We start from the raw sequence: 112785 nt of genomic DNA, 5'->3' as shown, positions 1-112785 counted from the left end.
CCAGCGCCCGGTAGCCGATGCGTTCCTCGGCGAGGTTGGACTGGTGGATGAAGTGCGGGCGCGGGTCGTTGGCGAGCACATGGCCCATGGCGATGCGGCTCTCCAGCGGCACGATGTGGTCGGTGTAGCCGGTCTCGGCCGGCAGCGGCGCCTCGAGGCAGGTGGTGGTGGCCGAGCCCTCGCACAGGCCGCTGCCGCCGTCGGAGGCGCGGGTGTAGAGCCAGTTGTACTCGTCGACCTGCTCGGTGACCTTGCCGGCGTTGTAGAAGATGTTCATCGGGTAGCGGGGCACGGTCAGGGCCGGCCCGAGCCGGCGCTGTTCGCGTTCGCGGGAGCTGTCGGCGGCGAGCCAGGCGACGCCGGCCTGGGTGAGGGCGGGCGCCAGCTCGGGGTTGTCGTCCCGCTGCTGCGGCAGGGTCGCGAGTCCGGAGTGCTCGCCGGTGACCAGTTCGTCCTTGTCGACGGCCAGGCCCTGCCGGGCCGCCCAGGCCCGGTTGTCGCCGATCTGGGCCGTGATGGCCGCCCGTGAGGTCCAGCGGACGTTGCCCAGCGCGTCGGTGGCGCACCTCCACGGCACCACGGAGGTGTCCTGGACGCAGCCGATGAAGGGGTGGTTGTAGGTGTGGTCGATCCAGCGGAACGCGCTCTGGTCGGAGACCAGTTGCTGGGCGAGGGGGTCGGAGCCGGCGTGTGCTTCCTTGTAGCCCTCGCTGCCACCGCCGTTGAAGGCCAGGTCCAGGGTGAGGCCGTGGTCGCGTGACCACTGCGCGGCGTGCTGGGCGTCGGCGGCGGTCATCCGGATCGGGTCGGTCTCGGGGTGGGTCCCCGGCGGGCAGTCGACGTCGCCCGGGGTGCAGTTGAGCCGGGAGTCCCACCGGTCGTCGGAGCCGAAGACGTCGTCGACGTGGATCGCGAAGTAGTTGCGGGCCGCGCCCAGGTGGACGCCCTGGGTCAGCCACTCCACGATGCCGCGCGAGAGCAGCCTGAACTGGCTCTGGTGCCGGTTGTAGACGAAGGTGACGACCAGTTCGCTGCGTCCGTCGTGGGTGTACTGCCCGATCAGCGAGCCGCGCCGGGACTGCCCGGGCACGGGGGCGTCGAGGTAGCTGGTGTACGTCGCGCCGTCCGCCTGTCGCTCGAGCGGCACGCCGAGGTAGCCGTAACTTTCGCCCACGCCACTGTCGTTGTCCTCGAACGGAACGTTTTTCCTGAGGTAGCCGAACGGCCCCGCGGCCCCCTCCGCGGTGACCTGCGCGGTCCGTCCGTCCAGGGTGCCGGCGTAGGCGGCGTTCAGGCCGACGGCCGGACGGGCGTAGGTGTAGGCGTCCACCTGCCGGATGCCGAAACGCCTCTCGTATCCGGCGACGGCAGCCATCTCCGCCGAGCCGTCCCCGAAGGGATTGTCGTGGGGCAGGACCACGCCCTGGTACTTGGCCCGGGGTCTGCCGTCCACGGTGTCACTGAGGAACGCCTCGTCCACGCGCGGGCGCCCCGGATCGGCGAGGTCGACCCTGGTGTACGGCGTGCCGGCGGTCTCCAGTTCGGTGCGGATCGCCTCGACGGCGGGCCCGCCGTCGTCGACGACGAGGACGCGCAGGTCGACGCGCGGTACGGCCCCCGCCGCGCTCGCGCCGGCGGTGGGCAGCCCCACCGCCAGCAGGGCGGCCGCGACCCAGGCCGCGACCAGACGTGGTGTACGCCCCATGTGCTTCTCCCCCCACGGACGAAACCGCGCGTGGGGCGCGTGGCGTCCGTACACGACGTGTGCGTACGGCGCCGGTCCGGGCGCCCCCGCACATCGGTTGATCACCGGTTCGGCTCCCCGCGCGACCGGACTCCCCACTCCGGCCGCGACCCCTCCCCTGCCACGGGCCGGACGCGGACGTCCGGTCTCCGAGCCGTGCGACCGGAGCCGGGACCGCACGACGACGACGCGGCTCCGGGCACACGGGTGCCTCGGCCTCGGGTGACACCTCTGCCTCCCGACCGCTCAGCCATATAGTGCGCCATGCCCGAACCCCACGCGGGGCGCACCGGGCAGGAGCCGTGGGGCCCTTGGTGATCGTTGGCCGGATCTCACCATCCGCCCCGGGGGCAACGGCACCTGGACGATCCCCCAAGGGGCGCGGCCATCTCCGTGTGACCTGTGTCAACTTCCGTATACGACGTCACCAGGCGCGCACCGGGGGTCGGACGGCACATGAGGCTCCGCCGTTCCAGATCGTCGGCAGATCGGCCGGATGACGGCTGTCCAATATGCCGGTTGCGCAGGGCATTCGACGGATGCGGCTGTCATCTGCCGGCCGTCGCCGGGACGGCGGCGGCACCCGGGGCCCGGTGCTCGCTGGTGACTTCCAGCGCGCCACGGGCAGGCCGTGGTCGCAGCCGCTCGGCCCGGCCCACGCGCTCGTAGATCGCCGCCCACGCCCTGGCCACCGCCGCGGACCCCACCGACCGGCCGGCGATCGCGGCGGCCCTCGGCCGGACCCGGCTGCCGACGATCGCGGGTCTGGTCGACTTCACCAGCGGGCCCACGCCCAACGTCGCGCTGCTGCCGCTGGCCGGCGGCCAGTGGCGGCCGGGCCCGGACCGCCGGCAGGAGCTCGCGCTCGTCACCACCGCCCGGCTGCCGCGACTGGCTGCGGAGGCGGAGCTCACGATCGGGCTCTGACCCCGCTCGCGCGCGGCCTCACACCACGGCCAGGACGATCTTCCCGGTGAGGTGGCCGTGCTCGCTGGCGCGGTGGGCCTCGGCCGCCTGGCTGAGCGGGTAGACGCGGTGGATGGGCAGTTGCAGGATGCCGGCCTCGTGGAGGCCGAGGGCGGCGCCCAGCGCGGTCACGGTCTGGGCGCTGGGGCCGGAGCTGAAGCGCACGCCGTGCCGCCGGGCGCCCTCGTCGTCGGCGATGGTCACCACCCGGTCGGGGCCGCCGGTCAGCTCGACGGACACCCCGACGGCGTCGCCCTTGCCGACGGCGTCCAGTGCCGCGTCCACCCCTTCCGGCACGGCCTCCCGCACCCGGTCGGCGACGCCCTCCCCGTAGGCGACCGGGGTCGCGCCGAGGCCGCGCAGGTACTCGTGGTTGAACTCGCTCGCCGTGCCGACCACCCGGATGCCGCGGGAGCGGGCGAACTGCACCGCCAGGGTGCCCACTCCCCCCGCGGCGCCGTGGATCAGCAGCGTCTCCTCCTCGCTCAGCCGCAGCGCGTCCAGCGCGCGCCAGGCGGTCTCGGCCGCCACGGGCAGGGCCGCCGCCTCCTCCCAGGACAGCGAGAGCGGCTTGACCACCAGCTCCGTGGCCGGCGCCAGGGCCTGTTCGGCGTAGGCGCCGGTGGCCGTGCGGCCCAGGACCGCGTCCCCCGCCCGCACCTCGGTGACCCCCTCGCCGACCGCCTCGACGATGCCGGAGGCCTCCACGCCCGGGATGTGCGGGAGCTCGAGGGGGAACACCTCGGACAGGGCGCCGCTGCGGAGCTTGTGGTCGAGCGGATTGACGCCGGCGCAGCGGACGGCGAGCCGGACCTGACCGGGCCCCGGGGAGGGCAGGTCGGTGTCGACGAGCTGGAGCACCTCGGCGGGGCCGTAGGTGCCGAAGGTGATGGCCTTGATCATGGTCATGGAATCACCATCATCGAAAATCAGGATTTTCCGTACCAGGCTGGCCGCTGTCCCTCCGGAATTACGCCTGCTCCTCCGCGAGCCGCTTGACGCCCTCGAGCGTGGCCCGGATGCCGGTGCGCAGCTCGCCCAGACGCCTGGTGAGCAGCTCTTCCTCCCGCTCCGGCATCCGGTCGATCGCCGCGCTGAGCCCGGAGGGCGCCGGCCCCAGGCGCGCCGAGTGGCGCAGCAGGGTGCCGCCCTCCTCGGGCCGGAGATCGAACGCCCACGTGGCGAGGGGGTGTGCGGGGTCGGCGGGGCCGCCGCCGAACCGGTTGTCCGGGTCCGTGACCGCCCAGGCGAAGCGCCGCTCAAGGTCCATGTCGACCACATGGGAGACGGTCCGCCACTCGCCCACCAGCGGGTGGCGGTTGTGGCCGGCGAAGCGCGCGCCCAGCCGCGGTCCGGTGGCGTCGTCCAGCCACTCGGTGCGCTGGAGTTCGGGGCTGAGCCGGGCCGGCAGACCGATGTCGGTCACCAGCCGCCAGACCTCGGGGGGTGCGGCGGCGATCCGCACCTCGTCGTGAACGCTCGGGCCGTCCGCGTAACGCATGGCGCCTCCTGGCTGGTGGTCATGACAAGCCGTCGGGGCCAAGTCTGCACACGGACGCGGACGTTCCGGCGGCCGTCGCCCTGTGGTGCTCCTCTCAGCGGTCCCCGCCGGCGCCGCCCTCGTCACCGGGGAAGAAGTCGACGAGCAGCATGTCGCGGACGCCCGCGCCGGCGCCCGGCGCGGGCAGGAGCGGGGAGACCCCGTGGAGCACGCGCCGGTCGTCCAGGACGATCGTCTCCAGCGGCTCGGTCAGCGACGCCCGGTGCAGGGGCCGCTCGCGCAGGTCGTACAGGCAGGACTCGGCGCCCCGCACGTTCTCGCGCCGGATCAGCACCTGGGCGACGTAGCTGTGCCCGTCCCGGTGGATGCCCTCGGGTGTGGGGTGCCCCTCGGCGTCGGCGGTGGCGGTGACGCGGATCTGGTGGACGCCGCACGTGTCGATGCCGGTGCGCGGGCCGGGGAGGCGGCCGAGGAGGGTCCGTACGACCGTGTGCAGGGCGGCCCCGGCCGCCACCGCCTCGTGCAGCGGGGCGAACATGCGGTCCACTCCGCCGTTGACCCTGTTCACGGCGCGGTCCTGGAAGAAGGCGACGTGCGGCAGCGGTCGCAGGCGGCCGCCGACGAGGCGGAACCTGCCGTAGCGGCGGAAGCGGTAGGGGGTGGCCGCCCCCAGGTGGGCGTCGGCGGGCAGGTCGTTCCAGGACTCGGTGAACCGGGTGACCGACTCCCGCGGTATCCGCCCGAGTGCCGCGGTGAGCAGGTCGGGCGGGTAGTGGGCGAAGGGGGCGGGGTTTTGCCGACCGCCGCCTCCCGCCCCGCCGCCGGCGAGCACGACGAGCCGCTCCGGCATGACACATCCCCCGTATTCGCCCCGTATCAAGTGTGCTTCGTCGCACCACGGTACCGGGCGGCCGCCGTTCGTCCACCCGCGGCGCAAGCCCGCGGGCCGGGGCCGGAGTTCACCCGGCGTACACCGATCGTGCCCGCGGCGCTCGCCCCGCCCCGGAGGCGCGCACCCGGCGGCTGCGGGATTCTGGGGGTGTGAGAGCGGTCTTCGTGGTCTCGGTGCACGACGTCGCCCCCTGGAGCTTCGCGCGGAGCCGCCGGTGGCTGGCGGACCTGGACGACCGCGGCGTGCCCGCCACCTTGCTGCTGGTGCCGGGCGCCTGGCGGGGAGTGCCGCTGCCGGACGACCCGGCCCTGGTGCGGTGGCTGCACGACGCGCGGGGGCGTGGCCACGAGCTCGCGCTGCACGGCTACGCCCATCAGGCCGTACCCGGCGCTCCGCCGGTCCGCCGGTGGCTGAACACCGTGCTGGCCCGCGGCTGTGCGGAGTTCGGCGCGCTCGACGAGCGGGCGGCGCGCGACAGGCTGGAGCGCGGGCTGGCCGCCCTGGCCTCGGTGGGCATCGTGCCGGAGGGCTTCACCCCGCCGGGCTGGCTCGCCTCCGCGGGCAGCCGGGCGGCGCTGCGCGGCCTGGGCCTGCAGTACACGACGAGCCATCTGGCGGTGGACGACCTGCGCACCGGCCGCCGGCACCGGATGCCGGCCCTGTCCCACCGGCCCGGCGGCCTCGGCGAACGGGCGGGCGCGGCGCTCATGCCGGCCGCGGCGCGCCGGTGGTCGGCCCGCGGCCGGCCGTTCCGCATCGCGCTGCACCCCGCCGACCTGGACCGGCCGGGGCTGCGCGAGCGCGCCCTTGAGGCGGTCGACGCCGCCCTGGCGGCGGGGGCGCGCCCGTGCACGTACGCCGCGCTGGTGCGCACCGCACGAGGGGCCGTGCCGTGAGGATCGTGCAGCTGGCCAACTTCTACGGCCCGGCCTCCGGTGGTCTGCGCACCACGCTGGACGCCCTGGGCCGGGGCTACGTCGCCGCGGGCCACGAGCGGGTGCTGGTCGTGCCGGGCCGCCGGTACGCGTGGGCGCGCGACGACCGCGACGGGCTGCGGGTGACCCTGCCCGGTGTGCCGGTGGGCGGCGGCTACCGGCTGCTGCTCGCGCCGCGGGCGCTGCGCGCCCTGCTGCGGCGCCTGGCGCCGGATTCGGTCGAGGTGTCGGACAAGCTGACGCTGGTGCGTGCGGCGGGCTGGGCCCGGGCGCACGGCGTGCGCTCGGTGCTGCTCTCCCATGAGCGGCTCGACGCGATCCTGGCGCCCCGCCTGCCCTCGTGGCTGCCGCCGGGCCGGCCGGCGGACGCGTGGAACCGCCGGCTGGCCGGGGCGTTCGACGCGGTGGTCGCGGCGTCGGCCTTCTCCTGCGCGGAGTTCTCCCGTGTGGCGGCCCCGGCGCTGCACCGGGTGCCGCTGGGCGTCGACCTGGACGTCTTCCGTCCCGCGGCCGCCGGGACCACGCTGCCGGAGCCGGGCATCGCGCTGGTGCACACGGGCCGCCTCTCGCGGGAGAAGTCGCCCCACCTGCCCGTGGAGGCCCTGCGTCTGCTGCGGCGGGGTGGCATCGCCGCCCGGCTGGACGTGCTGGGCGACGGCCCCGAGCGCGTACGTCTGGAGCGGCGGGCGGCCGGTCTGCCCGTGCGCTTCTACGGCCACGTCGGCGACCGCCACGCCGTGGCCGCGCTGACGGCCCGGGCCGATGTGGCCCTGGCCCCCTGCCCGGTGGAGGCGTTCGGCCTGTCGGTCCTGGAGGCCCTGGCCTGCGGCACGCCGGTGGTCACGGCGGACCGTGGCGCGGCGCCCGAGCTGCTGGCTCCGGGGGCGGGCCTGGCGGTGCCGGCGACCGCGCCGGCGATGGCGGAGGCGGTGGCCCGCCTGGTGACCGGCTCGCGTGCACGGCAGCGGGGCGCCGCGCGGGGGCGGGCGGAGGAGTTCCCGTGGTCGAGGACGGTGGAGCGGATGCTGGCGGTGCATACCGGGGGGTGAGCGGGGGTGTTCCCCTACCCGCCCTTTCACCGTTTCTTGTCCTCAAGCGCCGGACGGGCTGGATTTCCAGCCCGTCCGGCGCTTGAGGACACCGCGCGAAGCGCGGTCCGGGCGAAAAGCAAGGTCAGGCCGTCGGCGTGACCGCCGCGCCCGGCTGTCGCTCGCGTGCCTTCTTCGGCGCGACGAGCCGCTCCGCCAGCTCGCCGAAGACCAGGCCGAACCCGGTCCACAGCACCAGCTGGACGGCGAGAGCCGACAGGCGGAACTGCCACAGCAGCGTCGCCGGGAAGCCCTCCGGCACATTGTCGCCGGACGGCAGGAACGCGTACGCGAGCCCGACCGCCACGGCCAGCGCGGCCCCGGCCGCCACCGTGGCGTGCCAGTTGCCGAGCCGGGGGGCGAGCCGCTTGCCCAGGATGACCGCGCCGATCGCCAGCAGCATGCTGAGCGCGATCATCAGGAAGAACAGCGCCGTGCGCTGATCGAGGGTGTCCGGGTCGCCCACCGCGGGCGGGTTGGCCGGGTACTTCAGGAACGGCACGAGGAAGACGGCCACGAACGCGCCGAGCGCGAGCAGGGCCGCCGTGGCCCGCGGGCCGAACCGGCCGACGCGGCCGAGGGCCACGCAGAACGCCAGCGCGGCGATGCCGCCCAGCGCGACGCCGTAGACCAGGATGCCGGTGGCGAGGCCGCCGGTGGCCTGCATCGTGCGGCTGACCAGCTCCTCACCGCCGCCGTGGTCGTGGCTGTGGGCCTCCTCGAAGGCGATGGCGGCGTCCACATGGGGCTCGCCGAGCAGATAGGCGGTGATCAGGGCCAGTACGCCGGCGGCGAGGCCGGCGAGCATGCCCCGCACGAGCAGGGCTCTTACGGATACGGAGTTCACGAGCTCGTTCCCCCGGTGGTCAGTGGCAGGGGAAGCCGAGCAGGTGACGGCCGTCGTGCACCCACTCGTGCACGCCCTCGCCGGAGATGAGCGCCGTGGCACCCTGCTCCGCCCCGACGAAGTAGAGCAGGGTGAGCATCAGGAGCCCCACGAAGACCACCCAGGGAGCGATGGCCTTCAGCTCGATGGGGGCGACCTCCGGTATGGCGGGGGTGCTCGACGCGGGGACAGCGGACTGGGCCATGGCGGAACCTCCTGGGGAACAACGCGTCCCGATCGTTGGTGCGGGCGACGGTGCCGGGTCTGACTTCCTGCCGCCGCCCCGGAGATCAGCGGGGGGCGCGCGTCAGGTACACAGTGGCGCGACCGTGCCGGATTCACACCGGCTTCCGAGGCGCACCGTCGTCATGTACACGCGACCGTACCGCCTACCGGATCACCGCGCTACGGGCGTATGGATGCGCACCCCCCGCGCACGCCCCGCCCGATGCCCGTGGTCTGCTGGGCTCTTGGGCCCGAGCGCCCGTCCGCCGCCGGGGAGGAGACGAGGACCGTGACCGTTCGTGTGATGCTGATCTCACCCGCGCCCGGGCTCGCATCGCGGGCCGCGCGCTTCGACGACGACGCGCCGCTGGACGAGGCGGGGACGCGCCGGGCGCGCGCGGCCGCCGCTTCGCTGCCGGGCGGTGCGCGCGCCGTCGCGGCGCCGTCGAGGCGCTGCCGGGAGACGGCCGCCGCGCTGGGCCTGGACCCGGCCCCCGCCCCGGGGTTGCGTGACCTCGAGGTGGGCCGGTGGCGGGGCCGGTCGCTGGAGGAGCTGGCGGCCGGCGAACCGGAGGCGGTGGCGGCCTGGCTGGCGGACCCCGGGGCCGCGCCGCACGGCGGCGAGAGCGTGCTCGACCTGGTCGCCCGGGTGGGCGGCTGGCTGGACGGCCTGGCCGGGGGCGACGGCGGCCGGATCCTGGCCGTGGCGGATCCCGCGGTGATCCGCGCGGCGGCCGTCCACGCGCTCGGGCTGCCGCCGGCGGTGTTCTGGCGCCTGGACGTGGCCCCTCTGACCCTGACCGAGCTGACCGGCCGCGCCGGACGGTGGAACCTGCGCTGCGGCCGCCCGCTCACGGCGCCCGCCCCGGCGGCCGGCTGATCCGCGGGAGCCGCCGCGCCGGCCCTGCCCCGCCGCCCCTCAGCAGCGGTACGGGCCGGCGCGGCGGCGGCTTCGGGGGCCGGTGACCATAACGGTCGGCCTTGTGCGGACCGTTATGGTCACCGGCCGGCCGGGGCCGGCGGCTCACCGCCACGACGGCCCGGCCGGCTCGCCACGGGCCGACCGCGGGGCCGCGTGGCTCCGCCGCGGAGGGCCGGGGCCATCGCTCAGCCGCTACCGCGGCACACCCGGCCGGTCGCCCGGGGCGTTGCCCCGCCCGGCTACTGCCCGCCGCCGCGCTCCGCGCGGACCCGGCGGGCGGCCTCGACCAGGTGCTCGAGCGAGGTCCGTACCTCCGCCCAGCCACGGGTCTTCAGACCGCAGTCCGGGTTGACCCACAGCCGCTCCGCCGGGATGGCCTCAAGGCCCGTGCGCAGCAGCGCGGCGATCTCCTCGGTGTCCGGGACGCGTGGTGAGTGGATGTCGTAGACGCCCGGACCGACGGCGTGCGCGTAGCCGGCCGCGGCCAGTTCACCGGCGACCTGCATGCGGGAGCGGGCGGCCTCCAGGCTGATGACGTCGGCGTCCAGGTCCTCGATGGCGGCCATGATGTCGCCGAACTCCGCGTAGCACATGTGGGTGTGGATCTGGGTGTCCGCCCGGACCCCGGCCGTGGTGAGCCGGAACGCCTCGGTGGCCCACGCCAGGTACTCCGCCCGGTCGGCCGTGCGCAGCGGCAGCGTCTCGCGCAGCGCGGGCTCGTCAACCTGGATGACGGCCGTGCCCGCGGCCTCGAGGTCGCCGACCTCGTCCCGCAGGGCGAGGGCGACCTGGCGGGCGGTGACGGCGAGCGGCTGGTCGTCGCGGACGAAGGACCAGGCGAGCATGGTGACGGGACCGGTGAGCATCCCCTTGACGGGACGCCGGGTGTGGGACTGGGCGTAGGTCGTCCAGGCCACGGTCATCGGCTCGGGGCGGGAGATGTCGCCGGCGAGGATCGGCGGGCGGACGTAGCGGGTGCCGTAGGACTGCACCCAGCCGTGCTGGGTGGCCAGGTAGCCGGTCAGCCGCTCGGCGAAGTACTGCACCATGTCGTTGCGTTCGGGCTCGCCGTGGACGAGGACGTCGAGCCCGGCCTTGTCCTGGAAGGCCAGGACCTCGCGGATCTCGGTCGCGACGCGCTCGTCGTAGGCGGCGGCGTCGATACGCCCGGCGCGCAGGTCGGCGCGGGCGGTGCGCAGTTCGCGGGTCTGGGGGAAGGATCCGATGGTCGTGGTGGGCAGCAGCGGCAGGCCGAGCCGGGCCTGCTGGGCGACGGCGCGCTCGGGGTACGGCTGAGGGCGGCGGGCGTCCGCGGCGGTGACGGCCTCCGCGCGGGCCCGTACGGCCGGGTCGCGGGTGAGGGCGGAGGCGGCGCGGGAGGCCCGGGCGGAGCGGTTGGCGGCGAGCTGCGGGGCGATGGTGTCGATGCCCTCGTTCAGGCCGCGGGCGAGGGTGACGGTCTCCTCGGCCTTCTGCCGGGCGAAGGCGAGCCAGCGGGCGACCTGCGGGTCGACGTCGCGCTCGGCGGTGGCGTCGAGGGGGACGTGCAGCAGGGAGCAGGAGGGGGCGACGTCCACCCGGTCGGCGAGGCCGAGGAGGGTGGCGAGGGTGGACAGGGACCGCTCGAGGTCGTTGATCCATACGTTGCGGCCGTCGATGACGCCCGCGATCAGGCGCTTGCCGGGCAGGCCGCCGGCGGCGGCGAGGGCGTCGAGGTTGGCGGCGGCGCGCCCGGTGAAGTCCAGGGCCAGGCCCTCGACGGGGGACTTCGCGAGGACGGGCAGGGCGTCGCCCAGGCGGTCGAAGTAGGTGGCGGCCAGCAGCTTGGGCCGGTCGGTGAGCGCGCCCAGCTCCCGGTAGGCGCGGGCGGCGGCGTTCAGTACGGCCGGGGGCTGGTCCTGCACCAGGGCGGGCTCGTCGAGCTGGACCCAGGTGGCGCCGGCGGCTCGCAGGTCGGAGAGGACCTCGGCGTACACGGGCAGCAGCCGGTCGAGGAGGGTGAGGGGCTGGAAGCCGGGCGGTGCGCCGGGCGCGGGTTTGGCCAGCAGCAGATAGGTGAGGGGGCCGACGAGCACGGGCCGGGCCGTGTGCCCCAGGGCGAGGGCCTGCCTCAACTCGCCTGTCTGCTTGCTGGAGTCGGCGGTGAAGGCGGTGTCAGGGCCCAGTTCGGGCACGAGGTAGTGGTAGTTGGTGTCGAACCACTTCGTCATCTCCAGCGGCGGCAGCTGCTGGGTGCCGCGGGCCATGGCGAAGTAGCCGTCCAGGGCGTCGGCCTCGACGGCGGCGCGGTACCGCTCGGGGACGGCGCCGATCATGACGGTGGTGTCCAGGACGTGGTCGTAGAGCGAGAAGTCCCCGGTGGGGACCTCGTGGACGCCGGCGTCGGCCAGGCGCCGCCAGGCGTCGCGGCGCAGGGCGGCCGCGGTGTCGTGCAGGGCGGCGGCGTCGACGCGGCCGGCCCAGTAGCCCTCCACGGCCTTCTTCAGTTCACGGCCGGGCCCCTGCCGGGGGTAGCCGTGGACGGTGGCCCGGGCGCGGACGGCGGCGGGGGCGGTGGGGTCTGTTGCCACGGAACTCTCCTTCGCGAGTCGCGGGGGGATCCCGGTGGGGGCCCGAGCGGACGAAGGATCGGCAGATGGTGGCGGAGCGCGCCCAGGCGTGCCCGTCCGTACCGCCGGCCCGCCCTCGAGGCCACCGAGATCGCCGCGTGCGGTCGCACGCGGGCAGCGGCAGGTATTCGGACTCGCGGGCACGCCGTGTCCGGAATCAGGACACGGCACCTATTGGCCGTCGCTTCCCGGGCCGCTGGGGCGGTCCAGTGCGTATGACGGCGGTCGTTCCCGCTCACCGCTGCGGGGCAGTCCCGGATTTCCACCGGGTTCCCTCTTGCGACGCGCCCGCCTGGACGGCGGGGCGAACCGGCTGCGCCTTCACCCTAGACGCACCGGCCCGCCGGCCGACAGGGGTTGCCCGGACAGGTTCGATCTTGGATGCCGCCACAAATATGACCAAAGCAGGAAACCCCGGCCGGTCGTACTCCCTCTTCACTCCCGGAGAACCCACTCCGAGGAGGAGCGACAACCGTGGGCCTTACGTCACAGACTTTCCTGCTGTTCCTGGTGGTCATCGCCGTCGCGCTGGCCGCCCTCGTGATGTGGCTGTGGCCGCGGGCCGCGAAGAAGGGCCTCCCGGCGCTGCTCTCCCGGCTCGGTCTGCTCGTGGTGGCGCAGCTCGGCATCCTGTCGGTGCTGCTCGTCGCGGCGAACAACGAGTTCGGCTTCTACTCCACCTGGAACGAGCTCCTCGGCCGCAACTCCAGCAAGCAGGAGGTGCGGGAGGGCAAGGACGGCAAGCGGCCGCCCGCGCTCGTCGTCAAGGGGCAGGAGTCCGTCGGTCTGGGTCAGAAGGAGAAGGCCGGCCAGGTCGACCGGATCGAGATACGCGGCCCCGTCAGCGGGCTGAGCATGGACGGCTTCGCCTACCTGCCGCCGCAGTACTTCCAGAAGGGGCACGAGAACGACAGGTTCCCCGTGATCGTGGCGATCACGGGGCAGCCCGGCGTCTCCAAAAACCTCATCACCCAGATCAAGGTCCCGCAGGCGGCCTCCCGCGCCGTCGTGGCCAAGGAGATCCGACCGACGATCGTGCTGATGGTCCGGCCGTCGGTGGTGGCGGACCGCGACACCAACTGCACGGACGTGCCGGGCGGTCCCCAGGCCATGACGTTCTTCAACCAGGACCTGCCCATCGCCGTCAACGACGTCTACCGCGCGGACAACTCCCGGGGCGGCTGGGGCGCGGTGGGCAACTCCACCGGCGGGTACTGCGCGCTGAAGGCGGCCATGACCAATCCGGCCCGCTACGGCGCCGCGGCCGGGCTGTCCACCGACCTCTTCGCGCGCCAGGACCGCGACACCGGTGACCTCTACGCGGGCAACAAGCAGATCAAGAACGAGTCCGACCTGATCTGGCGCCTGGAGCACATGGCCCCGCCGCCGGTGTCGCTGCTCCTGGGCGCCAGCAAGAAGGGCGAGGAGAAGTACTACGAGCCCATGCTGAAGTTCGCCGGGAAGGCCAAGGCGCCGACCAAGGTCGACCAGCTGGTCCGCGAGGAGGGCGGCCACAACTTCCAGACCTGGCGCGAGGAATACCCCGAGGTCCTGCGCTGGCTCGACAAACAGCTGACCGCCCGCCGGTAAGGATCAGCGGACCTTCCCGCGCGGCCGGGAACGGTTTCGGCCACAGCCACGTCCCAGCCAGTGTGGCCCGAATGCGCACGGCTCGGTACGCCGTACGCAGGGGGAGGGGGCGTACGGCATGGACGGGATGGACACCACGCGGCGCAAGCCGCTGCTGGCCGGGCGGTACCGGCTCATGGAACGGCTGGGCCAGGGCGGGATGGGCGTCGTCTGGCTCGCCCTGGACGAGGTGCTCGACCGGGAGGTCGCGGCCAAGGAGGTCCGGGCGCCGGAGCACATGCGCGACGAGGACGTCCGGGTGCTGTACGCGCGCCTGAAGCAGGAGGCGCGGGCCGCCGCGCGGGTCGCCCACCCTCATGTGATCACCGTCCACGACGTGGTCGAGCAGGAGGGCCGCCCCTGGATCGTCATGGAGCTGGTGCGCGGTCAGTCGCTGGACGGGGTGCTCCGGCAGGAGGGCGTCCTCCAGCCCAAGGAGGCCGCCAGAATCGGCGCCCAGGTGCTGCAGGCGCTGCGCGCCGCCCATGCCGTGGGGGTGCTGCACCGTGACGTCAAGCCGGCGAACGTGCTGCTGGAGGCCGGGGGCCGGGTGGTGCTCACCGACTTCGGCATCGCCGTCATCGAGGGGGCCGGCACCCTGACGCGCACCGGCGATCTGGTCGGCTCCGCCGAGTACCTCGCCCCGGAGCGCGCCACGGGCCGCCGCCCGGGAATCCCCTCCGACCTGTGGTCGCTGGGCACCCTGTTGTACGTGGCCGTGGAGGGGGTCTCCCCGTTCCGCCGGGGTGACGCGCTCAGCACGCTGCGGGCCGTCGTCGACGACGAGCCCGCGCCGCCCCGGCGGGCCGGGCCGCTGACGCCGGTGCTGGAGGGGCTGCTGCGCAAGGACCCGGAGGCCCGCATGGGTTCGGCGGAGGCGGAGCAGCTCCTGGAGCGCGTCGCGAGCGGCCTGCTCACGGAGGAGCCGCCCGGGTACGTCCGTACCGCCCTGGACGAGCGGGTGCGCCACCCGAACGCGGGACCGCCGCTGACGGTGCCCGACACGCCGACGCCGCGCGTCGATGTGCCGGTCGGGCTGCAGCAGGGCGGCCTGTCGACGCCCCTGGTCGCCCCCGCCCCGGCCCCGGAGGGGTCCACCCCGTCCGTCGGGTACCCGTCGCGTCCGCGGCCGCACCCCGGGCCGGTGCCGGTGCCGGGACCGGGCCCGGAGCCGGTGCCGCGCAGGGCCGGGTGGATCGTGGCGGTCGTGGTCGCGCTGGTGCTGCTCGCCGGAGGGGTCGCCGCCCTGATGGCCCTGCGGAACGACGGCGGTTCGCAGCCGGGCGGCGGCAACCCGGGCGGCGGACCCACCGGGGTGGCCACGCCCCAGCAGACGGACGGCACATCGGAGCCGGAGACTCCCGGACCCACCACGGATCCGGGCACCGGCCCGACGGGGTACGCCAGTTGCGGCAGCGGCTGGGTGACCTCGTGCTGAAACGCGTACGGACTGGAACGTCGGAATTCGTTGACCGGCTATCGGGGGGTGTGCGCTGTGAGGCGCGAACGCATGAGGATCGTCTCCCTGCTGGCCGTCTGCGCGCTGCTGGGCGGCGCGGGGGCGGTGGGCTGTTCGAAGGCTTCGAAGAAGATGGTCGCGGAGATAGCCCTGGAGGCCGCGGGGGTGATCGCACCGGGTGCGTTCATACCGGCACCGGGCACCGATCTGCAGGGCGTCAAGGCCCTGCCCCGCGGCGGTGACCAGGCGGCCGGCGCCCGGGGCGTCATCGGCGGCGTCCCCGGCAAGACCCGCTGCGACAAGAACAAGCTGATCAGCGAGCTCCTGCGCGACCGCGTCAAGGGAGCGGCCTGGGCCAAGGTCCGGAAGATCCCCTTCGAGAAGATCGAGGAGCACGTCAGGGGCCTGAGCGAGGGCCATGTGCTCGTGGACACCCTGGTCAGGAACCACAACTACCAGGGGGACGGCAAGACGGTCTCGTATCTGTCCGTCGTCCAGGTGGGCACCGCGATGCTCTTCGACGCGTACCGCAATCCGGCGGTCAAGTGCAATTGCGGCAACCCGCTGCTGCAGCCCGAGAGCAACATCGACCGCATGGCGTCCACATACACCGGGCAGCACTGGGAGAGCTTCCAGAACTCGCAGGTCACCGTCATCGCCCCCAGGCCCCTGGAGGAGGGGCCGATGAAGACCCTGCCGCTCGTCGACGCCTACCAGCCCGACAAGGGCTTCGACCGTCCGGTGGGCAGCGACGGCGCGGACGACTCCACGACCTTCCCCGTGCCGCCGCCGCCCGCCGCCACGCCATCCCGCTCCGGCACGGGCTCCGGGAGCGGTTCGGGAAGCCCCTCCGGGGCTCCGTCCGACGGCCCCTCCGGGGGCTCCCCCTCCGGCTCCCGTCCGCCGTCCGGCGGCGGAACCACCACGTCCAGGCCGCCGACCGGTACGCTTCCCACCCCGTCGCGGACGGCGCCGCCCAGGACGGGCTCGCCCATGGTGCCGCCGCCCGTCACGAGCAAGCCGCCCCGGCCCACCCGCTCGGCCCCGCCGGTCACCCAGCCCCCGCGCACGGCCTCCGCGGCCCCTCCGCGCACGGCCTCGGCGGCTCCTCCGCGGACGGCCTCCGCGCCCCCGCCCGTCCGCACGACGGCGGCGTCCCGGCCCACGAAGCCGGCGACTCCTCCGGCGCAACGCACCCTCGCCCCACCGCCGAAGACGGCGGCACCGCCGGTCGAACGCACCCTCGCCCCGCCCCCGAGGACCGCGGCTCCCCCGGCGCAACGCACCCTCGCCCCGCCCCCGAGGACCGCGGCACCGCCGAGGACCGTGGCTCCGCCGCCCGCTACCGCGCCGAGGCTGTCCGCGCCCGCTCGAAGTGCCGGTCTGTGACCTCGTAGGTCGGGCTCGCGTACAGGCCCCGCGCGCATTTCGCGGGGTCCGGGTGGGGATTGCGGTAGAGCCGTTCGGCGAGTTCCCGCAGCCGGAGCATCACCGGCGCCGCGGCCCCGATCAGGGGCGGGGCGCCGGTGAAGGCGTCTTCGAGGACGCACAGGAGCTGTGCGTACACCTCGTTGAACTCCTCGGCGGCACGGCGCACGGCGCTGCCGCGCGGGTAGTGCGCCACCTTGGCCCCGGGGTCGATGGGGTGGACGTCGCGCCATGTGATGTCCACGGCGGGGCCGGTCGGTCCCGTGGCCGGGGTGTCGTGCGGTCCGTAGGCGCGCTGCTGGAGGAGCTCGTTGAAGCGGAAGTAGTGCGCGGGCTCCCTGGCCTCGCCGAAGATCCGGTCGTCGGAGTCGAAGACGGTCATGCTCACGCCCTCGCCCTGGTCGGTGATCACTTTCAGGGCCTTGAGCGCGGTGGCCAGGCCGGTGACCGGGAAGATCTCGCCGCCGGAGTTGTAGAAGTGTTCGGGGCCCACCTGGCGGGCGCGGTCGCCGCTGAAGAGCCGCTGTTCGCCCAGCTCCGCCGACAGTCGCAGCAGGCCCTCGCGGATGGTGGCGTAGAACTGTCCGACGGAGGTCCAGCCCTTGTCCCCGGCCGCCGAGGGGTGACCCGGCGGCCCGGTCAGGTACTCGGGCTGCTCGATGCGCAGGAAGGTCTCCAGCGCCTTCGGCCCGAAGTGGCGCAGGGCGACGGTGATCCGGTCCCTGCTGAAGGGCAGCTGGGCGGGGTAGCCGGTGACGAACCGCGAGTTCGCCACCAGCGGCGTGCCGTCGACCGCGTTGAGGAGGTTGGCGACGAGCGTCATGTGCAGCATCTCTTCGAGCACGACGGCCCGGATGGCGTAGAAGGCGGGCCGGTTGGTGCCGGCCCGCAGGGTGTACATGGCCGTCAGGTAGGGCGGGATGGTCAGGTGTTCCAGCGTCAGCGCGGCCTGGAGGAACAGCTGGAGGTCCGCGCGGTCGCGTGGCACCCGGAAGGGTGGCTCGCGGAGCACGGCGGGCGCGGTCACGGCCGTCCCTCCGGCTGCCGGGCGGCGGGGACCGGGCGCAGGGTCCGGGGGCGGTGCAGCTCCCTGAGGTCGCGGTGGATCTGCTCGCAGCTGCGCAGGGCGAGGGCGGCCATGGTGAGCGAGGGGTTGGAGGTGCCCATCGAGGGCATGCTGCCGCAGCCGACGGCGTAGAGGGTGGGGTGGTCCCAGCAGCGCTGCCAGTGGTCGACCACGGAGGTTGCGGGGTCCTCGCCCATGATGTGCGTGCCGGCGCCGTGGCCCGCGCCCTGGTAGACGAAGTCGCGGTCGTCGAAGCGGAACCAGCCGGGGGCGAGGGGGCCGGGGGCGTAGGTGGTGCGGTCCTCGGCGCCGAGCAGCCGGAAGATCTGGTCGGACACGGCCTTCGCGGCGGCCATGCCGCGCTTGACGCGGTCGGAGAGGTCGTAGGTGATGACGGGCCTGGGGTTGCCGAGCCGGTCGCGCACGCGGGGGTCGACGGTGACGCGGTTGCGGCTCTCGGCGTCCTGTTCCATGGCGAACTGCAGGCTGAACTGGCGGCCGAGGTCCCGGCCCAGCGCCTCGCGCAGCCGGGGCCCGAAGAGGCCCTTGCCGCGCGGCTGGTCGGAGTCGCCGCCGATGCCCAGCAGCCGGGCGACGTCGCTGCCCGGCGATCCGGTGGGCCAGCTCCAGCCCCAGTTGGCGATCTCGATGCGGAAGGGGGCGCGGGTCCTGCGGGCGGGCCCGGCGCGGAAGTTCTCCAGGCCGGAGGTGGAGCCGGGCCCGCGGAAGGGGCCCACCGGATGGTCGAGCAGCCCCCAGGTGAGCAGGGTGGGGTGGTCCATGAGGTTGCGTCCCACCTGGTCGCTGCTGTTGGCGAGCCTGGAGACGAGGAGCAGCTTGGCGTTCTCGATGGAGTGGGCGGCCAGGACGACGATGTCCGCCTCGGCGGTGCGGGTGGTGTGCACGGGGGAGGCGGGGTCGTCGTAGCGCTGGTACGCGACGCCGAAGACGCGGCCGTCGCCGGTGGCGAGGACCCGGTTGACCACGGCGCGGGGGACGAGCGTGACCCGGTGGCTCCAGGTGGCCTGGGTCTTGAGGGGGTCGTACTTCGCCTGTACGGGGCAGATGGGGACGCAGGAGGCGTTGCCGACGCAGCGTTCACCGTAGTTGGGCAGGCCCGTCGCGCCCGCGGGGCGGTGGCCGGCGCCCCCGTCGTAGCGGGGGTTGGGGGTGCTGTTGCGGGCGTGCGGGGTGGTGACCACGCGCAGGGTGGTGGCTGGCGCGTCCGGGCTCTCCTGGACGGTGGTGCCGTCGAGCCGGGCGGCGAGCACCCGGTCGAGGTAGGTGCGGGGGATCTCGTGCATCGGGTAGACGTAGCCGGGCGGGAAGGGCAGCCCGATGGCGTCGCGCTGTTCGGCGGCGTCGCCGGCCGCGCCCAGGAGGCGCTCGGCGGCGCGGTAGTGGCGCTCCAGGTCGGCGTAGCCGATGGGCCAGTCCCGGCCGTAGCCGTAGGTCCGCCGGGTGGCGAAGTCGTCGGGGAGCATGCGGGGCACCAGGCCCATCCAGTGCAGGGCGGTGCCGCCGGTGGCGCGCAGGTAGTCGCTGGCGTAGGGCAGGGCGCCGTTCTGGACGAAGTAGCCGTTCGCCCGGTAGCCGCCGGCCGGCAGGCCGGCCAGGTCCAGGACGTCCGGGGAGGGGGCGGCGGCGTTGGGCCGGTAGGGCGCGTTGGGGACCTTGGCGAGGGCCGCGTAGTAGGTGTCCAGCGCGTCGAGGTGGCCGGGCCAGGTGTCCAGGGTGCGGGTGCCGGCTTCGAGGACCAGGACGCGCCAGCCCTGGTCGCCCAGTTGCTTGGCCACGAGGGAGCCGGCGAGTCCGGCGCCGGCGACGATCACGTCGTAGCGGTCCGGCGCCGGTCGTGGTGCGGCGCTCACGCGGCGCCCTCCGCGGGCCGGGCCGGGGCGCCGGGCGGCGGGGCGGCCCAGGTGCCGTGGCCGGGGGGCTTCGCGCCCGGGGGGTGGCCGTGGAAGGTCCGCCAGACCAGGCCCTCGGTGTACGCCTCGGGGGAGACCACGAACGCGGTGTTGGCGGTCTCCCGGCCGAGTGCGGCGTGCACGGGCCGGGAGAGCTGTGGCCACACGCCCAGGTACCACAGGTGGGTGATGGCCCGGGCGATGTCCCGCGAGACCGGGTCGGTGAGTCCGTCGGGGTCTCCCCCGGCGGCGGCCAGGTCGTCGATGAAGCGGCCCACGGCCGCCCGTCCCACCTGCGCGAGGGTGGTGTCGTGGTACAGCCGGACCAGGCCCGTGGCCCGCAGGTCGAACGCGTCGAATCCGGTCAGGCGTACGGAGATGCCGACGAACCCCGCGCATTCCGCGGGGGCTTCGGCGGGCTCGGGCGGCGGGGCCGTGTGCTCGGGATCCATCCTGTCTCCCCCATCTGCGTGACTGCCGCATTTCTACCGGAGAGTCCGCAATGAGAGAAGAGGGAGCGTTACGGGGCCGGACGCGTGAATCCTCTAGCGCTGCACGAGGTCGCTGGGGTCGGTGTTGGCGCCGCACAGGACCACGGCCACGGTCTCGTCCTCCGCCGGGACATAGGCGCCGTCCGCGCCCGTCCCGAGGGCCGCGAGGGCGGTGGCTCCCGCGTGTTCGACGGCAAGCCGGCGGTCGTCCCAGAGCGTCTGGCGGGCGCGGACGATCGCGCTGTCGGGTACGAGCACGGACCGCACGCTCTCGTCCTGGGCGGCCACCAGGGCGGCCGCGGAGACCCGCCGGGCCCCGAGCGCGTCGGCGGCGACGGAGTCGACGGCCACGTCCACGACCTTCCCGGCGGCCAGCGCGGCGTTCAGGGCGCGGCAGTTCTCGGGCTCGACGGCGACGGTCCGTATGCCGTGGTGGCGGGCGGCGGTGGCCACGCCCGCGAAGAGCCCGCCGCCGCCGATGGCGACGACGACGGTGTCCAGGCCGGGGACGCGGTCCCGGATCTCGTCGAGCAGGGTGCCCGCGCCGGCCGCGATCAGCGGGTGGTCGTAGGCGTGACTGGCCAGGGCGCCGGTCGTGGCGGCGAACTCCTCGCAGGCGGCCAGGGCCTGGGCGTACTCGGTGCCGACCAGGCGCACGTCCGCGCCGTACCCGCGGAGCTTGGCGACCTTGACGTGCGGAGCGTTCTCGGGGAGGAACACGGTGGCCCGCACGCCCTGGCGCCGGGCGGCCCACGCACAGGCCAGGCCGGCGTTGCCGCCCGAGGCGATGGTCACCCCGGCGGGCGGCAGCGTGCCCGCTTCGCGGTGGGCGGCGAGGAAGTTGTGCGCGCCACGGGCCTTGAACGAGCCGGTGTGCTGCAGCTGTTCCAGCGCGAGCCAGTGGCGGGGGGCGGCGGGGGCGACGACGACGGGACGGGTGTGCCCGGCCACGCGGGTCGCGGCGCGCCGGACGTCGTCGTAGGTGAGGCGGTGCACGGGTTGCTCCTTGGGCGGTCGGGTGGGCGCTTCTGCGTTGATCTTGCCCCGGAGCCGCCCTTTCACCGTTGTTTCACCGTTTCCCGTCCCCAGGCGCCGGACGGGCAACGGAGTCCAGCAGGGCCCGCGCCGCCTCCCGGGCCTCGTGAGCCGCTCCGGTGTCGCCGGCGACGGCCGCCCTCGCGATCGCCCCCTCGGCGAGCAGCACGAGAGGGGCGGTCGACTCCCCCGGCAGGCCCGCCTCCGCGACGAGCTCCGCCACATACCCCCGGAAGGCCTCCTTGTGTGCCCGGGCCGCCTCGGCCACCGCCGGCACCGTGGTGCCCAGTTCGCCGAAGGAGTTGACGAACGCGCAGCCGCGGAAGCCGGGTTCGGCGAACCACAGCCCGAGCCAGTCGTAGACGGCCAGGAGACGCTCGCGGCCGGCGGGCCGGGCGCCGGCGTGGCGGGCCAGCGCCGCGCGCCAGCGCTCGTCACGGCGGCGCAGATACGCCTCCACGAGCGCGTCCTTGGACGGATAGAGCCGGTAGAGGCGCTTGAGGGACACCCCGGAGGCGCCGCGGATGGCGTCCATGCCCACGGCCTGCAGGCCCCGGGCGTAGAAGAGCTCCTCGGCCGCGTCGAGCACCCTGGCCCCGGCCTCCTCCTGCGCGTCGGTGTCCATGGCGCCCTCTCCCCTTGCTCCTTGCGCGAGAACCATCGTTCTCCTACGCTACAGCACACCGCGGAGAACGACCGTTCTCCGCCCGTACGGACCAGGGGAGAGTCATGTCCGGGAGCAAGCCGCCGATCCCGCCGTTCACCGCCGTCACCGCCCTGGCGAAGGTCCGGGCCGCCGAGGACGCCTGGAACAGCCGCGACCCCGAGCGCGTGGCCCTCGGCTACACCGAGGACTCCCGGTGGCGCAACCGCGACGTCTTCCTGACCGGCCGCGCCGAGATCGTCCGCTTCCTGCGCGACAAGTGGGAGCGCGAGCTCGACTACCGGCTGCGCAAGGAGCTGTGGGCGTTCTCCGAGAACCGCATCGCCGTGCGTTTCGTCTACGAATGGCACGACGCCGCCGGCCAGTGGTACCGCAGCCACGGCAACGAGAACTGGGAGTTCGACGCCCACGGCCTGATGCGCCGCCGCTACGCCAGCGTCAACGACCTCCGCATCACGAGCGGTGAGCGGCTCCTGCGTCCCCGGGCGGAGCCATCCGCATCGGCGTGAGCTGCTCGATGTCATAGCGCGCGCGCAGCTTGGCCACGGCCTCCTCGTCCACGTGCGGACCGGAGTTGAGGATCTCGAAGAGCTCCTCGAAATAGCGCTCGTGGTCGGGCGGCGGTGACGCCTGGAAGAACATCCGGGCCGGCTCGCCGGTGGGGTTGGCGAAGGCGTGCGGACAGCCGGGCGGCACGACGATCACGGTGCCGGCGGTGGCCCGTACGCACCGCCGGCCCGTCGGGGACTCCCACTCCCGCCAGTTCTGACGGGTGCGGATCCGCGGCTCGAAGGCGAGGACGTCGAGCTCGCCCTCGAGGACGTAGAACAGCTCCTCGCTGCGGGTGTGCAGATGGGCGCCGACGTCGAAGCCGGGCGGTACGACCACTTCGAAGCTGGAGGCGGCTCTGGAATGCTCGCCGGTCACCTTGAAGGTCACGTGCTGGGCGGGGGTCTGGAGGGCTCTTCCCCCGCCCGGGGGCACGACCAATCCGTCGGGGGCGGTCAGAAGCGTCATGGTGCGGGGCCTTTCGGGACGGCCGAGGCGGCGTTCACCAGGTGACGGGCAGGTTCTCCGGTCCCCGGATCAGCGCGCTGCGCTGCCACCGGATCTTCGCCGGCGGCTCGGCGAGACGCAGGTCCGGGAAGCGCTCGAGGAGGCTGGAGAGGATGACCTCGGATTCCAGCCGGGCCAGCATCGAGCCCAGACAGAAGTGCGGCCCGTGTCCGAAGGACAGGTGCGGGTTGTGCTTGCGGTCGAAGTCGAGCTCGTCCGGCCGCTCGAAGACCTCGGGGTCGCGGTTGGCCGTGAGGTAGGAGGAGTGCACGACCTCACCGGCCCGGATCATGACGCCGCCGACCTCGACGTCCTCGGTGGCGACGCGGGCGAGTCCGACGGCGTTGCGGTGCGGGATGTAGCGCAGCAGTTCCTCGATGGCCTGGGGCAGCAGCTCGGGCTCGGCACGCAGCCGGGCCAGCTCCCTGGGGTGGGTGAGCAGGGCGTAGACCATGTTGCCGCTGTTGTTGCGGACGGCGTGGGCGGCGCTGGCCTGGACGAGCAGGGCGATGGCGACGGCCTCCTCGCTGCTGAGCTCGCCCTGCAGCGTGGCCTCGGCGAGATAGCCGATCAGGTCGTCGCTCACCTCGGCGCGCCGGCGCTCCAGCAGCTCGGTGAAGTAGGCCGCCATGCCCGTCTTGGCGCGTTCGCTCTCCTCCCGGCCGTAGCCGGCCGACAGCAGGATGTTCGTCCACTTGGCCATCCGCGGCCGGTCGTGCGCGGGGACGCCCATCACATCGCTGATCACGGCCAGGGGCAGGGGGCCGTGCAGATGCTCCATCAGGTCCGCGGGCGGCCCCTCCTGCTCCATCTCGTCCAGGAGTTCGTCGGCGGCCCGCTGGGCGGCCGGGCGCAGCCGCTCCAGGCTGCGCGCGGTGAAGGCCCGTGCGACGGCCTTGCGCAGCCGGGTGTGCTCGGGCGGATCGGCGAAGCCCACCGCCTCGTCGAGCGGGATGAAGTGCGGGGCGAGCCGGGTGATGGGGCGGCCGAGGACCGCCTGCCGGCTGAAGCGGGGGTCGGAGGTGACGAACTTGACGTCCTCGTACCGGGTCACGAACCAGGCGTGGCCCTCGCCGTTGGGCAGCTTGATCCGTGAGATCGGCTCTTCGCGCAGGCGTTCCGCCATGAAGGGGTCGAAGTCCAGGCCCCGCAGGTCCTTCACGTCCCAGAAACGCACGGGGAACTGCTCGGATACGGATTCCGTCGTCGTCATCGGCTGCACACCCACCCTGCCTTTGAGCGCTGCTGTCCCAAGGCCAAGCTCCCCGCAAACGCGCGTGCGCAGCGCGCCACGCCGCCGAATTCACCCGTCCGGCCCAGCGCCGGGACCGTGGCGCCGCCCGTTCGCCTGACGTGCGGGCGTGGCGTCGCGGCCGGGCCGCGGTGGGCGGCCGACGCTGTGCCGCGTGCGTGGACCAAGGGGCGTGAGAGCCCGCGTGGGCCGGCTGGTGAGGCGGTCGCCGGCCGTGGTGCTCGCGGTGCTGATGACCGCGACGACCGGCGTCGCGACGGCCGCTGACCGCGGCGCGGCCGGCGGGGCGGGTGCGGCGCCGGCCGCGCCGATCGTGGCGGCCGACCAGGCGACGCGGGCCGTGTACGTGCTCGACGCGCGGCAGGCGAGCTGGGACGCCGGCAGCGACGATCCCGGCGTGCTGTGGTCCTTCAGCGCCGACGGCCGGCGCAGCCTGGAGGATCTGCGCACCGATGTGACATGGACCAATCCGAGCGAGGCGAAGGTCCGGGAGCTGGACGGCCGGCGGTATCTGCTGGTGACGGCCTCCGGGGGGCTGGCCGCCGTGGTGGGCTACCCCGACCGCGACGTGTACTGGGCGGCCGACACCGGGGTGGGCAACGCGCACAGCATCGACCTGCTGCCTGATGGGAACGTCGCGGTGGCGGCCAGCACGGGCGGGTACGTGCGGTTGTACGCCGCCTCCCTCGGGTCGCGGGCCACGGAGCACGCGCAGGTGCCGCTCGCCGGGGCGCACGGGGTGCACTGGGATCCGCGGACCCGGCTGCTGTGGGCCCTGGGCAGCCGGCAGCTGATCGGCCTGCAGGTCGGCGGTACGCCGCGGGAGCCGGAGCTGGACGTGGTGCGGCGCGTGGAGCTGCCCAGCCGGGGCGGCCACGACCTGGCTCCCGTGCTGGGAAGCCGCGGGCGGCTGTGGGTGACCACCGCCTCGGCCGTGTACCAGTACGCGACGTCCCGGCGGGAGTTCGTGTCGTACCCGTTGCAGTCCCGGATCAGCGGCCCCGGGGTCAAGAGCGTGGGCGACGACCCGGACACCGGGCAGGTGCTGGTCGCCCGGCCGGAGCCGGGCAACCCCTGCGCCTGGTGCACCACCCGGCTGTTCCTGTACCGGCCGGACGGCACGCGCACCCTCCTGCGCGGCGGGATGTACAAGGCCCGCTGGTGGACGGCCGACCGCGGGCGGTGAGGGCGCTCAGCGGGAGACCGTGGGCGGCGCCTCCTGAAGGCGCGCGCGGACGTCGGCGGCGGCTTCGACGCTGTCGGGCACCCGCTCCCACAGGGCGAGGAGGGCGGGCGCCAGCAGGGGCGCCCGGTCGCCGCTGTGCTGCCAGCAGTAGTGGGCCCGCTTGAGCGCCGCCAGCGCCTCGGCGTCGGCGGGGCCGCCGTGGGCCAGCCGGGTGGAGGCGGCCGACATCCACAGTTCGGCGGCGCGCGGGTGGTCGCCGGCGAGGCGGGCGAGGTCGGCGCGCACTTCGATCCACAGCCCGGCCTCGGGGCTGTGCGGGCCGTGCCGGCGCAGTGCCTGCTGTTCCCAGGCGGCGGCCATGGCCGCCGCCTCGTTGTGCCGGCCGGCCTGGGCGGCGGCGAGGATGCGCGGCAGCGGGTCCTCCTCCTCGCGCGGCGGGGCCGGCACCTCCGCCACCGGGGGCGGCTCGGCCGCCACGGGCGGCGCGGGCGCGGCGGTGGGCGGCGGTGCCGCCCGGTTGGCGAGGACGGGTCCGCCCGTGCCGGAGCGCAGGGCCAGGTAGCCCTCGGGGAGCGCGGCCCGGGTCAGCGCCAGGTGGTGGATCGCGGCGGGGTCGAGCGTGGGCCCGGCCGCGGGGTGGCCGACGGACAGGGCGGTGAGGAAGGAGCGGGTGTAGGGCCCGGACTCCTGGGAGGGCTTGCCGGGGGTGGGGGTGACCACTCCGCAGACCGGCACGCCCCCGGCGAGGCGCCCGTCGTGGGCGGCGGCGGCCACGTGCGGCCAGGCGTGGGCGTCGGCCTCGGCGTCGACGAGGAGCAGGGTCGGGCCGGCGTGCTCGCGCAGCGCCCGGGTCAGCCACTCCCAGGGCAGGCCGGTGTAGCGGACGGTGGCGGCGGTGCTCTCCCGCAGCGCCAGGTGCGGCTGCGTGCTCCGCCGGGCCGGGACCATCAGGTGTCCGGTGACCCACATCAGCAGCGGCCCGGGCACCCGGACCGCGTCCTGGAGGTAGGCGAGGACGCTCTGGGGGCCGGCCATGGCGGGGAGCTGCACCACGTCGGCGGAGGCGGCGGCGAGGAACTGGCGTGGGCCGGCGCCCGCGATGGCGTGCGCGGTGGGGTTCGGCAGGGCGCCCCGCCGCCCGTCGGGGGTGCCGTCGAGCAGCAGGACACAACCATGGGTCGCGTGGTCCAACGCGTTCTTCCTTCCGGCCGAAACGAGAGCCCGTGGCGCAACTCTAGGCGTCGGTACGGGCGATGCGGCCGGCTTTCCCCACCACTTTCGGCCACCGTGACCGGTCGCTCCGGCATCGGCGCCCGAGCGGGCCGGCGGCGGCGTGCGGCACCGGAGGGTCCGGCCCCGTCCGGACCCCCCGGTGCCGCGGCCCCGTCGCGGCCTGTCATCCCATGGCCGCGCGGGTCTCCGGAGCGTCGTCGAGGGACTTGCGGTTGACGGCCTTGCAGACCGGCACTTCCCCGGTGTTCTCGATGTACTTCGCCGCCACCCATGTGGCGCGATCCCGCAGCAGGTACCAGACCGGGTTCCCGGCCACGTCCTGCGCGCGGACCTTGCAGCGCAGCGCGGCCTGGCCGTGGTACTTGATGATGCCTCTGACCGAGGAGTCGGTGCTCGGGTAGGCACGTTCGACGATCCCCGAGGCCGCGACGACGGTGCCGTAGGGCCGGGTCGGCGGGGCGGCCTGGACGGGGCCGGCGGCGAGCAGGGAGCCGCCGAGGGCGGCGGCCGCGATCACACCGGCCGAGACCTTCCTGCTGCGGATCGCGAATGTACTGAACATGGGAACTCCCTCGATGCGAAGTGGATCACGCATTGCCCAGGTTCCACATGAAATGTCGACCTAAACACAAATCAAGATGACGGCCCGGATGGCCGACCGTTCGGCCGCGCCCGCCGCCCGTCAGCCGTCCGTCAGCCGTCCGTCTTTCTGGCCCTGCTGGGCTGTACGCGCTTGGGCTCGCCCTTCATCTTCGGGTGCTCGGGCGGGTAGGGCAGGTCCCCCAGGCCGTGCTCGCGCTCGTCGCGCGCGGCCAGCTCGAGCGCGGCCTCCAGCCGGCAGGGGTGGGCGTCCATGCCGGCGTGCACGTCGCCGACTTCGGCGAACCGGGCCGGCATCGTGGCCAGGTCGAAGTCCTCGGGAACGGCGCTGGGCACCTCGTCCCACAGCAGCGGCGCGGAGACGGGTGCGTGGGGGCGCGGCCGCAGGGAGTAGGCGCTCGCGATGGTGCGGTCGCGGGCGGTCTGGTTGTAGTCGACAAAGACCTTTGTGCCGCGTTCCTCCTTCCACCACGCGGTGGTGATCCGCTCCGGCGCCCGCCGCTCCAGTTCCCGGGCGACGGCGATGGCCGCCCGGCGCACCTGGACGAACGTCCAGTCCGCGGCGATGGGCACGAAAACGTGCAGGCCGCGCCCGCCGGACGTCTTGGGCCAGCCGGTCAGGCCGAGCCCGGCCAGCACCTCCCGCAGCTCGAGCGCGGCGCGGACCGCGTCGGCGTAGTCGGTGCCGGGCTGCGGGTCGAGGTCGATGCGCAGCTCGTCGGGGTGGTCGGTGTCGGTGCGCCGCACCGGCCAGGGGTGGAAGGTGAGGCAGCCGAGGTTCGCCGCCCACAGCACGGCCGCGGTCTCGGTGGGGCAGATCTCGTCGGCGTACCGGCCGCTGGGGAAGGCGATGCGGCCGGTGGGGATCCACTCGGGGAGGTTCTTGGGCGCCCGTTTCTGGAAGAAGGACTCCCCCTCCACGCCGTCGGGGTAGCGCTCCAGGGTGGTGGGCCGGTTCCTCAGGGCGCGCAGGATGCCGTCGCCGACGCCGAGGTAGTACCGGGCGACGTCGTACTTGGTGAACCCGCGCTCGGGGAAGTAGACCTTGTCCGGGTGGGACAGCCGTACCGTCCGCTCGCCGACGGTGAGCTCCAGGGTGTCTGCCATGCGTGTCACGTTAGGCCGAACGGGAGGGCGGCGCCCGTCGGCGGGCGCGGGCCCGCCCCCGCCCGCACAATCGGAGGTCATGGACCTTCCGGTGATGCCTCCCGTGGAGCCGATGCTGGCCAAGCCGGCGGCGGCGATCCCGCCCGGCATGCAGTACGAGGCCAAGTGGGACGGCTTCCGCGCCATCGTCTTCCGTGACGGCGACGAGATCGAGCTCGGCAGCCGCACCGGCAAGCCGCTCACCCGCTACTTCCCCGAGCTCGTGGACGCCCTGCTGGGACAGTTGCCGCGGCGCTGCGTCCTGGACGGGGAGATCGTCATCGTCCGCGGGGGCCGGCTGGACTTCGACGCCCTGCTGGAGCGCATCCACCCCGCCGACTCCCGGGTCCGCCATCTGGCGCAGACGACCCCGGCGAGCCTGATCGCCTTCGACCTGCTCGCGCTGGGTGACGAGTCCTTGATGGCCACGGCCCAGCGTGAGCGCCGGGAAAGGCTGACCGGGGCGCTGCGCGGGGTGTGCGACCCGGTCTTCGTCGCGCCCGTCACGGACGATCTCGGGGTGGCCCGGGGCTGGTTCGAGCAGTTCGAGGGCGCGGGGCTGGACGGGGTGATCGCCAAGCCGCCGGGGATGCCGTACCGGCCGGGAGAGCGGGTCATGGTCAAGGTCAAGCACGAGCGCACCGCCGACTGCGTCGTGGCGGGCCTGCGCCCGCACAAGAGCGGGCCGGTCGTGGGCTCGCTGCTGCTGGGCCTGTACGACGCGGCGGGCCGGCTGCAGCACGTGGGGGTGTGCGCCTCGTTCCCCATGCGCCGTCGCCAGGAGCTGATGGCGGAGCTGGAGCCGCTGCGCATGGCCGAACTCACCGGACACCCATGGCAGGAGTGGGCCAGCGCCGAGGCCCAGGCCGCGGGCCGGCTGCCGGGCGGCCCCAGCCGCTGGACCGGCAAGAAGGACCTGTCCTGGGTCGCGCTCCGCCCGGAGCGGGTGGTCGAGGTCGCCTACGACCACATGCAGGGCGACCGCTTCCGGCACACGGCCCAGTTCCGCCGCTGGCGCCCGGACCGGGAGCCGGAGCAGTGCACGTACGCGCAGCTGGAGGAGCCGGTCGGCTACGACCTGGCGCAGGTCCTCGGCACCGCCTGACACTGCGTCAGCACAGGGCCCTCCCTCGGAGCAACTCCACCCCCCGTACGGCGCAGCGGACCGCCATCTGACGGGACGCCACATCCCGGCGCGGGGAGAGATGCGACACCCGGTGGGAGAGGTGGTGCTCATGGCAAGGGCTCGTACGAACCGCTTCGTCGACGGCGCGCGGCGCGGTGCCGCCCTGCTGGCAGGCGCGTGTGCCGTGTGCCTGCCGCTCGGCGCGGGGGCCGCGACGGCCTCGGACGTCACCGACGGTCCCGTGTCCCCCTTCTGGGCCGAGCCGGCGAACCGGCCCGCCCGGCAGGCGCGGATCTGGCAGGAGCGGGGGCGCGAGGAGGACGCGCAGGCCGTGCGGCGCATCGCGGAGCAGCCCATCGCCGTCTGGATGACGAGCGAGGACCCGGTGGCACAGGTCTCCGCGGTCGTTCAGGAGGCCGAACGCGCCGGCCGCATCCCCGTCCTGGTGGCGTACAACATCCCGCACCGCGACTGCGGCCAGTACTCCTCGGGCGGCGCGCGCGACGCCGCCGCCTACCGGGCGTGGGTGGCCCGCGCCGCGGCCGGGATCGGCGAGCACCGGGCGTGGGTGGTGCTGGAGCCGGACGCGGTGGCGCAGTGGGCCGCGGGCTGCCTGCCGGCGGAGGCCAAGCAGGAGCGCCTCGGTCTCCTGGCCGAAGCGGTAAGGGTGTTCAAGGAGCGGCGCGGCACGTCGGTGTACATCGACGCCGGCAACCCGGGCTGGATCTCCGATCAGCAGGTGCTGGCCGACGCGTTGCGCAAGGCGGGCATCGGCGAGGCGGACGGTTTCGCGCTCAACGTCTCCAACTTCCACACCACGCCCGTCACCCGGGCCTACGGCGGCCAGTTGTCGGACCGGCTGGACGGCGCCCACTTCATCATCGACACCAGCCGCAACGGCAATGGCCCGCTGCCGCCCGCGCCCCCCGGCTCGGGGGACGAATCGTGGTGCAACCCGCCGGGCCGGGCGCTGGGTACGCCCCCCACGACGGCGACGGGCGACCCGCGCGTCGACGCCTTCGTCTGGATCAAGCGCCCCGGCGAATCGGACGGCTCCTGCCGGGGGGCGCCGCAGGCGGGCCGCTGGTGGTCGGAGTACGCCCTGGGCCTTGCGACGAACAGGCCCGCCCCCACCCAGTGACGGGGGCCGCGCCCCGGACCCCGGTCCGGGGCGGCCGGACGGGCTGGACACTCGGGCCCGTCAGCGGACGTGCACCCACGCCGCCCGCGACGGCGTACCCGCCCGGTCGACCAGGAAGATCATGTACCAGCCCGCCGGGACCAGCGACGGATCCTGGGGAATGTCCACGGTCACCGCCCCGCCCCGCGTGGCGCCGAACGCCAGCGCCACCGACCGCTGTTCCACATCCGTCGCGTGCGTCACCGCGCTGGGCCGCATCAGCCGCACCGCCGCCACCTCCCGCCGGTCCGTGCCCGTGAGCGTGAGGGGCTCGCCCCGTACGGCCTCGAGCGGCCCCGTGCGCAGCGCGGGACGGCGGTCGCGGTAGAGGTAGGGCGGGGTGTAGACCTCGATGCGTTGCTCGAAGGTGCCCATGCGGGTGCCTTCCTTGTCCGCGAAGAGCGGGTTGGAGCCGAAGACGGCGATCCGCCCGTCGGGCAGCAGCAGCGCCTCGGAGTGGTAGTCGCGGCCCACGGTGGGCTCGGCGGCCGTGCGGAAGGCGCGCTTGCGGGGGTCGTAGAACTGGGCCCGCAGGATGTCCGAGCCGCGCTTGCCGCGGTAGTCGCCGGACCCGCCGGTGGTGAAGACCCGGTCGTCGGGGGTCAGTACGGCGTTGAGGTAGCGGGTGGGCCGGGGCAGGTCGGGGCCGCGCGTGTAGCGGGGCGCCGGCACGCTCAGGTCGGCGATGGCGGTGCGCTTGCTGGAGCGGTGGGACTCCCCCACGCCGCCGCCACCGAGGATCATCACCTTGCGGTCCTGGGCGGGGGGCAGCAGCACGGAGGCCGAGGTCTCCGTCATGTCCTGCTCCGCCAGGCCGGGTACGGGCTCGAAGGCGTTGGACTCCACGTCCCACAGGCCCGGTGTGCGGCCCTGGTCGGCGGGGCCGTAGCCGGCGTTGGAGCCGGAGTAGAACAGGCGGCCGCCGCCGGTGAGGAAGAGGGCGGGATAGGTGGGGAAGTACCGCTGGGGTCCGGCGGACCAGCTGCGGGTGGCGGGGTCGTAGATCTCGTTCTTGCCGGGAATGATCTCGCCCATGTCGTCCAGGCCGGAGACGGTCAGCACCCGCCCGTCCTTCAGGGTGACCAGGGTGGGGTACCAACGGGCCTCCGACATCGGGTCCACCGGTACGTAGCGCTCGGCGATGGGGTCGAACTCGTAGGCGTCCTTGAGCCCCTGGAAGTCCTTCTTGTCCAGGCCCAGCTTGGCGGCCAGCCCGTAGAGGTCGTGGGCGGCCCGGCCCGTCAGCCCCTGGATGCGGTACTGGTCGGCGGTGTGGGTGATGCCCTCCTCGCCCTCGGTGAGCGCCTCCACGTACACGCGGGCCTGGGCGGCGGTGACCGTGACCTTCTTCTTCGCCCCGCCCGCGTCGCCCTTGGCCCCCTCGTCACCGTTGTCGCCCTCGGTGACGGTCTTCTTCGCGCGCGGCACCAGCACGGGCAGCTGGGAGCGGTAGCGCTTGCCGGAGGAGCCCACGAAGACGGTGCCGGCGGGGAAGGTGCGGGGGGCGTCGGGGTTCTCGTTCTTCACCAGCATCGCGCCGCCGGCCCGCCGCACGTCGCCGGTCAGCTTCTCGTAGCGCGCGGTGCCGCCCGCCACCAGGAGCCTTCCGTCGGGCAGCTGGGCGTGGCCGGCGCAGAACATGTCCTTGGGGGTGGGAATCTGCCGGAAGGTGTTGCGCACCGGGTCCCACAGGACGCTCCGGAACGTGCCGGCCCGGAAGTTCTTCTCGTCGTTGCCCGACCCGGCGATCAGCAGCACCTTGCCGGTGCGCAGCAGCGCGGCGTGGATGGCGTTGACGCGGAACCGCTCGGGCACGTCCACCACGTCCCAGTGCCCGTACCGGGCCTTGTACGCCTCCTGGTTGATGGTGTAGTGGTGCCAGGCCCGTTCGGCGAACCCGGTGGCGGCCGGGCCGTTGGCGGCGACCAGGGCCAGTACGGCGCCGATGCCCAGCGCCACCTTGCGTACCTTCGCGTTCGGCAGCAACCTCACCGCACCACATCCCATCGCTCGGCCCGGCCGGCCGTCGGCTCACCCGGCCGGCCCGGTCATCTCTCCCGTTCCCCCTCACATCTCCCGTCGGCGCTGCCCCACCGGGCGCGAGGCGCCCACGCCGGCCTCCGTCTCCGCGCCGGGCCCCGGATCGCCGGCCGTCGCGGGGACGGGGGTGGGGGTGGGCCCGCGGCGCATCAGCCACCGCTCCCGCCAGAGGCCGCCCTGCCAGACGCCGACCGGGCCGAGCGCGGTGAGCAGGGCGAGGAGCGCCCAGATCCGCATGGCGGTGTGCGCGTGGCTCAGCGCCCAGGAGGCGGTGAGCGACAGCGCGAACACCCCCGCCCACATCAGGTGGGTGCGGAAGGTGGCCATGCAGTCGGGGCTGGCGGAGTCGCCCTTGGGGGTCACCACGAACCGTGAGCGCCGCCGCAGCAGCGCCTCGGCCAGGGAGCGGGCGTACAGCGGCGCCGAGAGGGCGGACATGACCATGCCGGCCGCCCCGGAGGAGCCGGCCGGCTCGTGCGGGCTGACGTTGTGACGCCGGTTCCATACGTACAGGCCGACCTGCAGGGCCGCCGCGTCGCAGTAGAGCATCAGCCACAGCGAGGACTCCACGGTGATCCCCGAGGCCCCGAGGCCGAGGAAGAGCGCGCAGGTCAGGGCGCCCAGGGCCCAGTTGAGGGCGGCCATCGGGTAGTAGGCGACCATGAAGCTGTAGTTGATCAGCCGGCCCGGGGGCAGCGTCCACATCGCCCGCCAGAACTGGCGCAGCAGCGTCTCGTACGTCCCGCGCGACCAGCGCAGCTGCTGGGAGAAGAAGTCCGTCCAGGAGGAGGGGCCTTCGCCGACGGCGAGGACGTCGGGGGTGTAGACGGACTTCCAGCGCCGCCCGGTGGCGGGGTTGCGGCGGCGGTGGATCTCCAGGCCGGTGGCCATGTCCTCGGTGATCGAGTCGAAGAGGCCGCCGATCTGGCGCAGGACGCTGATGCGCACGCAGTTGCTGGTGCCCACGAACATGGGCGAGCCGTAGGCGTTGCCGGCCCGCTGGATCAGGGCGTGGAAGAGGAACTGCTGGCTCTCGGCGGCCTTGGTGACCGCGCTGGTGTAGTTGCCGTAGACCTGGGGGCCGACGACGAAGGCGACGTCGGCGTCGCGGAAGTAGCCCAGCATGCGCTCGAGGAAGTTGGGCAGCGGCACGTGGTCGGTGTCCACGCAGGCCATGAAGTCGTACGCGTCGCCGTGGGCGTCCAGCCAGGCGTTGTAGTTGCCGTGCTTGGTGCGGGCCCGGAAGCATCCCGACGGCTGGTTCCACCGGTCCACGCCCTTGCGGGAGAAGTGCCGCACGCCCAGCCGCGCGCACAGCCGCCTGACGTCGGGGTCGTCGCCCTCGTCCAGCAGCCACACGTCCAGCGGTCCGTCGTGCTGGATGCGGACGGCGCCCTCGAGCGTGGCCCGCACCATGGACAGCGGTTCCTTGCCCGGCACGAAGCTGGTCAGGAACGCCACGCGGGTGCCCGGCTGGGCGCGGACGGGCACGGGGTCGCGGGCCACCCAGGTCGCGTGGGCGTTGGAGGCGACGTTGACCACGCGGAACAGCTCGATGAGGCCGATCGAGACGAGCATGACCGTGTCGGCGCATCGTTCCCAGTCGCTGACGTACGGCCGGTACAGCCAGTGGTCGGGCGAGATCAGCCAGAGCAGGAGGGCGACGGAGACCAGGGGCGCGGCGGCCACCAGCAGCATGACCCCCACCCCGCCGCCGCCACGGCTCAGCAGCCGTCGGTAGCGCACCTGGTAGACGCCGTCGGGGGGCTCGGTGAGCTCTCCCGCCAGCCGGCTGAACCCGGCGTAGTCGTAGCCGCCGGGGCCGCCCGTGCCGGTCGGTTCCACCACGTCGGGGCTCCCGGGGCCGTCGCCGCCCGGTCCGGTGCCGCCGGCTCCCGTGCCGCCCGGTCCGGGGGTTCCGGGTCCGCCGGGCCCCGGTCCGCCCGTCCCGCCGCCGGGGCCGGGCACCGCCGGGGCGGTCGCGCCCGGGGTCCCCTCGGGCGGTGTCTGCCGGGCCGCCGGCTTTCCGGCCGGCACGGCGTCGGGGACCCCATCGTCGGGACGGCCGCCGGGCACGCTCGCGCCGGGGCGCCCGCGGGCCGCCGCCGGTCGGGCGTCACTCGCCGAAATCGCCACCAAACACCCCCAGCCACACGAGGACACGGGACAACGGCTCCACCTGGGGGCCGCTGGGCACATCACCGATCACAGCGGAGAAAACGTAACAAAACGGACCTACGATCATGTGACAACCGCACCGAAGGCGGCAGCACATCACTCACCCGGCCCCTGACTCGGCGGCGGACGAAAGGTGTCCTAGAATTGCAGAATTCTTCAATTCACCAGATGTGCAGGCAGCCGGACGATCCACGATCATGTAGGGGGCCCGCCGTGAGTGCGTTCGCCGAAGCGATGCGGGAGCGGGTACGCGCGGCGCGCGCGGCCCTGGCCGCGGCACGTGCGGCCGAGGACGCCTACGGGGCGGCGATCGCCGAGGACGAGCTGGACGACGCGCTCCGGCTGGCCCTCGCGCACGGCGTCACGACGGACACCGGGGACGCCACGAACACGGCAGACGGGCAGGGCGGGAGTTGATCGGCGTGCGGGTGCCGCTGTACCAGGCGAAGGCGGAGTTCTTCCGGATGCTCGGGCACCCCGTGCGCATCCGGGTCCTGGAGCTGCTCCAGGACGGGCCGATGCCGGTGCGCGACCTCCTCACCGCGATCGGCGTCGAGCCCTCGAGCCTCTCCCAGCAGCTCGCGGTGTTGCGCCGCTCCGGCATCGTGACCTCCACCCGCGAGGGCTCCACCGTCGTCTACGCCCTGGCCGGCGCGGACGTGGCGGAGCTGCTGAAGGCCGCCCGGCGCATCCTGACCCAGCTGCTCAGCGGCCAGGAGGAGCTGCTCACCGAGCTGCGCGGGACCCCCAGGACAGGAGCGGAACAGCGATGACGCGGGACTCCGAGAAGTACGCCGAGAAGGCGGTGGGCTGGCGCGTACTCATCTACGTCGTCTTCGGCCACGTCCTGGCCGGCTTCATCTGGCTGCTCTTCTACCTCGGCGCCCACGCCGAGTAGGACGCCGCCGCACCGCGACGGCCATGCCACCACAACCCGTGAAGCGGTATTCACGAGGACAGGTGATAACGGAATGGCCAAGAGTGGCGTAAGCACTGTATGAGGGGACGCCGGGCCGGTATAGGCCCGCGTCCTATGCCAGGGACGGCAAAGGGCGCCGGAGCTGCGGATCGTATGACCGGCCCTTCCTCACCGTACCCGGAGCACCTCCCTCCTCTCCGGTCAACCCGCAGGTCAGCACCGTGGGCCATTGCCCGGAACCGGGGTCGCGGGCCGCGCCGCGCTGCTACTGTCCGGCGGCATGGAGGAGCTCTTCACCCCTGATGAACTCGCGCGCATTGAGACCACCGCGCAGGAGAACGGCATTTCCTCGCGCGATTGGGTACGGGAAGTCGTGCTCCAGCGCCTCAACGGCGAGTGGCGGCACGACCTCGAGGACGCCATCTGGCCGATCACCGTGCACCGCCGCCCCGGCGGCACCCTCCAGGAGCTGCACCACGCGGGCTGCTGGGTGCCGCGGGGCGGCGAGGACACGGTGACCACCGCCGAGGCCCGGCGCAAGGCGGCCGAGTACGACGTCCGGTTCTGCGACGCCTGCGAACCCGAGAGGTTCCTGGTCCCGTTCGACTGACGGCCCCCGTGCCGGGCAGTCGCCGAGACCTCCTCGGAGCCCGGCACGGAGGCCCAGAGCGGGCCCTGGCCGCGCCCCCCATTACGCTGTCCACCGCAAGATCGTTTAGGTGGGTGGGGGAAGTACGGCATGAGGACAGGGACGCGACTCACGGGATGGGCGACACTGCTCGTGGGCTACGCGACCGTACTGCTCGGCGTGGTCCCGTTCCGGGAACTCCCGCCCAAGCGGTACGAACTGTGGCTGCTGGCCGCGACCGCCGCCTGCGCCCTGTGCTGGCTGCTCGCCTCCTCGGTGGCCCGCGCGAGCCGGCGCGCCGCGTTGCGCCGCAAGGCATGGCGCAGGCGGTACGAACCGTGGCCCGAGCCGAGGTCGTCACGGCTGCTGTGCTGGGTACTGGGCTTCGGCATCGCCCTGACGAGCATGGCCGCGCTGTGCCAGGGCGTGGGCCCCGACGGCGCGGAGGGCGAATGGCTCGCCAAGGCCCACCGGGCCGGCGGCAGCCGGTACGAGCTGCGGATCGACAAGATTGTCGGTGCGCCGCGCCCCACGGACGCGGAGATCAACGGCGCCGACGAGTACGCGTCGACCATCGTCGTCACCGTCCCCTTCCACTCCGGCCCGCGGCAGGTCACCGTGGACGCGGTGCACACCAGCGGCAAGCCGGAAGCGGGCCGCACGGTCGAGCTGCTGTACGCGCCGGACCGCCCGGACCTGGGGGTGCGTCAGGCGCCGGACAACGACATCGGCTCGTTCGCCGGGCGCATCATCGCCCTGCCGACCATCTGGATCCTCGGCCTCGCGGCCGGTCTGGTGACGAGCGTGGCCCTGTACCGCCGTGAAGCGGGCGTGCGCTACGCGCGTCGATTCGAACCGTGGGTCCATCTGCCCGCCGCGGTGCTCCTCGCGTGCGGGGCCGCGCTGGTCACGCCGCTGCTCGTCGGCTTCCCCACCACAGGCACGGGCTGGTGCCTTGCGGCGGCGGCCGCCGCCACCCCCTGGCTCGCCCTGGCCTGGGTGGCGAAGACGAGCTGACGCCCCGGCGCCCGGCCCGCGAGGGCCGGGCGGGGGCGCCGCGTCCGCCAGGGGCGGACGTCAGGAGCGGCGGCGCTTGAAGGCCCGGCGGATCAGGAAGATCGCCAGCACGATCAGCGCCACCACGAAGAGGGTGCCGAGGATCATGGTGATGAGCAGGGCCACCCCGAGCTTCTTGAAGAAGCCCTTCTTCTTTTTCTTCTTCTTGTCCTTGGCCAGCGTCTTGTCCTTGGCCGGCGTCCGGTGCCCGGCGACGGTTCGGTGCTGCGACGCCTCCGTGACCGACGCGGAGCCGTCCGCCGTACCGGTGGCCGCCGTGCCCGCGCCGGCCGCTTCCGCGACGGCGACGGTGGCGTGCTGTGCGGTGGCGGCCACCGGCTGAGCGCTCGCGGCCGAGGCCGGCGTGGCCAGCAGGGCGGCGCCCAGAGCCAGCGCGACGACGGCGGAGACCCGGCGGGCCAGGCGTCCTCGGTGTCGCTGTCGGTCGTGCTTCTGCTCGCTGTTCATCCGCGCCCCCTGTGTCGGTGCTCTGACGGTTCGATGCTCCGCAGGTCGCGGGGCGCACCCATTATCCGCACAGCCGCACGGCGCCCAGCAGGGCGCATACCCGCGGTACACGAGACCGGGCACAACCGGGCACGATGGCCGGTTCCGCACGCCCGGTCCCGGTGCCGGTGCCGGTCAGCCGCTCTTGCGACGGAACGAGCGCTGCCCGCCGGCCTTGCCGTGGGTGCCGTGGATCTTGGACCCGTCGCGGTTCGCCCCGCTCGCGGCGCCGTCGGCCGCCTTGCCCTGCTTACGGGCCAGCGCCTCACGGAACTTGCGCTTCACCTCGTCCTCGGGGAGGCCGGTGCTCTCCCCGGCCTGGGCCGCGTTCTGTCCCGCTGTGTCCTCCGCCATTTAAAACCTCCTGGTCATCGCGGTGTTCGCCACAGCTTCGCACAGATCCGGCGCGGCCAGTCGTCCGGAACGGGCCAGCGCCAGGACCGCGCCCGCGCAGCCGGCCCCGGTGGCGGTGAGCGCGAGCCACACCAGCCAGAGCGCGTCCTGCCGCAGGGCGAAGTCCCACAGCGCCCCGACCCCGAGGTTGCCGAGGGTGATACCCAGCCCGGAGACGGTGTTGTAGAGCCCGTAATGGGTGGCGACCAGGCGCTCGCCGGACAGGGAGACCACCGTGTCCATCTCGAACGGATAGACCACCGCGCCGCCGGCGGCCAGCAGCACCACCGCCACGGCCAGCGCGGCGAGCGCGGCCACCGTCGTGACGCTGCCGCCGCCCCCGGGCACGGCGGCCAGCGGCAGGAAGGCCAGGCCCATGGCGGCCAGCCCCCGCACCAGCGCCTGGGGGGCGCTCCAGCGGCGTCTGGCCCAGCCCGTCAGCCGCAGCTGGCCCAGGACGGCCACCGCCGCCGAGACGACGAAGAGCGCGCTGGTGACCTCCGTGCCCGCGTCCCCGAGGGCGGCGCCGGCGGCGAGCGGCAGGGCCAGGTAGATCTGGAAGGTCAGCACGTACGAGCCGATCATGGCGATGGAGAACAGCAGGAACGGCCGGTTGGCGACGACCGTGCGCCACTGCGCCAGCACCCCGTCCCGCTGCCGGCCGTCCGTCTCGCCACGGCCCGTCGCGGCGGGCAGGGCCCGCCACTGCAGCACGGTCAGCCCGGCGAAGATCGCGGCGGCGACCGTGCAGACCAGCCGGAAGTCGGCCGCCAGCAGGGCCAGTCCGGCGAGCGGGCCCAGCAGCATCCCCGCCTGGTAGTACACGTTGAACGTCGCGAAGGCCGCCACGCGCCGGTCGCCGGCGGCCGTGGCGATGCAGGCGCGGACGGCCGGGTTGAACAGTGCCCCGGCGAAGCCGGTGGCCGCCGAGGCGACGATCAGGGCGGGCAGGGCGTCCACCCAGCCCAGCAGGGCGAACCCGGCCGTGCGCAGCACACAGCCGGCCAGGATCGGGGCTTTGTAGCCGTAGCGGTCGGCGAGGGTGCCGCCGATGAGGAACATGCCCTGCTGGGAGAGGTTGCGTACGCCCAGGACCAGGCCGACCGCCCAGGCGGCGAGGGCGAGGTCGCCGCTGAGGTGGGCGGCGAGGTAGGGCATGAGCATGTAGAAGGCCAGGTTGATGGCGAACTGGTTGACCATCAGCAGCCGGGCGGCGGGCGGGAAGGTGCGGGTCTGCCGCCAGAGCGAGGTGAGCCGGACGGCCGCCCGTTCCTCCGCGGCCGGTGCCGCCGTCACCGGGCCGCTCCCGCCGGGCCGTCGCCGGCGCCGGTGGGGCCGGCCGCGCTCTCGGTGAGCGGGTCGACGACGGTGTCGCACACCGTCCAGCGGGTGACGACCCGTTCGGTGGGGTGGGCGATGCGGTCGGGTTCGGGCGCGGGGGCGCCGGCCAGGAGGTGGTGGCGGCGGCAGTAGTCGTCGTCGAAGACCGTGCCGGCGTAGCGCTGCGGCCCGTCGGGGAAGACCGCGGCGATCCTGGCCTCCGCGGGCAGGGTGGCGGCCAGGTGCCGGGCGGCCAGGGCGACCGCCCCCACGCTCCAGCCGCCCGTGGCGTACCGGGATCTGGCCAGGGAGCGGGCCGCCCAGACCGCTTCGGGCGCGGCGACCCAGTGCACCTCGTCGAAGAGGGCGTAGGCGACGTTGCGGGGGTAGATGCTGCTGCCCAGGCCGCGCATCAGCCGGGGCGCGGCGGGCTGCCCGAAGATGGTGGAGCCGGTGGTGTCCACCCCCACCACGCGCAGGGCGGGGAAGTAGCCGCGCAGGACGGAGGCGATGCCGGCGGAGTGGCCGCCGGTGCCCACGCTGACCACGAGGGCGTCGATCCGTCCGAGCTGGGCGATGAGCTCGTGGGCGAGGGTGCGGTAGGCCGTCACGTTGTCGGGGTTGTGGTACTGGTCCGGGCACCAGGCTCCGGGGCGGGCGGCGAGGAGCTCCTCCACCCGTTCGCGGCGGGCCTGCTGCCAGCCCCCTACCGCGTGGGGGGTGGCCACGAGGTGGACTTCGGCGCCGTAGGCCCGCAGCAGGCCGATCATCATCGGTTCCATGCCGGGGTCGGTGACGACGGTGACGGGGTGGCCGTGGGTGACGCCGGCCAGGGCGAGGCCGAGGCCGAGGGTGCCGGAGGTGGACTCCACGATGGGTGCGCCCGGCAGCAGGTCGCCGCGCTCGCGGGCGCACGCCACCATGTGCAGGGCGGTGCGGTCCTTGATGCCGCCGGGGTTGCGGCCTTCGAGCTTGGCCCAGAAGCCGCGGCCGGGTGCCGCGAACGGCTCGCCGACCCACAGCAGGGGGGTGTCCCCCACGAGGCCGGCCGGGGTGCGGGCGGGCAGGGCGGCGGCCGCCGTGAGACTGGCCGGGGAGGTGGGGGTGGCCGGCGCGGTCGTCGTCGGGGGGATGGGGCAGACAGAGGTCATGGCATGGCTCTCCCGCGGCCGGCACACCGATGAAGGAGGAGCGGTACGGGCCGCGTTGACGGGGAACGGGCGGGGGATCCGGACGGGCGCACGCGCGGCTTCGCCGGCGCGGCGCGGCCGTCCTAGGTCCGCCAGACGCCCAGTGCCGCCCTCAGCCGGCCGGGGTCGCACGCCGGGCCCGGAGCCGGGCCGTGCGGGCCGGCGGGCAGGGCCGGGCGGCAGCCGTCCGCGCCGGTCTGCGGGAGGGGTTCGGCCGCGGTCGCGGTGGGCGCGGGGAGGTCCTGGCGCGAGGCGGCGACCCCGGCCTCGTTGGCCTCCGCGCACTGTGCGGGCGCCTCGTCGCGGGAGCCCCGCGGGGCGCCCGGGCCCGCGGCCCGGTCAGGGGGTGCGGGTGCGGCCAGGGGCAGGGAGTAGGAGCGCTGCTGGTGCGGTGGCGGCTGGCCGTGGGCGCAGCCCATCACATGCACCAGGGCGACGAGGACGACGAGGCCGACGACGAACGCCGAAACCACCCGGGACCTGGAGTGTGGTCCGCGGGGGAGCGTGTGAGCCGTCACCCATGCCGTCACAGTGGTTACAGTAAGCACGGCGCCGGATAAGGCCCGGGTAAAGGGAGTTACGGCGTCCTCTTACCGGACGCCCTTGCGCACCAGCGGGGTTGAGGCGGCGACGACCGTCGCGAGGATCCACCACATCGCGGGGTACCCCAGCAGGTCGTGGGCGAGACCGAGCAGGGGCGGGGTGGTGACGATCGCGATCTGGTTGGCCGCCATGGCGGTGCCGAGCGCGAGCCCGACCCGGTCCGGCGGACACGACTCGCTCACGTGCGCGACCCACGGCCCGTACCAGCCGAAGCCGAAGAAGCCGAGGCAGGCGGTGAGGGCGATGACCGGGCCCGGGCCCGGGGGCAGCAGGGGCAGGGCCAGCAGGGCGGCGGCGGTGGCGAGCATGCTCGCGCGGATCCACGGCAGCCGTCCCGTGCCGAGCCGGTCGCTGGCGGCGGCCAGGGCGATGCGGCCCGCCGCGCCGATGCCCTGGACGCCGAAGAGCACGAACGCGCCGCGCGTGAGCGGGATCCCGTGGTGGTCGCGGAGGTAGAGCATGAGGTAGGTGGTGATGCCGTACTGCGCGGTGACGAGCACGGTGCCGCTGACGACGATGCCGGGCATGGCGGGGCGGCGCAGCTGCTCGGTGAGGCGGGGCCACAGCGGGCGGGCCGGGGCGGGGGCGTCCTGGCCTTGGGGCCGGTGGTGGACCGCGACGAAGACCGCTCCCCCGGCCAGGGACACGGCGGCCGCGACGGCGAACGCCGCCTGCCAGCCACGGGCGTGGGCCACGGCGGGCATCGCGAGGGCGGCGGCCGCGCCGCCCAGCGGCAGGCCGGCCTGGCGGATGCCCATGGCCAGCCCGCGGTTGCGGCCGGGGAACCACGCGGCCACGGATTTGCTGCCGCCGGGCTGTGCGGTGCTGTAGCCGATGCCGAGGACGAACAGGCCGGCGAGGACGAGGGCGTAGCGGTCGGCGAGCGCGGCCAGGGTCAGGCCGCAGGCGACCACGACGGCGCCGGCTCCCACGATGGCCCGTTCGTCGTGGCGGTCCAGCAGGTGACCGACTATCAGCAGCGCGACGACGGGCGCCGCTCCGGCGACCGTGACGAGCAGGCCGACCGTGGTGCCCGTCAGGCCGAAGGCTTCCTGGAGGAAGCCGGCGAGGGCGCCGAGGCCCTGCATGGCGAACGAGGAGGTGGCCTGGGCAAGGGTGGCCGCGGCCAGCACGGCCCAGCGGTAGCCCGTCGCGGGGCCGGGCGGCCGGGGTGCGGGCCCGCGCTCCGCCGCTCTCGCGGGCCCGGTTGCCGCGGCTCTTCTTCTCATGGTGGCCGTTGACGCCCCGGCCGCCTCACCGCAGGACCGGTACGAGGTCCTCCATCACCGCCGCCTTGGCGCGCAGATAGGCCCGGAACAATTCCGTGGCGGCCTGCGCGTCCGGCGTCGTCCCCGATACCGCGCAGTACCGCTCGACGGCGTCCGTGGCGTGCCGGAAATGATTGGTCTCGGTGCCTCCGGTGTGCACGGTGATCCACGCCAGGACCTTGCGGGCCTCTCCGACTGGGAATTGCAGGTGGGATGGGAGCCATTCCTGGAACATCGGGTGAATGAGCTCGACTTCACCATGGGTGTAGACCTCATGGATGAGTGTGTGGAGGAGTCCGGTGAGCAGGTCCTTGTCGCGCAGCCGCTGTTTTGCCAGCCGGGCGCGGAACTCCTGGGCGGCGGGCGAGCGGTAGCGCAGCAGCTGCCAGGAGTCGTCACCGCAGATGGCGGTGGCCATGCGGTGGTAGAGGTCGGCGTGGAGGATCTCGCCGCGGGCGCCGAAGTCCTCGTCGGTGATGCGCTGCAGGCTGTCGACGACGCGGTAGTGGTCGAGCTGTTCCGCGTCGCCGGGCAGCTCACGGGCCTTGAGGGTGATGCGGCAGGCCAGTCCGGAGACGCTGGCGGCCGAGTTGTTGGTCTGGGCCCAGCTCTGGAAGAAGCGCTTCAGGTGCTCGGGGTCGTGCGGCTTCGACGTGAGGAGGACGAAGCTCTCCTCGATGGCCCGCAGGGCTTCCCTCTCCTCGGTGAATGCCGAGGAGAGGGACGTGCGCAGGGGCCCGGCCGGCATCCCGTCCAGTACCGGCATGACAATACGCAGAAGTGCGGGATCGGTTGATACGGCATTTCCGAGCGACACTGCAGAAGCCTGAGCCATCGGCTCTTCACCTCTTCGTACGGGGAGCTGGTCTTCGATATCGCTGGTATACGCACGTATCAGCGTCCGCTTTTCTCGGCCGGACAGTCAAGGGAATAAGACCCATTGGCCGAAAACAGTGGACGTCAGGTAATCGTCTGATCGCCGTCGGGCAGGTCCTGGACCGTCACCCGCACCTGCCGCGGCAGGCCCAGGCCCGCGGCCACCGCCCGTGCCAGGCCCTCGGGGTCGGGCCGCGTCGGGGTCGGCACGGGCTCTCCGTCGGCGTAGCTCTCGATGGCCTTGGTGAAGTAGCCGGGGTGCCAGGCGCCCACGGCGCCCCTGACCTCGACGGCGGTGACGCGGCGGCCCGCGGCCCGGCGCGCGGCGGCGGCGAGTATCGCGTCCGACCGCAGTTCGCCCGGCACCTGGAACAGGCTGGCGTGGGCGCCCACCTTGGCGCCGTCGCGCAGCCGGAGGGTGACGGTCAGACAGCTGGTCACGCTGGGGTAGAGGATGGCGCGGCCGGGGCCGGCCTCCCCCACCTGTCCTTCGGTGATACGGACCGGGGTGCCCCCGGCGGCGGAGGCCACGGCGGCGGTGGCGGGCTGGACGGCGAAGGCGGCCGCGGCGACGAACAGCGTCCTGCGGGAGGTTGGGGCGGTGGGTATGGGCATGCGGCCCACCCTTTCACCCTTCTTCCCTGTCTCCGGACGCCGGAGGGGCTCGGGTGCGAGCCCGTCCGGGTCAGATCGCCGGGGCGTCCGGTTCGAAGCGGCTGCGGACCGCGGTCTGTACCTCGGCCTCCTCGGCCGGATCGGCGGCCAGCCGGCGCAGTTGCTCGACGACGCGCGCGTCGGCGGTCGTCGCGTGGTGCGCGGCGAGCTCCCGGGTGGACTCCTCGCAGTCCCACAGGCACTCGACGGCGAATCCGGTGGCGAACGAGGGGTCCGTCGCGGCGAGGGCACGGGCGGCGCGGCCGCGCAGGTGGGAGGAGGAGGTCTCGCGGTAGACGTGGCGCAGGACGGGCGCGGCGCAGGTGATCGCCAGCCGCCCGGCGCCGTCGACCAGGTCCCACAGCACGGGCGCGTCGCAGCCCTCGGCGCGCACCGTCCGGCGCAGGGCGCCGAGGACGAGCGCCGCGTCGTACTGGGCGCCCCGGCAGGCGAGCATCCCGGCCGCGGCGGCGCCCAGGGCGTCGGTGCGGTGGATCCAGGCGCGGGCGCGCTCCAGGGCGGCCGTGCTGCGCATCCGCTCGAAGGCGGTGACGGCGGACTGCGCGACCAGGTCGCCGGGGTCGCCGGCGGCGGCCTCGATGAGGTCGAGGGCCTGCGGGTCGTGGTGCTCGGCGAGGTAGCGCAGGGCGGTGGCGCGCGCGGCCTCCGGGCCGAAGGCGGCGGCCTCGATGATCTCCACGCGGTCCTCGGGGCCCGCGACCGCGGTGAGGCAGCGGGTGGCGGGGACGTGCCGCAGCTGGGTGGGGTACTGGGCGAGCCCCTCCTGGGCCCAGTCCAGGACCTCGCGCACGCTCCAGCCCGGCCGGGGGCCGGAGGGGCGCATCTGGCGCTGCCAGCGGTCGAAGGAGCCCTGTTCCCGGGCGGCGCGGACGCGGGCGGCGGTCACGGGGGCGCGCCGGTCCTCGGCCCACAGCCGCCAGGGCCGGGGCTCGAAGGCGTCGCGCACGGCCGCGGCGAGCGCGGATTCACCCTCAGGAGTGTGCGGGAACCTCGCCAGGACGGGGGCCGCGAGGGCCGTGAGGCCGGCGTCGTCGTCGCGCAGGGCCAGCTCGTCGAGGGCCCAGGCCCAGTTGCCGCCGGTGGCGGCGTAGCGACGCAGCAGCAGGAGGGCGTCGTCGCGCCCGTAGGAGGCGAGGTGACCGAGGACGGCGAGGGCCAGGCCCGTGCGCTCCTCGGCGGTGTCGAGCAGGTCGTCCGGGTGGAAGAGGTGCTGTTCGATCTCGCCGAGTCCGCCGTCGAGGTCCAGGAACAGGCGCGCGTAGTAAAGGGAGCGGTTCTCCACCTGCCAGTCGCGCCGGGGGTCCTGCAGCACGCAGTGGTTCAGTGCCGCGAGCGCCTCGGCGCGCGGCGCCGCGAGGGCATGCAGGGTCCCGTCGCCGCGGCCTCGCTGGAGGAGGCCGAGCAGGGTGCCGCTGGGCGCTATGTCTGGATCGAACATGGGGTCAGCATCCGGTGCGGGGAGTCGGCTGGCAACGGGATTTCCGTCGTCCGGCATTCTTGCCGGTGTCCACCTGCGCTATGCCTGGTGAACTGTGGAAACTCGGGTTCTCCCTAGCGCCCGCAGCCTACCCGGAGTAGAGCATTCCGCCGAGCGGTGTCGGATTTGTCGCACTGTAGCCCGTGGCATATGCCGCGAGCACCACCGTATCGGGTATTGCAAAATCCCTTACAGGCCCTCGCTCCCTGTGCAAGAGTCGTTACCGCAGTCCTGCCCCGGCCGTTCCAGCGGACCCCGGATCCGGCCGCGCCCCGCCTGTATCGGAGTACGTGATGCCGTCCCCACTGTCCACGGACCGTCCCGCCGCACAGCCGCCCGAGGGCGACCAGGTCGACGCCCTGATCTCGCAGGCCCGGCGGCTCAGAGGCGGTATCGACGCCGTGCGCCGCGAGGCGGCCGCGGACGCGGAGCGGTCGGACGATCCACGGCTGCGCTGGCAGCGCGCCCTGTGCGAGCTCGCCGCCCACCATGTGGACAATCTCGGCGAGCACCTGGGACAGCTACGCGAAGGACTGGACGGACACCCCCTCGCGGCGCGACCGGAGGCGGACACCGCGAGCGCCACCTTGACCGGGCAGCCCCCGGCGGTGGGTCCGCAGGGGGCCGGGACGGCGGAGCCGGGCGCCCCGGCGGGCCGCGTGGGCAGCGCGGAGTGGAATTTCCTGACCGACGAGGCGACCTGGTCCGACGAGCTCTTCCTGCTCTTCGGGCGGCGGCCCGAGGACGGCCCGCTGACGCTCGACGAGCTCCCCTCCTGGCTGCTGGAGGACGACCGGCACGTGCTGACCGCCATGGTCACCGACTGCCTGGTGGACGGAAAGCAGATCGACGGCGAATTCCGCATCGTGCGCGGCGACGGCGCCGTGCGCACGGTGCACATGATGGGCGAGCCGGTGCTCGACTCCGACGGCTGCACGGCCTCGATGTGGGCCGTGCTCCGGGATGTCAGCGCACTGCGGCGATGCCGGCAGGAGGTGCACGAGACCCGTGACTCGGCGCACCGGCGGCGGGAGATCGCGCAGACGGAGCACCGGCTTGCGGTCGAGCTGCAGGAAGCCGTGCTGCCACCGTGGCGCGGCTCCCTGCGGTTCCCGCCCGCCGACCCGCCCGCACCCGCCGCGCCGGGCTTCGGCGGGGCCCTCGATCTGGCCGGGCACTACCTCCCCTCCTCGACCAGCAGCCTCGTCGGCGGCGACTGGTTCGACGCCATGGAGCTGCCCGGCGGCCGGACGCTGCTGACCGTCGGCGGCCTCACCGGACATGGAGTCACCGCCACCTCCACCATGGCCATGCTGCTCGGCGCGGTCCGCGGCATGGCCGTCTCGGGGGCCGAGCCGGGCCCGCTGATGGGCTGGCTCAACCACCTCCTCGACGCCGCCGCGCAGCCCGCCCTGGGCAGCGCCGTCTGCTGCCGCTACGACCCCGCCTCCGGCAGCCTCCTGTGGGCCCAGGCCGGCCACCCCGCCCCGGTCCTCGTCCGCGACGGGGCGGCGACCTCTCTGCGGCCCCCGGAGGGCGTGCTGCTCGGCGCGGTCACCGATGCCGCCTACGCCCAGGCCGAGGAGCGACTGCGCCCCGGTGACGTGCTCGTCCTCCACACCGAGGGGCTGGCCCCCCGGCCCGCCCTGGAGCGGCTGCCGGAGCTCGCGCCGCGCTTCAGCGCGGCGTCCGGTGCCCAGGAGTGCCTGCGGGTGGTACTGGAGGAGTTCGGCGACAAGGAGCGCGAGGACGACGCGTGCGTGCTGGTCGCCCGCATCGGTTCGTAGCACCCCGCACGGAGCCCCGGGGCTCGCCGGGCATGGCCGCCCGATGGGTCCCGTGGTGCCGGGGGCCGGTCACACGGGGGCGGTCCTGCCCTTGCCCGGCCCCTTGGGCAGCGCCCGCTGGATGTCCTCCCGCAGATGCTCGATCTTGGGGTAGCCCGCGTAGGTGGCGCTGAGCCGGTACATCTCGCGCAACCGGTCCCAGGTGCGGTGCGAGGAGGTCTCGCCGATCGTGCTCAGCGCCATCCGGGCGAAGGTGTCCGCCTGGTCCGGGTCGTTGCCGAGGAAGCAGGCCGACGCCATGGAGATGTAGTCGAGGATCATCGACCGCTGACGCTGGCCCCCCCTCAGCTCCATCGCCCGCTTGGCGTGCCGCTGCGCGATGGCCGCCGCGGCGGGGTCGTGCTCCGCGAGCGTGCGGTAGGACAGCGCCTGCATGCCGTGCAGATCCGCCTCGTCGAACATCTTCATCCAGCTCGGCGGCGGCTCGTCGCCCTTGTCCGAGACGAACAGCTCCTCGGCCTCGCCCAGGGTCCGCCGCATGGCCTGGCCCCGCCCCATGGACGCCTGCGCCCAGGCCTCGATAGTGCAGAGCATGGCCCGGGTGCGGGGCAGGGCCTGGTCCCCGGCGCCCGACTTGGCGAGCTTCATCAGATCCAGCGCCTCGTCGGGACGGCCCAGATGGACCATCTGGCGGGCGGCCCGCGAGAGGGCCTCCCCGGCGCGGGGCCGGTCGCCGCCCTCACGGGCCGCGTGCGCGGCGATCACGAAGTACTTCTGCGCGGTCGGCTCCAGCCCCACGTCGTGGGACATCCATCCCGCGAGGACCGCGAGATTGGCGGCCACCCCCCACAGCCTGCGCTGCAGGTGCTCGGGGTGGCGGTAGGAGAGCATGCCCCCCACCTCGTTGAGCTGGCCGACGACGGCCTTGCGCTGCAGGCCGCCGCCCCGGGAGGCGTCCCAGAGCCGGAAGACTTCGACCGAGCGCTCCAGCGCGTCGATCTCGAGGGAGCCCACGGGGGCCGCTTCATAGCGGTCGTATCCGGCGGGGTCGGCATGGGCGGTGCCCAGGGGGTCGTCGAAGTGGGGAGCGTCGGAGGCGAGGACCGGATCGGAGTGCAGCCAGTCGTGCATCGCCCCGGTGATTGCTGATCCTGCGGCGAGCGCGGCGCCCGCGCCCACCAAGCCGCGTCGGTTGAGCATGAGGTCCATTCCCGTGAATTCGGTGAGGACCGCGGCGGTCCGCTCGGGTGGCCACGGCAGCCCGTCCGGGGACTGCCCCTTGCCGGCCCGCCGTCGCCGGCCGAACCCGAGGTCCTCAATGGTCACGACACGACCGAGTCGCTCGGTGAAGAGGGCGGCCAGCACCTTGGGCACGGGATCCCGGGGGGATTCCCCCATGTCGATCCACCGCCGCACACGCGAGGTGTCGGTCGCCAGCTGCGGATGGCCCATGGCCGCCGCCTGCCGGTTCACAAGTCTCGCGAGCTCACCCTTGGACCAGCCGGCCAGGCCGAACAGGTCCGCCAGGCGGGCATTGGGTTCCCTCGTCACGTCAAGCCCCCAGGTTCCTCGGCTGACTTGAAGGTACTCGGGCCGTCATGGGCCAAGCGAGTATTCGCCAGGGTTCGCCAGGGTGCGCCACATGGTGTGCCACCCGCGCCCGGGTGTGATGTAGGAACGCGCAACCCCGGCCACCGGCAGCCCGACCGCATTCCCCAGGGTGCACGACGGCCCGGGGACCGGGGAGCGCGGCAATTCGCCGACACGAAGGGATCTGTTCCGCCCATGTATGCAGCATCGACCTCCGTGTCCGCTCCGCCCCGGCCGCTCCGCCCCCAGCAGAGCGGCAGCGGACCGTACCTCGACCCCTCTCACGCCGTGGGGGCCGCGTTCGGGGGCGGACGGGCGCGGAGGGCCCCGGGGCTCGGCGCCCAACCGCTCAGCGGGAGAATCGACTTGTCCGGCCCCCAGGGCGCGCAGCTGCGCACGGTGATCTCGTCGGTGCACCGCATCTGTCCCGAGTTCAACCCCGTCCAGGTCCTGCGGCGAGGAGGGCGCTCGGTCCTCCTGGTCGGGACGACAGGGCGCAGTACGGTCGTGGCGAAGTGTTTACTGGATCATTCACCTGCCTGGGCCGAACGATTCCGGCACGAAATAGCCACATATCGGGCGTTTGTGCGGCATCGCCCCCCGGTCCGGGTGCCCCGGCTGATCGCCGCCGATCCCGACAACTGCACGCTCGTCATCGAGCGGATGCCCGGGCGCCCGGCCGCGGTCCAGCGGCACCCGGTGGACACGCTGCCCCGCGCGGACGTCCGGGCGGCGCTCGGCGCGATCTGCCGGGTCAACCTCTGGCGCCCGCCGGCGGGGATGTTCGACATGCCGCTGGACTACGGCAAGCGGATCGCCCGCTATCACGAGCTCGGCCTGCTCACCGACCGTGACATGGGTGATCTGCAGAAGCTGCTGCACGGCCTGGCGCATGTGCAGGGCCAGTTCTGCCATGGCGACGCACTGCTGTCGAACGTCCTGCTCTCGCCCGCCGGGCCGGTGCTGGTCGACTGGGACCACGCCGGCTGGTACCTCCCGGGGTACGACCTGGCGACGCTGTGGGCCGTCCTCGGCGACGCCCCGGTGGCACGCCGTCAGATCAGCCAGCTCGCCCAGGCCGCGGGGCCCACGTCCCGGGACGCCTTCCTGGTCAACCTGATGCTGGTGCTCACCCGGGAGATCAGGACGTACGAAACGGCCGTGCAGCGCGCGCTGCAGGAGCCCGCACCGTCCGGCACCACCCCCGAGTCCGGGGAGGAGCAGCGACTTCTGCTGCGCCGGCTGCACGACGACTGCGCCATGGCCCGCAGGGCCGTACGGGCCGCCGTCGGTACACGCTGAGCCGCACCGACCGACACGTCGTACCGCCGACTTGCGGCGTGTCGGTACTCGCCCATACGGACGAGCACCGCTTCGGTGCGGATGTCGACGCCCGCGTCGGGAAACCCCCCGACGCGGGCGTTGACGTGTACAACGCCACCCCTCCAGTCTGATGAGCGCCACCCCAGCCCGATTGACGGATCGTCTGATGGGCCGTGGCTCTTGGTAAGTTCGGTCGACAGAGCTGATCGCGTAGCCCTTCACCGCAGTTCACCGCCAGTTCACCGCCAGCGCCCGGCACGGCCCGTCCTGAGGAGGCCGCATTGCGAGGATCCGCACCGGAGACACCACGGAACGCACCCCCCGCCGGCAGGCGAAGAAGCCGCCGCGCGCGGGCGACCGGCGCGATCGCATCGGCCGCCCTGCTGCTGCCGCTGATCTCGGCCGCGCCGGCCGCCACCGCGGAGCGCGCCGGCTCCGACACCCTGCAGCGTGAGTTCGCCGCCGCGGCGGCCAAGTACCACGTCCCGGGCTCGGTGCTGCTGGCCCTGTCCTATCTGGAGTCGCGCTGGGACACCCACGGCGGATCCCCCAGCGTCACCGGCGGCTACGGCCCCATGCACCTCACCGACGCCGCCACGGCCCTGGCCGCCACCCCGCACCACAGCGAGGCCGGCGAGGACCCCCGCGGTGACATCGCCCGGCCGCGCGCCGCCACCCGGGCGGCCGCGCCCGCGCCCGCCACCCTCCCGGCCCGGCTGCGCACCCTGGAGCGCGCCGCCGAGCTGACCGGGCTGTCCCCCAAGAAGCTGCGCGAGAGCACCGCCGCCAACGTCGAGGGCGGCGCCGCCCTCCTCGCCGCCGAGCAGAAACGACTCGGCCTGCCGCTGAGCGGCGACGCCGCCGACTGGTACGGCGCGGTGGCCGGCTACTCCGGCGCCTCCGACACGACGACGGCGACCACCTTCGCCGGCGACGTCTACGACGTCCTGCGCGGCGGTCAGCGGCGCACGACCGACAGCGGCCAGCGGATCGTCCTGGCCCCGGCCCCGGGTCTGGCTCCGCGCACCGAGCAGGTGCGGCGGCTGGGGCTCGCCCCGGCCGCGGCCGACGGCGTCGAGTGCCCGGCCTCGGTGGCCTGCGAGTCGATCCCGGCGCCGTACCAGCAGCTGGAGGGCAAGGACTACGGCAACCACGACATCGCCGACCGGCCGGCCTCGCAGAAGGTCGACTTCATCGTCATCCACGACACCGAGGGGACGTGGGAGACGACGATCAAGCTCATCAAGGATCCGGCGTACGTCTCCTGGAACTACACCATCCGCTCCGGCGACGGGCACATCGCCCAGCACGTCCGCACCAAGGACGTCGCCTGGCACGCGGGCAACTGGTACGTCAACGCCAAGTCGGTCGGCATCGAGCACGAGGGCTTCCTGGCCCAGCCCGACGCCTGGTACACGGAGGAGATGTACCGCACCTCCGCCCGGCTGGTGCGGCACCTGGCGCAGAAGCTGGACATCCCGCTGGACCGGCAGCACATCCTGGGCCATGACAACGTCCCGGGCACGACGCCCGCGACGATCCCGGGCATGCACACCGACCCGGGCCCGTTCTGGGACTGGGCCCACTACTTCGAGCTGATGGGCAAGCCCTTCCGCCCGACGGGGAGTCCCTTCAGCGGGTTGGTCACCATCGCGCCCGACTACGACGATCACGAGCCGGTCTACACCGGCTGCGTCAAGCCGGGCGAGACGTGCGCCCCGCACGGCTCGGGCGCGGTACGGCTGCACACCGCGCCGCGTGACGACGCTCCCCTGGTCAAGGACGTCGGACTGCGGCCGGACGGCAGTCCCTCGACGACCGGCGTCAACGACACCGGAGCCCGCGCCTCCACCGGACAGCAGTTCGCCGTCGCGGGCCGGGAGGGCGGCTGGACCGCGATCTGGTACCTCGGGCAGCTGGCGTGGTTCCGCAACCCGTGGTGGGACCCGACGGCCCTGGGCGCGCGCGGCCGGATGATCACGCCCAGGGAGGGCCTGAGCGAGATTCCCGTGTACGGGCGGGCGTACCCGGAGAAGGAGGCGTACCCCGAGGGCGTGCCGGTGCAGGCGGTGACGCCACTGCCGTACAAGCTGCCCGCCGGGCAGGCGTACGTCCTGGGGGCGACATCGCCCGGCGAGTATCTGTGGGCGGCCACGTTCGAGCCGGCGGGCCACAAGGTGGTCCGGGGCAAGGACGTCTACTACGAGATCCAGTTCGGGCACCGGGTGGCCTTCGTGAAGGCCTCGGACGTCACGATCCGCCCCTCGAACTGGTAGCGGCACAGCACGGCGGGAGCCCGGTACGCCGCGGGGCGGGCCGGGCTCCGGTGCTGTGGCGCGGCGGTCCTAGCCGGCCTGGAACATCTCCGCGGGCAGCGGCTTGAGCAGCTGGTAGAGGTCGTCGGTGATCGGCCGGTCCCAGCTGGCGATCGTGACGAGGACGCCGTCGCTGCGGTCGAACTGGGTGCAGGAGATGCGGCTCTCGGAGCACTTCAGCCGCCGCACGATCAGCAGATTGTCCTCGTGCATGACCGGCACGTCCTCGGTCTCCACGACCTCGACCGGCTCGTCGTTGCCGAGCGCGGCCAGCAGCTGCGCCACCTCGAAGGGCGGCTGCCCCTCGCCGAGGTCCCGTGCCGGGGAGCCCTCGGGCAGATTGCCGATGATCATCGCGGGGCCGCGTCCGCCGAACAGGTCGTAGCGGAGGAAGACCCCCTGGCAGCTTCCGTCGGGCGCGGGCAGCAGCCCGGCCCCGAGGTCACCCGGCCAGTCACCGGGGTCCATGGCGAGGACGTCGAAGTCCGGCCCGGTGGGGGTGGCGGCGCTGCGGCGGCGGAGGAACGACATGCCCACATCGTACGTGCCCGGCCCCCTGCCGTGCCCGCGGGGAACCCGTGTGGGCGGCGTGTGCCCGGGCGAACGGGGACCGGACGGGAGGCGGTCCGGCACGGTCCGCGGGCGATCGGCGCCCGGGCACGGGCGACACGCCCCCTAGGTGAGGTCGAATTCCCCGTCGCGCGCGCTGAGCACGAAGGCCCGCCACTCCCCCGGAGAGAAGATCACGGCCGGGACGTCCGGATCGCGCCGGTCCCGCATGGCGATGTAGCCCTCGACGAAGGCGATCTGGACGTTGCCGCGCCTGCCCCGGCTGCTGGCCTGCCACCTGGCGGTGGCGAGGTCGAGCTCCGGCTTCACGTCGCCTGCCAGTTGTTCGGTCGTGCTGTCCGCCACGTTCGCACTCCTCCCGGCTCGTCGTCCCCGCCCACACTAGCGAGCGAGGCCCCCGCCGCACAGGCCGCGCGGGCCTCAGGCGGTGGGCGGGGCGTCGCCCACCAGCCACATGGAGAAGAACTGCGCCCCGCCGCCGTAGGCGTGGCCCAGCGCCCGGCGCGCGCCCGGTATTTGGTGTTCCCCGGCCATGCCGCGGACCTGCAGGGCGGCCTCGGCGAAGCGGAGCATGCCGGAGGCGCCGATGGGGTTGGTGGACAGCACGCCGCCCGAGGGGTTGACGGGCAGGTCGCCGTCGATCGCGGTGGCCCCGGACTCGGTGAGCTTCCAGCCCTCGCCCTCGGCGGCGAAGCCGAGGTTCTCCAGCCACATGGGCTCGTACCAGCTGAAGGGCACGTACATCTCGACGGCGTCGATCTCGCGGCGCGGGTCGGTGATGCCGGCCTGCCGGTAGACGTCGGCGGCGCAGTCGCGGCCGGCGCGCGGGGAGACGAAGTCCTTGCCGGGGAAGAGGGTGGGTTCGCTGCGCATGGCGCCGCCGTGCAGCCAGGCGGGCGGGTGCGGGGCGCGGGCGGCGCCGGCGGCGTCGGTGAGGACCATGGCGCAGGCCCCGTCCGAGGAGGGGCAGGTCTCGGAGTAGCGGACCGGGTCCCACAGCATGGGCGAGGAGCGCACCGTCTCCAGGGTGATGTCGTGTTCGTGGAGGTGGGCGTAGGGGTTCTTCAGGGCGTTGCGGCGGTCCTTGTAGGCGACGAGGGTGCCGGTGGTGGCGGGTGCGCCGCTGCGGCGGATGTAGGCCCGTACGTGGGGGGCGAAGAAGCCGCCGGCGCCGGCGAGGAGGGGCTGCTGGAAGGGGACGGGCAGCGACAGGGCCCACATGGCGTTGGACTCGGACTGCTTCTCGAAGGCGACGGTCAGGACGGTGCGGTGGACGCGGGCGGCGACGAGGTTCGCGGCGACGAGGGCGGTGGAGCCGCCGACCGAGCCGGCGGTGTGCACGCGCAGCATGGGCTTGCCTACGGCGCCGAGCGCGTCGGCGAGGTAGAGCTCGGGCATCATGACGCCCTCGAAGAAGTCGGGGGCCTTGCCGATGACGACGGCTTCGATGTCGGTCCAGGTCGCGGCGGCGTCGGCGAGGGCGGCGAGGGCCGCCTCGCGGACGAGTCCGGCCAGCGAGACGTCGCGGCGTGCGGCGGCGTGCCGGGTCTGGCCGATGCCGACGACGGCGACGGGTTCCTGGTGGGTGGCGCTCATGCGCCCTCCCCTTCGAGTACGGCGACGAGGTTGTGCTGCAGGCACGGGCCGGAGGTGGCGTGGGCCAGGGCGCGGTCGGAGGCTCCCCGGTGGATGCGGGCGGCCGCCTCGCCGAGCCGGATGAGGCCGGTGGCCATGACGGGGTCGGCGGCCGGCGCGCCGCCGGAGGGGTTGACGGTGACGGTGTCGTCCAGGCGCAGCGCCCGGCGCAGGACGACTTCCTGTGCGGTGAAGGGGGCGTGGAGTTCGGCCGTGTCGCAGGGCGCGTCGAAGGCTCCGGCGTGCTCGGCGGCCAGGCGTGTCGAGGGCGAGTCGGTGAGGTCGCGCAGGCCCAGCGCGTGCGCTTCGATGCGGTGGTCGATGCCGCGGATCCAGGCGGGCCGTTCGCACATGCGGCGGGCGGTGCCGGCGGCGGCCAGGACCACGGCGGCGGCGCCGTCGGTGACGGTGGGACAGTCGCGGACGCGCAGTGGCCGTACGGCGTACGCGTCCGAGGCGTGCGGTTGCCCTCCGGCGGTCGTGTGCCGGCGGCGGGCGAGGTCGGCGAGCCGGTCCTCGTCGGTGTGGCCGGCGTCGATGAGGGCCTGGGCCTGGAGGGCGGCCAGGGAGACGGAGTCGGGCCACAGGGGTGCGAGGTAGTAGGGGTCGAGCTGGCGGGTGAGGACGTCGTGCGGGGCGCCGGAGGTGGGCTTGGCGTGGGCGTAGACGAGGGCGGTGTCGGCCTGGCCGGTGAGGATCTTCACCCATGCCTCGTACAGGGCCCAGGCCCCGTCCATCTCGACGTGGGATTCGCGGATGGGCGGCCAGGCTCCCACGCCGTCGAGGGTCAGGGTGAAGGAGAAGGGGCGGCCGGCGAGGTAGTCGCTGGAGCCGGAGCAGGTGAAGTCCGCTTCGCCGGGGGCCAGTCCCGCCTGGCCGAGGGCCTCGCGCAGGACCGGCAGCAGCATCTCGGTCTCGGACAGTCCGGCCGTGGAGTGGTGGTAGCCGCGCGCGAAGGCGACGATGGCGACGTCCCGGGGCGTCACGGCGCGTCCTTGTAGGTGTCGTAGGCGGCGTCGGGTTCGCCGGTGGGCCGGTAGTGGTCGGGGTAGCGGTCGCCTTCCTTCCATACGGGTCTCACGCGCAGTCCCATGCGGACCTGGTCGCAGGGGATGCCGGCGATGCGTCCGTGGAGGGCGAGGTCGGCGCCGTCGAGGGCGATGTGGGCGTAGACGTAGGGCACCTCGATCTGGGCGTCCTTGGCCTTGATGTTGACGACGCAGAAGGTGGTGACCGTGCCGTGGGGGCCGACCTCGACCTGTTCGGTGGTGGCGATGCCGCAGGTGGGGCAGGCGCCGCGCGGTGGTACGCAGACCTTGCGGCAGGAGGGGCAGCGCTCGCCGAGGGTCCGGTGGCGGGCCAGGGCGTGGAGGTGGCGGCTCTGGGCGCGGCCGGGGGTGTAGGTGTACTCGAGGCGGGCGGGGGTGGTGATGCTGGTGACGGGGTCGGGGAACGTGCCGCTGTGGGCGCGGGTGTGGCCGGTGGTGGTGCTCTCCCCTGGTTCGAAGCAGGCGATGTCGGTGATCGCGCCTTCGCGCCGGGCGGCCCAGCGGATACGGACCCGCATACCGGTGCGGACGGCCTCGGGGCCGTCGGCGTCGAGGGCGTGCAGCAGGGCGGTGTCGGCTCCGTCGAGCCGCACCAGGGCCCAGGCGAAGGGGTGCGCCAGGGGCTGGTGGGGGCGGGGTGAGCCGTTCCAGGCCCAGGTGGTGACCGTGCCGGTGGCGGCGACCTCGACGAGGTCGCGGATCTCCTCGGCGGTGTCCGGGTCGTATTCGACGGGCGGTACGAGCACCCTCCCGTCCCGGGTGCGTACGCCCAGTACGGTGCGTTCGCGCAGGCCGGTGAGGAAGGCGCTCTGCACGGGTCCGAGGGAGCGGGTGAAGGGGAAGGCGACGACGAGGGGTGCGGTGAGGTTCTCCGGCATCGGCGTGCGTCCTGTCTCTGGGTCGCTGCTCTCGCGCGGTCGCCGGCCGTCAGGCGCGGCGGTAGACGGGGGGCCGCTTCTCGGCGAAGGCGCGGGCGCCTTCCTTGGCGTCGGCGGTGTCGAAGACCGGCCGGCCGCGCTCGAGTTCGACCGCGAGGGCCTCGGTTTCGCCTAGGCCCTCGGCGGCGTGGACGCAGGCTTTGACGGCTTCGACGGCGAGGGGGCCGTTGGCGTTGACCAGTTCGGCCGTCTCCAGGGCCGCCTCCAGGGCGGTGCCGTCCGGGACGACGCGTCCGATCAGTCCGATGCGCTCGGCTTCGGCGGCGGTGTACGGGCGGCCGGTGAGGAGCATCTCCAGGGCGTGGGTGCGGGGGATCTGCCGGGGCAGGCGGACCGTGGAGCCGCCGATGGGGAAGAGGCCGCGCCGCACCTCGAAGAGGCCGAAGGTGGCGCTGGTTCCGGCGATGCGGATGTCGGTGCCCTGGAGGATCTCGGTGCCGCCGGCCACGCAGGGGCCCTCGACGGCGGCGATGACGGGCTTGCGCGGCCGGTAGTGGCGGAGCATGGCCTTCCAGTGCAGGTCGGGGTCGGCCTTGAAGCGTGCGCGTACGGGGTCGTCGTCGGCCGCGGGTGCGGCCAGGGCCTTGAGGTCCATGCCGGAGCAGAACGCGCCGCCCGCTCCGGTGAGGACCACCGAGCGGATGGTGTCGTCGGCGTCCGCCCGCAGCCAGCCGTCGTGGAGGGCGGCCAGCATCGGCAGCGACAGCGCGTTCCTCGCCTCGGGCCGGTCGAGGGTGAGTACGAGCGTGGCGCCGGCGCGCTCCACGGTGAGGTGTTCGGTACCGCCCATGGCAGTCCTCCCGTCGTGAGACCCACAACAGCGTGCAGGAGGCGGGGGTGCGGTTCAATAGCTTCCCGGCAGCTTTCTGACGGAGCATCAGATTTTGCGGACGCGACACTTCCCCCCTGCGCGTGACGGCGCTGTAATGACCGCCGTGGACTACAACCTCGCGGATCTCTTCGAGTCGGTCGTCGACGCGGTGCCCGCCCGGGAGGCACTGGTCCACCTCGACCTTCCGGGCGGCGGTGCCGAGCGCAGGCTGACGTACGCCGGACTCGACGCCGCCGCCAACCGGCTCGCCCACCACTTCCTCGACAGCGGCATCGGCCCGGGCGAGCACGTGGGCCTGCACCTCTACAACGGCGTCGCGTACCTCCAGGCGCTCTTCGCCTGCCTGAAGATCCGGGCCGTGCCGGTCAACGTCAACTACCGGTACGTGGAGGAGGAACTGGCCTACCTCTACCGCGACGCCGACCTGGCGGCCCTCGTCTACGACGCCGGTTTCACCGACCGCGTGAGCGCGGCGCTGCCGCGGGCTGAGCGACTGCGTCACCTGGTACGGGTGGGCACCCCGCCGCCGGGTGCCGCGACGCCGCGGGTGGTCCCCGTCCCCCTCGCGGACGCCGAGGCGGCGGGCTCCCCCGCGCGCGGCTTCGCCCCGCGCTCCGGCGACGACCGGTTCCTGATCTACACGGGCGGCACCACGGGCATGCCGAAGGGTGTCGTGTGGCGGCAGGAGGACCTCTTCTTCTCGGGACTGGGCGGCGGGGCGCCGACGGGCGAGCCCGTCGGGCGGCCCGAGGAGCTGGCCGAGCGGGTGGCGGCGGGCGACGAGGGGCTGGTCTTCTTCCCCACCGCGCCGCTGATGCACGGTACGTCCACGCTCACCGCCCTCATCGCCTTCGGTTTCGGCCAGAAGGTGGTCCTGCACCGCAAGTTCGCGCCCGAGGAGGTCCTGCGGACCGTGGCGCGCGAGCGGGTCAGCAGCCTGTCACTGGTCGGGGACGCGATGCTGCGCCCGCTGGTGGACGCCCTGGCCGGACCCCTGCGGGGTACCGACTGCTCCTCGCTGTTCAGCGTCAGCAGCTCGGGGGCCGTCCTCTCGGAGACCGTGCGCGCGCAGTTCGCCGCGCTGCTGCCCGGGGTGCGGCTGCTGAACAACTTCGGCTCCTCGGAGTCGGGCTTCAACGGCACCGCGACCGAGGACGCCGGGCCCGACCGTGGCTTCCGGCTGCGCGTCAACGACCGCACGGCGGTGGTCGACCCGCTCACCCACCGCCCCGTCCCGCCCGGCGGGACGGGCCGGATCGCCCAGCGCGGCCACGTACCGCTCGGCTACTACAACGACCCGGGCAAGACCGCCGAGACCTTCTTCACGCTGCGGGGCGAGCGCTGGGTACTGCTCGGCGACATGGCGACGGCCGGCGAGGACGGTGTGATCACGGTCCTCGGCAGGGGCTCGCAGTGCATCAACACCGGTGGCGAGAAAGTGTTTCCCGAGGAGGTCGAGCAGGCGCTGAAGGCACACCCGGCGGTGTACGACGCGCTCGTGGCGGGTGTCCCGGACACCCGCTGGGGCCAGCGCGTCGCGGCCGTCGTCCAGCCCCGCGACGGCGCCGTCCCGCCCACGCTGGACGTTCTGCAGGCCCACTGCCGGGCCCGCCTGGCGGGCTACAAGGTGCCGCGCTCCGTGGTGCTGACCGACCGCATCCGGCGCTCCCCCAGCGGCAAGGCGGATTATCGCTGGGCGCGCACGGTGGCGGCGGGCGGCGGCGACTGACCGGTCCGGCGCCCGCCGCGCGCGCTCCGGGAGATCACCCGTACGAGCGCTCTGGATCCTCTTGACGCCCGCCACCCCGGCCGAAAATACTTGACCCAGCGAAACTACCGAACGATCGGTCGGGAAGCGGGGGGCGGCGACTCATGACGGGCACTCAGGACCACCTGGAGCATCTGGACGCGGCGGAGCGGATGTCGCGCGAAGAGCTGACGGCGCTCCAGCTCACGCGGCTGCGCGCCACGCTGAAGCACGCCTATGACAACGTCCCCTTCTACCGCCGCTCGTTCGAGGCCGCCGGACTGCGCCCCGAGGACTGCCGCACCCTGGCCGACCTCGCCCGCTTCCCCTGCACCACCAAGGCCGATCTGCGCGAGCACTACCCCTTCGGCATGTTCGCCGTGGACCGCTCGCGGGTGCGGCGCCTGCACGCCTCCAGCGGCACCACCGGCACGCCGACCGTCGTCGGCTACACCGAGCGAGACCTGGACCTGTGGGCCGGCGTCGTGGCCCGTTCCCTGCGGGCGGCCGGCTGCCGGCCCGGCGACACGGTCCACGTGGCGTACGGCTACGGGCTGTTCACCGGCGGCCTGGGCGCGCATTACGGCGCCGAGCGGCTGGGCTGCACGGTGATCCCCGCGTCGGGAGGAATGACCGAGCGGCAGGTACGGATCATCCAGGACCTCCGCCCCCGGGTCATCATGGTCACGCCCACGTACATGCTGACGCTGCTCGACGAGTTCGAGCGGCAGGGAATCGATCCGCGCGGCACCTCCCTGCGGGTGGGCGTCTTCGGCGCCGAGCCGTGGACCGAGGCGATGCGCCGGGAGATCGAGGAGCGCTTCGCCATCGACGCCGTCGACATATACGGCCTGTCGGAGGTGATCGGCCCCGGCGTGGCGCAGGAGTGCGTGGAGACCAAGGACGGGCCGCACATCTGGGAGGACCACTTCTTCCCCGAGATCCTCGACCCGGTCACCGGCGAGGCGCTGCCCGACGGCGCGCACGGCGAGCTGGTCCTGACCTCGCTCACCAAGGAGGCCATGCCCGTGATCCGTTACCGCACCCGCGACCTGACGCGGCTGCTGCCGGGCACGGCCCGCGTCTTCCGCCGGATGGAGCGGATCACCGGCCGCGCCGACGACATGCTCATCGTGCGCGGAGTCAATCTCTTCCCGTCCCAGATCGAGGAGATCGTGCTGCACACCCCGGGCCTCGCCCCGCACTTCCAGCTGAGGCTGACGCGCGAGGGCCGGATGGACCGGCTCACCGTGCGGGTCGAGGCGCGCCGGGAGGCGACCGCCGACCGGCGTGAGGCGGCCGCCCGGGAGATGGTCCGGCGGGTCAAGGAGGGCGTCGGGGTCTCGGTGGCGGTCGAGGTCGTGGCCCCGCAGACCCTCGAGCGGTCCATGGGCAAGCTCCGGCGCGTCGTGGATCAGCGGCCCGGCGGTCCGGCGGCTCCGCGGCCCAGATAATCCACGACCCAGATAAACGGTACGCCTGATTCCGGGAGCGGCTCCGAACAAGCGGACGGATACTGGGGCCTTATGGGCGCAGCCGCGTCACACAGTCAACCGTCTGCTCCCTTTCATCAATTGATCAGGGGGATCACGTTGCATCTACGTCACCGCTTACGTGCGCTGACGGTCGGCGGCCTCGCGCTGCTGACCGCCGCCACCGCCCTGCCCGCCTCGGCCACCGCCGCGGCGCGCGGCGCGCACCGTCCGTCGGGGGGCGGGCTCTCCGCCGTCATCCGCTACACCGAGTACGGCATTCCGCACATCGTCGGCAAGGACTACGCGAACCTCGCCTTCGGCGTGGGCTGGGCCCAGGCCGCCGACCAGGTCTGCGTGCTCGCCGACGGCTTCGTCACCCTGCGCGGGGAGCGCTCGCGCACCTTCGGTGCCGACGGCAGACCCGACCGGTCCCTGTCCGAGGCCCGCGACAATCTCTCCAGCGACCTCTTCTTCCGCGGGGTCAACGACGCGAGGACGGTGGAGAAGCTCCTCGAGCGGCCCGCGCCCGTCGGGCCGAGCAAGCAGGTCAAGGAGCTGATGCGGGGCTGGGCCGCGGGCTACAACGCCTGGCTGCGGCAGAACCGCGTCACCGACCCCGCCTGCAAGGGCGCCTCCTGGGTGCGCCCCGTCACCGCCCTGGACGTGGCCCGGCGCGGCCACGCCATCAACGTGCTGGGCGGCCAGGGCATGGCGGCCGACGGCATCACCGGCGCCCGGCCGACCACCGGGGCCCGGCCGGCGGCCGGCACGAAGGAGCTCGCGGCCGCCGCCCGCAAGGTCTTCGACCGTCAGAGCGCCGACATGGGCTCCAACGCGGTCGCCTTCGCGGGCTCCACCACCGCCGACGGCCGCGGCCTGCTCCTCGGCAACCCGCACTACCCATGGGCCGGCGGCCGCCGCTTCTGGCAGTCGCAGCTGATCATCCCCGGCGAGCTGAACGTCGCGGGCGGCTCACTGCTCGGCTCCCCCATGATCGACATCGGCCACAACGCGGACATCGCCTGGAGCCACACCGTCTCCACCGGCGTGCCCCTGAGTGTCTACGAGCTCAAGGCCGTGCCCTCGGACCCGTACTCGTATCTGGTGGACGGCAAGCCGGAGAAGATGACCAAGCGCGCGGTCACCGTCCCGGTGCGGGGCAAGGACGGCCGCGTCTCCCACGTCACCCGTACCCAGTGGCACACCCGCTACGGCCCGGTCGTCACCTCGGTCACCGATCAGCTGCCGCTGCCCTGGACCGCCACGTCGGTGTTCGCCCTGGCCGACCCCAACGCCGCCCATCTGCGCTCCACCGACACCTCGTTGGGGATGGGCAAGGCCCGCAGCGTCCAGGACATCCAGGACGTGCTGCGCCGTACCCAGGGGCTGCCCTGGGTGAACACCATCGCCGCCGACTCCGGGGGGCACACCCTCTACACCCAGTCGCAGGTCCTGCCGCGCGTCACCGACGAGCTGGCCAAGCGCTGTTCCACGCCGCTGGGGCAGCAGACCCTGCCGGCCGGCGGCCTGGCCGTCCTGGACGGCTCGCGCGGCGAGTGCGCGCTGGGCAGGGACGCCGATGCCCTGCAGCCCGGCGTCTTCGGCCCGTCCGCCATGCCGACCCTGGTCGACGCCCCCTATGCCGAGAACTCCAACAACAGCCCCTGGCTCACCAACGCCGACCGGCCCCTGACCGGCTACCCGCGGATCTTCGGGGACGTCGCCACCCAGCGCGACATCCGCACCCGGGGGTCCGTCGAGGACGTGGCCGCCATGGCCCGGCGCGGCAGGCTGACGGTGGACGACCTGCGGAAGCTGCAGTTCTCCAACCGGGCGCCGGCCGGTGACCTGGCCGCCGAGGACGCCGCGAAGGCGTGCGCCGCGCTGCCCGCGGGCACCGCCCGGGGCAGCGACGGCAAGCCCGTGGACGTCTCGGCCGCGTGCGGGGTGCTGGCCGCCTGGGACCACACGGTCGGCACGGCCAGCAAGGGGGCGCTGCTCTTCGACCGGTTCTGGCGCAGGCTCGTCAACGAGGAGGCCATACCGGCGGACAAGCTGTGGCGGGTGCCCTTCTCCGCCGCGTCACCGGTGAAGACCCCGAACACCCTGAACACCGGCCACCCGGGCTTCGCCCGCGCGCTGGCGGACACGGTCGCCGAGCTGCGGTCGGCGGACATCGCCCTGGACGCGCCGCTGGGCAAGCACCAGTTCGTCACGCGCAACGGCAAGCGCATAGCGATACCGGGCGGCACGAACGCGCTCGGCATCTGGAACATCATCGAGGACAAGGGCTGGAACGCCGCCCGCGGCGGCTACACGGACGTGGACATGGGCTCCAGCTACATCCAGGCCGTCGGCTTCGACGGCGGCGGCTGCCCCGTGGCCCGGACGCTGCTGACCTACGCGCAGTCCTCCAACCCGGCGTCGCCGCACTACAGCGACCAGACCGAGCTGTTCTCGGCCGGGCGCATGGTGCGGGGCCGGTTCTGCGAGAAGGACATCATGGCGTCGCCCGAGCTGAAGGTGGTGCGGGTCGGCGAGCGCTGAGCCCTCACCCGCACGTGTGGGGGCGCACCGCGCGAGCCGCGCGCGGTGCGCCCCTCGCCGTTCCCGGCGGGAGGGTCAGACGTCTATCTGGACGGCCTCCATGCGGCGGGACTGGCCGGTGGTGCCGACGGTGACGGCCTTGCCGCGCACGGCGTTCTGCCAGCCGATGTCCTGCACATGGGCGCGGGCCCACACGGAGCCGGAGGAGACGCGGATGTTGAGGGCCTCCAGGCGGCGGGACTGGCCGGTGGTGCCCGCGACGACGTTCTCGAAGTCGTTGCCGCAGCGCGTGCCCTGCCAGGCGGTGTCGGCGAGGTGGGCGTTGAGGCACACCCAGCCCACATTGCCCACGGCGACCTCGATGGCCTCGATGCGCCGCGACTGACCGGTGGTCCCCGCGACGCCGCCGTCGCATTCGGCGGGCAGCCAGCCCTGCTCGGCCACGTGGACGCGGTAACACACGATCCGGCCGGCGGCGGCAGCGCCGGGCTGGGCCAGCCGGGCTCTGACCGCGTCGGCCGCCGTGCCGGCGGCGGCTCTGGTGGGCTGCTGCGAGGTCGTCTGCGCCTGTGCGGTCGCCGTTCCGGTGAGGCCGAGTACGGCGGCCGCGGACAGTGCCAGCAGTGCCTTGCCGCTCGTGGTGACGAAGCCGTTCACAGCGTCTCCTCCTGTTGACGGTCTGACGGTCTGACAGTCGATGGCCCGACCGGCGTCCTGTTTAGCGAGCCGGGGCGCCAAGCACACCGCTTCGGCGGGCATCGGCCGGGAACCGCCGTGGAGGGGCGGGCTCCGCAGGGGTCGGAAACGCGTCACACGGCGCGGTCCCGGCCGCGCCAGTACGGCTCGCGCAGGTGCCGCTTGTAGAGCTTGCCGTTGGGGTCGCGCGGCATGGAGGCGATGAACTCCACCGACCTGGGGCGCTTGTAGCCGGCCAGTCGCCGGGCGCAGTGGGCGAGGAGCGTGGCGGCGAGCTCCTCGTCCGGCCGGTGGCCGTCGGCGGCTTCGACGACGGCCTTGACCTCCTCGCCCCAGTCGTCGTGCGGGATGCCGAAGACGGCGGCGTCGGCGACGGCGGGGTGGGCCAGGAGGACGGACTCGATCTCGGCGGGGTAGATGTTGACGCCACCCGAGATGATCATGTCGATCTTGCGGTCACGCAGGAAGAGGTAGCCGTCCTCGTCGAGGTGGCCGAGGTCGCCGACGGTGAAGAAGTCCCCGATCCGGTTCTTCTCCGTCTTGGCGGCGTCCTTGTGGTAGGCGAAGCGGCCGGTGGTCATCCTCATGTAGACCGTGCCGAGTTCGCCGGGCGGCACGGGCCGTCCGTCGTCGTCGAGGACGGCCAGTTCGCTGATGGGCCAGGCCCGGCCGACCGTGCCGGGCCTGCGCAGCCACTCCTTCGCCGTGGCGAACGCGCCGCCGCCCTCGCTGGCCGCGTAGTACTCCTCGACGCAGGGCCCCCACCAGTCGATCATGGCCCGTTTCACATGCTCCGGGCAGGGGGCCGCGCCGTGGACGGCGTGCCGCAGGGAGGAGACGTCGTAGGAGGCGCGTACGTCCTCCGGCAGTGCCAGCAGGCGCTGGAACTGGGTGGGGACCATATGGGTGTGGGTGCACCGGTGGGTGTCGATCAGGCGCAGCATCTCCTCGGGCGTCCACTTGTCCATCAGCACCAGCCGGTGCCCGATGTGCAGGGACGCGGCGGCGAACTGCAGGACGGCGGTGTGGTAGAGCGGCGAGCAGACCAGGTGGACGTTGCCGTCGAACGGCCGGATGCCGAAGATGCCCAGGAAGCCGCCGAGATGGCTCTCCTCGGGCGGCCTGCCGGTCAGGGGGCGGCGGATGCCGCGCGGGCGTCCGGTGGTGCCGGAGGTGTAGTTCATGACCCAGCCGAGGGTGCGCCCGGCGGGCGGGGTGGCGGGCCGGCCGTCCAGGAGCGCGGCGTACGGGCGGAAGCCGGCGATGTCCCCGACGGCGTGGCGTCCGGGGGCGGGCAGGCCGGCCTCGTCGGCGGCGGCCGTCGCGGTGGCGGCCCAGCGCTCGTGGGCGATGAGGACCCTGGCGCCGGAGTCGGCGACGATCCAGGCGATCTCGGGTGCCAGGAGGTGGTGGTTGACGGGGACGAGGTAGAAGCCGGCCTGGGTGGCGGCGAGATGGGCGGTGAGGAATTCGGGCCCGTTGGGCAGGACCGTGGCGAAGGAGTCGCCCTCGCGGAGTCCGGCGGCGCGCAGCCCGTGGACGAGGCGGTTGGCGGCCTCGTGCAGGCGGCCGGCGGTCCAGGACTCGCCGGTGGGGGTGATCAGTACTCTGCGGTGCGGGTCGGCGGTCGCTTGGGCCCAGAAGCCGCTGGCTGTCGCCGTCATGACGCATCGTTCCCCTCAGGTGTGGCGTGCGGGTGCGGGTCCGTTCCGGTTGTGCCCACCCGTTCCGCCCCAGCGGAACGATTGCCCACAACCATGCGGTCCAGCCTGGCCACTGCTTTCTCGAAGTCGCGGGTGAGGTCGTCCACTACGGACTGGACGCCTCGCACGGTGTCCATGCGGCCGACGATCTGGCCGACCGGGGTGCCGAGGAGCGGGAGTACCTCGTACTTCTGGATGCGGGTCAGGGCCTCGGCGACGAGCAGCCCCTGCAGGGGCATGGGCAGGGTGCCGGGGCCGGCCGGGTCGTCCCAGGCGTCGGTCCACGCGGTGCGCAGCTGGCGGGCGGGCTTGCCGGTCAGGGCACGGGAGCGGACGGTGTCCCCGGAGCCGGCGGCCAGGAGCTTGGCGGTCAGGGCGCGGGAGGCCAGGCCGGCCTCCTCGGTGGTGAGCCAGAGCGAGCCGAGCCAGACGCCCTGCGCGCCGAGCGCGAGCCCGGCGGCGATCTGTTCGCCGCTGCCGATGCCTCCGGCGGCCAGGACGGGCAGGGGGTCGACGGCCCGGACGACCTCGGGGGTGAGCACCATGGTGGCGATCTCCCCGGTGTGGCCGCCTGCCTCGTAGCCCTGGGCGACGACGATGTCGACACCCGCGTCCGCGTGGCGGACGGCGTGCCGGGCGCTGCCGGCGAGCGCGGCGACGAGGGTCCCGTGGTCGTGGGCGCGGTCGATGACGTCGGCGGGCGGCGGCCCGAGGGCGTTGGCGAGGAGGGCGAGGGGGTAGTCGAAGGCGGCCTCGAGCTGGCCGCGGGCGACCTCCTCCATCCATCCGGTGACGCGCCACCGGGAGGCTTCGCCCTCGGCGAGGTGCGGCACGCCGTAGCGGGCGAGGGTCTCCTGGACGAAGCGGCGGTGGCCGGCCGGGATCATCGCCTCGACGTCGGACTCGCTCACCCCCTCGACCTTCTTCGCGGGCATGACGACGTCGAGCCCGTACGGCTTGCCGTCGGTGTGCGCCTGCATCCAGTCCAGGTCGCGCGCCAGGTCGCCGGGGGCGCGGTAGCGCACCGCGCCCAGGACGCCGAGGCCGCCGGCGCGGGTGATGGCGGCGGCGACCGCCGGGAAGGGGGTGAAGCCGAAGAGGGCGTGCTCGATTCCCATCCGCCTGCTCAGCTCGGTCCGCATGGGCGGCAGGATGCCGCAGCGGGCCGGGCGAGGGAACCCGGCAGGCGCACTTTTCTGACGTCGCGTCAGATCGGGGGCTGGTGGCCGCGCGTGGCGCGGGTCCTGCGCAACGCCGCCACCTGCCGGTAGAGCTCGACGGCCTCGGCGGAGCGGCCCAGCTGCTCCAGGCAGTGGGCCTCGTCCTGGCGGCTGGCCAGGGCGTCGGGGTGGGACGCGCCGAGCACCCGCTGGCGGGCCTGGGCGACGTCGCGGTAGACGGCGAGGGCGTCGGTCCAGCGGCCGAGCCAGCCGAGCCCGACCGCCACCTCCCGGCGGCTGACGAGGGTGTCGGGATGGTCGGCGCCCAGCACCCGGGCGCGGATGGCGCAGACGTCGCGCGCCTCGGCCAGGGCCTCCTCCCAGCGGCCGAGCCGGCCGAGGTTGACGCCCAGGCCGTGCCGGGCGCGCAGGGTGTCGGGGTGGGCGGGGCCCTGGGCGCGCGTGCGGTCCTCCACCAGCTCGCGGTAGAGCTCCAGGGCCTGCGCGCTGCGGCCGAGCCGGCCCAGGCAGATGCCGGCCTCGTAGCGGGCGGCGAGCGTGTCGGGGTCGTCGGGGCCGAGGACCCGCGCGCGGGCGGTGGCCACCTCCTCGTACGTGCGCAGCGCCTCCGTCCAGCGGCCGAGCTGGCCCAGGGCGTAGCCGACCTCGTAGCGGGTGACGAGGGTGTCGGGGTGCTCGGGGCCCAGGACGCGCGCGCGAGCGGCGGCGACGTCGCGCGCCATGGTGTACGAGTCCTCCAGGCGCCCCAGTCTGCTGAGGTTGAAGGCCAGGTTGTGGCGGCAGCGCAGGGTGTCGGGGTGGTCGGCGCCCATGACGCGCTCACGGGCGCCGAGCACCGTGGTGTAGACCTGATGGGCCTCGAAGTGCCGGCCGAGCTGCCCGAGCACGTACGCCGTCTCCTGGCGGGCGGCGAGGGTGTCGGGGTGCTCGGGACCCAGCACCCGCTCGCGCCCCGCCGCCGTCCGCGCGAACTCCCGCAGCGCTTCGCGTGGTTGCCCCAGCCGGCTGAGGGCGAAGCCGACCTCGTAGCGGCTCGCGAGCGTGTCGGGGTGGTCCGGGCCCAGGAGCCGCTCGCGCTCGGCGGCGACGGCCCGCTGCACCTCGCCGGCCTCCGCCCAGCGGTCGAGCCGGGCCAGGCGCAGCCCCTCGCTGTGCCGGCCGGCGAGCCGGGCGAGCAGCTCGGGGGGCGGGCGCTCGGCGCCGTCGGCGCGGGGCCCGCCGCCGTGCGCTCCCGGGCCGGCCGGGACGGTGCGGTCCTCCTCCCACGGGCCGGTCCACGCGCCGGTGAGGGCGGCGGCGGGGTCCGGCGGACGCTGGAGGGGGCCGGTGCCGGCGGCCTTGGAGCCGGTCGTCATGTTCCGGGCCCAGCCCGGCAGCCGGGGCGGTTCGGGCAGCCGCGCCGACGCCCGTACGGGCCGGGGGCGCCCTTCGGGCAGGGTGCGGCGCGGCGGCGCCCCCGCCCGGTACGGGGGCAGGGCGGCGATGCGCCGGACGAGGTCGCCGGCGTCCTCGGGCCGGTCCTCGGGATCCTTGGCCAGCAGGTCGAGGACGATGCGCCCGAAGGCCGGGGGAAGCTCGGGGCGCAGCTCGCACGGCGGCCGCGGCGGGGTGTCGCGGTGGCCGACCAGCACGGCCCACGCGTCGTCCATGTCGAAGGGCGGGGCGCCGGTCGCGAGTTCGTAGAGCACACAGCCCAGCGAGTACAGGTCGCTGCGGTGGTCGACGTTCCCGGCGCCGATCTGCTCGGGCGACATGTAGTGCGGGGTGCCCATGGCGATGCCGGTGCCGGTCAGGCGGGTGGAGAAGCCGATGTCGTGGGCCAGGCGCGCGATGCCGAAGTCGCATATTTTCACGGTGCCGTCGGCGAGGCGGACGATGTTGGCGGGCTTGAGGTCACGGTGCACGATGCCCTGCCGGTGGGTGTAGGCCAGGGCCGCGCCGACCTGTTCGGCGATCTCGATGACCTCGGGCACGGGCAGCGGGTGCTGCTTGTTGTCCTCCAGCAGCTGGCTGAGGTTACGGCCGTCGAGCAGCTCCATGACGAGATAGAGCACGCCCTCCGACTCGCCGAAGTCGTGGACGACCGTGATGCCGCGGTGCTGCAGGGAGGCCGCGACGCGTGCCTCGCGCCGGAACCGTTCGCGCAGCACCCGAAGGTAGGACTGTTCGTGCTGGCGTCCCATCGGTTTGAGGCACTTGACGGCCACCTGACGGCCCAGCGACTCGTCGCGGGCGCGCCACACCTCGCCCATCCCGCCCCGCCCGATCAGGTCGAGCAGCTGGTACCGGCCCTGGATCAGCCTGGTGTCCGCCATGCTGTGCCGCCGCCCCCGTCGATTCGCGTCGCCTCCCCCGGCCTCTCAAGTATGGCGGCCCCTGTGTGCGGCTTGTAGGCCGACGGACGGCTGACCGGGGCCGGATCGGCGTCAGCGGCGCACCCGGGGCATCCCCAGGCCGATCCAGGAGATGATCTCCCGCTGGATCTCGTTGTTGCCGCCGCCGAAGGTGAAGATGACGGCGCTGCGGTAGCCCCGCTCCAGCTCTCCGCGCAGGACCGCGCCCGCGGAGCCCTCCTTGAGGGGGCCGGCCGCGGCCAGGATCTCCATCAGCCAGGCGTAGGCGTCTCGGCGCGCCTCGGAGCCGTAGACCTTGACGGCCGAGGCGTCCTGCGGGGTGAGGGTGCCGTGCTGGAGGGCGTCGACCATGCGCCAGTTGAGCAGCTTCATGGCGTCCAGCCGTACGTGCGTACGGGCGAGCCGGCCGCGTACCCAGCCGAGGTCGATGACGCGGCGGCCGTCGGCGAGCTTGGTGGCCGCGGCCCAGTCGCGTACGTCGCGCAGGGCCCTGATGGCGGTGGTGCCGTGGGCGGCGAGGGTGACGCGTTCGTGGTTGAGCTGTGTGGTGATCAGGCGCCAGCCCTGGTTCTCCTCGCCGACCCGGCGGGTGACGGGTACGCGGATGTCGTCGTAGTGGCTGGCGGTGGTGTCGTGCGAGGCCAGGGTGTTGATGAGGGTGCAGGAGTAGCCGGGGTCGCTGGTGGGGACGAGGAGGATGCTGATGCCCTTGTGGGGTGGCACCCCGGCCTCCACCGGGGCCGTGCGGACCGCGAGCCAGACCCAGTCGGCGGTGTCGCCGTTGGTGGTCCAGATCTTCTGTCCGTTGACGACATAGTCGTCGCCCTCGCGCACCGCCCGGGTGGTGAGGGAGGCCAGGTCGGTGCCGGCGCCGGGCTCGCTGTAGCCGATGGCGAAGTCCAGCTCGCCGGAGAGGATCCGCGGCAGGAAGAACGACTTCTGCTCCTCGGTGCCGAACTGCATGAGCGTGGGCCCGACCGTGTTGAGCGCCATGAGCGGCAGCGGCACCCCGGCCTGCGCGGCCTCGTCGAAGAAGATGAACTGCTCCATGGGCGTCATCCCGTGCCCCCCGTACTCCACCGGCCATCCCGCGCCGAGCCGGCCGTCGGCGCCGAGGCGGCGGATCGTGCGCCGGTAGAAGCGCTTGCGCTCGGCCGGGTCGGCGTGCCGGGTGGAGGCGTCGTCGGGCACCAGATCCGCGAAGTAGGCGCGCAGCTCGGTCCGTAACCGCTGCTGCTCCGGGGTGTACTGCAGATCCACGGCCCCTCCATGTGGTCGCCGGCGGTCCCTGGGGTACGGGCGCACACGGTAGAACGTGTTGCAGTGATGCGGAAGCCCGGGCGGGCTACGACAATGGCGGACCCCCGTCGGGGATCCGCCATGATCGTGCGCTGTCGCGCGGGGGCCGGTGCCGCGTGGCCTCAGTGCTTGCGGTGCCGGCCGCCGGAGGCCGCTCCCGCGGCGCGGCGCCGCCCGTAGCCCTCCCCGGGAGCCACGTGGCCGCCGTACTGGGCGTGCCGGCCCTGCTCGTGCTGGGTGTGCTGGGCGTACTGGTCGCCGTACTGGCCGTACTGCTCGCCGTGCTGGTCACGTTCCGCCGCCGCGAGCGCGGCCCGCTCCTCGGCCAGGCCGAAGCGTCCGAGCAGGGACCCCAGCACCGGCAGGCGCTCCAGGTTCGGCAGCAGCCAGGTGTGCCACACGCCGGTGATGAAGACGACCGCGGAGCCGGCTACCAGCACCGAGCCGAACGTGTCGGTCGGGTAGTGGGCGCCGACGTACATCCGGGAGAAGGCGATCAGCAGTACGGCGAAGACGCCGCAGACGACGACCGTGCGGCGGTGCCGGGACTCGCGGAAGAGGAAGTACACGGCGAGGGCGACCGCCACGGTGAAGGCGGTGTGGCCGCTCGGGAAGCTGTTGGAGCCGATCTCGGGGTCGAGCATGAACTCGCGCGGCGGCCGGTCGCGGGCCACGAGGGCCTTCGCGATCTGCGTGCTGTTCCAGCCGACCGCGACCACGAGGAAGACGGCCGACGCCGTGATGGGCCGACGCCGTACGAACAGCAGGTACCCGCACCAGATCGCGAGGATCACCACTCCGGCGACCGGCGAGGCACAGTAGCTGATCAGCTCCATCGTGGTGTTCAGCCAGCCGGTGCGCGTGTTGGTCTGGATCGTCCGGTCCAGATCCAGGTCGTGCGGCTGGATCAGCTTCGTGTGCGCGGCGACCAGCCCGAGCGCGATCGCGCTCGCGAACAGCAGGAGGGAGTTGCGCAGCCAATGGCGCACGTAGGGCATGGGTGGGGCGTCCTTCGTATCGGTATGGCGGTACCGGGGCGGCAGCGCGCGGCGTACGGTCGGGTGACGGGTACATGCCGTGCAGATGACGTCGGCGCGGCTGTACAGCAAAAACTACACGCGCCGGGCCATGGCGCGGTTCCGGCCGGAGCCCCGGGCGGGCACCGGGGAGCCCCGGTGACGGTGTGTAGTTGTGATCGCTACGCCCAGTCGACGACCAGCCGCTCTCCGCTGACCGTCACCTCCGTGCCGAACTCCGCGCAGGCCCGCGTGTAGCGGTCGCGGATCCACCGCCACTGATCGCCGCGGGCCGCCGTGGTGTGGCAGTAGTCCAGGTACAGCGGCACCGCCTCGAGCCGGACGGGCCGGTAGCGGGCGGGAGCGGGGCCGTCCAGGGTGAGAAGGAAGAGCAGCCCCAGGTCGTTGCGGAGGCCGGGATCGACCGCGTAGTCGTCGATGAAGTCGCCCATGTCGTGCACGACGCGGTCGGCCACCCCGTGGAAGACGTGCGCGGAGTGCCCGGCGATCACCGTCGCCCCGGCCTCCAGCAGCGCCGCCGCCGCGCGCCGTACGTGGCGGGGCGGCCCGGCGGTCATATTGGGCCCCCAGTGCGGGGTGACGAGCACGACATCGGCCTCCTGGGCCGCGCGGGCCACAAGGTCGGCGAGCCAGCCCGGCACACCCCGCTCGAGGTCGGCGTAGGCGACCCCGGGGCTGTCCTCGCCGGCCGCGAAGTCCTCCGGGTGGTCCGTGACGCCGATCACGGCCAGGCGCACCCCGCCCGCTTCCAGCACGGCGACCGCACGGGCGGCGGCCACGTCCGGGCCCGCGCCCACCGCCCGGACCCCGGCCCGGGTCAGCAGGTCACGGGTGTCCGCCAGGGCGTCGTACCCGAAGTCCAGGGCGTGATTGTTGGCCAGGGTCACACAGTCCACGCCCAGCTCCGCCAGGACGCCGGCGGTGGCCGGCGGGGCCCTGAAGAAGAACGGCTTCCCGGGCGCGGGCCAGGGCTCGCCGCGGGCGGAGAGGCAGCACTCCAGGTTGACCACGACCAGATCGGCCCCGGCGAGATGCGCGCGGAGCTCCTCGCACAGCAGCGTCGCGGGCTCCGGCGCCCGCGCGAGGCACTCGCCGACGCCACGCCCCAGCATGGTGTCCCCGGCCATCGCCACCGTGATCGGCATCCGTCCCGCCTTCCGTCGGTCCGCCGCCCACACCGCCAGTATGCGACCGCCCCGGTCCGTACGGCCCGGTGACCGTCAGCGGCCGGCGGCCGGCGTCCGCGCGGCCCGGTCCGCCTCCGGCCCGTCCTCGTTGACGCCCTTCGCCCAGAGGGAACGCACATGGCCGAGGTGGCGGGCCATGCACTTCTCGGCCCCTTCGGCGTCGCCCGCCAGCATCAGGTCGAGGAGTTCGAGGTGCTCCTCGGCCGAGGGGATCAGCTCCCCGCGCTCGTCGAGGGCGTTGAGCCCGTACAGGCGCGAGCGCTTGCGCAGGTCGCTCACGGTCTCCACGAGGCGTTCGTTGCCGGAGAGCGCCAGCAGGGTGAGGTGGAACCGCCGGTCGGCCTCGAGGTAGCCGATGAGGTCGTGCTCGCGCGCGGCGCGCACGATCTCCTCGGCGACGGGGCGCAGCGCCTCGAGGTCACCGCGGGCCGCGGTGCGGGTGATCCGTCCCGTCATGGGGACCTCGATCAGGGTGCGGATCTCGGTGTACTGGTCCAGGTCGCGCTCGTTGACCTCGGTCACCCTGAAGCCCTTGTTGCGGACCGGCTCGACCAGGCCCTCGCGGGCCAGGTCGAGCATCGCCTCGCGCACCGGCGTCGCGGAGATGCCGAAGTCCTCCGCGAGCCCCGGCGCCGAATAGACCTGGCCCGGGCGCAGTTCACCGGAGATCAGCGCGGCCCGCAGGGCGTGGGCGACCTGATCGCGCAGCCGCACCGTGGCGGTGATGAGGGGGGTGCGCTGCTGAAGGTGCCCCATGACGTCCCTTTCGTGCCCCGATGGACTGGACCACCAGCGTACAATGTCACATTGCGTCAGGGGGAGTCAGGGTGGGGTCAGGGTGTACGTCCGGCTCGCCGTGTAGAACTCCAGGGCGGCGCGGCCCTGTTCGCGCGGCCCGTGGCCCGATGCCTTGGCGCCTCCGAAGGGCAGGTGGAAGTCGACGCCGGTGGAGGGCGCGTTGACGCGGACCATACCGGTGTCGAGGTGGTCCAGGCCGTGCAGGACCGCGTCGAGGCCCGCGGTGTGGACCGAGGTGACCAGCCCGTACGGCACGGAGTTGGTGATCCGTACGGCGTCGGCCAGGTCGTCGGCGGGCAGCAGCACCGCGAGGGGGCCGAAGACCTCCTCCCGCAGCAGGTGGTGGTCGTGCGGGATCTTCTCGACCACGGCCGGGGCCGCGTACCACCCGGGGCCGTCCGGCGCGGTGCCGGCGGCGAACGGGGACAGCCCCTCCAGGGCCTTGGCGTACCGGTCGCGCGCCCGCTCCCCGATGAGCGGTCCGCACACCGTCGCCGGGTCGGCCGGGTCGCCCACGGCGAGCGTGCGCAGCGCCTCGGCGAGGGCCTCGCGCAGCGGCCCGAGGGCGGCGCCGACGGCGATCACCCGGCTGGTGGCGGTGCACTTCTGCCCCGCGTACCCGGCGATCGCGGCGGCGATGTGCCCGGCGGCCCGTTCGATGTCGGCGTCGGGCAGGACGATCGCCGCGTTGAGCCCGCCCATCTCGGCCTGGACGGGGACGCCCCGGGCGGTGGCGGTCCGCACGACCGCGGTGCCGACGGCGGTGGAGCCGGTGAAGGAGAGCACGTCGGCGGTGGACAGCAGGGCCTCGCCCTCCTCGGATCCGCCGGGGACCACGGTGAACACGTCCTCGGGCAGGGCCTGTCGGACGAGCTCGGCCAGGCGCAGGGCGCACGCGGTGGCTTCGGGCGCGGGTTTGAGGACGACGGTGTTGCCGGCCGCCAGCGCCGGTGCGGCCTTCCAGGCCGGGATGGCCAGGGGGAAGTTCCAGGGGGTGATCAGGCCGGCGACGCCGTGCGGCCGGCGGCGGGTCAGCAGCAGGCCGGGGCCGGCGGCGCTCTCGTGGACGGCGCCGGTGGGCTCGTAGGGGGCCTGGGCGTAGTAGCGCCAGATGGCGGCGGTGCGGGCCACCTCGGCCCGGGCCTCGGCGAGCGGCTTGCCGACCTCGCGCACGGCGAGGTGGGCCAGTTCCCCGGCCGCTGTCTCGACGGCGGCGGCGATCGCGGAGAGCGCCGAGGAGCGGGCGGCCGCGCCGCCGCCGAGCCAGCCCGGCTGGGCCGCGCGGGCCCGTTCGACGGCTGCGGCGACGGCGGGGGCGCCGACGGCGGCGGCCTGGGTGACGATGTCGGCCGGGTCGGCCGGGTTGCGGGAGACGAACGGTGTCGGGGCGGCAGTCACAGCAGGAAGCCTCCGGGGAAGGGGTCGTCCGGGTCGAGGAAGTACTGGGCCGTGCCGGTGATCCAGGCCCGTCCGGTGATGGTGGGCACGACCGCCGGCGATCCGCCCACCCGCGTCTCGCCCACCAGACGGCCGGTGAACTCGGTGCCGATGAACGACTCGTTGACGAAGTCGCGGTCCAGCGGAAGCGTGCCCCGGGCGTGCAGCTGTGCCATGCGGGCGGAGGTTCCGGTGCCGCAGGGCGAGCGGTCGAACCAGCCGGGGTGGATGGCCATGGCGTGCCGGGAGCGGTGGGCGTCGGAGCCGGGAGCGGCGAGGTAGACGTGCTTGAGGCCGGCGATCTCGCTCTGTTCGGGGTGGAGGGGCCGCTCCGGCGAGGCGTTGATCGCGTCCATGACCGCGAGCCCGGCCGCGAGGAGGTCGTCCTTGCGGTCCCGCTCGAAGGGCAGCCCGAGGGCGGCGGTTTCGACGAAGGCGTAGAAGTTGCCCCCGAAGGCCAGGTCGTAGGTGACCGTCCCGTAGCCGGGTACGTCGACCTTACGGTCCAGGCCCACGCAGAACGCGGGCACGTTGGTGAAGGTGACGGCCTTCGCCGCGCCGTCCTCGACCCGGACGTCGGCCGTGACCAGTCCGGCGGGGGTGTCCAGCCGCACGGTGGTGACGGGTTCGGTGACCGGCACCATGCCGGTCTCGACGAGCACGGTGGCGACGCCGATGGTGCCGTGGCCGCACATCGGCAGCAGGCCGGACACCTCGATGTAGAGCACCCCGTAGTCGGCGTCGGGGCGGGTGGGGGGTTGCAGGATCGCGCCGCTCATGGAGGAGTGGCCGCGCGGTTCGTACATCAGGAGCGTACGGAGGTGGTCGAGGTTCTCGATGAAGTGCAGCCGGCGCTCGGCCATGGTGGCGCCGGGTATCACTCCCACGCCACCGGTGATGACGCGGGTGGGCATGCCCTCGGTGTGGGAGTCGACGGCATGGAAGACATGACGAGTGCGCACGGACGTCCTTTCGGCGGTCGGGCGGCCGGGCGGCCCCGGTCGGGTGGACGAGCAGGGCCGGCGGCCGGTCAGCGGTGGCCGTCGGCGACGGCCTTCTCGGTGGCGGCGCGCACCGCCGCGTCCACCTCGCCGGTGAGCGGGTGGCGCGGCGGCCGGGTGGGGCCGCCGGGACGGCCGGCGATGTCCATCGAGACCTTGATGGCCTGGACGAACTCGGTCTTGGAGTCCCAGCGCAGCAGCGGGTGCAGCGAGGTGTAGAGGGGCAGCGCCTTCTCCAGGTCCATGGCGACGGCGGCGTGGTAGAGGCGGGCGCAGGCGGCGGGGAAGGCGTTGGGGTACCCGGCGATCCAGCCGACGGCGCCGGCGAGCACGAGTTCGAGGAGGACGTCGTCGGCTCCGACGAGCAGGTCGAGCTCCGGGGCGAGTTCGGCGAGCTCGTAGGCGCGCCGGACGTCGCCGCTGAACTCCTTGACCGCCACGACGGAGCCGTCGTGGTAGAGCCGGGCCAGGAGGCCGGGGGTCAGGTCGACCTTGGTGTCGATGGGGTTGTTGTACGCCACGACGGGCAGTCCGGCCCCGGCGACCTCCGCGTAGTGGGCGCGTACGGCGTGCTCGTCGGCGCGGTAGGCGTTGGGGGGCAGCAGCAGGACGGAGCCGCAGCCCGCCTCGGCGGCCTGCTCGGCCCAGCGGCGGGACTCGGCGCTACCGTACGCGGCGACGCCCGGCATCACGCGGGCGCCGTCCCCGGCCGCCTCGACGGCGGTGCGCACCACGCGGGCGCGCTCCTCGTCGGTGAGGGTCTGGTACTCGCCGAGGGAGCCGTTGGGTACGACGCCGTCGCAGCCGTTGTCGATGAGCCAGCGCACGTGCTCGGCGTAGGCGTCGTAGTCGACGGAGAGGTCCTCGCGCAGGGGCAGCGCGGTGGCGGTCATGATGCCGCGCCAGGGGTGTGCGGTGTTCCAGGAGGTGACGGTCATGCCGGGTAACCCTTCTGCTGTGGATGGGTGTTCATTCGCCCTGGTCGCCCAGGGCGGAGAGGGGGACGGGCACGGCGAGCGGTCGGCGCTCGGCGGACGGCGCGACGAGGCCCGGGCCGGCCCCGGTCGCGAGGCACGCGACGGCGGTCGCGCACATCCGTCCCTGGCACCAGCCCATGCCGGCCCGGGTCAGGAGTTTGACGGTGCGGGCGTCGCGGGCGCCCAGCTCCGTGACCGCCTCGCGGACGCGGCCGGCGGTGACCTCTTCGCAGCGGCAGACGTCGGTGTCGTCGCGGAGCCAGTCGGTCCAGCCGGGGCCGGGGGCGTGTGCGGTGGCCATGGCGTCGGCGAAGGCGCGCATCCGCGCCCGGCGGCGGCGCAGGCCCGCCACGTGCCGGCCGGCGACGGGTGGGGTGCGGCCGCGCAGGCGGGCGGCCACGGCGATGGCCGCCAGTTCGCCCTCGACGCGGGCGAGTTGCCAGCCGCCGGTCCCGCCGCTCTCGCCCGCGGCCCACAGGCCGGGCACCGTGGTCTCCTGCCGTTCGTCCAGGAGGAGGGCGTGTGTGCCGTCGGGTGTGCGGCGGGTGGCGCAGCCCAGGGCCGTGGCGAGCTCGGTCTGCGGGACCAGTCCGTGCCCGACGGCCAGCGCGTCGCAGGCGATGCGGCGGCCCGTCCCGGGCACCGGCCGCCACTGGCGGTCGAGGCGGGAGACGGTGACCGCCTCCACGCGGTCGGTGCCGTGGACTTCGGTGACCGCGCTGCGCGGGTGGGGCCGCACCCGGTGGCGCAGCAGCGCCGAACCGTGGACCGCCGCCTCGAGGAGCTTGTGGGGGTTGGCGGCCAGGGCGCGGGGGTGGCGGGCGTAGGCGAGGTAGCCGGAGGCTTCGACGACGGCGGGGACGCGGGCGCCGGCGGCGGCGAGCGAGGCGGCGACGGCGAGCAGCAGCGGTCCGCTGCCGGCGACGACGATCCGGCTGCCGGGCAGCACGAGGCCGGATTTGAGCATCGCCTGGGCGCCCCCGGCGCCGACGACGCCGGGCAGGGTCCAGCCGGGGAAGGGCAGTTGCCGCTCGTGGGCGCCGGTGGCGAACAGGACCGTGCGGGCCCGTACCCGTACGGGGCGGTCGCCCTCGCCGTCGGCGCCGGTGAGGGCGTGCACCGTCCACAGCCGCTCGTCCTCGCGGGCCACGCTCCATACGTGGTGCCCGGCGAGGTGGGCGATGTCGCCGTTCTCCAGGCGGCTGCGCAGTGCGGTGAAGGTGGCCCAGCCGTGGTGGAGGGCCTGGGGCCGGGCGGCGCGCAGGTCCGGTGCGGGGTGGCGGAAGAACTGGCCGCCGGTCCGGGCGGAGGCGTCCAGGAGGGCGACCGTCAGGCCGAGTCCGGCGGCGGTGACGGCGCCGGCGAGGCCGGCGGGGCCCGCGCCGATCACGGCGAGGTCGTACGGCTCAGACGGCGAGCCCGGCATGGCCGTGTCCTTCCTGGGTGGTGATGGCGTCGCCGGGCCGGGCGGGCACCAGGCAGGCTCTGGTGTTGGGCCGGGCGTTGACGGTGGCGAGGCAGTCGTAGCACTGTCCGATGCCGCAGAAGGCGCCGCGTGGGCGGCCGCCGTCGCGGGTGGTGCGCCAGGCGAGGATGCCCGCGGCCCACAGGGCGGCGGCGATGGTCTGCCCGGGCCGGGCGGTGAGCGTACGGCCGTCGAAGGTGATCTCGAACGGCGGGCCGGGCTCGGCCCTGACCAGGCCGGCGGGGGTACGGGCCACTGCGGGCCTCCTCTCGGACGTGAAGGGGGGTAGGGGGGACGGGGCGCGGGGCCGGCTCAGGCTTCCGGCTTGAAGCGGTCGGGCCGGAAGGGGCCGAGGTCCAGGGGTGGTTCGTGGCCCGTCAGCAGCCGCGCGATGGCGAGGCCGGTGGCCGGGGCGAGCCCGATGCCGGCGCCTTCGTGGCCGCAGGCGTGCAGCAGTCCGGGGACGCGGGGGTCGGCTCCGATGGCGGGGAGGTGGTCGGGCAGGTAGGGGCGGAACCCGGCGTACGTCCGCATCGCCCGCACCCCGGCGAGCACCGGGAAGAGGGTCGTGGCCTGGCGGGCGAGGCGGCGGAGCACCTCGACCGACAGGGTGCGGTCGAAGCCGACCCGTTCGCGGCTGGCGCCGATGAGGACCGGGCCGGCGGGGGTGCCCTCGACCACGGCCGAGGTCTGCAGGGCCGCGGAGCCGCTCGCCACGTCGGCGACGTAGTCCGCCGCGTACACCTTGTGCCGCACCACGCGCGGCAGCGGTTCGGTGACGAGCACGAAGCCGCGGCGGGGCAGGACGGGCAGGTGCGCGCCGGCGAGGGCGGCGAGTTCGCCGCCCCAGGTGCCGGCCGCGTTCACCACGTACGGGGCGTGGAGTTCGCCGGCCGGGGTCCGCACGCCGCGCACCTCGCCGTGGGCGCCGGTGAGGATCGCGGTGACGGCCTCTCCGGTGCGCACGCGCGCCCCGGAGGAGCGCAGGAGGTGGGCGGCGGCGAGGGCGGGCTGGACCTGGGCGTCCTGGGGGTAGTGGCAGCCGCCGGCGAGGCCGGGGGCGAGGTGGGGTTCCAGGTCGGGCAGGCGGTCCGCCGGTATCTCCCGCGCGGTGACGCCCGCCGTGGCCTGGGCCGCGGCGAAGTCCCGCAGCGCCGCCATGCCCGCCTCGTCGGAGGCGACGACCAGGCCGCCCTTGGCCTCGTATTCGACGCGTGCGGGGAGCACGTCGGCCAGCTCCCGCCACAACCGTGTGGAGAGCAGGGCCAGTTCGAGTTCGGGGCCGGGTTCCTTGTCGGAGACCAGCAGGTTGCCTTCACCGGCCCCCGTGGTCCCGCCCGCGACGGGGCCACGGTCGACGACGGTGACGGAGAGGCCGGAGCGGCAGGCGTAGTAGGCGCAAGCGGCGCCGATCACCCCCGCTCCGACGACGATGACGTCCGAGGAGCTTCTCGTTGGCACGTCAGTAATATTTCACATTGCACTACCGCTGCCAAGAGTCGTTCCGATCACTCTTCTCCGACTCGGGCCCCTCTCAGGGTTCCTGAGTTCCTGCCAGCTCACCCATCCATGCCTCGATGGCGTCCGGCGTGCGGGGCAGCGCCCCCGACATCAGCCGCGCCCCCTCGGCCGTGATCACCAGGTCGTCCTCGATCCGCACGCCGATGCCGCGCAGTTCGGGCGGCAGCGTCTCGTCGTCGGGCTGGAGGTAGAGCCCGGGTTCGACGGTGAGCACCTGCCCCTCCTCCAGCACGCCGTCGAGGTAGGCCTCCGCCCGCGCCTGGGCGCAGTCGTGGACGTCCAGGCCGAGCATGTGCCCGCTGCTGCACAGGGTGTAGCGGCGGTGCAGGTCCCCCTCGGCACTCTTCAGCACACCCCACTCCACCAGCCCTTCGGCGATCACGCGCATGCCCGCCCGGTGGAAGTCGCGGAAGCTCGCGCCCGGCTTGAGCGCGGCGATGCCCGCTTCCTGGGCGGCGAGGACGAGTTCGTAGACCTGCCGCTGGACGGACGTGAAGCGCCCGGAGAGGGGGAGGGTGCGGGTGATGTCGGCGGTGTAGAGGGTGTCGGTCTCCACGCCCGCGTCCAGCAGCAGCAACTGACGGGGGTCCAGGGGCCCGTCGTTGCGTATCCAGTGCAGGACGCAGGCGTGCGCGCCGGAGGCGGCGATCGTGTCGTACCCGGGACCGTTGCCCTCGGCCCGGGCGCGCAGGCCGAAGACGCCCTCGATCCACCGCTCGCCGCGCGGGTGGGCCAGCGCCCGCGGCAGCGCGCGGACGACGTCCTCGAAGCCGGCCGTGGTGTGGTCGACCGCCGACTGCAGCTGCCCGACCTCCCAGGCGTCCTTGACCAGCCGCAGTTCGCTCAGGGTGCGGGCGAGCCGGGCGTCGTGGGAGGCGTCGCGGCCCGGCGGCAGCAGCCCGTAGTCGTCCAGGCCGGCGCAGCGGATGCCGGTCATGCGCTCGGCCTCGGCGAGGTCGGGGCGCCGGCCGACCCAGAACTCGCCGTAGCGGCGGTCCCGGTAGAAGCCGTCGCCGCTGCGCGGCGAGCGCGGTCGCAGGTAGAGCACCGCCTCGTGCCGGTGGGGTCCGTCCGGTTCCAGGACCAGTACGTGGCCGGCCTGTTCCTCGCCGGTCAGTCCGGTCAGCCAGGCGTACGCGCTGTGGGGCCGGAAGCGGTAGTCGCAGTCGTTGGAGCGGACCTTCAGTTCGCCGGCGGGGACGATCAGGCGCTCGCCGGGAAAGCAGGCCGACAGCTTCGCCCGGCGGGCGACGGTGAGGTCCGCGACGGGCAGCCGGATGTCGGCGGGCAGCGGCGTCGCCGCCCAGCCGCCGGTCATGAACCGCGCGAACTCCGCCGAAGCGGGCAGGTCATGACTTACCGTCCGCGGCGTCGCGGTCGTCGGCTCGTTCATGAGACTCCTCCTGGGACACAGGTGGGTAACGGCGTGACTGACACCTTGTCAGTGCAATTTCACATTACTATGTTACGGGTCACATTTCAGCCAGCGCCCGGCTGTTCGACTGTTCACGGAGTGACCACTGATGAACAAGCGCACGTGTACCGCCCTGGCCACGGTGGTGGCGGCCACCTTCGCCCTCGGGGCGACCGGCTGTGCCGACCGGCAGAACTCAGCCGACAGGGGAGCCAGGAACCCCGTCGCCGCCCAGGCAGGCGCGGTGATCGGCGGCACTCCACAGAAGGGCGGCACCCTCACGGTGCTCTCCAACCAGGACTTCACGCACCTCGACCCGGCCCGCAACTGGGTCATGAGCGACATGGACTTCGGGACCCGGCTGCTCTACCGCACCCTGGTGACGTACAAGGCGGCGCCCGGAACGCAGGGCGGTCAGCTGGTCCCCGACCTCGCCACCGACCTCGGCACCCCCTCGAACGACGCCAGGACCTGGACCTTCCACCTCAAGCAGGGCGTCGCCTACGAGGACGGCTCGCCCGTCACCGCGCAGGACATCAAGTACAACGTGGAGCGGTCCTTCTCCCCCGACCTGCCCGGCGGCGCCGACTACGCGGCCCGCTACCTCGCCGGCGCCGAGGGCTACCGGGGCCCCGCCGGAGGAAAGCACCTGGACTCGGTCAGGACGCCGGACGACCGCACCATCGTCTTCGAACTGCGCAAGCCCTTCGCGGAGTTCCCCTACGCCACGGTGATGCCGACGTTCGCGCCCGTACCGCGGGCGCGGGACAACGGCCCGCGGTACGACAACCGCCCGTTCTCCTCCGGCCCGTACAAGATCGACTCCTACGCGCGGAACAAGAAGCTCGTCCTCGTGCGCAACGACAAGTGGGACCCCAGGACGGACGAAGTCCGCAAGGCCTACCCGGACAAGCTGGTCGTCCTCATGGGACTCAAGCAGAACCAGATCGACGACCGGATGATCGCGAGCCAGGGCGCCGACGCCTCCGCCGTCCCCTGGTACGCCCTGCGGCCGGAAAGCGCGGCCAAGGTGCTGCCGGACGACCGGGTCACCCGGCGGCTGATCGCCGAGTCCCAGAACTGCACGGACATGGTGCAGATGCACACCGGCCGGGCCCCCTTCGACGACGTCAGGGTGCGCCGGGCCGTGCAGTACGCCCTCGACCGGGACGCCGTCCTGACCGCCTCCGGCGGCCCCGCCTTCAACGACCCGTCGACCGCCTACATGCCCGCCACACTCTTCGGCGGCAAACAGCCCGACACCCTGAAGATCCCCGTCGACGGCGACATCGCAAAGGCCAGAGCGCTGCTGAAGGAGGCCGGCAAGCCGGACGGCCTGTCCACCAAGCTGACCGTGTCCTCGGGCGACAAGGGCCGGGCCGAGGCGATACAGCAGTCCCTGTCCAAGGCCGGCATCAAGGTCACCATCGAGACCGTGGACCCGTCCGCGTTCTACGCCACCATCGGCGACACCAAGAACCGCACTGACATGGTCTACACCGGCTGGTGCCCGGACTACCCCTCCGGCTCGACCTTCCTGCCCTTCGTCTTCGACGGCCGCTTCATCAAGGAGAAGGGCAACTCCGGCAACCACTCCCTCTTCCGCGACGAGGCGACGATGCGGCGGATGGACGAGATCGCCGCCATGACCGACACCCGGCAGGCCGCCCGGGCGTGGCAGCAGATGGACGGTGACATCCTCGCCAAGGCCCCGACCGTGCCGGTGCTGGTCCGGCGGTGGCCGCTGGTCCTGGGCACCAACATCGCCGGCGGGTACGGGCACACCTCCTTCGGCGGCCAGCTCGACTACGCCACCGTCGGTCTCAAAGACCCCGCCAAGAGCCAGAGCTGAGGGCCGGCACACACCATGACCACCACCACGCCCCCGCCCGCGGCGGCCGTACCCGCCGGCAGCGGCCCCTGGCGGCTCGCCCTCGCCGAACTGCGCCGCCGCACCGCCGTCAAGGTCTCCCTCGTCGTCGTCACGTTCTTCCTGCTGATGGCGGCGGGCGCCCCGCTGCTGAGCTCGCTCGCCGGCTTCTCGCCCGAGGAGTTCGACAAGACCGCCGTCGACCCCTACCTGGGCGGCAGGCCCATCGGCCCGCTCGGCGGCATCTCCGCCGACCACTGGCTCGGCGTCGAACCCGTCACCGGCCGCGACCTGTTCGCCCGCGTCGTGCACGGCGCGCAGGTCTCGCTGCTCATCGCGCTGACCGCCACCGCGATCGTCGTCGTCGCCGGAACGGCGGCCGGCATCGCGGCGGGCTACTTCGGCGGCCGCACCGACACCGTCCTGTCCCGCCTGATGGACCTCACCATGTCCTTCCCCTCCCTCATCTTCATGATCGCCATGATGTCGGTCGCCAAGGACGTCAACCGCGTCCTGCTGATGACCGTCGTCATCGGGCTGTTCGGCTGGCCCGGCATCGCCCGCGTCGTCCGCGGCCAGACCCTCTCGCTCAAGCACCGCGAGTACGTCGACGCCGCCCGCGTCGGCGGCTCGGGCCCCTGGCGCATCCTCACCCGCGACATCCTCCCCGGCGTCGCGGGGCCCGTCATCGCCTACACCACCCTGATCGTCCCCGGCATGATCGCCACCGAGGCGGCCCTGAGCTACCTGGGCGTCGGCGTCCGCCCGCCCACCCCCTCCTGGGGCCAGATGATCGCCGAGAGCGTCGCCTTCTACGACACGGATCCCATGTACTTCATCATCCCGAGCGGCTGCCTGTTCCTGACGGTGCTCGCCTTCACCCTGCTCGGCGACGCCCTGCGCGACGTCCTCGACCCGAGGAGCGCCCGCACATGATCCTCTACCTCGGCCGCCGGATCCTCGCCGTCGCCGGCGTGCTCCTCGCCATCGCCGCCGTCACCTTCACCATCTTCTACGTCCTGCCCTCCGACCCCGCGGCCGCCGCCTGCGGCAAGTCGTGCAGCGCCGACCGGCTGGAGGCGATCCGCGCCCACATGGGCCTGGACCGGCCGTTGTGGCGGCAGTTCGCCGACTTCGTCACCGGGATCTTCACCGGCCGCACCATGGGCAGCGGCCAGTACGCCCTGCACTGCCGCTTCCCCTGCCTCGGTTACTCGTACGAGAACTCCGAGGCCGTCTGGGACCTGCTCATGGACCGCCTGCCGGTCTCGGCGTCCCTGGCCGTGGGCGCGGCCGTGCTCTGGCTGGTGCTCGGCCTGGGCGCCGGTGTCACCGCGGCCCTGCGCAAGGACACCCTCACCGACCGTGCCCTGATGGTCGGCGCCGTCGCCGCCGCGTCCCTGCCGGTGTACTTCACCTCGATGATGCTGATCTACGGCCTGATCCGGGTGGCCGGGCTGCTGCCGTACCCGCAGTACGTACCGCTGGGCGACGACCCCCTGCACTGGGCGTCCAACCTGCTCCTGCCCTGGCTGGCGCTGGCCGTGCTGTACGCCGCCATGTACGCGCGCCAGAGCCGCAGTTCGATGATCGAAACCATGGCGGAGCCGTACATCCGCACCGCCCGCGCCAAGGGGCTGCCCCGCCGCACCGTCGTCGTCAAGCACGGGCTGCGGGCCGGCATGACCCCGGTCCTCACCCTCTTCGGCATGGATCTGGGCGGGCTGCTGGCGGGCGCGGTCATCACCGAGTCCATCTTCGGGCTGCCCGGCATCGGGCGCCTCTTCTACGGCGCCCTGTCCACCGGCGACCAGCCCGTCATCCTCGGCGTGACGCTCCTGGCCGCCGCCTTCATCGTCGTCGCCAACCTGGCCGTCGACCTGCTCTACGCCGTCGTCGACCCGCGAGTGAGGTACTGATGGGCGCCACCACGCGAGATCAGCCCCTGCTGTCCGTCACGGACCTGACCGTCACCTTCCCCACCCGGCGCGGGCCGGTACGGGCCGTGGACTCGCTCGGCTTCTCGGTGCGCCGCGGACAGACCCTCGGCATCGTCGGCGAGTCCGGCTCCGGCAAGTCCGTCACCTCCATGGCGGTGATGGGCCTGCACACCGGCGCCGAGGTCACCGGCTCCATCGCCCTGGACGGCCGGGAGCTGACCGGCCTGTCCGAGCGCGAGCTCGGCCGGCTGCGGGGCCGCCGCATGGCGATGATCTTCCAGGACCCGCTCTCCAGCCTCCACCCCTTCTACACGGTCGGCGAACAGATAGCCGAACACCATCGCGTCCACTTCGGCTCCCGCCGCGCGGCGGCCCGCAGGAAGGCCGTGGAGATGCTGGGCGAGGTCGGCATCCCGGAGCCCGCGCGGCGCGCCGGCGAGTATCCCCACCAGTTCTCCGGCGGCATGCGCCAGCGCGTGATGATCGCCATGGCCCTCGCCTGCGAGCCCGACCTGCTCATCGCCGACGAGCCCACCACCGCCCTCGACGTCACCGTCCAGGCACAGATCCTGGAGCTGATCGCCCGCCTGCAGCAGGAGCGCGGGCTCGCCGTCGTCCTGATCACCCACGACCTCGGCGTCGTCGCCCGCGTCGCGCAGGAGGTGCTGGTGATGTACGGCGGGAGGGCGGCGGAACAGGCCGCGGTGGACGAGCTGTTCGCCGACCCGGCCCACCCCTACACCCGGGGCCTGCTCGACTCCCTGCCCCGCCTCGACGACAGCGACGAGGCGCCCCTGCGGGCCATTCCCGGCAGCCCTCCCTCGCTGCTGGCCCCCGCCCCCGGCTGCGCCTTCGCCCCGCGCTGCCCGCGCGCGGCGGCCGCGACACCGGACGAGCGCGAGCACTGCGCGCAAGCCAGGCCCGAACTCCGCGCTCTGCGGACCCATCTGGTTGCCTGTCACCTCTCCCCGCACTCCCCCGCCCCTGGAGGCACCCGATGACCGCCGCCGCTCCCCTGCTCTCCGTGCGGGACGTGACCATGACCTTCCCCGGCGGACGGGGCCGCCCGGCGCCCGTACGGGCCGTCGACGGCGTCTCCTTCGACGTGGCGGCCGGCGAGACCCTGGGGCTGGTCGGGGAGTCCGGCTGCGGCAAGTCCACCACCGGCCGCATGATCGTCCGGCTCCTCGAACCGACCGCCGGATCCATCACCTTCGACGGCCGCGACATCAGCCGGCTCGGCCGGCGCGAGCTGCGGCCCCTGCGCCGGCACCTGCAGATGGTCTTCCAGGACCCGCACTCCTCCCTCAACCCACGCCAGACCGTGGCCCGGGTCATCGCCGACCCGCTGCTGGCCCAGGGCACGCCGGCCGCCCAGGCGCGCGAGCGGGCCGTGGAACTGATGGAGCTGGTGGGGCTGATCCCCGAGCACATCGACCGCTATCCGCACGAGTTCTCCGGCGGCCAGGCGCAGCGCATCGGCATCGCCCGCTCGCTGGCCACGGGCCCGCGGCTGGTCGTCGCCGACGAGCCGGTCTCGGCGCTCGACGTCTCCGTACAGGCCCAGATCGTCAACCTGATGGAGCGGCTGCAGCGGGAGCTCGGGCTCGCGTACCTCTTCATCGCCCATGACCTGTCGGTGGTGAAGCGGGTGTGCGACCGGGTGGCCGTGATGTACCTGGGGCGGATCGTCGAGATCGGTGACAAGGAGCGGGTGTACTCGGCCCCGGCCCATCCGTACACCCGTGCGCTGCTCTCCGCCGTTCCGTTGCCGGACCCGGCGGCCGAACGGGCGCGGGAGCGCATCACCCTGCTCGGCGACCCGCCGAGCCCGGCGTCTCCCCCGCCCGGCTGCACGTTCCATCCGCGCTGCCCGAAGGCGCGGGAGGTGTGCCGGACGGAGGCACCGCTGCTGCGGATCGCGACCCCGGGCGAGGGGCGGCAGGTGGCCTGCCACTTCCCCGGCGCGGACTGAGCGCCACGGGCCACGTGCCCGTGCCGATGCGTCCCGTGTGAACAACCGATTGCGCCTGAGGGGTTGTCAGTAACATTTCACATTACTACGTTACACATCACATGGCGGCTCTTCAGCCCCCCAAGTGCCTTCCGCCACAGGGCAGTTGACGCCCCCATGCGCAACCCCCCTCTCACCTCCCACACAGGAGTCATCGGTGTTCCAGTCGAGAACTCTGCGCAGATCCCTGCTCACCGCGGCGATATCCGTGACGCTCTGTGCCACGGCGGTCCAGCCCGGTTCCGCGGCCCCCTCTCCACCCTCCGCACCCTCTGTCCCCTCCCCCGTCGCAGGGGCCGCGGGCGGGCGCCTCGCCGCTCCGGAGCCGAACCCCTTCGACGAGGTCAAGCGCCTCGCCGACGCCCCGCGCCCCGCCATCCAGTCCCCCTCCACGCCCGGCGGACTGTCGGACGGGCGTGTCCCCGGCGCCCGTACGCCCGAGCCGAAGGCCACGGCCCTCGTGCCCCGCGCCACGCTGGGCGGCGTCGCCGTTCCCTGCACGCTCGACGGCGTCACGGGCCTGGACCCGGAGCGGTTCGCCGACTTCCTCGCCGATCCGGCCGTCACGGCCGACGGCTGTCTGCGGGAGCTGATCTGGAAGTGGGACCGGCGGCTGGCCCCCGTCATGTCGAAGGCGCACGTCCAGGCCGTCTCCCGGCGGATCGAGCGGCTGGCCGGCGGCCACGACGGCAAGAACGGCAGCCACCTCCTGGAGATGTTCACCTACCTCCACGCCGTGGCCTACCACGACTTCTCCCGCGACGAGATCGACGTCACCGACGCCCCCACCGTGGACGCGATGCGCCGCGCGGTGCACTCCTTCGGCACGGCCGCCCGCACCTTCGACGTCACCCGCGCCAACGCCGAGACCTTGCGCGAGGCCCTCTACGCCGCCAGCGCCCCCGGCCTGCGCCAGCACCAGCTCCCGCTGATCAAGCGCGTCCTGACGACCATGGACGCCGCGCACCCCGAGACCGCCAAGGACACCTCCTGGGCCGGTGCCACGCTCGCCGCGCTCTCGCTGAGCTACCTCGGGGTCTACCCCGGCAACAACGACACCGCCTTCCACGCGGCCGTCACCGCCGACGCCTCCTACCGCGCCGCCCTCAGGGCCTTCGCCGGCCACACCCACCTCAAGGGCACGGCCAACGCGTGGGTGGTGCGGGACGCCCTGGGCGAGTACGGGCGGATGGGGCAGGTCGCCGCCCTCAAGAGCGAGATCACCACGGGGCTGGGCGCCCTGCTGCCCACCACCGTCCACAACTTCGGCGAGGGCAGTCAGCCCTGGGCGAAGGTCGTCACCTGGCTCAACGAGTTCGGCGCGTGCAAGCAGCACAACGTGTGCAAGGCCGACATCGAGCGCCGTATCTTCCCCTCCACGTACACCTACGACAACGGCGCCATCAAGGTCCGCACCGCCCTGCCGCGCACCACCGTCGACCGCCTCTACTACGCGAGCAAGCAGGTCAAGGCGCAGTTCCACCGGGTCCTGGGCACCGAGCAGCCGCTGGCGGGCGACCCCAACACCTCGCTGAACATCGTGCTGTACGCCTCCCGCGCCGACTACGAGACCTACCACCCGCTCCTGACGGGCATGGACACCAACAACGGCGGCATCTACATCGAGAACGGCGCCACCTTCTACACCTACGAGCGCCGCGTCCCGCAGGACTCCACGCTCACGCTGGAGGAGCTGTTCCGCCACGAGTACACGCACTACCTCAACGGCCGCTGGGCCGTGCCCGGCTTCTTCGGCCAGGGCCCCTGGTACCAGGGAGACCGCACCACCGCGATGGACGAGGGCACGGCCGAGTTCTTCGACGGCGCCACCCGCGACGACGGCATCAAGGTCCGCAAGTCGCTGGTCCAGAGCATCATCAACGACACCGCGGGCGGCACCAAGCCGCGCATGAGTGTGTACCGGCTGCTGCACGCGACGTACGACGGGGACGGCTTCCGCTTCTACGCGTACGCCGGGACGTTCTTCGAGTTCCTCTGGGCGGAGCGCCCGTCACTGCTCACGGAGATGTACAGCCGCGTCCGGGCCGACGACGTGGCGGGCTTCGACGCCTGGCGCGACCGGCTCGGCAGGGACACGGGCGTACAGCGCGCCTACGACGCCTTCCTGGACCGGCAGATCGCCAAGGTCAAGGACCTGTACGTGCCGAACACCACGTTCACGCCCGTCGGCCAGCTGGACGCCGGGCATCCCGCCACGATCCGGGCGTCCTTCAAGGCCACGACCGGCATGGCGCCCGAATGCCGCACCAACGAGGCCCCGCAGCGGCCCCGCTTCACCTGCACCGGCCGCGTCACGGCCACCCTGAGCGACCCGGGCAACGCCGACCTGGTCTTCAAGGACATGTCCGAGACGGTTGACTACTTCATCCTCGACCGCGCGAAGAAGGGCACCAACAACTTCGCCGACATGAACTGCTCGTTCGGCAAGGTCGACATCTGGTCCGGCCGGGCCGCGGGATCGGCCGACTTCACCTGCGAGGGCCCGCTACGGAGCTGACCGCCCGGGGCTCGACGCTGAAGTCGAACGCGACGGTGCCGGGGTCCACGGCCGTCACCCCGCCGTCGACCGTGAGCACCGCGCCGTTGACGAAGGAGGCGGCGGGCGAGAGCAGCCAGGCGATCGCCTCGGCGACCTCCACCGGGTCGCCGGGGCGGCCGGCGGGGACGAGCCGCGTCGCCGCCTCGTACGCCGCGTCGACGCCGCCGTCCCCGAGCCCGGCCTCGTCGGCGAAGCGCGTCATCCGCCGGTCGGCCATCTCGGTGCGCACCCAGCTGGGGCACACGGTGTTGGCGCGCAGCCCCTGGTGCCCGTAGTCGACGGCGAGGGAACGGCACAGCTGGAGCAGCGCCGCCTTGGACGTGGCGTAGGCGGCGTTGCCCCTGCCGTTGCGCAGCGCGGAGACCGAGGCGACGGCGACGACCGAGCCGCGCGTCCGCAACAGGTGCGGCAGCGCGGCGCGCTGGAGCAGGAAGGGGCCGGTGACGTTGACGCGCATCACGGTCTCGAAGTCCTCGAGCGACAGGTCGCCGACGCCTCCGCCGCGGGCCACGCCCGCGTTGAGCACCACGCCGTCGAGCCGGCCGTAGGCGTCCACGGTGGTGTCGACGAGTTCCTGGACGGCCTGGGGGTCGCCCATGTCGGAGGGGTGGGCGAGGGCTCCGGTCTCCTCGGCGACGCGCCGCAGCACCTCGGCCCGCCGCCCGGAGATCACCACCTTGTGCCCGGCCTCGCGCAGCAGCCGCGCGGTGGCGGCGCCGATGCCCGTTCCCCCGCCGGTGACGATGAAAACTCGCTGGTCCGCCATGGTCGTTCAGCCTCCCGAGTGGTCGTCCGCGACGTGCGCGGCCAGCTTACGTGGTACGGCCAAGCAACGGTCCGGCGCGTGCCGTCGTCCCGGTCAGCAGTACTGGAAGACGGGTTCGAGGACGTCCGCCAGGGTGCTCTTGACGGCATCGCGGTGCCGCAGGGGGACCGCGTCGGCGCCGGCGTGCGGGCGGATTCCCCGGTCGGCGAGGAGGTAGAGCATGCGCAGCGTGCGCATGCAGTTGGAGGCGTACGGCGGCGTGGGGCCGCCGGGGAGAGCGGCGAAGGCGGCCCTGATCGGCGCCAGCCAGGCGAGCGCCTGCTCCTGGTCGAGCTCGGGCCGGGTGAGGGTCAGGGCGATGGCCCGGGCGAGCCGGTCGTCCTCCTGCTCCTCGAAGACGTAGTCGGTGCGCGCCAGCAGGCGTGCGGCGGCCAGGTCGAGCATCCGCGCGGGGTCCACCGCGGGGTGGAGGCCGAACCGGGCGAGGAGGTCCGCGCCGTGGGCCACGGCGTGCAGCCAGCCGAGCCCGGCGTCATGGCCCCGCAGGTCGGTCTCCGCCGGGTACCAGCGCTCGAAGGCGGCCTGCCACCGCGGGGAGTGGTCCCCGCGCGCGACGATCATGGCGAGCACGAGCGGGGCGAACGTACGGGCCTGGATCTCCGGGTCGGTGAAGCGGGCCGCCATCCGGTCGCCCAGCGCGGTACGGAGCTCCCCGGCGATGACGTCGCGCCCGATCCAGGTGCGCAGGACCACGTACGGAGCTCCGTCGCGCACCTCGGGGTCGGGGTCGCGCAGGGCCAGGGACAGCTCCCGCACGAGCTCGTCGAGGGGGAGGTCGCGGGGGACGGCGCAGTCCGCCTCCCATACCGTCTGCCAGTTGATCATGGTTCAGGTTAAGCCGGACGGGAGCGTCCGGACCAGGGGTGGAGCCCGGCATCCGCCGGTGGCCCTACGCCCGCGGCCCGACGCGCGGCGGGCGGCCGCGCCGGTAGCGTCGGGCCGCGTGGAGATCACCGAACCGGTCCGCGCCCCGGAACAGCGCAAGCGCGACGTGCTGGAGAGGCTGCGCCGCGAGCTGGACATCTGGGTCGCCTCGGCCGACGACGAGGGCGTGCCGTGCCTGGTCCCCCTGTGGTTCGTGTGGGACGGCGAGGCGGTCTGGCTGTCCACCCGCGCCGGCAACCCGACCGGCCGCAACCTGCGGCGCAACGGCCGCACCCGCCTCGCGCTGGGGCACACCCGCGATGTCGTGCTGCTGGACGGCACGGTGGAGACGTTCGCCGCCGCGGAGGTGCCGGCCCCGGCGGCGGAGGCGTTCACGGCGAAGACGGGCTGGGACCCGCGCGTGACCAGCGCGTCGTACGTCTACTTCAAGGTGGTGCCGCGGGCGGTGCAGGCGTGGCACGAGGAGCATGAGCTCCCGGGCCGGCACCTGATGCGCGACGGCCGCTGGGTCGTCTGACCGTCGCGCGTCACCGGGCCTCCCGGTCCCGGTCGTAGGTGTGGAACCCGCGGCCCGTCTTGCGGCCGAGCAGGCCCGCCTCCACCATGCGCCGCAGCAGCGGGGGCGGGGCGTAGAGGGGTTCCCTGAACTCCTCGTACAGCGATTGGGCGATGGCCACGACGGTGTCCAGGCCGATCAGGTCGGCGAGCTTGAGCGGGCCCATCGGGTGGGCGCAGCCGAGCTCCATTCCCGCGTCGACGTCGGCGGCGGTGGCGAAGCCGGACTCGGCCATGCGGACGGCCGAGAGGAGGTAGGGGATCAGCAGGGCGTTGACGACGAATCCCGTCCGGTCCTGGGAGCGGATGGTGGTCTTGCCCAGGGTGTCGCGGGCGAAGGTCTCGACGGCGGTGACGGTCCGCGCAGCCGTGTGCAGGGACGGGACGACCTCCACCAGGGGCAGGACGGGCACGGGGTTGAAGAAGTGCAGTCCGAGGACGTGGTCGGCGCGTTGGGTGGCCATGCCGAGGCGCATGACGGGGATGGCGGAGGTGTTGGTGGCCAGGATCGCGCCGGGGTCCTGGACGATCTTGTCGAGGGCGGCGAAGACCTCGGTCTTCGCGTCGGTGTTCTCCACGACGGCCTCGATGACGAGGTGCCGGTCGGCGAGGTCGTCGAGGCCGGCGGTGAAGGCGAGGCGGGTGAGGGCGTCCTCGGCGGACGGCCGGTCCAGCTTGCCCCGCTGAACCGCTCGTTCGAGGGAGGCGGTCACGCGTTCGCGAGCCCGTCGGGCGGCGGTGGCGTCGGCCTCGCAGACCACGGTGTGGAGCCCGGCGCGGGCGCAGACCTCGGCGATCCCGGCGCCCATCTGGCCGCCGCCGACGACGCCGACGCGCGTGATGGTGCCGCTCATGACGGTGCCTCCGACCGGGCGGGCGCGGTGGTGGGCGGGAAGGTGAGCATGCGGGTCTCCTCAGGCGGAGCGACAGGGTCCGGGCGGGGCGGGCCGGGGCCTGGCCCGGCCCGCCCGGGGTTCCTAGTGGAACTGCTCCTCCTCGGTGGAGCCGGTCAGCGCGGTGGTCGAGGAGGCGGGGTTGACGGCGGTGGAGACGAGGTCGAAGTAGCCGGTGCCGACCTCGCGCTGGTGCCTGACCGCGGTGAAGCCGTGCCGCTGCGCGGCGAACTCGCGCTCCTGCAGGTCGACGTAGGCGGTCATGCCGTGCTCGGCGTAGCCGCGGGCCAGGTCGAACATGCCGTGGTTGAGGGAGTGGAAGCCGGCCAGGGTGATGAACTGGAAGCGGTAGCCCATCGCCCCCAGCTCCCGCTGGAACTTGGCGATCTGGTCGTCGTCGAGGGCCGCCTTCCAGTTGAAGGACGGCGAGCAGTTGTAGGCGAGCATCTGGTCCGGGTGCTCCGCGTGGACGGCCTCGGCGAACTCCCGGGCCTGGGCCAGGTCCGGGGTGCCGGTCTCCACCCAGAGGAGGTCGGCGTAGGGGGCGTAGGCCAGGCCGCGGGCGATGACGGGGGCCATGCCGTTCTCGACCCGGTAGAAGCCCTCGGCGGTCCGCTCTCCGGTGACGAACCGGGCGTCGCGCTCGTCCACGTCGCTGGTCAGCAGGTTCGCGGCGAGCGCGTCGGTGCGCGCCACGATGAGGGTGGGGACGTCGGCGATGTCGGCGGCGAGGCGGGCCGCGTTGAGGGTGCGGATGTGCTGGGCGGTGGGGACGAGGACCTTGCCGCCGAGGTGGCCGCACTTCTTCTCGGAGGCGAGCTGGTCCTCGTAGTGGATGCCGGCCGCGCCGGCGGCGATCATCGCCTTGGTCAGTTCGAAGGCGTTGAGCGGCCCGCCGAATCCGGCCTCGGCGTCGGCGACGATCGGCGCGAGCCAGTCGACGTCGTCCTGGCCGCCCTCGGCGGTGGCGATCTGGTCGGCGCGCAGCAGCGCGTTGTTGATCCGGCGGACCACCTGCGGCACGGAGTTGACGGGGTAGAGGCTCTGGTCGGGGTAGGTGTGGCCGGCCTGGTTGGCGTCGGCGGCCACCTGCCAGCCGGAGAGGTAGATGGCCTGGAGCCCGGCCCTGACCTGCTGGACGGCCTGGCCGCCGGTGAGCGCGCCGAGCGCGTGGACGTAGTCCCGTTCGTGCAGTTGCCGCCACAGGCGCTCGGCGCCGCGCCGGGCCAGGGTGTACTCCTCACGGACGCTGCCCGACAGCCGTACGACGTCCTGTGCGGTGTAGGTGCGCTCGATGCCCTTCCACCGCGGGTCCGTCGCCCATCGCCGGGCCAGCTCTTCGGCCGTCGCCGTCGTCGTCCCTGCCTGCGCCATGACCGTCTCCCGGATTCCGTTGAGATCACACGGTTGTTGTGAAGTGTGCGTGGGGATGTCACTGAGTGACGTGCTGTGGGTGCGGCCCGCCGCCCTCCGGGTGGTGAAGCGGTGAGCAATGCGCCCGGAGCCGTGATGCCGCCGGGTGCGGCGGGCCGCACTGAGACTCTCCCAGTGGCACTGGGTGCCAACAACCGTGGAGCGTTGCCAAGTTCTGCACATCTTCCGGCCGACTTCTGCCAATCTTGCCAACACCGGTTGGACCATGGACGGCAGGCACGGGACAGGGGAGAGCGGTGGGCAGGACATACGCGGGAGCGCGGCTGCGGCGGTTGCGTGAGGAGCGGCGGCTCAGTCAGGCGGAGCTGGCGCGTGTCCTGGCCATCTCCCCCAGCTACCTCAACCAGATGGAGCACGACTCCCGGCCGCTGACCGTACCGGTGCTGCTGCGGCTGACCGAGGCGTTCGGCGTCGACCCGGGCTTCTTCTCCGAGCGCGACACCAGCAGACTCGTCGCCGACCTGCGCGAAGTGCTCGCCACCGAGGTCGACGCGGCCCGGGTGTCACCGTCCGACCTCGCCGAACTGGCCTCGCGCATGCCGGCCGTGGCCTCGGTCCTGCTCGACCTCGGCCGGCGCGGCCAGGCCCTGGCGGAGCGGCTGGCCGAAGCCGCGGAGGCGCGCGGCCACGAGGACCCGGCCCTGCCGCGCTCCCCGCACGAGGAGATCCGGGAGTTCTTCTACCGGCGGCAGAACTACCTGCACGAAACCGACCTCGCGGCCGAGGAACTGGCCCATGCCCTGGGCGTCCGGCCCGGCGAGGCGCTGCGGGCGCTCTCCGCGCGCCTGGCCGAACGGCACGGGGTGCGGCTGGCGGCGGACTGCGACCGGCTGCACCACTACGACCCGGCCACGCGCGTCCTGCACCTGTCCAACCGGCTGCGCCCCGGCCAGCAGGCTTTCCGCATGGCCACCCAGCTCGCGCTGCTGGAGTTCGGCGACGGGCTGTCCGCGCTGGCGTCCCAGGACTACGCGGAGGGCTCCGCCACCTGGTCCCTCGCCAGGATCGGCATCGCCAACTACTTCGCCGCCGCGCTGATCCTGCCGTACCGCGCCTTCCACGCCGCCGCGGAGGAGGTCCGCTACGACATCGAGCGGCTCACCGACCGCTTCGGCCTCGGCTACGAGACCGTCTGCCACCGCCTCAGCACCCTCCAGCGACCGCGCCTGCGCGGGGTGCCGTTCTCCTTCGTCCGGGTGGACCGCGCCGGCAACATGTCCAAGCGCCAGTCCGCCACCGGCTTCCACTTCTCCCGCGCGGGTGGCACCTGTCCCCTGTGGAACGTGTACGAGGCGTTCGCCGCCCCCGGCCGGATCCACGTCCAGATCGCCGCCATGCCGGACGGACAGCGCTATCTGTGGACCGCCCGGGCGGTGACCCGGCACCGCGGGGGCTGGGGCGAGCCGGGCAAGACGTTCGCCATCGGCCTGGGCTGCGAGGTCCGGCACGCCTCCCGGCTCGTCTACTCCGACGGGCTCGACCTCGGCAACACGTCCGCGGCCACCCCCATCGGCATGGGCTGCCGCGTCTGCGAACGCCTCGACTGCCCGCAACGCGCGGTGCCGCCGCTGGGCCGGCCACTGAGCATCGACGAGAACAGCAGCACCTTCGTGCCGTACCCGGTCGCGGACGGCACGGACTGACGAGGCCGGGGGTGGACGCGCGGCGCCCGTCAGACGGGGGTGAAGCCACGGCCGCGCACGAATTCCCGGGTGATTCGGGTGAAGGCCCGGGCGGCGGCGCTGCGGTAGGCCGCCTCACGCCATAGGAGGGTGACGGCCCGGGCCGGCAGGGCCGGCTCCAGGGGCACCGGGGTCAGGTGCGGGTGGTCGTGGGTGATGGCGTCGGGCAGCACGGTGGCCAGCGGGGTGCGCCGGACGATCTCGGTGAGGGCCTGGATCGAGTTGGCCTCCACCGAGATGTGCGGCCGTACCTGGTGGGCGGCGAAGTAGGCGTTGATGTGCCCGCGGGTGGCGAAGTCCCCGCTGAGCAGCGCGAGGTGCCGGTCGGCGAGGTCGCGCACGGGCAGCGGCTCCTTGCGGGCCGCACCGGCCCGGTGGGCGCCGGTGACGAGGCTGAGGGTCTCGGTGAAGAGGGCGGTCGCGGTGATGCCGGGCAGGTGGGGGCCGTGGAAGGCGATGCCGAGGTCGACCTCGTCGGCCAGGAGCCCGGATTCGATGCGGTCCTGGGTCATCTCCTTGACGTCCAGGGTGATGCCCGGGTGGCGGGCGTGGAGTTCGGCGGTGAGAGGGCCGACGAGATAGGCGGTGAAGGTGGGGGTGACGGCCAGCCGCAGGTGACCGCGGGAGAGGTCGGCCACGTCCAGCACCGCGCGCTCGGCCGCCGCCAGGTCGCGCAGGGCGCGGCGCGCGTAGTGCACGTACGTCTCGCCCGCGTCGGTGAGCCGTACGGTGCGGCCGGTGCGGTCGAGGAGCTGGGCGCCGACGGTGCGCTCGAGCTGTTTGATCTGCTGGGAGAGCGTGGGCTGGGAGATGCGCAGGTCTTCGGCGGCGCGGGTGAAGTTGGCGTGCTCGGCGACGGCGAGCAGATAGCGCAGGTGACGGAGTTCCAGGGCCATAGCCTCGACTATAGATGTCATCGATAGCTGTCATGGTTATTGCGTCTTGGACGCTATAGGTGCAGGTCATGCATGGTGGATCTCGTCAGCCCCTCGGGGCCGGCAAGCCACCGAAGGGAGTGACCATGCAAGACCTCACCGAGGGCGTCTCGCGGTTCCGGCGGGACGTCTACCCGGCCAAGGCGGAGCTCTTCGCCCGTCTGGCCGCGACCCACCGGCCGACGACGCTGTTCATCAGCTGCTCGGACGCCCGTGTGGTGCCGGAGCTGATCACCCAGAGCGAGCCGGGTGATCTCTTCGTCATCCGCACCGCCGGCAACCTCGTCCCGGCCTACTCCCCCGGCCCGGACGGGGTGGCGGCCAGCATCGAGTACGCCGTCGCCGTCCTGGGCGTCCGCGACATCGTGGTGTGCGGGCACTCCGCCTGCGGGGCGATGACCGCGCTCGCCGAGAACCACGACCTGAGCGCCGCTCCCGCGATCGCCGACTGGCTGCGCCACGCGGACGCCGCCCGGGCCCGCGCCGCCGGGGCCGGTGCGCGGACGGTGGACGCCCTGGTGCGCGAGAACGTGGCCGCCCAGCTGGCGAACCTGGCCACCCACCCCTCGGTGGCCCGCGCCCTGGCCGCCCGCACGCTCACCGTGCGCGGCTGGGTCTACGACATCCCCGGCGGCACCGTCGAGGAACTCGACGCCCCCGGCCACCCTGCGACCCTCGCCGCCTGACCCCTACCTCCCCAGAACCCGCCCATCCCCTCCGGAGGGATCGGCCCATCCGAAAGGAACCCTTCTCATGGTGCACGCGCAGTTCGACCCCACCGCCCGCGAGGCCCTGGCCAACACCGCCGTCGAGGCCAAGATCCGCAAGAACCTGACCTGGCAGCAGATCTCCGACGCCTCCGGCCTGTCGGTCGCCTTCACCACCGCCGCGGTCCTCGGCCAGCACCCGCTGCCCGAGGCTTCGGCCAAGGCCGTCGCCGAGCTCCTGGGCCTGGACGACGACGCGGCGCTGCTGCTGCAGACCATCCCGACGCGCGGTTCGATCCCCGGCGGCATCCCCACCGACCCGACCATCTACCGCTTCTACGAGATGCTCCAGGTCTACGGCACCACTCTCAAGGCCCTGGTCCACGAGCAGTTCGGCGACGGCATCATCTCCGCGATCAACTTCAAGCTGGACGTGAAGAAGGTCGCCGACCCCGAGGGCGGCGAGCGCGCGGTCATCACCCTGGACGGCAAGTACCTGCCGACCAAGCCCTTCTGATCCGCCCGATCCGCCTGCGCCCGGGGCGGGCCGGCGACGACGCCGGCCCGCCCCTGGCCCCGCCCACCCACCTCTCGAGGAATTCTCATGGACTTCGCACAGCGCACCATCGACATCGCCCGCCGCAACGTCGAAGAGGGCGGCCGGCCGTTCGCGACCGTCATCGTCAAGGACGGCGACATCCTGGCCGAGAGCCCGAACAAGGTCGCCCAGACGAACGACCCGACCGCGCACGCGGAAATCCTCGCCATCCGTGAGGCGTGCGTGAAGCTGGGCACCGAGCACCTGACCGGCACCACCATCTACGTCCTGGCCCATCCCTGCCCGATGTGCCTGGGGTCCCTGTACTACTGCTCGCCGGACGAGGTCGTCTTCCTCACCACGCGCGACGCCTACGAGCCGCACTACGTCGACGACCGCAAGTACTTCGAACTCGACACCTTCTACGCCGAATTCGCCAAGGACTACACCGAGCGGCGCCTGCCCATGCGCTACGAGGCGCGCGACGCCGCGGTCGAGGTCTACCGAACCTGGCAGCGGCGCAACGGCGGCGAAAGGACGGTTGCGCTGTCAATCCGGTGATCCGCCACCCCTCGGCACCAGATGGAAGACCCGGATCCCCCGGTCGCCCGCCCGCGCCGCATAGTGGTCGTACAACGGCAGGATCGCCAGGATCCGGGCGCGCTCGGCACGTTGTGCGGCGGGGGACAGCCGGTGGGCGATGACCTGGTGGGTACGGCCCCCACAGGTCACCGTGGCCTCCGGCCGGTGCCGCAGGTTGGTGCTCCAGTCCGGTTGGTGGGCACGGCCGAAGTTGGTGGCGACGACGAGCCAGCTGCCGTCGGTGTAGCGGTAGGCACACAGCGGGGTGATGTGCGGGCGGCCGCTGCGGTGGCCGGTGGTGGTGAGCAGCACGCTCGGCAGGAAGAGGCGGCTGGGGATCCAGCGCCCGCCGGTCAGCCGGTGCGCGGCCCGGTCCACGCGGGGCAGAAGGTGCGGTGCGAGCCACAGGAAGAGCCGGGTGGTGCCCACGCGGACGACGACCGGGTGGACGCGCCGGGTGCGGCCGCTCATGCGACGGGCCAGGCGGAGAAGGCGCGTTCGGCCAGGGCGGTGACGGTGAGCGCCGGATTGCAGCCCAGGTTGGCCGGGACGACCGAGGCGTCGGCGATGTGCAGCGTGGGGTGGCCGTGCACACGGTGGCCGGGGTCGACGACGCTGGTGCGCGGGTCCGTACCGATCGGGCAGCCGCCGAGCAGGTGGGCGGTGAACGGCAGCCCCAGAAGGGTGTTCCACCACCAGCCGTAGGCACTGCCCGCGATGCGTCCCGCGAAGTCGCGGGCCACGGCCTCGGCGGCCGGCAGCCGGGCCGGCTCCCCCGGTCCCTCGTCCGGGGTGAAGACCAGGTGCCCGTGCCGGAGCCGGCTGGTGAGTGCCGACTCCCGTGCCTCCATGGCCAGCAGCACCGCCGTGCGCCTGCCGAAGTGCCCCAGCGGCCACCGCCGCAGCGCGCCGGCGCCGCCGCCGGGCAGCGGGCACAGCAGGGCCGCCAGCGGATGGGACCCGCCGCCGACCCGGCACAGTTGCACCAGCGTGGCTCCGTCGGCGTACAGCTCCGAGCTGACGGCGACGCCGGGCCCGACGTCGAAGCCGGGCGCCGACACGGCGAGGAGCACCTCGCGGTTGGTGCGGGTGCGGCTGCCGAGCGCGGCCGGCAGGCCCGGCAGCGTACCGGCGGCCCGGCAGCGGTGCAGCAACTCCACGGTGCCCCAGGCGCCCGCGGCCAGGACGACATGATCCGCGCGGAGGGTGGTGGCGCGCGGGCGCGGTGCCAGCGTGCCGCTGGGTACGGTCCGTACGTGCCAGCCGCCGCCGGGCCGGGGGGTAAGGGCGGTCACCGTGGTCAGCGGCCGGATGCGGGCGCCCAGCTGCTCGGCCAGGTGGAGGTAGTTCTTCACGAGGGTGTTCTTCGCGCCCACCCGGCAGCCCAGGACGCACCGCGCGCACCCCGTGCAGCCGGTGCGCTCGGGGCCCCGTCCGGCGAAGTACGGGTCGGGGACCGCACGGCCGGGGGCGCCGAAGTACACGCCGACCCGGGTGGACCGGAAGGAGGCGCCTGCCGATCCGGGGTCGGCGGCCACCTGGCACAGCACACCGTCTCCCGTATCCGGCCCGACGGGCAGCGGCCCCTGGGCTGTGCCCAGCATGCGCTCGGCCAGCGCGTAGAAGGGGGCGAGTTCACCGGCCCAGTCGACGGTCCGGTCCCACCCCGCGCGACGGAAGGCGTCCTCGGTGGGCCGGTGGAGCACACCGGCGTACGCCAGGGAACCGCCGCCGACGCCGATGCCCGTCAGGGCCAGCAGGTGTCGGCGCACCCGGACGCGGACGATGCCGGTCAGCCCGAGCCGGGGCGCCCACAGGATGCGGTGTGCCTGCCAGGGCGAGTCGGCGAAGTCGGTGTCGGCGAAGCGCCGCCCGGCCTCGAGGACGGTCACCCGGTAGCCCTTCTCGACGAGCCGCAGCGCGGCCACGGCACCGCCGAAGCCGGACCCCACGACCACGACTTCGCCGCCTGCCACCATGGGTAGGTATGTACCCGGCCGGATACCCCCGAACTCCCGCTGGGTGAGGTGTCGATGAACGTGCCGACGGTCCCCGGAGCGCTCCCGCTGATCGGTCACGGCGCCCACTTGTGGTTCCGGCCCACGGCCTTCATGGCCGCGATGAACGAGCTGGGCCCCCTGGTCCGCTTCCGCCCGGGCCCGACCGCCTCCTACCTGGTCACCGATCCCGCGCTGCTGCACCAGGTGCTGGTCACCGGGGCCCGGCACGTCGCCAAGGGCAGGCTGACGGACAGCGCCGGCCCGCAGATCGGCGTCAGTCTGGTGATGGACATGAGCTTCGAGGGCATGACCCTCTTCGCCTCCCACCGCCGCCACCGCCGGGCCGTCCAGCCGGCCTTCCATCCCCACCGGCTCGCCGCGCAGACCGACGCGGTGGTCCGAGCGACCCGCGAGCGGCTGGCCCGCTGGTGGCCGGGGCGGCGGTTGCGGCTGGAGCGGGAGCTGCTGTCGCTGTCGAACGAGGTCAACGCGCGGGCCTTCTGCGGCGGGTCGGCCGGCGCTGTGTCAAAGGCCCTGGCCGGTGTCCAGGCACACCTCAACAGCGGCCTTTACTGGCGCTCGGTGGCCCCGCGCTGGACCGATGCGCTGCCCGTCCCCGGCACGGGGGGCTTCCGGCGGGAGCGCGACCGCCTGCGGACCGCGCTCCGTGCGGCGCTGCGCGAACGCCGTACGGACCCCGGGCGCGACGACGGCGACGTCCTGTCGGCACTGGCCCGTGCCCGTTACGCGGACGACGGAAGCGACTTGGGCGACGAGCAGATCTGCCGGGAGATGGTCTTCTACCTCATCGCCGCCGCACATGGCATCGGTGACGTGCTGCCCTGGGTCTTCCACGAACTGGCCGCCCACCCCGGCGCCGAGCGGCGGTTGCACCAGGAGCTCGACACCGTCCTGGCCGGTCAGGCCGTGGCCCCGGAACATCTGTCGCAACTGGAGTACACGCGCCGCACGCTGCTGGAGACGCTGCGGCTGTATCCGCCGGTGTGGCTCCTCGCGCGCCGCACCGTCGACGCCGTCGACCTGGGCGGCAGTCTGCTGCCCGCCGGTACGGAGCTGGTCTTCAGCACGTACGCGCTGCACCGCCACCCCCGCCACCACGCCGCTCCTCTGCGCTTCGACCCCGACCGCTGGCTGCCGGGCAGGCGGGCCGGGCTGCCACCGTGCGCCTACGTCCCCTTCGGTGCGGGGCCGCGCAAGTGCATCGGCGACCGGCTGTCGATGTATCAGATGCTGACGGTGGTGGCCACCATCGCCTCGCACTGGCGGCTGCGGCCGGTGCCCGGGGTGCGGGCGTATCCCCGCGCCCGCATCTTCCTCTCCCCCAGGTCGGTGGAGATGGTGTGCGAGCCGCGCCTCACCGGGCGGTGAACAGCACGGCCACCGTCAGGCACGCGCCGAGCAGGCCGCCGGCCCACACCTGCGCCCGGGTGTGCGCCCCCAACCGGACCCGCGACCAGCCGACGACCGCCGCCACCGGAGCCAGGAGGGCGCAGAGCGGGTCGACGCTCAGGACGAGCAGGGCGATGCTGCCGGCGGCCGCGCACGTATGGAGCGAGACCTTCCCGAAGCGCGTGCACAGCAGGAACGCCGTACCACCGACGGGTGCGAGAGCCGCCGCCACCAGCAGCTCGTGCGGCGCGCCCAGATGACGACACGTCAGCCACACGAGCGCGGCCCCGGCCGAGGCGCAGGCCAGGGGCAGCGGACGCTCGGCGTGCCGGCTCACGTCCAGGTCCGACCACCAGCCGCGCCGCACGCCGAAGGCCATCACGAGCACGCCCACTGCGCCGCACACCACGGCGGTCAGCCCCCATACCAGCCCGTCCGGTCGCGGCCAGGTGGCGTGCCAGCTGACGGCGCAGCCGGCGGTCACCGGGAGGACGGGAGGGGAGAAGCAACGTGCGGTGCGGCGGGCCAGCAGGTCCGCCGCACCCGTCGTGGCCATGCCGTTCCTCGTCACCATGTCGGGCATGAGCCTATCTGCCCCACAGACACGGACGTTCCACCCTTTCGAATGGTTTGAGGTGTAGGTGGCCGCCCTCCTGCCAACACTCTCCCCAGCTTGGAGGGCACGAGGTGAGGAGGCGGTATGCCTCGGACTGCCCGGACGTCGAAGTGGCGTATATCCATGGCCCGATGGCTGCTGCGCGGCGCCGTCCGGCTGCCTGAGAACGGAACGGACCTCCGACTGCCGACTGCCCCCGGTGACTCCCGGCCGCGGCACGTGGCCGTCATCATGGACGGCAACGGCCGTTGGGCCACCCGGCGCGGACTGTCGCGGGTGAGCGGGCATGAGGCCGGGATGCGGGCACTGTCGTCGGTGCTGGACGGTGCCCTGGAGGAGGGCATCGAGCACCTGTCGCTGTTCTGTTTCTCCACCGAGAACTGGAGCCGCCCGCACGCCGAAGTGACCGCGTTGATGCGACTGGCGGAAGGCGCGTACGACTTCTTCGGCGGCTACGTCGACCGCGGCATACGGTTCTGGTGGCAGGGATCGGAGGCCCGGCTGCCGTCCGAGGTCGTCGACGCGCTGCGCGAGGCCGAGGAGCGCACGCGCCAGAGCCGGACGATGACGGTGGTCTTCTGCTTCAACCACGGCGGACGCGAGGAGATCGCGCGAACGGCCGCGGAGCTGGCTCGCCGCGCCGTGACCGGGCGGCTGGATCCGGAAGCCATCGACGAATCGGTCTTCTCCCGGCATCTGCCGCTGCCGGACCTGCCCGACATCGACATGCTGATCCGCACCTCGGGCGAGCAGCGCATCTCCAACTTCATGCTGTGGCGCGCCGCGTACGCGGAGTTCTTCTTCGTCGACACGTTGTGGCCGGACTTCACAGGGGACCATCTGCGCGCTCTCGTCACGGCGTTCATGACGCGCAAGCGCCGTTTCGGCGCCGTCACGAGCGGATGAGGAACAGGGCGTCGCCTACCCGGCCCCGCGCGACCACGACCCGGTCCGCGGCCAGGGTCACTTCGGTCAGCTCCAGCGCGGGAGCGGCGGCGACGGGCAGGGGCAGGCCCGCGGTGACGCGCACCGGCAGGAGTCCGGCCAGCTTCCCGTCGAAGCGGGTGAGGTCCACCTCGACGGCGCCGGCCAGAGCGGCGTGCGCGATCCGCGCCGTGGTGGGGTGGTCCCCGGTGCGTACGGTCACGACGGCGCCGGTGAACGTGACGCGCTCCAGGCGGCAGCGCAGCACCGGGTGCCCGGGCCCTGCACGGCGGACGCAACGCGCGGGCCCGATGGCGGCGGTGCGCGCCACGAGGGTCACCGGGGCTTCGTCAAAACCGCCGGAACCGTCGGGGCCGCCGTTCGCGCGGTGCGCCGGCGGCCGGTCCGGGGACACCGGCAGCGCCCGGGCGTTCAGCGCCGTACAGGCCAGCAACGCTCCGGCGCATACGAGCAGCATCCGCAGGACCGGGCGCGCAGCCCTCACCCGGCGTCCCGCCCGGGCGGCAGCCAGGCGAACCCCCACACGCCGCCCGCCCCCGCGAGCAGGCTGCCGATCAGCATCCCGCCCGCGTTGCAGGTGACCAGGGCGACCAGGGCCAGGGCCAGCACGGTGATCCCGACCGGGGTGTGCAGGCGGGGATGGGTGAGCAGCATCGTCGCGGTCACGAGCAGCGGGACGCTGGTCGACAGCCCGGCGCCGGCCACGACACCGGCGACCTCGACGGCCGCGGGAAAGCCCGCGAACGGCAGCCACAGCAGCTCCAGGGCGCCCAGCACCGCGAGCACCGCGGCGCCCACCGGCCGCTCCCGCCGCCAGGCCGCGAACCGCCGCGACCTCACCTTCGCCAGAAGCGTCAGAAGCACTCGTGCCGGCCCGCCTTGATGCTCACGTCCACATCGCTCATCCGGAAGGTACCGGCCGTCGCCAGCCAGGAGGTGAACTCCGGCCGCTCCACCACCGCGTGACCGGTGGACGCCCCGACGCCGCCCTCAGGAAGCAGACCGACGCGCAGATCTCTGAAGGAAGTCTCGGCGCCCTTGACCCGGTCGGTGTTGATCACGATGCCGGTGGCCAGGACGGGCCGGGTCCGGCCGGCGCTGCCGCGCAGCGTCACGGGGCCGAAGGGCGTGGGCACCAGCAGGCTGGCGCACAGGCCCTTCACCCGGGCCCGTTCAGCACTGACCACCGCGATCGGATGCCGGGTGCCGTCGCGCTCCACGATCACATCCGTCCGCTGTCTGAAGGCGTCTCCCTCCAGCCGCTCGCCCGTCAGCTTGTACGCACCGCCGCTTCCCGCGGCGGATACCGCCAGCACACCGTTGGCGGTGGCCACCAGCAGCCCCCCGGCCAGCACGAGACCGGCGAGCGACGCCGCGACGAGCCGCCGACGGCTGACCCTGCGCCCGCTCTTCCTCCTCGTCCCCTCCACGCCCTGGCCAACGTCCGGCGGAGCGAAGAAGTGGCGGTGGCCCGACGGCGCCCGGGGGGCCACCGAGGCCGTATGAAGCACTGGGCAGCGCACGGACAACCCGCCGCGCCCACGGAAGTGACGCCCGCCCACCACCGTGCCCCATGGGGTGGGGACGCAACCGGCCGGGGCGTACCAGGTGCAGGGCCGGAGCTGTACGGCGGCGCCCGTCCTACCTACCGTTCCGGGTCGGGTCGCAGAGAGCGCCAGATCCGGTCGGGCAGGATGCGCTCGGCCTCTCTCAGATCGATGTCGTAGGTACTGGAGAGCCAGCGGCGGGCCGTCTCCTCGACCGGGCCCATGACCAGCACCTCGAGGACGGGGGCGGGCAGGTCCGCGATCTCGCCGGCCGCGATGCGCGGCTTCAGCCACTCGGTGATGGCCGCGAGCTTGGCCTCCTTGGCCGCGCGGATCTCCTCGGCGTGTGCGGCGAGATAGCCGGAGTAGGCGGAGGCGTGCAGGAACAGGGCGACGTCCCGGCGCTCCACCGTGAAGCGCAGGTAGGCCGTGACGAGCGCGCGCAGGCCGGTGCGGGCGGTGCGGGTGCGGCCCACCGAGGCGAAGATCTCGTCGCACAGCTGCTTCAGGCACCGGATGTAGAGACCGGCGGCGAGGCCGTCGAAGCTGCCGAAGTGGTGGTAGAGGCTGCCGAGGCTCACTCCGCTGGCCGAGGTGACCGCGTTGACGGTGAAGCCCTGCTGGCCGGACGTGGCGTACACCCGCAGCGCGGCGGTCAGGAGTTGTTCGACGGTCGCCTCGCCGCGCTGCTGCTTAGGGGACATCGTGCGGTCCCCTCGGCGCGATGACCGGCGCCCGGTCCGGGCGGGCCGTCACGACCGCCTTGGTGATTGCGTTCGGCATGCCGGCCAGCCTAGGACAGACGGGCGCCGGCCAGCCGGTCGGGCCGCGAACAACTGGAGGGATTTTATAGAAAACTGTTCTAGAGCTGGCTATGGTGCTGGGCATGACGAACCATCACGCCACACACTCGTTACCCCTCAAGTCCCGCTCCCACACCGGAGATGGACCGTGAGACGGGCAGCCGTCCGGCTCCTGCGCGCGAAGACGGCGGTCGTCGCCCTGGCCGCCACCCTGCTGACGCTGGGCGCGCCGTCCGCTCGGGCCGACGATCCGGCCCCGCCGCCGATGACCGACGGATTCGGCCTGACCCAGGTCGGCGCCGCCACCGGCACCCCCACGAATTTCGTGATCACCGTGAAGACGGACGAGGTATCCGGTCCGCACCGCATCCGGATCCTGCTCCCCCGCGACTACGCGGCCGAGCCCGCCAAGCGCTATCCGGTGCTCTACTTCCTGCACGGCGCGTCCGACGACCCGGGCAATCCGTACGTGGCCTACCCCGCCCTCACCGCGGCCCAGTCGATGATCACGGTCATCCCGGACGGGGGCCGCAGGGGCTGGTACACCAACTGGCTCGACCAGAAGACCGCCGCCGGGGCGCAGAACTGGGAGAACTTCCACATCAAGCAGGTCATCCCCTTCATCGACGCCAACCTGCGCACGGTCGCGTCCAAGCAGGGACGGGCCGTCGGCGGCCTGTCGATGGGGGGCTTCGGCGCCCTGCACTACGCCCAGCGCCATCCCGCGCTGTTCAGCGAGGTCGCCTCGCTCTCCGGCGCCAACGAACTCTCGCGGAACCACGCCGTCATGCGGGCCGCCGTCGTGGCCACGCTGACCAACATCGGTGCCCCGCTCTGCGGCACGTCCAGCCCCAACTGCAGCCTCAATTTCGGGCCCACCGTGTCCAGTGACGCGATCTTCGGTACGCCCTATCCGGTGTTCGACGCCGACTGGCGCTGGAACGCCGCGGACCCGGTCGCGCACATGGACGCGCTGGCCGGCATGGGCGTCTCGATCTACACGGGCGACGGCGGCGGCAACCCGGCCGAACCGGAATTCTGGGTCCAGTCGGCGGCGCAGCACGCCAAGGAACGCCTGGACGCGCTCAAATACCCCTCCCATTACGTGAACTACGGCAATGGATCCGGCTGGGGCACCGACTGCAAGGGCGGCCATCGCTACGGCTGCTGGGCGCAGGACCTCGTGGACTTCGTTCCGCGACTGGAGGCGGCCTTCGCCTCCCGCATACCGGAAAGGGCATGACCTATGACGTCATTACCGGCCCCGAGACGCTCGCTTCCCTGGGTACGAGCGGTCGCCGCTTTCCTGGTCACCTGCTGCGTCGCCCTGGGAATCACCGCCTCGCCGGCCACGACGGCCACCGCGCACGCGGCGGAGAACTGCGGCTCGCCGCTGAATTGCGTGAATTTCAAGTCCCTGAGCAACGGCCGCATGCTCGACGTGCAGAACGGCTCGGGCGGTGACGGCGCCATCATCGTCACCAACTCGGCGCCCGGTTACCACCAGTCCTGGCGTCTGAACATCGACACCTCGGACTCGTCCTTCAACATCGTGAACAACACGACGGGCAAGTGCGTCGACCTCAGCTGGCCCGCCCTGCGCCAGCAGACCTGCAAGGGCCAGAAGACCCAGAAGTGGTACTTCCAGCCGGTCGCCGGGGCCGCCCAGGATGTGTTCATGATCCGCAACGAGTCCGACAACTCGTGCCTCGACCTCATCGCCGGCGCCCAGTACGACGACGCGTGGACGGGCAAGTCCAACTGCCACGCCGGCGCCAACCAGCAGTGGACCGCTGCGGCCGGGGCCCGGGAACTGGCCGTGGACCACGGCGCCAAGCAGTGCCAGAAGAACACGTCCACCTGCACCTGGTCGACGAAGAACGAGGCCGCCGCGGCTCCCCTGCCGAAGGTCTGCGCCTCGTCCGTCTGGTTCAACAACACCGGCGGCCCCATCTCCCAGGTCTTCGCCGTGAACAAGACGACCGGCTGGCAGAGCAGCATCACGACCCAGATGAAGACGGGCCTGCAGAGCGGCGGCCTGTCGGAACTGGCGCTGAAGGTCTCCACGGAGATCTCCACCGGCCTCCAGCAGATCTGGTCGGGCTCGGAGAGCGTCAACAACCAGGTCACGGTGCCCGTCCCCGCCGCGCACTACGGCTGGGTGACCCTGTCGGTGCTGGCCAAGAAGGTGACCGGCACCTGGACGTTCGACGCGCGCGGACTGCCCTGGACCGCTGAGGACACCGTCACCGTCCCCCTCAAGGACGACCCCACCGGCGGCGCGACCCTCTACATCGCCAACACCAGCCCCACCTTCACCTCCTGCGCCTGATCCCACCTGTCGCCCTGCCGCCCGGCTCCGGCCGGGCGACAGGGCGGCGGCCTGCCCGGACCGGCGCCGTCTCGGTGCACCAGGTCAGGCCCCGGGCGTCCCGGGAGTGCCGGGGAAGAAGTCCACGAGGAGCATGTCCCGTATGCCGCTGCGGGCTCCGGCGGCGGGCCGGATCGCCGAGACGTCGTGCAGGACGCGGCGGTCGTCGAGGACGATGGTCTCCCAGGGGTCGGTGAGCAGCGCCCGGTGCACGGGCTGTCCCTGGAGGTCGTAGAGGCAGGATTCGGCGCCCTGTACGTCCTGGCGGCGGATCAGCACCTGGGCGACGTAGGCGTGGCCGTCCTGGTGGACGCCCTCGGGGGCCGGGCGGCCCTCGGAGTCGGCGGTGGCGGTCACGCGGATCTGGTGGACGCCGCAGGTGTCGATGCCGGCGGAGGGGCCGGGAAGGCGGCCCTGGAGGGTGCGGACGACCGCGCGCAGGGCGGGGCCGCCGGCCACGGCGTCGGACAGCGGGGCGAAGAGGCGGTCCACGCCGCCGTTGACCTTGTTCACCGCCTTGTCCTGGAAGAACGCGGCGTGCGGCAGCCGCTCCAGCCGGTCGCCGTGCAGCCGGAAGGAGCTGTAGCGGCGGAAGCGGTAGGGGGTGTCGGTGCCCAGGTAGGCGTCGGGCGGCAGGTCGTCCCAGGAGGCGGTGAACTCCTCGACGCGATCCGCGGGAACCGCGCCGAGCGCCGCGGCCAGCAGGTCGGGGCCGAAGTGGGCGAACGGCGGCTCGGGGAGCGCGGCGGGCCGATCCGCCGCGCGCAGGGGCGCTGAAGTCATGAAGTCCTTGCCTTCGTACAGGTCCTGGAGCGGGCCCGGGTCATGGGTTGCCCCCGCCCACCGCCCGCCGTGGCACGTTGCCCATCATGATCCTCGGGCGGGAGGAACGGCCCTGGTCAGGGCGTCGTATCCTCGCCATGCGGAGGTAGGGGGGATGAACGAACATGGCAAAACGGGACGCACGGGAGATTGAACCGGACCGGCTGGGGGACATCGAGCACCGTGTCTACGCCCACGCCGTCCGGACGCTGGAATTCCGGCCGGGCGACGTCTGCGCCGCTCAGGGCCTGGCGCCGAAGGAGGTGCGGGCGGCCGTCGAACGGCTCCTGCGGATGCGGCTGTTGCGCCACGCGCCGGGTGAGTCGGACGCCTACGCCGCGGTACCGCCGGACAGCGCCGAGATGCTGCTGCTGACCCCGCTGCTCGAGGATCTGGCACAACGGCGGCAGGCCATCGGCGACATCCAGGAGGAGTTGGCGCGGCTGGCGCCGCTGTACGAGCAGGGGGTGACGAACCGGCTGCGCCGGCACAGCGTCGAGGTGCTGACCGGCCCGGACACCGTCCGCGAGGCGGTCGCGGCCCTGTCGGGCGAGGCCACCGGCGAGGTCCTCGTATCGCAGCCCGGCGGGGCGCTGCCCGCGGAGGCGCTCAGGGAGTCGCTCGACCGCACGGAGCGGGTCCTGGCGCGCGGGCTGCGGATGCGCTGCCTCTACCAGCACACCGCCTGGTTCAGCCGGCACACCGTCGGCTACGTCGAGTACGTCACGAAGCTCGGGGCGGAGGTCCGTACGGTCGGCGACGGCTTCACGCGGGCCCTGATATTCGACCGGGCCACGGCGTTGCTGCCCCTCAAGGACGGTTCGCCGGGCGCCGTCGTGGTGCGGGAGCCGAACGTCGTGGGCTTCGTGGCGGACGCCTTCGAGCGGGCCTGGACGGGGGCCTCGCCGTTTCCCACCGAGTATGTGCGGGACGAGGTGCTGGCGGTCTCCGAGGACCTCAAGCAGCTCATCGCGCGGCTGCTGGTGGACGGCCAGGAGGACAAGGCCATCGCCCGCCGCCTGGGCATCTCGCAGCGCACCTGCCAGCGCCACATCGCGGAGATCATGACGCGGCTGGGGGCCCGGAACCGGCTGCACGCGGGCTATCTGCTGCACCGGCACGGGGTGCTGCCCCGTCAGGAACCCTCCGAGGAGGTCGGCGTCGGCCGGTCCGACGGCCTGCGACCTGCCTCTTCGACGGCCTCGTGATCCGGTGGCCCCGGTCAGGACGCCGGCTCGAGGCCCCAGGCGACGGCGCGTCCCGCCGCGGCCGCACGGTTGGGGACGTCGAGTTTGGCGAGAATGTGCTCGATGTGGGTGGCGACCGTGCGGGGGCTGAGGAAGAGGCGGTCGGCGATCTCGCGGTTGGTCCGGCCCTGGGTGAGTTCCGCCAGTACTTCCAGCTCGCGCGGGGAGAGGGCCGAGGGGCGGGCGACCGTACGGCACACCACGACCGTGCCGGCGGCCTGACGGGTCAGGTGCAGTTCGAGCGTCCGCTGCCGGTACGGCACCAGCACGGTGGCCGGCCCGGCCCGCCGGGCGGCCGCCCGCCGCAGCAGGGCGGCGAGCGGGGAGCCGGCCTCGGTGAGCCCGGGCAGGGGCTCGCCGCTCACCACGACCGGGGCGGCGTCCTCGTCCTCCGGCACGAGCACCGCGCAGGAACTGCCCACGGCGTCGCCGGGGCCGGCGGGTCCGCCGGAGGAACGGGGCCCGAGCAGCGGGTCGGCGACGGCCGCGAGGCATTCGCCGAGCAAGGTCATCACGGCCCGGACGGCCGGCTGGTCGCACCGGGACCTGGTGGTGCTGACGTTGAGGATGCCCACGTATCTGCCGTCCGCGGCGAACAGGCACTGGGCCACTCCGTCCTCCACCCCCAGGGGCTCGAGGAACTCGTGGAACCCCGTGGAGGTCCGCCGCACCGGGGCGGGCACGTCGTGCCACCAGCGCGTGGTGTCCGCCGAGTGCCGGATGAGCGAGAAGCCGGGGTCCTCGTGCAGGCGGTTCTCGATGTAGCGGGTGGCGCCGGCCGGGTAGCTGCCGGCCAGGGTCAGGTGCCGGCGGCGCAGCGGGTCCCACCGGGACAGCGAGGCGTGGTCGTGCTCGATCACCGCGGACAGCGCCGTGAGGACGGTGTCCGCGCCACCGGTCCCACGGGCGGCGCGGCGCGCGGTCTCCCGGACGTGCACGGCGGCGCCCAGCACGTCCGTGGTGCTCTGCTTCACTGTCATCCGTTCAGCATGATCATCGGGTGGCGGGGGGTCAAACGGTGAGTTCGTCGTGCACGACGTCGCCGCCGACGGCGGTGAACACGACGGGCAGGGCGGGGATGTCGTGCGGGTCGGCGGTCAGCAGGTCTCCCGCGAGCACGCACAGGTCGGCGACCTTGCCCACCTCCAGCGAGCCCTTCCAGTCCTCGGCGAAGTCCTGCCAGGCCGCGTCGACGGTGTAGGTGCGGAGCGCCTCGGCGAGCCGGATGCGCTGGCCGGGGCCGCTGACGCGGCCGCTGGCCTTCGACTCGCGCAGCATCATCGTGGAGACGCCCTGCCGCCAGTCGGGGAGGGTGACGGGCGCGTCGGAGCCGCTGGTGACGGTCACGCCGGCGTCGATCGCGTCCCGGTAGGGCCATTCGTACGCGGCCCGCTCCGGGCCGACGTACTCCTCCTCGAGGTCGGCGACGGTCCACTTGATGGTGGGGTTCATGGTGACGCCGAAGCCGTGCCGGGCCAGCTTGCGCATGCTGCGGGCGGTGAGGAAGTCGCCGTGGATGACGTAGTGTCGGACGTCGGGCCGGGGGTGTGCGGCGGCCGCGGCGGCGAAGGCGTCGACGACCGTGTCGATGGCCCGGTCCCCGGTGACGTGGACGCCGGCCTGGTAGCCGGCGGCGTGCGTGTACCGGATCATCTCCGCGATCTGGGCGACGCGTTCGTCGTCGGTGTCCCCGCCGACGCACAGGGAGCCGCAGCCGCCGCCGATGTACGGCTCGTGCATCCAGGACGTCTTGTTGACCGGGATGCCGTCGGCGAACAGCTTGACGCCGACGATGTTCAGACGGCGGGGGTCGGGGGACGGGGGCTCGTCCATGGCGGCCAGCGCCCGGACGAAGTCCTCGGCCGTGCTCGTCATGCCGGTGGGCAGGAGCAGCACGCTGACGCGCGCGGTCAGTTCGCCGTCGGCCAGCAGGCGCCGGTAGACGTCGAGCGTGCTGTGGGCGAGGGCGCCGCGCATGAGGGCTTCTCCGCCGGGTCCCAGGCCGGGCTCGGTGTAACTGGTGATGCCGAGCCGGGCCAGGGCGCGCAGGGTGGTCCTGATCGCGTCGGCCCGCACCTGCCGGGAGACGGGCGGCAGGGCCCGGTGGACGAGGTCCTGGGCGCCCTCGTAGAGGAGGCCGGTGGGTTCTCCCGCCGCGTCGGTGACGATGACCGACCCGGGCGGAGCGGGGGTGTCCCGGTCCACTCCGGCCCGGGCGAGCGCCGCGGAGTTGACCCAGGTGGCGTGGCCGGTGGCGGAGTACAGCAGGACGGGGTGGTCCGGGCTGACGGCGTCGAGGTCCTGGCGGGTGGGCTGCCGGGAGGGGTCGACGACGCAGTCGAGGAGGTACCCCGCGTCCCACCCGT

General features: G+C 73.5%; 102 protein-coding genes, 1 pseudogene and 2 riboswitches (2 of these 105 running past the window's edge). Of the genes and pseudogenes, 37 read left to right on the top strand and 66 right to left on the bottom strand.

Annotated elements, in window-relative coordinates; translation table 11 throughout:
* The 5 genes from ABZ956_RS08580 to ABZ956_RS08560 all read right to left on the bottom strand — a co-directional run.
* Positions 1 to 1705: the 5' portion of a hypothetical protein gene (locus ABZ956_RS08580; RefSeq protein ID WP_361888926.1), read on the bottom strand. The gene continues 455 nt to the left of window position 1, outside the view; 1705 of the gene's 2160 nt are visible here — the first part of the coding sequence; its start codon is at positions 1703 to 1705; its stop codon lies beyond the left edge, outside the window.
* A 587-nt stretch (positions 1706 to 2292) separates the two neighbouring features.
* Positions 2293 to 2658: a hypothetical protein gene (locus ABZ956_RS08575; protein ID WP_361888923.1), complete on the bottom strand. Its 366-nt coding sequence runs from the start codon at positions 2656 to 2658 to the stop codon at positions 2293 to 2295.
* Between the two features lie 31 nt (positions 2659 to 2689).
* Entirely contained in the window at positions 2690 to 3613 is a 924-nt protein-coding gene (locus ABZ956_RS08570; protein ID WP_361889410.1) for an NADP-dependent oxidoreductase, read from the bottom strand.
* A gap of 67 nt (positions 3614 to 3680) precedes the next feature.
* Entirely contained in the window at positions 3681 to 4211 is a 531-nt protein-coding gene (locus ABZ956_RS08565) for an SRPBCC family protein (protein ID WP_361888920.1), read from the bottom strand.
* A 94-nt stretch (positions 4212 to 4305) separates the two neighbouring features.
* On the bottom strand, positions 4306 to 5061 hold the full coding sequence (locus ABZ956_RS08560) for a 2OG-Fe dioxygenase family protein (protein WP_361888918.1): 756 nt from the start codon (positions 5059 to 5061) through the stop codon (positions 4306 to 4308).
* A gap of 191 nt (positions 5062 to 5252) precedes the next feature.
* On the opposite strand from ABZ956_RS08560, the gene ABZ956_RS08555 reads away from it, so the two are divergent.
* Together ABZ956_RS08555 and ABZ956_RS08550 are read left to right on the top strand one after the other, a co-directional pair.
* A complete protein-coding gene (locus ABZ956_RS08555; RefSeq protein WP_361888915.1) occupies positions 5253 to 5999 on the top strand; it encodes a polysaccharide deacetylase family protein in 747 nt (248 codons plus the stop codon).
* Positions 5996 to 7087 (top strand): glycosyltransferase, encoded by a 1092-nt coding sequence (locus ABZ956_RS08550; RefSeq protein ID WP_361888912.1) that lies wholly within the window; start codon positions 5996 to 5998, stop codon positions 7085 to 7087. The genes ABZ956_RS08555 and ABZ956_RS08550 overlap by 4 nt, the downstream gene beginning before the upstream one ends.
* Before the next feature lie 124 nt (positions 7088 to 7211).
* Here the strand turns inward: ABZ956_RS08550 and ABZ956_RS08545 are convergent, their stop codons facing one another.
* Entirely contained in the window at positions 7212 to 7973 is a 762-nt protein-coding gene (locus tag ABZ956_RS08545; RefSeq protein ID WP_361888909.1) for a CbtA family protein, read from the bottom strand.
* A 19-nt stretch (positions 7974 to 7992) separates the two neighbouring features.
* Positions 7993 to 8217 carry a CbtB domain-containing protein gene (locus ABZ956_RS08540; RefSeq protein WP_361888907.1) on the bottom strand — a complete coding sequence of 75 codons (225 nt, stop codon included), beginning with the start codon at positions 8215 to 8217 and terminating at the stop codon, positions 7993 to 7995.
* A gap of 57 nt (positions 8218 to 8274) precedes the next feature.
* Positions 8275 to 8364, bottom strand: a riboswitch (cobalamin riboswitch).
* A 162-nt stretch (positions 8365 to 8526) separates the two neighbouring features.
* Between ABZ956_RS08540 and ABZ956_RS08535 the strand changes: the two genes are divergently transcribed.
* Positions 8527 to 9117: a histidine phosphatase family protein gene (locus tag ABZ956_RS08535; protein WP_361888904.1), complete on the top strand. Its 591-nt coding sequence runs from the start codon at positions 8527 to 8529 to the stop codon at positions 9115 to 9117.
* A gap of 281 nt (positions 9118 to 9398) precedes the next feature.
* Here the strand turns inward: ABZ956_RS08535 and metE are convergent, their stop codons facing one another.
* Complete coding sequence (metE, locus tag ABZ956_RS08530) at positions 9399 to 11729, bottom strand: 5-methyltetrahydropteroyltriglutamate--homocysteine S-methyltransferase (RefSeq protein WP_361888901.1); 2331 nt, start codon at positions 11727 to 11729, stop codon at positions 9399 to 9401.
* A 161-nt stretch (positions 11730 to 11890) separates the two neighbouring features.
* Positions 11891 to 12047, bottom strand: a riboswitch (cobalamin riboswitch).
* A gap of 195 nt (positions 12048 to 12242) precedes the next feature.
* Between metE and ABZ956_RS08525 the strand changes: the two genes are divergently transcribed.
* The 3 genes from ABZ956_RS08525 to ABZ956_RS08515 all read left to right on the top strand — a co-directional run bounded on the left by ABZ956_RS08525 (position 12243) and on the right by ABZ956_RS08515 (position 16245).
* Positions 12243 to 13358: an alpha/beta hydrolase-fold protein gene (locus ABZ956_RS08525; RefSeq protein WP_361888898.1), complete on the top strand. Its 1116-nt coding sequence runs from the start codon at positions 12243 to 12245 to the stop codon at positions 13356 to 13358.
* A 118-nt stretch (positions 13359 to 13476) separates the two neighbouring features.
* Complete coding sequence (locus ABZ956_RS08520; protein WP_361888895.1) at positions 13477 to 14835, top strand: serine/threonine-protein kinase; 1359 nt, start codon at positions 13477 to 13479, stop codon at positions 14833 to 14835.
* A 72-nt stretch (positions 14836 to 14907) separates the two neighbouring features.
* Positions 14908 to 16245: a DUF6777 domain-containing protein gene (locus ABZ956_RS08515; protein ID WP_361888892.1), complete on the top strand. Its 1338-nt coding sequence runs from the start codon at positions 14908 to 14910 to the stop codon at positions 16243 to 16245.
* On the opposite strand, the gene ABZ956_RS08510 is transcribed toward ABZ956_RS08515, so the two are convergent.
* The 5 genes from ABZ956_RS08510 to ABZ956_RS08490 all read right to left on the bottom strand — a co-directional run bounded on the left by ABZ956_RS08510 (position 16199) and on the right by ABZ956_RS08490 (position 21411).
* Positions 16199 to 17311: a ferritin-like protein gene (locus ABZ956_RS08510; RefSeq protein WP_361888889.1), complete on the bottom strand. Its 1113-nt coding sequence runs from the start codon at positions 17309 to 17311 to the stop codon at positions 16199 to 16201. The two genes, ABZ956_RS08515 and ABZ956_RS08510, sit on opposite strands and share 47 nt — an antisense overlap.
* The gene (locus ABZ956_RS08505) at positions 17308 to 19221 is read right to left on the bottom strand and encodes a GMC family oxidoreductase (protein ID WP_361888886.1); all 1914 of its coding nucleotides are present in this window, start codon (positions 19219 to 19221) and stop codon (positions 17308 to 17310) included. Before ABZ956_RS08505 ends, ABZ956_RS08510 begins: the two co-directional genes overlap by 4 nt.
* Positions 19218 to 19712 carry a hypothetical protein gene (locus ABZ956_RS08500; protein WP_361888883.1) on the bottom strand — a complete coding sequence of 165 codons (495 nt, stop codon included), beginning with the start codon at positions 19710 to 19712 and terminating at the stop codon, positions 19218 to 19220. Before ABZ956_RS08500 ends, ABZ956_RS08505 begins: the two co-directional genes overlap by 4 nt.
* 93 nt (positions 19713 to 19805) lie before the next feature.
* A complete protein-coding gene (locus tag ABZ956_RS08495) occupies positions 19806 to 20747 on the bottom strand; it encodes a serine/threonine dehydratase (protein ID WP_361888880.1) in 942 nt (313 codons plus the stop codon).
* 73 nt (positions 20748 to 20820) lie between these two features.
* A complete protein-coding gene (locus tag ABZ956_RS08490; RefSeq protein WP_361888876.1) occupies positions 20821 to 21411 on the bottom strand; it encodes a TetR/AcrR family transcriptional regulator in 591 nt (196 codons plus the stop codon).
* A 104-nt stretch (positions 21412 to 21515) separates the two neighbouring features.
* Between ABZ956_RS08490 and ABZ956_RS08485 the strand changes: the two genes are divergently transcribed.
* Positions 21516 to 21959: a nuclear transport factor 2 family protein gene (locus ABZ956_RS08485; RefSeq protein WP_361888873.1), complete on the top strand. Its 444-nt coding sequence runs from the start codon at positions 21516 to 21518 to the stop codon at positions 21957 to 21959.
* Here the strand turns inward: ABZ956_RS08485 and ABZ956_RS08480 are convergent.
* Together ABZ956_RS08480 and ABZ956_RS08475 are read right to left on the bottom strand one after the other, a co-directional pair.
* On the bottom strand, positions 21904 to 22467 hold the full coding sequence (locus tag ABZ956_RS08480) for a cupin domain-containing protein (protein ID WP_361888871.1): 564 nt from the start codon (positions 22465 to 22467) through the stop codon (positions 21904 to 21906). The two genes, ABZ956_RS08485 and ABZ956_RS08480, sit on opposite strands and share 56 nt — an antisense overlap.
* 34 nt (positions 22468 to 22501) lie before the next feature.
* A complete protein-coding gene (locus tag ABZ956_RS08475) occupies positions 22502 to 23719 on the bottom strand; it encodes a cytochrome P450 (RefSeq protein ID WP_361888869.1) in 1218 nt (405 codons plus the stop codon).
* A 211-nt stretch (positions 23720 to 23930) separates the two neighbouring features.
* On the opposite strand from ABZ956_RS08475, the gene ABZ956_RS08470 reads away from it, so the two are divergent.
* A complete protein-coding gene (locus ABZ956_RS08470; RefSeq protein ID WP_361888866.1) occupies positions 23931 to 24944 on the top strand; it encodes a DUF6528 family protein in 1014 nt (337 codons plus the stop codon).
* Positions 24945 to 24950: 6 nt separating this feature from the next.
* Here the strand turns inward: ABZ956_RS08470 and ABZ956_RS08465 are convergent, their stop codons facing one another.
* The 3 genes from ABZ956_RS08465 to ligD form a co-directional block, all read right to left on the bottom strand.
* Positions 24951 to 26135, bottom strand: a complete 1185-nt coding sequence (locus ABZ956_RS08465) for a hypothetical protein (protein ID WP_361888863.1) — start codon at positions 26133 to 26135, stop codon at positions 24951 to 24953.
* Between the two features lie 205 nt (positions 26136 to 26340).
* Positions 26341 to 26739: an SH3 domain-containing protein gene (locus tag ABZ956_RS08460; RefSeq protein ID WP_361888860.1), complete on the bottom strand. Its 399-nt coding sequence runs from the start codon at positions 26737 to 26739 to the stop codon at positions 26341 to 26343.
* Between the two features lie 131 nt (positions 26740 to 26870).
* Entirely contained in the window at positions 26871 to 27884 is a 1014-nt protein-coding gene (ligD, locus tag ABZ956_RS08455; protein WP_361888857.1) for a non-homologous end-joining DNA ligase, read from the bottom strand.
* 79 nt (positions 27885 to 27963) lie between these two features.
* On the opposite strand from ligD, the gene ABZ956_RS08450 reads away from it, so the two are divergent.
* Both ABZ956_RS08450 and ABZ956_RS08445 read left to right on the top strand, forming a co-directional pair.
* Positions 27964 to 29028 (top strand): ATP-dependent DNA ligase, encoded by a 1065-nt coding sequence (locus ABZ956_RS08450; protein ID WP_361888854.1) that lies wholly within the window; start codon positions 27964 to 27966, stop codon positions 29026 to 29028.
* Positions 29029 to 29158: 130 nt separating this feature from the next.
* Positions 29159 to 30190, top strand: a complete 1032-nt coding sequence (locus tag ABZ956_RS08445) for a glycoside hydrolase family 6 protein (protein WP_361888851.1) — start codon at positions 29159 to 29161, stop codon at positions 30188 to 30190.
* 60 nt (positions 30191 to 30250) lie between these two features.
* Here the strand turns inward: ABZ956_RS08445 and ABZ956_RS08440 are convergent, their stop codons facing one another.
* Positions 30251 to 32221, bottom strand: coding sequence for a kelch motif-containing protein (locus ABZ956_RS08440; protein ID WP_361888849.1), 1971 nt, complete (start codon positions 32219 to 32221; stop codon positions 30251 to 30253).
* A 75-nt stretch (positions 32222 to 32296) separates the two neighbouring features.
* Positions 32297 to 34117 carry a glycosyltransferase family 2 protein gene (locus ABZ956_RS08435; RefSeq protein ID WP_361888846.1) on the bottom strand — a complete coding sequence of 607 codons (1821 nt, stop codon included), beginning with the start codon at positions 34115 to 34117 and terminating at the stop codon, positions 32297 to 32299.
* A gap of 543 nt (positions 34118 to 34660) precedes the next feature.
* Here ABZ956_RS08435 and ABZ956_RS08430 point away from each other — a divergent pair.
* From ABZ956_RS08430 to ABZ956_RS08410, 5 genes are all read left to right on the top strand, one after another.
* Positions 34661 to 34864, top strand: a complete 204-nt coding sequence (locus ABZ956_RS08430; protein WP_361888843.1) for a hypothetical protein — start codon at positions 34661 to 34663, stop codon at positions 34862 to 34864.
* Positions 34865 to 34869: 5 nt separating this feature from the next.
* Positions 34870 to 35220: a metalloregulator ArsR/SmtB family transcription factor gene (locus ABZ956_RS08425; protein WP_361888840.1), complete on the top strand. Its 351-nt coding sequence runs from the start codon at positions 34870 to 34872 to the stop codon at positions 35218 to 35220.
* Positions 35217 to 35345, top strand: coding sequence for a DUF6126 family protein (locus ABZ956_RS08420; protein ID WP_361888837.1), 129 nt, complete (start codon positions 35217 to 35219; stop codon positions 35343 to 35345). The genes ABZ956_RS08425 and ABZ956_RS08420 overlap by 4 nt, the downstream gene beginning before the upstream one ends.
* Positions 35346 to 35595: 250 nt before the next feature.
* Positions 35596 to 35976, top strand: a complete 381-nt coding sequence (locus ABZ956_RS08415; protein WP_361888834.1) for a DUF6233 domain-containing protein — start codon at positions 35596 to 35598, stop codon at positions 35974 to 35976.
* Positions 35977 to 36105: 129 nt separating this feature from the next.
* A complete protein-coding gene (locus tag ABZ956_RS08410) occupies positions 36106 to 37011 on the top strand; it encodes a hypothetical protein (RefSeq protein WP_361888831.1) in 906 nt (301 codons plus the stop codon).
* Positions 37012 to 37071: 60 nt separating this feature from the next.
* Here the strand turns inward: ABZ956_RS08410 and ABZ956_RS08405 are convergent, their stop codons facing one another.
* The 9 genes from ABZ956_RS08405 to ABZ956_RS08365 all read right to left on the bottom strand — a co-directional run bounded on the left by ABZ956_RS08405 (position 37072) and on the right by ABZ956_RS08365 (position 45320).
* Positions 37072 to 37518, bottom strand: a complete 447-nt coding sequence (locus tag ABZ956_RS08405; RefSeq protein WP_361888828.1) for a hypothetical protein — start codon at positions 37516 to 37518, stop codon at positions 37072 to 37074.
* A gap of 174 nt (positions 37519 to 37692) precedes the next feature.
* A complete protein-coding gene (locus ABZ956_RS08400) occupies positions 37693 to 37911 on the bottom strand; it encodes a DUF5302 domain-containing protein (RefSeq protein ID WP_361888826.1) in 219 nt (72 codons plus the stop codon).
* On the bottom strand, positions 37912 to 39150 hold the full coding sequence (locus ABZ956_RS08395; RefSeq protein ID WP_361889407.1) for an MFS transporter: 1239 nt from the start codon (positions 39148 to 39150) through the stop codon (positions 37912 to 37914).
* Between the two features lie 92 nt (positions 39151 to 39242).
* Entirely contained in the window at positions 39243 to 40421 is a 1179-nt protein-coding gene (locus ABZ956_RS08390; protein WP_361888824.1) for a PLP-dependent cysteine synthase family protein, read from the bottom strand.
* 122 nt (positions 40422 to 40543) lie between these two features.
* Positions 40544 to 40933 (bottom strand): hypothetical protein, encoded by a 390-nt coding sequence (locus ABZ956_RS08385; RefSeq protein WP_361888822.1) that lies wholly within the window; start codon positions 40931 to 40933, stop codon positions 40544 to 40546.
* 117 nt (positions 40934 to 41050) lie between these two features.
* Complete coding sequence (locus tag ABZ956_RS08380; protein WP_361888819.1) at positions 41051 to 42292, bottom strand: MFS transporter; 1242 nt, start codon at positions 42290 to 42292, stop codon at positions 41051 to 41053.
* Between the two features lie 25 nt (positions 42293 to 42317).
* Positions 42318 to 43097 carry a hypothetical protein gene (locus tag ABZ956_RS08375; protein ID WP_361888816.1) on the bottom strand — a complete coding sequence of 260 codons (780 nt, stop codon included), beginning with the start codon at positions 43095 to 43097 and terminating at the stop codon, positions 42318 to 42320.
* A gap of 194 nt (positions 43098 to 43291) precedes the next feature.
* Positions 43292 to 43822 (bottom strand): hypothetical protein, encoded by a 531-nt coding sequence (locus ABZ956_RS08370; RefSeq protein ID WP_361888813.1) that lies wholly within the window; start codon positions 43820 to 43822, stop codon positions 43292 to 43294.
* Between the two features lie 70 nt (positions 43823 to 43892).
* Positions 43893 to 45320 (bottom strand): HEAT repeat domain-containing protein, encoded by a 1428-nt coding sequence (locus tag ABZ956_RS08365; RefSeq protein WP_361888810.1) that lies wholly within the window; start codon positions 45318 to 45320, stop codon positions 43893 to 43895.
* Positions 45321 to 45652: 332 nt separating this feature from the next.
* Here ABZ956_RS08365 and ABZ956_RS08360 point away from each other — a divergent pair, with 332 nt between their 5' ends.
* Complete coding sequence (locus tag ABZ956_RS08360) at positions 45653 to 47146, top strand: SpoIIE family protein phosphatase (protein ID WP_361888807.1); 1494 nt, start codon at positions 45653 to 45655, stop codon at positions 47144 to 47146.
* A 69-nt stretch (positions 47147 to 47215) separates the two neighbouring features.
* Here the strand turns inward: ABZ956_RS08360 and ABZ956_RS08355 are convergent, their stop codons facing one another.
* Positions 47216 to 48697: a hypothetical protein gene (locus tag ABZ956_RS08355; protein ID WP_361888804.1), complete on the bottom strand. Its 1482-nt coding sequence runs from the start codon at positions 48695 to 48697 to the stop codon at positions 47216 to 47218.
* A gap of 234 nt (positions 48698 to 48931) precedes the next feature.
* On the opposite strand from ABZ956_RS08355, the gene ABZ956_RS08350 reads away from it, so the two are divergent.
* Positions 48932 to 50038 carry an aminoglycoside phosphotransferase family protein gene (locus tag ABZ956_RS08350; protein ID WP_071966865.1) on the top strand — a complete coding sequence of 369 codons (1107 nt, stop codon included), beginning with the start codon at positions 48932 to 48934 and terminating at the stop codon, positions 50036 to 50038.
* Between the two features lie 302 nt (positions 50039 to 50340).
* Positions 50341 to 52335 carry a peptidoglycan recognition family protein gene (locus ABZ956_RS08345; protein WP_361888801.1) on the top strand — a complete coding sequence of 665 codons (1995 nt, stop codon included), beginning with the start codon at positions 50341 to 50343 and terminating at the stop codon, positions 52333 to 52335.
* Between the two features lie 69 nt (positions 52336 to 52404).
* Here the strand turns inward: ABZ956_RS08345 and ABZ956_RS08340 are convergent, their stop codons facing one another.
* The 6 genes from ABZ956_RS08340 to ABZ956_RS08315 form a co-directional block, all read right to left on the bottom strand.
* Entirely contained in the window at positions 52405 to 52905 is a 501-nt protein-coding gene (locus ABZ956_RS08340; protein WP_190109561.1) for a hypothetical protein, read from the bottom strand.
* A 144-nt stretch (positions 52906 to 53049) separates the two neighbouring features.
* On the bottom strand, positions 53050 to 53289 hold the full coding sequence (locus ABZ956_RS08335; RefSeq protein ID WP_361888798.1) for a DUF397 domain-containing protein: 240 nt from the start codon (positions 53287 to 53289) through the stop codon (positions 53050 to 53052).
* Positions 53290 to 53364: 75 nt separating this feature from the next.
* Complete coding sequence (locus tag ABZ956_RS08330) at positions 53365 to 54540, bottom strand: thiolase domain-containing protein (RefSeq protein WP_361888796.1); 1176 nt, start codon at positions 54538 to 54540, stop codon at positions 53365 to 53367.
* Positions 54537 to 55565 carry a lipid-transfer protein gene (locus ABZ956_RS08325; protein WP_361888793.1) on the bottom strand — a complete coding sequence of 343 codons (1029 nt, stop codon included), beginning with the start codon at positions 55563 to 55565 and terminating at the stop codon, positions 54537 to 54539. Before ABZ956_RS08325 ends, ABZ956_RS08330 begins: the two co-directional genes overlap by 4 nt.
* Positions 55562 to 56506, bottom strand: coding sequence for an OB-fold domain-containing protein (locus ABZ956_RS08320; RefSeq protein ID WP_361888791.1), 945 nt, complete (start codon positions 56504 to 56506; stop codon positions 55562 to 55564). The genes ABZ956_RS08325 and ABZ956_RS08320 overlap by 4 nt, the downstream gene beginning before the upstream one ends.
* 49 nt (positions 56507 to 56555) lie before the next feature.
* Positions 56556 to 57356 (bottom strand): crotonase/enoyl-CoA hydratase family protein, encoded by an 801-nt coding sequence (locus ABZ956_RS08315; protein ID WP_361888788.1) that lies wholly within the window; start codon positions 57354 to 57356, stop codon positions 56556 to 56558.
* Positions 57357 to 57501: 145 nt separating this feature from the next.
* Between ABZ956_RS08315 and ABZ956_RS08310 the strand changes: the two genes are divergently transcribed.
* The 3 genes from ABZ956_RS08310 to ABZ956_RS08300 all read left to right on the top strand — a co-directional run bounded on the left by ABZ956_RS08310 (position 57502) and on the right by ABZ956_RS08300 (position 63167).
* The gene (locus ABZ956_RS08310) at positions 57502 to 59127 is read left to right on the top strand and encodes an acyl-CoA synthetase (RefSeq protein WP_361888785.1); all 1626 of its coding nucleotides are present in this window, start codon (positions 57502 to 57504) and stop codon (positions 59125 to 59127) included.
* Positions 59128 to 59270: 143 nt separating this feature from the next.
* Positions 59271 to 60599 carry a phenylacetate--CoA ligase PaaK gene (gene paaK, locus ABZ956_RS08305; RefSeq protein ID WP_361888783.1) on the top strand — a complete coding sequence of 443 codons (1329 nt, stop codon included), beginning with the start codon at positions 59271 to 59273 and terminating at the stop codon, positions 60597 to 60599.
* Between the two features lie 138 nt (positions 60600 to 60737).
* Positions 60738 to 63167: a penicillin acylase family protein gene (locus ABZ956_RS08300; RefSeq protein WP_361888780.1), complete on the top strand. Its 2430-nt coding sequence runs from the start codon at positions 60738 to 60740 to the stop codon at positions 63165 to 63167.
* Positions 63168 to 63242: 75 nt separating this feature from the next.
* Here ABZ956_RS08300 and ABZ956_RS08295 read toward each other — a convergent pair whose 3' ends face one another.
* The 15 genes and pseudogenes from ABZ956_RS08295 to ABZ956_RS08225 form a co-directional block, all read right to left on the bottom strand.
* Entirely contained in the window at positions 63243 to 63824 is a 582-nt protein-coding gene (locus tag ABZ956_RS08295; RefSeq protein ID WP_361888777.1) for a hypothetical protein, read from the bottom strand.
* A gap of 152 nt (positions 63825 to 63976) precedes the next feature.
* Positions 63977 to 65527 (bottom strand): acyl-CoA synthetase, encoded by a 1551-nt coding sequence (locus tag ABZ956_RS08290; RefSeq protein ID WP_361888775.1) that lies wholly within the window; start codon positions 65525 to 65527, stop codon positions 63977 to 63979.
* A 95-nt stretch (positions 65528 to 65622) separates the two neighbouring features.
* Positions 65623 to 66708: pseudogene (locus ABZ956_RS08285) on the bottom strand (nitronate monooxygenase family protein); the annotation flags it as partial.
* A gap of 65 nt (positions 66709 to 66773) precedes the next feature.
* On the bottom strand, positions 66774 to 69062 hold the full coding sequence (locus tag ABZ956_RS08280) for a tetratricopeptide repeat protein (RefSeq protein ID WP_361888772.1): 2289 nt from the start codon (positions 69060 to 69062) through the stop codon (positions 66774 to 66776).
* A 111-nt stretch (positions 69063 to 69173) separates the two neighbouring features.
* Positions 69174 to 70361, bottom strand: a complete 1188-nt coding sequence (locus ABZ956_RS08275) for an acyl-CoA dehydrogenase family protein (RefSeq protein WP_361888769.1) — start codon at positions 70359 to 70361, stop codon at positions 69174 to 69176.
* 161 nt (positions 70362 to 70522) lie between these two features.
* On the bottom strand, positions 70523 to 71398 hold the full coding sequence (locus ABZ956_RS08270) for a phosphatase PAP2 family protein (RefSeq protein WP_361888766.1): 876 nt from the start codon (positions 71396 to 71398) through the stop codon (positions 70523 to 70525).
* A gap of 200 nt (positions 71399 to 71598) precedes the next feature.
* Positions 71599 to 72582: a CapA family protein gene (locus ABZ956_RS08265; protein WP_361888763.1), complete on the bottom strand. Its 984-nt coding sequence runs from the start codon at positions 72580 to 72582 to the stop codon at positions 71599 to 71601.
* A gap of 75 nt (positions 72583 to 72657) precedes the next feature.
* Positions 72658 to 73380 (bottom strand): GntR family transcriptional regulator, encoded by a 723-nt coding sequence (locus tag ABZ956_RS08260; RefSeq protein ID WP_361888760.1) that lies wholly within the window; start codon positions 73378 to 73380, stop codon positions 72658 to 72660.
* Positions 73381 to 73446: 66 nt separating this feature from the next.
* Positions 73447 to 74820: an aldehyde dehydrogenase family protein gene (locus tag ABZ956_RS08255; protein ID WP_361888757.1), complete on the bottom strand. Its 1374-nt coding sequence runs from the start codon at positions 74818 to 74820 to the stop codon at positions 73447 to 73449.
* Positions 74817 to 75821 carry a proline racemase family protein gene (locus tag ABZ956_RS08250; RefSeq protein WP_361888754.1) on the bottom strand — a complete coding sequence of 335 codons (1005 nt, stop codon included), beginning with the start codon at positions 75819 to 75821 and terminating at the stop codon, positions 74817 to 74819. The genes ABZ956_RS08255 and ABZ956_RS08250 overlap by 4 nt, the downstream gene beginning before the upstream one ends.
* A 68-nt stretch (positions 75822 to 75889) precedes the next feature.
* Positions 75890 to 76798: a dihydrodipicolinate synthase family protein gene (locus tag ABZ956_RS08245; RefSeq protein ID WP_361888751.1), complete on the bottom strand. Its 909-nt coding sequence runs from the start codon at positions 76796 to 76798 to the stop codon at positions 75890 to 75892.
* Positions 76799 to 76829: 31 nt separating this feature from the next.
* Positions 76830 to 78263, bottom strand: a complete 1434-nt coding sequence (locus tag ABZ956_RS08240; protein WP_361888748.1) for an NAD(P)/FAD-dependent oxidoreductase — start codon at positions 78261 to 78263, stop codon at positions 76830 to 76832.
* Positions 78244 to 78558 carry a (2Fe-2S)-binding protein gene (locus ABZ956_RS08235; protein WP_361888745.1) on the bottom strand — a complete coding sequence of 105 codons (315 nt, stop codon included), beginning with the start codon at positions 78556 to 78558 and terminating at the stop codon, positions 78244 to 78246. The genes ABZ956_RS08240 and ABZ956_RS08235 overlap by 20 nt, the downstream gene beginning before the upstream one ends.
* A 56-nt stretch (positions 78559 to 78614) precedes the next feature.
* Positions 78615 to 79763 carry an FAD-dependent oxidoreductase gene (locus ABZ956_RS08230; RefSeq protein WP_361888743.1) on the bottom strand — a complete coding sequence of 383 codons (1149 nt, stop codon included), beginning with the start codon at positions 79761 to 79763 and terminating at the stop codon, positions 78615 to 78617.
* A 73-nt stretch (positions 79764 to 79836) separates the two neighbouring features.
* Positions 79837 to 81216, bottom strand: coding sequence for an aminopeptidase P family protein (locus ABZ956_RS08225; RefSeq protein WP_361888740.1), 1380 nt, complete (start codon positions 81214 to 81216; stop codon positions 79837 to 79839).
* Positions 81217 to 81346: 130 nt separating this feature from the next.
* On the opposite strand from ABZ956_RS08225, the gene ABZ956_RS08220 reads away from it, so the two are divergent.
* The 6 genes from ABZ956_RS08220 to ABZ956_RS08195 all read left to right on the top strand — a co-directional run bounded on the left by ABZ956_RS08220 (position 81347) and on the right by ABZ956_RS08195 (position 89579).
* Entirely contained in the window at positions 81347 to 83089 is a 1743-nt protein-coding gene (locus ABZ956_RS08220) for an ABC transporter substrate-binding protein (protein WP_361888737.1), read from the top strand.
* Between the two features lie 15 nt (positions 83090 to 83104).
* On the top strand, positions 83105 to 84043 hold the full coding sequence (locus ABZ956_RS08215; RefSeq protein ID WP_361888734.1) for an ABC transporter permease: 939 nt from the start codon (positions 83105 to 83107) through the stop codon (positions 84041 to 84043).
* Positions 84040 to 85026 (top strand): ABC transporter permease, encoded by a 987-nt coding sequence (locus tag ABZ956_RS08210; RefSeq protein WP_361888731.1) that lies wholly within the window; start codon positions 84040 to 84042, stop codon positions 85024 to 85026. Before ABZ956_RS08215 ends, ABZ956_RS08210 begins: the two co-directional genes overlap by 4 nt.
* Complete coding sequence (locus ABZ956_RS08205) at positions 85026 to 86048, top strand: ABC transporter ATP-binding protein (protein WP_361888729.1); 1023 nt, start codon at positions 85026 to 85028, stop codon at positions 86046 to 86048. The genes ABZ956_RS08210 and ABZ956_RS08205 overlap by 1 nt, the downstream gene beginning before the upstream one ends.
* Entirely contained in the window at positions 86045 to 87022 is a 978-nt protein-coding gene (locus ABZ956_RS08200; protein WP_361888726.1) for an ABC transporter ATP-binding protein, read from the top strand. The genes ABZ956_RS08205 and ABZ956_RS08200 overlap by 4 nt, the downstream gene beginning before the upstream one ends.
* Positions 87023 to 87218: 196 nt before the next feature.
* A complete protein-coding gene (locus ABZ956_RS08195; protein ID WP_361888724.1) occupies positions 87219 to 89579 on the top strand; it encodes a collagenase in 2361 nt (786 codons plus the stop codon).
* Here ABZ956_RS08195 and ABZ956_RS08190 read toward each other — a convergent pair.
* Both ABZ956_RS08190 and ABZ956_RS08185 read right to left on the bottom strand, forming a co-directional pair.
* Positions 89551 to 90387 (bottom strand): SDR family oxidoreductase, encoded by an 837-nt coding sequence (locus tag ABZ956_RS08190; protein WP_361888721.1) that lies wholly within the window; start codon positions 90385 to 90387, stop codon positions 89551 to 89553. The genes ABZ956_RS08195 and ABZ956_RS08190 overlap by 29 nt on opposite strands.
* A 93-nt stretch (positions 90388 to 90480) precedes the next feature.
* Positions 90481 to 91272 (bottom strand): DUF2785 domain-containing protein, encoded by a 792-nt coding sequence (locus ABZ956_RS08185; protein ID WP_361888718.1) that lies wholly within the window; start codon positions 91270 to 91272, stop codon positions 90481 to 90483.
* A 118-nt stretch (positions 91273 to 91390) separates the two neighbouring features.
* Between ABZ956_RS08185 and ABZ956_RS08180 the strand changes: the two genes are divergently transcribed.
* Positions 91391 to 91849 (top strand): pyridoxamine 5'-phosphate oxidase family protein, encoded by a 459-nt coding sequence (locus ABZ956_RS08180; RefSeq protein ID WP_361888715.1) that lies wholly within the window; start codon positions 91391 to 91393, stop codon positions 91847 to 91849.
* Positions 91850 to 91859: 10 nt separating this feature from the next.
* Here the strand turns inward: ABZ956_RS08180 and ABZ956_RS08175 are convergent, their stop codons facing one another.
* Positions 91860 to 92741: a 3-hydroxybutyryl-CoA dehydrogenase gene (locus ABZ956_RS08175; RefSeq protein ID WP_361888712.1), complete on the bottom strand. Its 882-nt coding sequence runs from the start codon at positions 92739 to 92741 to the stop codon at positions 91860 to 91862.
* 123 nt (positions 92742 to 92864) lie between these two features.
* On the bottom strand, positions 92865 to 94154 hold the full coding sequence (gene aceA, locus ABZ956_RS08170) for an isocitrate lyase (protein ID WP_361888709.1): 1290 nt from the start codon (positions 94152 to 94154) through the stop codon (positions 92865 to 92867).
* Positions 94155 to 94450: 296 nt separating this feature from the next.
* On the opposite strand from aceA, the gene ABZ956_RS08165 reads away from it, so the two are divergent.
* Positions 94451 to 95857, top strand: a complete 1407-nt coding sequence (locus tag ABZ956_RS08165) for a short-chain fatty acyl-CoA regulator family protein (protein ID WP_361888706.1) — start codon at positions 94451 to 94453, stop codon at positions 95855 to 95857.
* Between the two features lie 29 nt (positions 95858 to 95886).
* Here the strand turns inward: ABZ956_RS08165 and cynR are convergent, their stop codons facing one another.
* Positions 95887 to 96792, bottom strand: coding sequence for a transcriptional regulator CynR (gene cynR / locus ABZ956_RS08160; RefSeq protein ID WP_361888703.1), 906 nt, complete (start codon positions 96790 to 96792; stop codon positions 95887 to 95889).
* A 125-nt stretch (positions 96793 to 96917) separates the two neighbouring features.
* On the opposite strand from cynR, the gene ABZ956_RS08155 reads away from it, so the two are divergent.
* The 3 genes from ABZ956_RS08155 (at position 96918) to ABZ956_RS08145 (ending at position 98637) form a co-directional block, all read left to right on the top strand.
* The gene (locus ABZ956_RS08155) at positions 96918 to 97517 is read left to right on the top strand and encodes a carbonic anhydrase (protein WP_361888701.1); all 600 of its coding nucleotides are present in this window, start codon (positions 96918 to 96920) and stop codon (positions 97515 to 97517) included.
* A 67-nt stretch (positions 97518 to 97584) separates the two neighbouring features.
* The gene (cynS, locus tag ABZ956_RS08150) at positions 97585 to 98055 is read left to right on the top strand and encodes a cyanase (RefSeq protein WP_361888698.1); all 471 of its coding nucleotides are present in this window, start codon (positions 97585 to 97587) and stop codon (positions 98053 to 98055) included.
* Between the two features lie 87 nt (positions 98056 to 98142).
* Positions 98143 to 98637 (top strand): nucleoside deaminase, encoded by a 495-nt coding sequence (locus ABZ956_RS08145; RefSeq protein ID WP_361888695.1) that lies wholly within the window; start codon positions 98143 to 98145, stop codon positions 98635 to 98637.
* Here ABZ956_RS08145 and ABZ956_RS08140 read toward each other — a convergent pair.
* On the bottom strand, positions 98626 to 99129 hold the full coding sequence (locus ABZ956_RS08140; RefSeq protein ID WP_361888692.1) for a nitroreductase family deazaflavin-dependent oxidoreductase: 504 nt from the start codon (positions 99127 to 99129) through the stop codon (positions 98626 to 98628). The two genes, ABZ956_RS08145 and ABZ956_RS08140, sit on opposite strands and share 12 nt — an antisense overlap.
* A complete protein-coding gene (locus ABZ956_RS08135; protein ID WP_361888689.1) occupies positions 99126 to 100637 on the bottom strand; it encodes an FAD-dependent oxidoreductase in 1512 nt (503 codons plus the stop codon). The genes ABZ956_RS08140 and ABZ956_RS08135 overlap by 4 nt, the downstream gene beginning before the upstream one ends.
* Before the next feature lie 54 nt (positions 100638 to 100691).
* Between ABZ956_RS08135 and ABZ956_RS08130 the strand changes: the two genes are divergently transcribed.
* Positions 100692 to 102047, top strand: a complete 1356-nt coding sequence (locus tag ABZ956_RS08130; protein WP_361888686.1) for a cytochrome P450 — start codon at positions 100692 to 100694, stop codon at positions 102045 to 102047.
* On the opposite strand, the gene ABZ956_RS08125 is transcribed toward ABZ956_RS08130, so the two are convergent.
* Entirely contained in the window at positions 102034 to 102624 is a 591-nt protein-coding gene (locus tag ABZ956_RS08125) for a phosphatase PAP2 family protein (RefSeq protein ID WP_361888683.1), read from the bottom strand. The genes ABZ956_RS08130 and ABZ956_RS08125 overlap by 14 nt on opposite strands.
* A 183-nt stretch (positions 102625 to 102807) precedes the next feature.
* Between ABZ956_RS08125 and uppS the strand changes: the two genes are divergently transcribed.
* Entirely contained in the window at positions 102808 to 103590 is a 783-nt protein-coding gene (gene uppS / locus ABZ956_RS08120; RefSeq protein ID WP_361888680.1) for a polyprenyl diphosphate synthase, read from the top strand.
* Here the strand turns inward: uppS and ABZ956_RS08115 are convergent.
* The 4 genes from ABZ956_RS08115 to ABZ956_RS08100 form a co-directional block, all read right to left on the bottom strand.
* Positions 103577 to 104113 (bottom strand): hypothetical protein, encoded by a 537-nt coding sequence (locus ABZ956_RS08115; protein ID WP_361888677.1) that lies wholly within the window; start codon positions 104111 to 104113, stop codon positions 103577 to 103579. The two genes, uppS and ABZ956_RS08115, sit on opposite strands and share 14 nt — an antisense overlap.
* Entirely contained in the window at positions 104110 to 104493 is a 384-nt protein-coding gene (locus ABZ956_RS08110; RefSeq protein ID WP_361888675.1) for a DUF6114 domain-containing protein, read from the bottom strand. Before ABZ956_RS08110 ends, ABZ956_RS08115 begins: the two co-directional genes overlap by 4 nt.
* Positions 104484 to 105059: a DUF6230 family protein gene (locus ABZ956_RS08105; RefSeq protein ID WP_361888672.1), complete on the bottom strand. Its 576-nt coding sequence runs from the start codon at positions 105057 to 105059 to the stop codon at positions 104484 to 104486. The genes ABZ956_RS08110 and ABZ956_RS08105 overlap by 10 nt, the downstream gene beginning before the upstream one ends.
* 215 nt (positions 105060 to 105274) lie before the next feature.
* A complete protein-coding gene (locus ABZ956_RS08100; RefSeq protein WP_361888669.1) occupies positions 105275 to 105880 on the bottom strand; it encodes a TetR/AcrR family transcriptional regulator in 606 nt (201 codons plus the stop codon).
* A 298-nt stretch (positions 105881 to 106178) separates the two neighbouring features.
* On the opposite strand from ABZ956_RS08100, the gene ABZ956_RS08095 reads away from it, so the two are divergent.
* On the top strand, positions 106179 to 107222 hold the full coding sequence (locus tag ABZ956_RS08095; protein ID WP_361889404.1) for an alpha/beta hydrolase-fold protein: 1044 nt from the start codon (positions 106179 to 106181) through the stop codon (positions 107220 to 107222).
* Between the two features lie 3 nt (positions 107223 to 107225).
* Positions 107226 to 108311 carry an RICIN domain-containing protein gene (locus tag ABZ956_RS08090; protein ID WP_361888666.1) on the top strand — a complete coding sequence of 362 codons (1086 nt, stop codon included), beginning with the start codon at positions 107226 to 107228 and terminating at the stop codon, positions 108309 to 108311.
* Positions 108312 to 108395: 84 nt separating this feature from the next.
* On the opposite strand, the gene ABZ956_RS08085 is transcribed toward ABZ956_RS08090, so the two are convergent.
* Positions 108396 to 109133 carry a 2OG-Fe dioxygenase family protein gene (locus ABZ956_RS08085; RefSeq protein ID WP_361888663.1) on the bottom strand — a complete coding sequence of 246 codons (738 nt, stop codon included), beginning with the start codon at positions 109131 to 109133 and terminating at the stop codon, positions 108396 to 108398.
* 164 nt (positions 109134 to 109297) lie between these two features.
* On the opposite strand from ABZ956_RS08085, the gene ABZ956_RS08080 reads away from it, so the two are divergent.
* Positions 109298 to 110380: a helix-turn-helix transcriptional regulator gene (locus ABZ956_RS08080; protein ID WP_361888660.1), complete on the top strand. Its 1083-nt coding sequence runs from the start codon at positions 109298 to 109300 to the stop codon at positions 110378 to 110380.
* Positions 110381 to 110394: 14 nt separating this feature from the next.
* On the opposite strand, the gene ABZ956_RS08075 is transcribed toward ABZ956_RS08080, so the two are convergent.
* Both ABZ956_RS08075 and ABZ956_RS08070 read right to left on the bottom strand, forming a co-directional pair.
* Complete coding sequence (locus ABZ956_RS08075; RefSeq protein WP_361888658.1) at positions 110395 to 111399, bottom strand: helix-turn-helix transcriptional regulator; 1005 nt, start codon at positions 111397 to 111399, stop codon at positions 110395 to 110397.
* A gap of 31 nt (positions 111400 to 111430) precedes the next feature.
* On the bottom strand, positions 111431 to 112785 hold the 3' portion of the coding sequence (locus tag ABZ956_RS08070; RefSeq protein ID WP_361888655.1) for an amidohydrolase. The gene runs 352 nt beyond the window's last position; the window shows 1355 of its 1707 coding nt (coding positions 353-1707); its start codon lies off the right edge, out of view; the stop codon is at positions 111431 to 111433.

It is taken from the genome of Streptomyces sp. NPDC046261, from assembly GCF_040646235.1.
In the GTDB taxonomy this organism is placed as follows: domain Bacteria; phylum Actinomycetota; class Actinomycetes; order Streptomycetales; family Streptomycetaceae; genus Streptomyces.
Note: the sequence above shows the minus strand (reverse complement) of the source record. Positions and strands in the feature narration are given on the sequence as shown.

Coding starts and splice junctions, on each gene's coding strand:
- ABZ956_RS08090 (WP_361888666.1), top strand. CDS start 107,226: ATGACGTCATTACCGGCCCCGAGACGCTCGCTTCCCTGGGTACGAGCG.
- ABZ956_RS08245 (WP_361888751.1), bottom strand. CDS start 76,798: ATGACCGTCACCTCCTGGAACACCGCACACCCCTGGCGCGGCATCATG.
- ABZ956_RS08130 (WP_361888686.1), top strand. CDS start 100,692: ATGAACGTGCCGACGGTCCCCGGAGCGCTCCCGCTGATCGGTCACGGC.
- ABZ956_RS08400 (WP_361888826.1), bottom strand. CDS start 37,911: ATGGCGGAGGACACAGCGGGACAGAACGCGGCCCAGGCCGGGGAGAGC.
- ABZ956_RS08540 (WP_361888907.1), bottom strand. CDS start 8,217: ATGGCCCAGTCCGCTGTCCCCGCGTCGAGCACCCCCGCCATACCGGAG.
- ABZ956_RS08370 (WP_361888813.1), bottom strand. CDS start 43,822: ATGCCCATACCCACCGCCCCAACCTCCCGCAGGACGCTGTTCGTCGCC.
- ABZ956_RS08200 (WP_361888726.1), top strand. CDS start 86,045: ATGACCGCCGCCGCTCCCCTGCTCTCCGTGCGGGACGTGACCATGACC.
- ABZ956_RS08260 (WP_361888760.1), bottom strand. CDS start 73,380: ATGGGGCACCTTCAGCAGCGCACCCCCCTCATCACCGCCACGGTGCGG.
- ABZ956_RS08520 (WP_361888895.1), top strand. CDS start 13,477: ATGGACGGGATGGACACCACGCGGCGCAAGCCGCTGCTGGCCGGGCGG.
- cynS (WP_361888698.1), top strand. CDS start 97,585: ATGGTGCACGCGCAGTTCGACCCCACCGCCCGCGAGGCCCTGGCCAAC.
- ABZ956_RS08215 (WP_361888734.1), top strand. CDS start 83,105: ATGACCACCACCACGCCCCCGCCCGCGGCGGCCGTACCCGCCGGCAGC.
- ABZ956_RS08265 (WP_361888763.1), bottom strand. CDS start 72,582: ATGCCGATCACGGTGGCGATGGCCGGGGACACCATGCTGGGGCGTGGC.
- uppS (WP_361888680.1), top strand. CDS start 102,808: ATGGCCCGATGGCTGCTGCGCGGCGCCGTCCGGCTGCCTGAGAACGGA.
- ABZ956_RS08420 (WP_361888837.1), top strand. CDS start 35,217: ATGACGCGGGACTCCGAGAAGTACGCCGAGAAGGCGGTGGGCTGGCGC.
- ABZ956_RS08475 (WP_361888869.1), bottom strand. CDS start 23,719: ATGACGACGACGGAATCCGTATCCGAGCAGTTCCCCGTGCGTTTCTGG.
- ABZ956_RS08500 (WP_361888883.1), bottom strand. CDS start 19,712: ATGGATCCCGAGCACACGGCCCCGCCGCCCGAGCCCGCCGAAGCCCCC.
- ABZ956_RS08175 (WP_361888712.1), bottom strand. CDS start 92,741: ATGAGCGGCACCATCACGCGCGTCGGCGTCGTCGGCGGCGGCCAGATG.
- ABZ956_RS08490 (WP_361888876.1), bottom strand. CDS start 21,411: ATGGACACCGACGCGCAGGAGGAGGCCGGGGCCAGGGTGCTCGACGCG.
- ABZ956_RS08205 (WP_361888729.1), top strand. CDS start 85,026: ATGGGCGCCACCACGCGAGATCAGCCCCTGCTGTCCGTCACGGACCTG.
- ABZ956_RS08155 (WP_361888701.1), top strand. CDS start 96,918: ATGCAAGACCTCACCGAGGGCGTCTCGCGGTTCCGGCGGGACGTCTAC.
- ABZ956_RS08190 (WP_361888721.1), bottom strand. CDS start 90,387: ATGGCGGACCAGCGAGTTTTCATCGTCACCGGCGGGGGAACGGGCATC.
- ABZ956_RS08185 (WP_361888718.1), bottom strand. CDS start 91,272: ATGATCAACTGGCAGACGGTATGGGAGGCGGACTGCGCCGTCCCCCGC.
- ABZ956_RS08240 (WP_361888748.1), bottom strand. CDS start 78,263: ATGCCGGGCTCGCCGTCTGAGCCGTACGACCTCGCCGTGATCGGCGCG.
- ABZ956_RS08280 (WP_361888772.1), bottom strand. CDS start 69,062: ATGGCGGACACCAGGCTGATCCAGGGCCGGTACCAGCTGCTCGACCTG.
- ABZ956_RS08410 (WP_361888831.1), top strand. CDS start 36,106: ATGAGGACAGGGACGCGACTCACGGGATGGGCGACACTGCTCGTGGGC.
- ABZ956_RS08270 (WP_361888766.1), bottom strand. CDS start 71,398: ATGCCCTACGTGCGCCATTGGCTGCGCAACTCCCTCCTGCTGTTCGCG.
- ABZ956_RS08315 (WP_361888788.1), bottom strand. CDS start 57,356: ATGGGCGGTACCGAACACCTCACCGTGGAGCGCGCCGGCGCCACGCTC.
- ligD (WP_361888857.1), bottom strand. CDS start 27,884: ATGGCAGACACCCTGGAGCTCACCGTCGGCGAGCGGACGGTACGGCTG.
- ABZ956_RS08350 (WP_071966865.1), top strand. CDS start 48,932: ATGTATGCAGCATCGACCTCCGTGTCCGCTCCGCCCCGGCCGCTCCGC.
- ABZ956_RS08145 (WP_361888695.1), top strand. CDS start 98,143: ATGGACTTCGCACAGCGCACCATCGACATCGCCCGCCGCAACGTCGAA.
- ABZ956_RS08220 (WP_361888737.1), top strand. CDS start 81,347: ATGAACAAGCGCACGTGTACCGCCCTGGCCACGGTGGTGGCGGCCACC.
- ABZ956_RS08100 (WP_361888669.1), bottom strand. CDS start 105,880: ATGTCCCCTAAGCAGCAGCGCGGCGAGGCGACCGTCGAACAACTCCTG.
- cynR (WP_361888703.1), bottom strand. CDS start 96,792: ATGGCCCTGGAACTCCGTCACCTGCGCTATCTGCTCGCCGTCGCCGAG.
- ABZ956_RS08405 (WP_361888828.1), bottom strand. CDS start 37,518: ATGAACAGCGAGCAGAAGCACGACCGACAGCGACACCGAGGACGCCTG.
- ABZ956_RS08340 (WP_190109561.1), bottom strand. CDS start 52,905: ATGTCGTTCCTCCGCCGCCGCAGCGCCGCCACCCCCACCGGGCCGGAC.
- ABZ956_RS08330 (WP_361888796.1), bottom strand. CDS start 54,540: ATGAGCGCCACCCACCAGGAACCCGTCGCCGTCGTCGGCATCGGCCAG.
- ABZ956_RS08140 (WP_361888692.1), bottom strand. CDS start 99,129: ATGAGCGGCCGCACCCGGCGCGTCCACCCGGTCGTCGTCCGCGTGGGC.
- ABZ956_RS08210 (WP_361888731.1), top strand. CDS start 84,040: ATGATCCTCTACCTCGGCCGCCGGATCCTCGCCGTCGCCGGCGTGCTC.
- ABZ956_RS08380 (WP_361888819.1), bottom strand. CDS start 42,292: ATGAGAAGAAGAGCCGCGGCAACCGGGCCCGCGAGAGCGGCGGAGCGC.
- ABZ956_RS08390 (WP_361888824.1), bottom strand. CDS start 40,421: ATGACCTCTGTCTGCCCCATCCCCCCGACGACGACCGCGCCGGCCACC.
- ABZ956_RS08460 (WP_361888860.1), bottom strand. CDS start 26,739: ATGTTCAGTACATTCGCGATCCGCAGCAGGAAGGTCTCGGCCGGTGTG.
- ABZ956_RS08375 (WP_361888816.1), bottom strand. CDS start 43,097: ATGCCGGTACTGGACGGGATGCCGGCCGGGCCCCTGCGCACGTCCCTC.
- ABZ956_RS08480 (WP_361888871.1), bottom strand. CDS start 22,467: ATGACGCTTCTGACCGCCCCCGACGGATTGGTCGTGCCCCCGGGCGGG.
- ABZ956_RS08450 (WP_361888854.1), top strand. CDS start 27,964: ATGGACCTTCCGGTGATGCCTCCCGTGGAGCCGATGCTGGCCAAGCCG.
- ABZ956_RS08135 (WP_361888689.1), bottom strand. CDS start 100,637: ATGGTGGCAGGCGGCGAAGTCGTGGTCGTGGGGTCCGGCTTCGGCGGT.
- ABZ956_RS08085 (WP_361888663.1), bottom strand. CDS start 109,133: ATGACTTCAGCGCCCCTGCGCGCGGCGGATCGGCCCGCCGCGCTCCCC.
- ABZ956_RS08570 (WP_361889410.1), bottom strand. CDS start 3,613: ATGATCAAGGCCATCACCTTCGGCACCTACGGCCCCGCCGAGGTGCTC.
- ABZ956_RS08320 (WP_361888791.1), bottom strand. CDS start 56,506: ATGCCGGAGAACCTCACCGCACCCCTCGTCGTCGCCTTCCCCTTCACC.
- ABZ956_RS08075 (WP_361888658.1), bottom strand. CDS start 111,399: ATGACAGTGAAGCAGAGCACCACGGACGTGCTGGGCGCCGCCGTGCAC.
- ABZ956_RS08560 (WP_361888918.1), bottom strand. CDS start 5,061: ATGCCGGAGCGGCTCGTCGTGCTCGCCGGCGGCGGGGCGGGAGGCGGC.
- ABZ956_RS08080 (WP_361888660.1), top strand. CDS start 109,298: ATGGCAAAACGGGACGCACGGGAGATTGAACCGGACCGGCTGGGGGAC.
- ABZ956_RS08365 (WP_361888810.1), bottom strand. CDS start 45,320: ATGTTCGATCCAGACATAGCGCCCAGCGGCACCCTGCTCGGCCTCCTC.
- ABZ956_RS08485 (WP_361888873.1), top strand. CDS start 21,516: ATGTCCGGGAGCAAGCCGCCGATCCCGCCGTTCACCGCCGTCACCGCC.
- ABZ956_RS08565 (WP_361888920.1), bottom strand. CDS start 4,211: ATGCGTTACGCGGACGGCCCGAGCGTTCACGACGAGGTGCGGATCGCC.
- ABZ956_RS08360 (WP_361888807.1), top strand. CDS start 45,653: ATGCCGTCCCCACTGTCCACGGACCGTCCCGCCGCACAGCCGCCCGAG.
- ABZ956_RS08395 (WP_361889407.1), bottom strand. CDS start 39,150: ATGGTCAACCAGTTCGCCATCAACCTGGCCTTCTACATGCTCATGCCC.
- aceA (WP_361888709.1), bottom strand. CDS start 94,154: ATGGCGCAGGCAGGGACGACGACGGCGACGGCCGAAGAGCTGGCCCGG.
- ABZ956_RS08515 (WP_361888892.1), top strand. CDS start 14,908: ATGAGGATCGTCTCCCTGCTGGCCGTCTGCGCGCTGCTGGGCGGCGCG.
- ABZ956_RS08125 (WP_361888683.1), bottom strand. CDS start 102,624: ATGGCCACGACGGGTGCGGCGGACCTGCTGGCCCGCCGCACCGCACGT.
- ABZ956_RS08445 (WP_361888851.1), top strand. CDS start 29,159: ATGGCAAGGGCTCGTACGAACCGCTTCGTCGACGGCGCGCGGCGCGGT.
- ABZ956_RS08225 (WP_361888740.1), bottom strand. CDS start 81,216: ATGAACGAGCCGACGACCGCGACGCCGCGGACGGTAAGTCATGACCTG.
- paaK (WP_361888783.1), top strand. CDS start 59,271: ATGACGGGCACTCAGGACCACCTGGAGCATCTGGACGCGGCGGAGCGG.
- ABZ956_RS08290 (WP_361888775.1), bottom strand. CDS start 65,527: ATGACGGCGACAGCCAGCGGCTTCTGGGCCCAAGCGACCGCCGACCCG.